The sequence below is a fragment of the Actinomadura litoris genome (assembly GCF_009733595.1).
Lineage (GTDB): Bacteria > Actinomycetota > Actinomycetes > Streptosporangiales > Streptosporangiaceae > Spirillospora > Spirillospora litoris.
This window is the reverse complement of sequence record NZ_WOFH01000003.1, coordinates 681243-787632: the sequence shown is the minus strand read 5'-3', so window position 1 is coordinate 787632 and position 106390 is coordinate 681243. Positions and strand designations below refer to the sequence as shown.

The following is a 106390-nucleotide window of genomic DNA, read 5'->3' as shown; positions in this document are numbered from 1 at the left end:
CGGTTGACCTCCTCCGGCATCGTCATGTCGAAGCTGCGCAGCCCGGCCTCCACATGGGCGACCGGGATGTGCAGCTTGGCCGCGACCAGCGCGGCGGCGATCGTCGAGTTCACGTCGCCGTACACGACGACGAGGTCCGGGGCGCGCCGGACGAACTCGCGCTCCAGACCCACCATGACCGCCGCCGTCTGCTCGGCGTGCCCGCCCGAGCCGACGCCGAGGTTCACGTCGGGTTCGGGCAGGCCCAGCTCGTCGAAGAACACCTTCGACAGGCGTTCGTCGTAGTGCTGGCCCGTATGCAGGACGCTCTGGTCCAGGTCGCCGAGCGCGGCGACCACCGGCGCGGCCTTGACCAGGTTCGGCCGGGTGCCGAGCACGTGCGCGATCGAGGTGATCATTTCTTCCCTTCGCCGCCCGCCGGGCCGCCGGTCGGGCGGCCCGGGGGGCCGCCCGTCAGTAGGCTCCCGAGCCGCGTGTCACGGCCGCGAGCGTCTTCCAGAGGATCTGCACGTCCAGGAACAGCGACCAGTTCTCGATGTACCGGACGTCGAGCCGCACCGACTCCTCCCACGACAGGTCGGACCGGCCGCTCACCTGCCACAGCCCGGTCATGCCCGGCTTGACCGCGAGGCGCCGGAACACGTCCTCGCCGTAGCGGTCGACCTCGTCGGGCAGCGGCGGGCGCGGCCCGACCAGCGACATCTCGCCGCGCACCACGTTGACGAGCTGCGGCAGCTCGTCGATGGACCAGCGCCGCAGCCGGGACCCGAGCCGGGTGACCCGCGGGTCGTCGCGGAGCTTGAACAGCACCCCGCGCGCGGGGTCGGGGTCGGTGAGCTCGCGGCGGCGGCGCTCGGCGTCCACGACCATCGTGCGGAACTTCAGCATCCGGAACGCCCGGCCGCCGAGGCCGACGCGTACCTGCGAGAAGAACGCGGGGCCCGGGTCGTCCAGCCGGATGAGCAGCGCCGTCAGCGCCCACAGCGGACTCAGCAGCACCAGCGCGACCGCCGCCGCCGTCCGGTCGAACAGCGCCTTCAGCACCCGCCGCGTCCCGGTCAGCTCCGGGTGCTCGACGTGCAGCAGCGGCAGCCCGGCGACGGGGCGGATCGACGTGCGCGGCCCCGCGATGTCCAGCAGCGCGGACGCGACGAGCAGCTCGGTGTCGGTCTTCTCCAGCCGCCAAGCGAGCCGCCGCAGCTCGACCCCGGCCAGCTCGGGGCAGGCGAGGACGGCGACCGTGTCGGCGTGGCAGCGCCGGACGACCTCGGCGACCTCGTCCATCCCTCCCTCGACCGGGACACCGCCGACCCGCGCGGGCCCGCCGTCCTCGGGCAGGCACACGGCGACGATCTGCATGCCGTGGTGGCGGGCGCGGCCGAACTCGCGGACGAGTTCGGCCACCGCCTGGCGGTGGCCGACGGCCACGGCCCGGCGCAGGCACTCGCCCTTGGCGCGGCGGCCGTGCAGGTGTTTGCGGAGCCGGTAGCGGCCGAGCAGGCTCAGTAACGTCACCACCGGCAGCGTGAACACCACGAACCCGCGTGCGACCTCGGCCTTCGTGGCGTAGGACAGGACCGCCACGGCGGCGGTCAGGCTGATCCCGGCGTCGAAGATGCGCCGGTACTCCTCGGTGCCGGCGCCGAAGAACCGGGCCTCGTAGGCGCGGGTCGCGGCGACCCAGCACACCCAGATGAACGGCAGCGTGGCGGCGAGCGCCGCGTCCGGACGCGGTGCGACGGCGTCGTCACCGAACCGGAACACGAACCCGCTGACGCCTGCCGCCAGCGCACAGCAGAAATCCAGAGTAATAGCGAGACGAACATGATCGGAAACCCAACCGCGAGCACCTCCCGATCGTCGTGCGGGCCGTAGTGTCACGGTCGTTTCAGGACGATCGACCAAACTCATGCGGGCATCCCCCGCTCCTCCCCGAGACCGCTTCCGTTCCCCCTCCAAGGAACGAATGCGGGTCTGACCCGACAGTTAAGCTGCCAGTTCTCGCGGTTAAAGGGAAGGTAATGCACGGCAGTGGCGTGTGGCCATAACAGGACGCGGTGAACCGCCCTTGTCAGGATGGCCGGATTCGGTCGGGTGAGCTAGGGGAGGGTGACCGGAACCTACCCTGACGCCGTGAGGACCCCCGGCAAGGCGATCTCCGGCACGGCGGTGGCGGCGGCGCTCGCCGCGCTCATGTCCGGCTGCGGCACCGACGAATCCGGGCATACCACCGCCCCCGCCCGCCCGGTCGGCGCGGTGGCGCCGGACCTCGGCAGGCCGGGCCAACTCGTGTTCCGGCAGGGCGGCACCGGGCCGACGGCGGGCCGGCTCGCGGTGGTGCGGCTGGCGGGGGCGCCCGGCGCGCCGGTCGTGACCAGCCCGAACAGCCGCACGATCACCGAGACGCCGTGCGTGCGCGTGCACACCGCCGGCGGCACCGGGGTGTGCCTGACGGTCGAGCGCAAGGCCGTCGCCCAGACGTACGCGATCGTCCTGGACGAGCGGGGACGGCGCTCCCACCTGTTCCCCGTCGAGGGCACGCCGAGCCGCGCGCAGGTGTCGGCGAGCGGGCGGATGATCTCCTGGACCACGTTCGTGGAGGGGCACAACTACCAGAGCAAGAACCTCTCGACGCGGACCGGGGTGTTCGACCGCAGGACCGGGCGGCTGTGGCTTGACCTGGAGAAGTTCCGGCTGCTCCAGGACGGGCGGCGGAACTGGTCGGCCGACCTGAACTACTGGGGCGTCACCTTCACCCGAGACGACGACCGCTTCTACGCGACCGCGCGGACCAAGGAGCGGACCTACCTGGTCGAGGGCCGGGTGAGCACTCGCACGATGCGGACCCTGCGGACGAACCTGGAGTGCCCCTCGCTGTCGCCGGACGGCACCCGGCTCGCGTTCAAGAAGGCGACCGGCGACCCGGCGCGGCCGTGGCGGCTGCACGTCCTGGACCTGCGCACGATGCGGGAGACGGCGCTGGCCGAGCGCGCCTCGGTGGACGACCAGGCCGTCTGGATCGACGACCGGACCGTCGGCTACGGGCTGCTGCGCGGCGGCGGCACCGACGTGTGGACGGTGCCGGCCGACGGGACCGGCGCGCCACGCCTGCTGCTCGCCGACGCCTTCTCCCCGGCCGCAACCCGCTGAATACCCGTCCGAATTTCGGGGGCGATGGCCCCGGCAGCACCCCGCCCCGCGTTCGCTGGACCGGACCAGCGCAGCGCGGGCACCGACCCACCGCGTTATCAAGACCCGCGTCTCCGTGACCCCCCGGGAAGTTTACCGGCCCCCCTTGTCCAAAGTCGGCCACCGTGAACCCTGGCTTTCCAAGCGCTACTCCGACCAATAATGAGCGCGACATTGGACGGGGTGAACTGTTGAGTCGGCTGCACGCTTTCCGCAACCAATTCGTGGACGCGCCCGGTTCTGTCGGCGCGCGGTTTCGGGCGCGCCGGTGGGACTGGCTGCGCGCGACTTTTCCCGGGCTAGAGGCGATGGCGGTCATCGACCTCGGCGGCACGGCGGAGGCGTGGCGACGCGCGCCCGTGCGGCCCGCGTCGGTGCACATCGTCAACCTGGAGAAGCCGCCGGAGGACCTGCCCTCCTGGCTGCGCTCCGACCACGCCGACGCCTGCGAGCTGCCCGCCGAGATCCTCGCGGGCGACTACGACCTGGTCATCTCGAACTCGGTGGTCGAGCACGTCGGCGGGCACGCCCGGCGCCGCATGTTCGCCGACGCGGTGCACCGGCTGGCCGACCGGCACTGGATCCAGACGCCCTACCGGTACTTCCCGGTCGAGCCGCACTGGGTGTGCCCGGGCATGCAGTTCCTGCCCGCCGCCGCGCGGGCGACCGTGGCCCGGCACTGGCCGCTGGTGCACACGCCGCCCGCCGACCGGGCGGCGGCGCTGCGCGCCGTGCTGGACGTGGAGCTGCTCAGCCGCACCGAGATGCGCGCCTACTTCCCGCACTCGGTGGTGCTGTCCGAGCGGGTCGCCGGGCTGACCAAGTCGCTCGTCGCGGTGAAGCGCTCGTGAGCGTGACCGGGGGCGGCTCCCTGGCCCGCACCGACGGGCCCCGGCTGCGGCGCCTCGCCGAGACCGATCCGGCCGCCCGCGACGTGGTCGCCGAGCTGCTGCGGCGCGCCCTCCGGGGCCTGCCGAGGATGCGCACCAGCGAGGACGGCGGGTTCGTCTTCACGATGCGCGGCGACCCGGCGCGCCCGGCGGGGACGAGCGTCCGGTACGCGGCCATCGTCGCGCTCGGCGCGGCGTTCCTGCCCGAGGACGACCAGCGCGCGGCGCTCGGCGGCGACTCGGTCGCCGAGGTGGTCGGCGCGCTCGTCGCCCGGCTGGGCGACACCGGGCCCGGGGAGATCACCTCGCTCGGCGACATCGCGCTGATCTGCTGGGCGGCGGCCGAGACCGGCCACGGCGCGCTGGAGCCCGCGCTCGCCCGGCTCGCCGCCGCCGACCCGCCGGGAGAGCGGCCGGGAGAGCGGCCGGTCTTCACCGTGGACGCGGCGTGGGTCGCCTCGGCGCTGGCGGCCGCGCGCGACGCGGGCGCCGCGTCCGGCACCGCGTCCGGTACCGAGGGCCACCTCGAACGCGCCCGCGACCGGCTGCTCGCCGGGCTGGACGGGCGCCCCCTGTTCGCGCACGAGGTGGGCGGCACGGGCCTCGTCCCGCGCTACCGCGCCCACGTCGGCTGCTTCGCCGACCAGGTCTACCCCGTCCAGGCGCTGGCCCGGATCGGCGACGACCGGTCGGTGGCCGCCGCCGACCGGGTGGCGGGCCGCATCTGCGCGGCGCAGGGCGCGGCGGGCCAGTGGTGGTGGCACTACGACGCCCGCACCGGCGGGGTCGTCGAGGGCTACCCCGTCTACAGCGTCCACCAGCACGCGATGGCGCCGATGGCGCTGCTCGACCTCGCCGACGCGGGCGGGGACGGGCGGCTCGCGGCGATCGCCAGGGGCGTGCGGTGGCTGACCGCGCCGGCCGAGACCGGCGCGTCGCTGCTGCCGGGCGGCGAGCCCGGCGAACCCGTCATGACCTGGCGCAAGGTCGCCAGGGACGACCCCCGCAAGGTCGTCCGGGGTGTGCGCGCGGCGTCCACGAGGCTGCGCCCCGGCCTGCGGTTCCGCTCCCTTGACCGAAGGTTCCCCCCGGTCGCGATCGACCGGGAGTGCCGTCCCTACGAGCTCGGGTGGCTTCTGCACACCTGGCTCTCCCCCACCGCACGGGAGTGACGATGAAGGCGCAGCGTTCCGAGCCGGACCGGCGGCGTTTCCTCGGCGTCCACCTGGACCCGCTGACCATCGACGAGACCGTCGCGCGCTGCGTCAAGGCGGTCGAGGAACGGTCGCCGATCACGATCGGCGTGCTGAACGCGGCGAAGATCGTACGGCTGCGCAAGGACCCCCGGCTGAGCCGCGCCGTGCTCGGCTGCGACCTCGTCCTCGCCGACGGGCAGTCGGTCGTGTGGGCCTCCGCGCTGCTGCGCAGGCCCCTGCCGGAGCGGGTCGCGGGCATCGACCTGATGCTGACGCTGCTGCCCGAGGCGGAGCGGCGCGGCCACCGCGTGTTCTTCCTCGGCGCCCGGCAGGAGGTCCTGGACCGGACGGTCGCCGAGGTCCGCCGCCGCTTCCCCGGCCTCGTCGTGGCCGGGACGCGGCACGGCTACTTCTCCACCGCCGAGGCCCCCGGCGTCGCCGACGAGATCCGCGCGGCGGAGGCCGACCTGCTGTTCATCGGCGTCTCCTCGCCGATGAAGGAGCTGTTCGTCCAGGACTGGTCGGCGCGGACCGGCGCGCAGGTCGTGCACGGCGTCGGCGGGACGTTCGACGTCCTCGCCGGGGAGGTGCGCCGCGCGCCGGAGTGGTGGCAGCGGCGCGGGCTGGAGTGGCTCTACCGCTGCATCCAGGAGCCGATGCGGCTCGGGCCCCGCTACTTCACCACGAACTTCGCGTTCGTCGTCCTGGTGGCGCGGGAGGTGGCCCTGGAGGTCACGCGGAAGCGGACGCCCGGGCGGGGCCGGTCGTCGCGCTCGGCGCGCTCGTCCTCCGCCTCCGGCGGCGGTCGGCCGTGACCGCGGCGCACGTCCCGCCGATCCCCCCGATCAGCGCGATCGCGAGGAACGCGCGGGAGGGCCGGCCGGTCGCCGGCACGGCCCGGTCGCTGCCCGCCGCGACCCGCCAGGTGATGAACGAGCCGGGCCGCGCGCCCTGGGACGCCTGCACCGAGCGGACCCGGTCGTTCAGCACGCCGAGCAGCTTCAGCAGCGTCCCCCGCGCGCCCTCCGCGCTGCCCGCGCTCACGGTCAGGACGAGGTAGGGCTGGTCGTGGATGGGCTGCTCCTGGTTGCCCCGGTTGGCGAGCGCGACCTCGAACCCGCCGCGGCCGCCCGCCGCGCGGACGGCGCGCCGCCCGTCCGCCGAGTCGAGCCAGCGGGACGAGACCTCCGCCATCGTGACGAGCGCGGGCGTGAAGCTCGCGTAGACGTTGCGGGGGAACGACGAGGGCGGCGTCAGGAACGTGACGACCGTGCGCGCCTCGTAGCGCGGCGCGGCCAGTTCCACGCGCACGACGGCCAGCGCCGTCAAGACCACGGCGAGGATCGTCACCAGCGGGTTGCGCCGCAGCGCGACCACGAAATCTCGTATCGCCACAAACCGCTCCAGTCCCACGATTGCGTGACATCGTGGCATGGGAGAGGCGCTGGACGGGCGTGCTCGCCGGGTGTGGCCACGAGGTACCGGCCGGATGACCATGACGGCGGCGGAGGGGCACGGCCGGGCACGGCCGTCACAGGGACGACGGGCGCGTGAGGGGAGACCGGTGGATCTGCTCGACTGGGTGGGGACCCTGCTGCGGAGATGGTGGCTGACGGTGCCGCTGCTCCTCGCGGCGCTGGCGGGCTCGGGCGCGATCGCCCTGGTCACGCCGTGGAAGTACGAGGCGAAGGCCACCGCGGTACTGCTCTCCTCGCCCGTCCAGGCCAAGCAGGCGGGCGGCAACCCGTGGCTGGTCTTCGACAGCTCGCTGACGGTCACCGCGGAGGTCGTCGGCCGGGAGATGATGGACCCGCGGACGGCCGCCGCGATCCGGGCGAAGGGCGGGACCGCCGGCTACGTGGTCGGGGTCGCGCCCGACTCGACCGGACCGGTTCTGGCCATCGAGGCGAGCGGCTCCGACGCCGCCGGCACCAAGGCGACGCTCGACGCGCTGCTCGCCGTCGTGCCCGAGCGGCTGGCCAGGCTCCAGGCGCAGGAGAGCGTGGCGCCGCACGCGCAGATCAGGATGAACGTCATCAGCGCGACCCCGCAGGCGACGCGGGTGTCCACCGACAAGATCCGCCTGGTCGTGATGACGCTGTTCCTCGGGCTGGCGGTCACCGTGGCGGTGCCGCTGTTCGCCGAGGTGCTGTCCGAGCGCCGCCGCCGGGGCCGCGAGGGCGGACGGGCCGGAGCGCCTCCCCCCGACCGCACCGAACCGCCGAACACGGCGGCCTCGGCCGGGCCGCACCGGCTGGAGACGCCCAAGCCCAGCACCCGCGAGGCCGCGCCGCCTCCGGCGCGGCGCGGCGCCCTGCCCCGGCGGATGGGGACGGTGAGCCGGGCGGACACGTCGGACGCCCCGGACACCTCGGACACGGCAGGCCCGGAGGAGCCCGCGCCGGACGCGCCGGGGGCCGCGGAGGCCAGGGGCAAGCCCAGGTCCAGGGCGTCCGACACGCCCGACACCTACGGCCTGCTCGACTCGCAGGCCCCGCGCACCAACGGGACCCGGCCGCAGTGGGGGTCCGAGCCCGCCGAGATGTCCGAGCCGGACGCCTAGCCCGCCGATGGCCCTGCTCACGGCACCCGACGACCGGCCGGTCGCGACACGTCCCCCGCTCGGCCGGGTGGACGTCGTCACCGTGCTCAGCGTGTTCGTGTTCGTGCTCACGGTCGTGCCCGCGCGGTTCGTCGTGGGGCCGCTCGGCGCGGCGGGCACCCCCGCCGGGATCATGGCCGTGCTGTGCCTGTTCTGGTACCTCAGCTCGATGATCGCCGGGCGGACGTCGCCGGTCCAGGGCCGCCAGCCCGTCCGCACGGTCATGGTCCTGTTCGTCTGCGCGATGCTCGGCTCGTACGCGGCGGCGATGCAGCGGACGCTGCCGGGCCTGGAGGGCAACGCCGCCGACCGGGGGCTGATCCTCACCGCCGGATGGGCGGGGATCGCGCTGCTGGCCGCCGACGGCGTCGAGCGCCTGGACCGGCTGGAGGCCGTGCGGCGGCGGCTCGTGGCGGGCGGCGGCGCCATCGCGGTCGTCGGCTGCCTCCAGTTCTTCACCGGCTTCGACCTCGCCGGGCACCTGGCGTTCCCGGGCCTGACGACGAGCACGAACTACACCTCGCTGCTGAGCCGCGACGAGTTCAACCGGCCGATGGCGACCGCGACCCACCCGATCGAGTTCGGCGTGGTGATGGCGATGCTGCTGCCGCTCGCGCTGCACGGCGCCGTCTACGCCGGGGAGGGGCGGCGCGGGCGGCGCTGGTTCCTGGTCGCGATCATCCTGCTGGTGCTGCCGATGACGGTGTCGCGGTCGGCCGTCCTCGGGTTGGCGGTGGTGTGCCTGGTCGTGCTGCCGATCTGGCCCGTGGTGTGGCGGGTCACGGCGGTGCTCGTGCTGGGCGTGTTCATGGTCGCGCTGCGCGCGCTGGTGCCGGGGCTGATCGGCACGCTGACCGGGCTGGTCTCCGACATCGGCTCCGACTCCAGCACGGTCACCCGCACCAACGACTACGTCGTGATCGGGGAGTCGGTCGCGCACCGGCCGTGGTTCGGGCAGGGCTTCGGCACCTACCTGCCGCAGACGTACCGGATCCTGGACAACCAGTACCTGCTGTCGCTGGTGGAGACCGGCCTGGTCGGGGTCCTGGTGCTGCTCACCGTCATCCTGTCGGGCTGGTTCCTCGCCCGGTCGGCGCGCCGCGCCCTCCTCGCGCGCGGGGACCGCGAGACCGCCCACCTGGCGCAGTGCTACGCCGCGTCGATGGCGGTGGCCCTGCTGTCGTTCGGGACGTTCGACGCGTTCAGCTTCCCGATGGTGGCGACGCTGATGTTCCTGACGCTCGGCTGCTGCGGCGCTCTGTGGCGCCTGTCCCGCGAGGACTGAACCTCACGGCGGGGGCTCACGGCAGGACGGCCTTGCCCGTCTCCGCCCACACGTTGCCCTTCCAGACGTTGCCGGGGCCGCGCGGCTCGAACGAGGTGACCGGGCCGAAGAAGCCGCCCTTGCGGAACATCTTCCGGCTGAACACGTTCCGGACGACCCTGATGTTGGACGTGCGGCCGAACCGCCCCTTCCCGCCGTAGAGCGCGTAGCCGCCGCCGGAGAGCAGGTTCCCGTCGATCGTGACGTCGTGCGCGCGGCCGAAGTCCTGGTAGATCGAGATCGCGGAGGTCTGCGAGACGGGGTTGAGCACCACGTTGTGCCGGACGACGAGCGACAGCCCGGGAGCCGGCCCGGAGTTGGACTGCACGCCGGTGACGTGGTCGCCGGGGAACTCCTTGAGCTTCTGGATCAGGCAGTCCTCGATGAGCCCGTGGTCGGTGTTGATGCCGTTGGCGACCGTGTGGACGTAGCTTCTGCGGACGGTCACCATCCCGCCCTGGTTGAGGATGCCGTACTGCACCTTCGTGCGGCCGTCGCCGTTGATCTCGGAGTTCTCCACCCGCAGCCCGCTCGCGCCCTTGCGCTGGATGATGCCCCACTGCCCGGCGCCGACCAGGTGGGTGTTGCGGATCGTGACGTCGCTGGCGGCGACGTTGATCTCCGTCCGGACGAGCAGCCCGTCGATGACCGCCCCGCGCTTGCGGATCGTGATGGGCCCGCTCGGTCTGAGCCGCCGCCCGCGCGGCACCCCGACCGTCTTCAGGTCGGGCCAGGTGATGCGGGAGCCCTCGCCCCCGGCGGGCGCGGGCGACTTCAACTCCAGCGGCGGCACCGACACGGTCGGGCCGGTGGGCGCGGCGGGCTGGGACACCGGCGGGGGGACGGGGGCGGTGGCGCTCGCCTTCGCGCCCTCCTCCCCGTCCGAGCAGCCGGCCAGGCACAGCGCCGCGACCGTGATCGCGGGCACGAGCTTGCGCATGCGGTTCCTCCCTAGCGAAGAACTATCCGAGGGCCTTTCGCAGGGCGTCGGCCACCCGCTGCTGCTGCTCCTCGGTGATCTGCGGGAACATCGGCAGCGACAGGATCCGCCCGGCGGCGGCCTCGGCGACCGGGAAGTCGCCGGGCCCATGGCCGAGGTAGGCGAACCCTGGCTGGAGATGGACGGGGACCGGGTAGTGGATCCCCACCCGGATCCCGAGGTCGCCCATCCGGGCGGCGACCTCGTCGCGCCGGGGGACGCGGACGACGTACAGGTGCCAGACGTGCTCCTCGCCCGCCGGGCGCGGCAGGACGACCCCGGGGATCCCGGCGAGCAGTTCGGCGTAGCGGGCGGCGGCGGCGCGGCGCTGCTCGTTCCAGCCCTCCAGGCGGCGGAGCTTGGCGCGCAGCACGACGGCCTGGAGGGTGTCCAGCCGCGAGTTGAACCCGACGATCTCGTGCTCGTACTTGCGTTCGCTGCCGTGGTCGCGCAGCAGCCGCACGGTCCGCGCCAGCTCCGCCGACCCGGTGACGACCGCGCCCGCGTCGCCGTAGGCGCCGAGGTTCTTGCCGGGGTAGAAGCTGGTCGCGGCGATCGCGCCGGTGAGGTGCCGCCCGTCCCTGGCCGCGCCCTGCGACTGCGCGGCGTCCTCCAGCACCGGCGGGCCGAGGTGCAGCAGCCGCTCCAGCGGGGCGAGCCGCCCGTACAGGTGGACGGGGACGATCGCGCCCGTCGCCGGGGTGACGGCGGCGGCTGCGAGGTCGGCGTCCATGAGCAGGTCGGCGGGCTCGGCGTCCACCAGGACGGGCCGGGCGCCCGCGCGCACGACGGCCTCGGCGGTCGCGACGAAGGTGTTGGCGGGCAGCACGACCTCCGCGCCGGGGCCGGTGCCGCGCAGGTGGAACAGCGCGCGCAGCGCCAGCTCCAGCGCGTCGGTGCCGTTGGCGAGGCCGACGGCATGCTGGGCGCCGTTGAAGTGGGCGTACTCGCGTTCGAACGCGGCCACGTCGGGGCCCTGGACGAACGCGCACTTGGCGAGGACGCGGTCGAACCCCGCGCGGACCTGCCGGTCGACCTCGGCGTGCGCGGCGGCGAGATCGACGAAGGGGACCTCGGTCATGGGGCTTCCTTCCGGTGCGGTGCGGGACGCAGGTAGCGCGCGGGCGAGCCGACCCAGACCTCGCCGGGGGGCACGTCGCGCAGCACGACCGCGCCCATGCCGACGAGGGCCCCGGGCCCGATCTCGACGCCCTGCCGGATCAGGGCCCCGGCGCCGAGGTAGGCGCCCGCGCCCACGCGCACGCCGCCGCCGAGCCGTACGCCCGAGGCGATCGTGGCGTAATCCTCCACGACGTCGTCGTGGGTGACCGTGACGTGCGGCATGATCGCGACGTGCGCCCCGACGCGGGCGGACGCGGTGAGGACGGTCTGGGCGAGCACGACCGACCCGGGCCCGATCCGCGAGGACGGCGACACCCACGCGGACGGGTGGAGCAGCGTGGCGTACCGGGCCGGGGGCAGGCCGAGCCGCTCGACGATGCGGCGGCGGCCGTCGTAGCCGGCGGGGCTGCCGACGCAGACGACGACCTGGGCGTCCGGCGCCGCCTCGACCGCCTTGGCGCCGCCGAGGATCGCGACGCCGTCCACGAGGACGCCGGCGCGGTCCGGGTCGTCGTCGACGAAGCCGAGCAGCCGCCGGCCGGGCAGCGCGGTGACGGCCTGCGCGGTCTCGCGTCCGAAGCCGCCCGCGCCGTAGATGAGGAGCCCGCGCGGTTCGGGCGGGGAGTCAGGCATCGGCGCCTTCCAGGGTCCGCAGGCCGCTGAGGGCGCCGCGCGTGCGGTGGAACAGCAGCCCCATCGCCGCGAGCGCGACGAGCCCGGCGACGGCCAGCGCGGCGATGTCGGGGGCGAGGGTGAGGTGCGCCGCCGCGGCGGCGAGCCCGACGGTCGCGGCGACGAGGGCGGGCGGCGCGACCCGCGCGAGGACGGCGCGCGCCCCGACCCCGGCCCGCCGCAGCTCCCACAGGTAGAACGGGAGCACGACGCCCGCCGCGACCGCGACGTGCGCCGCGCCGACACCCGGGATGCCGTACCAGTGCGCGCCCGCGACCAGCGCCGGGACCAGCACGACCAGCCACACGAGCTGGACGGTGAACACCGCGCGGGAGCGGGCGAGCACCACGAAGTAGTCGTACATCAGCTCGAACATGATCCGCAGGCCGCCGAGGATCGCGAGCCACAGCAGCGCGTCGGCCGCCGGGCCCCAGTCGGCCCCGTACACGAGCCGGATCAGCGGCTGGGCGGCGCCCGCGAGCAGCAGGCAGACGGGCAGCGTGAGCCCGGCGAGCAGCCCGGCGGTGGACAGGAACGCGCCGCGCAGCGCGGGCGGGTCGTGCTGGAGCCGCGCGAACGCGGCGGGCGCGACGCTGCGGACGGGCTGGGAGAACATCGTCACGGGCCAGTTGGACAGGTTGAAGGCGAGCACGTAGAAGCCGAGCGCGGTCGCGCCGAGCAGGTGCCCGACGACGACCTGGTCGACGGTGGCGACCGCGAACACGACGACGCTCGACCCCGCGAGCGGCAGCCCGAACCGCAGCAGCGCCCGCGCGCGGGCCCGGTCGAACCCGAACCGCAGCGGCTCGGGCGCCGCCCACACCAGCAGGACGGCGGACGCGGCGGACCCGGCGAGCCGCCCGACGGCGAGGCTCATCGCGCCGGTGCCGGTCGCGGCGAGCGCGATCGACACGATGGCGCCGCCCCAGTTGTTGGCCTGGTCGGCGAGCATCTTGCGGTCCTGCCGGAAGCCGCGTTGCAGCAGCGCGGCGGGCACCGCGACGACGCCGCTGACGACGACGCTGAGCGTGAGCAGCCGGATCACGCCGGACGCGGCGGGCGCGCCCATCGCGGTCGCGAACGCGGGCGCCCCGGCGAAGCACACCGCGTAGATCAGGGCGCTGGACGCGACGGAGATCGTCGCGACCGTCGGGGCGATCTCGCGCGGGTCGCCAGGCCAGCGGACGATCGCGAGGCTGACCCCCAGCTCGTGGAAGCTGAGCACGGCCAGCAGCGCGACCATCGCGACCGCGAACACGCCGAACTCCGACGGGCCGAGCAGCCGGGCGAGCGCGATGCCGATCGCGAGCGTGCCGAGCCGCCCGACGGCGGTGTTGACCAGGCTCCAGCCGAGCGCGCGGGACGCCTTGCCGAACAGGGAGTCCTCGTCGCCGACGGTCAGCCTGCTCACCGCGGCCCCTCCTTCGGGAGGGGCTTGCCGGCGACGGCGTTGAAGTCGTCGCGGGCGACCGGGCCGCGCAGCTTGCGGGCCTTGCGGGCGAGCTTGTAGCCGGCGACGCGGACTGCGGTGACCGCCGCGTCCCGGGCGGTGCCGGACGCGGCCGACAGCGCCTCCCGGTAGATCTCCTCCTGCACCTGCGCGGCGCGTTCGAGGCTGAACCGCTCGGTGACGAGGCTCCGGCCGTAGGCGCCGAGTTCCTCGCGGCGGGCCTCGTCGCGGGCGAGGTCGCGCAGGATCTCCTCCAGCCGCGCGGCGCCGCGTCCGCCGACGCCGTACCAGCCCTGCTCCAGGAAGGTGGGCTCGGTCTCGGGGGTGAGCGGCTCGAAGAACCCGCGCTCGCCCTGGACGACGAGGGGCCGCGCGAACGCCAGCGACCGCAGCGCCGACCCGCCCATCCCGAGCGCGATCGACGCGGCGGCGTAGGCGGGGCGCGGGTCGTCGAGCTGCCCGGTGAGCACGACCGCGCGGCGGCCGGCCCGCGCGTTGGCCTGCGCGGCGCGGGCCTCGACCTGGTCGCGGCACGCCCCGTCGCCGACCACGACGAGCCGCAGCGGCGGGTCGGTCGCGAGCCCGCCGACGACGTCGATCGCGGTGAGCAGCCCCTCCAGCTTCAGCTCGGCGGCCAGCCGGGAGACGACCACGATGTCCAGCGGCCCCTCGTGCAGGCCGAAGCGCGCGCGGAACGCGCGGGTCGGGTGGCCGGGCGAGTTGGCGCGGACGTCGACGGGCGGCTCGATCAGGTGCACGGCGCCCGGCCGTCGGCCCCGCCGCTCCAGCACGTCCCGCCGGATCTGGTGCGTCCCGACGACGAGCGGCAGCGAGGCGGGCAAGAACGGCGCGACCGCCATCGACATCACCGTGCACACCGCCGCGACGCCCGGGCGGCGGCGCGCGGTGTAGAACGCCTCCAGGCCCGGCGGCCACTCGTAGCCGTGCACGACGTCGATTCCGCGCTCCTCCACGAGCCGTCCGAGCATCCGGACGGTCGACGGCCACGGGCGGCGGCGCCCCGGGTCCAGCGGCACGTGCTCGATCCCGGCGGCCAGCACCCGCTCGACCAGCGGGCCGGGGTCGCTCACGACCATGACCCGGTGGCCGAGGTCGCGCACGGCCCCGGCCAGCTCGATCGCGTTGATCTGGCTGCCGCCGATCGCCATGTCGTGCGGGTAGACCAGGATCCTCATGCGCGCGCCGCCACCGCCTCGACCACCCGGTCCTGCTGGGCCTCGGTCATGTCGTGGAACAGCGGCAGGATCAGCGAGCGGGTCGTGAACCGGTCGGTGGCGGGCAGGTCCGCCGGGACGTCGGCGTAGGCGGGCTCGCGGTGCGCCGCCATGATCCCGCGCCGGGCGGAGATCCCCTCGTCCAGCAGGTGCTGGAGCAGCGCGTCGCGGCCGGTGCCGTAGCCGTCGGGCAGCAGGATCCAGAACGACTGGAAGTTGGTCGTGCCGTGCCCGGGGTCGCCCGCGCAGGCCAGGCCGGGGATCTCGGCGAGCAGCCGCCGGTACCGCGCGGCCAGCTCCCGGCGCCGCTCGATGATCGCGTCGAGCCGGCCGAGCTGGACCAGGCCCATCGCGGCCTGCATGTCGGTCATGCGGTAGTTGAAGCCGGTCTCGTCGTACTCCTCGACGACCGCCTTCGCGCTGCCGTGCCGGTCGGCGGCGCTGACGCTCATCCCGTGCTCGCGGAGCCGCCGCCCGCGCCGGGCGAGGCCCTCGGCGTCGGTGGTGGGGCCGGTGGTGGGACCGGTGGTGAGCATGCCGCCCTCGCCGGTCGTCATCAGCTTGCGCGGGTGGAACGACCAGGCCGCGAGGTCGGCGCCCGCCGCGACGGGGCGGTCCTTGTAGGTCGAGCCGACCGCGCACGCCGCGTCCTCGATGACGGCGATGCCGAGCGGGTCGCACAGCCCCCGCACCGCGTCGAGGTCGGCGGGGATCCCGGCCTGGTCGACCAGGATCACCGCGCGGGTCCGGGGCGTGCGGACGGCCTCGACGTGCTTGGCGTCCATGTTCCCGGTCGCGGGGTCGACGTCGGCGAACACGACGCGGGCGCCCGCGTGCCGGACGACGTTGGCGGTCGCGATGAACGACAGCGACGGGACCACGACGTCGTCCCCGGGGCCGACGCCCGCGAGCAGCAGCGCCAGGTGCAGCGCGGTCGTGCAGGAGGAGACGGCGACGCCGTGCGCGGCGCCGACCCGCCGCGCGAACGCGGTCTCGAACTCGGCGACGCGCGGCCCCTGGGCCACCCATCCGGAGCGGACGACCGCGGCGACGGCCGCGGCCTCCTCCTCGCCCAGCACGGGCCTGATGACGGGGATCACGGTGCGGGTTCCTCCAGTGCGGGTGAGACGGGATCACAGTGGACGAGCCGGGCGAGCTGCCGCGCGCGGCAGCCCCAGTCGTGCCCGGCGGCGTAGGCGCGGCGCCGCGCGACCAGCTCCGGCGTCGGCTCGGCGGCCAGCTCCTCCTCGACCGCGCGCAGGAACCCGCGCGGCGTCGACTCGGACCTGATCAGCTCGCGGCCGTCGGGGAAGTCGCGCAGCCAGCGCGTCGCGGGCAGGTCGGTGGACACGACCGCGCGGCCGGCGGCGAGGTAGTCCAGCGTCTTGATGGGGAAGCTCGCCCGGTTGAAGTCGTCCAGCAGGTAGGGCGTCAGCCCGACCCGGATCGTGCGCAGGTAGGCGGGCAGCTCGGCGAAGCTCCTGCGGCCCGCCCAGTACACGTTCGGGCGCCCGATGAGCGCCCGGAACCGGACCGGGTGGTGGCCGGGGTCGTGCGGCCCGATCAGGACCAGCGGGTGCCCGGCGTCGGCGATCGCCTCCAGCAGCCCGAGGTCGATGCGCGCGTTGATGTGCCCGGCGAACCCCACCGCCGGGCGGTCGAACCTCGGGACGTCGCGCGGCCACGGCTCGTCCTCGATCGCCGCGTACGCCTCGGGCGCGCAGCCGTTCGGGACGAGCGTCGTCGCGAACCCCCGCTCCCGGAACTGGTCGCGCAGCAGCGGCGAGCAGACGGCGATGGCGCCCGCGCGCGCGGCCATCGAGTCCCGCGCGGCGGCGACCCGCTGCCGGGGCAGCCCGATCAGCTCCGAGCCCGCGACCAGGTCGTCGGTGACGTACAGCACCGTGCGGGTGTCCTTCACCGCGTCCAGCAGGTCGCTGTGGGTCGCGACCACGACCCCCGCGACCCCGCCGCCGGCCGCGCCGCCGACCCGGCGCGCGAGGCGCCGCGCCGTCCTGCGGGCGGCGCGGCGCACGAGCATGGCCGTCACGTGGTGCATGCCCGGCCGGTACATCGCGGGGAGCACGCGCGGCCGGATCCGCCACACCCCGTCCGCCTCCCGGCGCAGCGACGACCCGCGGAACGCGCTCGCGAGGTGCGGGCGCAGCAGCGGCGTCAGCAGCGACACGGGCGGGTCGACGTACAGGACGGGGTGCATGTCGCCCAGCCGTTCCGCGAGCTGCCGGTCGGTCCCGGCCACGCCGTCGTACGGCGTCCCCGCGAAATAGATGATCACATGGGCTCCCGGCGGGCGTCCCGCCACCAGGCGACCAGCCGGCCGAGCCCCTCCTCCAGCCCGACCTGCGCCTTCCAGCCGAGGTCGCGCTGGGCGGCCGAGACGTCCGCGAGGCGGCGCGCCACCCCGTTGACGGCGCGGGCGGGCCCGAACTCCAGGCCGAGGTGCTCGGCGTCCATGATCCGCAGCAGCGCCTCGGCCAGCTCGCGCAGGCTCGTCTCGACACCGCAGCCGATGTTGTAGGCCGCGTCGCTCACCGGCGCCTCGGCGGCCAGCAGGTTCGCGCGGGCGATGTCCTCGGTGAACACGAAGTCCATCGTCTGCTCGCCGTCGCCGAGGATCAGCGGCGGCCGCCCGTCGGTGATCCGCTCCATCCACCGGATCAGCACCTCGGTGTACAGGCCGTGGACGTCCATCCTCGGCCCGTACACGTTGAAGTACCGCAGCGCGACGTAGTCGAGCCCGCGCATCGCGCGGAAGCTGCGCAGCATGCCCTCGTTGAACGTCTTCGCGGCGCCGTAGAAGGTGTCGTTGTCGTAGGGGTGGTGGTCCTCGGCGGTCGGGAAGACCTGCGCCATCCCGTACACCGACGCCGACGAGGACGCGACGACCTTGCGGACCCCCGCGTCGGCCGCCGCCTCGACCACCTCGTAGGTTCCGTCGACCAGCACCTCCAGCGCGAGCCTCGGCTCCTCGGCGCACTGGGTGATGCGGATGGCGGCGAGGTGGAACAGCAGGTCGGTGCCCTCCATCAGCGTCCGGACGAGGTCGCGGTCGCGGATGTCGCCGTCCACGACCTGGACCACGCCGCCGTCCAGGCACCCCGCGAGGTTGGCGCGGCGGCCCCGGACGAAGTTGTCCAGCACCACCACCTCGGCGGCGCCCGCCGCGACGAGCTGGTCGACGACGGTGGACCCGATCGTCCCCGCGCCGCCGGTGACCAGGCAGCGGGATCCTTCGATCATGCGTGCTCCTTCATGACGTCGCTCTCTGCCACGTGCCGGACGGGGACCAGCGCGCCGCCCTCGGCGACACTGCGGTCGGCGGCCTCCAGCAGCGCGACGACCCGCAGCCCCGCGTCCCCGCCGGTCAGCGGGGGCCGCTCCTGTGTGATCGCGTCCGCCAGCTCGGCCATGACCTCGCGCAGCGCCTCCCGCTCGGGCAGCGCCGGGACGAGGACGTCGCCGACCCGGTAGGAGACCAGCGCCTCGTGCCGCTCGTCCTGGCCGAGCGTGCCCGCCGGGGCGCGGTCCACGCCCCGGTCGTACACCGCGAGCCGCTGGACGGGGTTCAGGTCGTCCCACACGATCGTGCGCCGCGACCCGCCGATCACCGTCGTGCGGATCTTGGTGGGGCTGAGCCAGTTGACGTGGACGTGCGCCATGACCCCGGTGGACAGCAGCACCGACAGGTGCGCCACGCACAGCCGACCGGCGTTGATCGGGTCGCTGCCGCGCGCGGCGACGGCCTCGACGGTCACGTCGGCGGGCAGCACGTGGTCGAGGATCGACAGGTCGTGCGGGGCGAGGTCCCACAGCACGTCCACGTCGGGCTGGACGAGCCCCAGGTTGATGCGCACCGAGTCCACGAACTGGACGTCGCCGATCTCGCCGCCGTGGATCAGCTCCCGGATCTTCCGGACGGCCGGGGTGTAGCAGTAGGTGTGGTCGCACATCAGCACCAGCCCGTACCGGGCGGCGAGGTCGACCAGCTCGGCGCTCTGCGCGGCGCTCGGCGTCAGCGGCTTCTCGACGAGGACGTGCTTGCCCGCCTCCAGCGCCGCCCGGACGAGCTCGAAGTGCGTCGCGGCGGGCGTGGCGATCGCGACCGCCGCGACGTCGGGATCGTCCAGCACCTGCCGGTAGGACGGCGTCGCCCGGACGGTCGTGTACGGCCCGAGCACCGTCCGGGCGCGTTCCTCGTCCAGGTCGCACAGCCACCTGAGCCGCAGCGCCGGGGTCGCCTGCGCCGTCCGGACCAGGTTCGGGCCCCAGTATCCGGCGCCGACCACCGCGAGGCCGATGGGTTCCATCAGGGCGTACTCCTCAGGTCGTGGTTCCTCAGGGGTGGGTGCTTGTGAAGACGACGTCGACCCAGTAGTTCGAGCTGGACCCGCTGCCGGGGAACCCCCCGGGCCCGTAGGCGTACACGCCGTTGGGCCCGTCGTCGCCGTCGCGGAGCGCGTGCAGGGGCGGCGCGTCCACGCCCGCGTTCTCGAACCCGCCGACGTTCGCCGAGTAGTGGCCGTTCGGCGCGAGGTAGGACACGATGTAGGTCGTCCCGGCCGTGACCTGCACGGGGGTGGAGAACGCGACCTCCTGCCAGCCCGCCGCCGACTCGCCGCCGAACGTGGCGGTGGCCAGGCGCGTGCCGTCGGGCTTCCAGAGCGAGCCGGTGTGCGTCCCGGTGTTGTTCGCGCCCTTGTAGAACCGGACGCCGGTCACCCAGCCGTCGGAGTCGGCGCGGAACTTCATGCCGAGCTCCACCGACGCCGGGTCGTCGTCGTCGACGAGCTGCGGTGCCGCCTCGTCCGTCCAGACCGAGCAGGGGCAGGTGCCGGGCGTGGTCTGCTTCGCCGTCGTGAACGACCAGGTCTTCGCGGTGGTCTGCGTGTTGCCCGCGAGGTCCTTGGCGTCCTGCACCCGCGCGGTGTACCTGGTCCGCCAGTCCAGCGGCGCGGCGGGCGTGAAGACCGAGGTGCGGGTCGCCGGGTCGTAGCCCACCGAGCCGGGCACCGCGACGCCGCCGGGGCCGGTGAGCGTGAACCGCACCGTCGCGCCCTGCACCGCCTCGTCGAAGGTGGCCGAGGGGTGCGCCGCGCGCGGGACGCTGGTCGCGCCGTCCACCGGGTCGACCGCCTCGGCCGTCGGCGGCGCGGTGTCGCCGGGCGCGACCGTCGAGAACATCGGGTCGACCCAGTAGTTCGCGGCGCCGTAGGTCTGGTTCGGGAAGCGCGAGGTCGCGCTGTAGGCGTAGACGCCGTTCCCGCTCGCGGTGTCGTCGGACGGCGCGCGCAGCGGCACGTTCTCGTAGGCGGCCCCGAAGTAGCCGCCGTCCGCCGAGTAGTTGCCCTTGGGCGCGAAGTAGGACGCGATGTAGGTGACCCCGGCGGTGACCGGGACCGGCGCGGAGAACGTCATCGTCTGCCAGCCGGACGTGGTCTCGTTCGCGAACGTCCCGGTGGCGAGGCGCGTGCCGTCGGTCTTCCACAGGCTGCCGGTGTGCGTCCCGGTGTTCCCGGCGCCCTTGTAGAACCGGACGCCGGAGATCCAGCCGTTCTGGTCGGGCGCGAACTTCACGCCCGCCTCCAGCGCGTTCCCGTCGCCCGACGACGGCGTCGCCGGGGCCGCGTCGCTGGCGAACAGCGTGCACGGGCACGCGCCCGACGTGGTGAACGACCACTGCGTCGTGCCGGACATCGTGTTGCCCGCGATGTCCTTCGCGCCGCCGACGGTCGCGGTGTAGGTGGTGGCCGCCGCGAGCCCGGCGGACGGCGTGAACGTCAGCACCCGTCCCGAGGCGTCGAGCGCGGCGCCGCCCGCGACCGGCTGGCCGCCCGGACCCGCGACCGTGAACGTCGCCGTCCCGGGCCTGACCGCCTCGTTGAACGTCGCGCTGACCTTCGCGCTGGACGGGACGCTCGTCGCCCCGCCCCCCGGCGACCTGGACGCGACGGTCGGCGGCGTCGTGTCGGGCGGCGGCGAGAACACCACGTCCACCCAGTAGTTCGTGGAGCCCGACGACAGGTTCGGGAAGCCGCGCGCGCCGTACTTGTACACGCCGTCCCCGCCCCCGCCGCCGTCGGCGAGCGCCGTGAGCGGCGGGTTCGCGACCGCGCGGCTCAGCCCGCCGTAGTCGGCCGAGTACCAGCCCTTGGTCGTGTGGTAGGACGCGACGTAGGTGATCCCGGCGGTCACGCGCACGGGCGTGGAGAACGTCACCTCCTGCCAGCCCAGCGTGGACTCGCCGCTGAAGGTGGCGTTCGCGAGCTGCTGCCCGGTCCCCGTCCACAGCGTGCCGATGTGGGTGCCGTCGTTGTTGCGCCCCTTGTAGAACCGGACGCCCTTGACGAAGCCGTCGGTGTCGGCGGTGAAGCGCACGCCGACCTCCAGCTCGTTCGGGTCGTTGACGCCCTCGATCGCCGGGGCCGTCTCGTCGGCCCAGATGCTGCACGGGCACACGCCGGGCTGCGGCGTCGGTCTCGCCGTCGTGAACGAGTAGCCGTAGGTCTGCATCGCGTTGCCCGCGTCGTCCCTGCCGCCGCCGGCCGTCACGGTCAGCTTCGTGCCGGCGGGCAGCGCCGCGGACGGCGTGAACGTCAGCACCGTCCGGGACGCGTCCAGGCTCGTCGTGCCCGCGATCGACGCGGTGCCGTTCTTCACCGTGAGCGTCGGGCTGCCCGCCTGGATCGGCTCGCTGAACGTCACCGACGGCTTGACCGACGTCTTCACGCTGGACGAGCCCGCGTAGGGGGTGTTGTCCACGACGGTCGGCGGCATCGTGTCCGGCGGCTTGACCGTGACGAACACCGGGTCGACGTAGTAGTTGCCGCCCTTGTAGGTCGAGTTCGGGAAGCCGCTCGCGCCGGACCGGTAGACGCCGTTCCCGTCGTCCGGCTGGGCCTTCGGCGCGGTCAGCGGCGGGCGCACATACGGGTTGAGCGAGAAGAACTCGGGGTCGGCCGAGTAGTGGCCGTTGGGCGCGAAGTAGGACACCACGTACGTCGCGCCCGCGTCGACCTGCACCGGCGTCGGGAACTCGGCGGTCTGCCAGCCCGAGGCGGTCTCGTTGGTGAACGTCGTGGCCGCCAGCCGGGTGCCGTCGCTCTTCCACAGGCTGCCGGTGTGCGTCCCGGTGTTCCCGGTGCCTTTGTAGAAGCGGACGCCCGTCACCCAGCCCGACACCGCCGACTTGAACTTCACGCCCGCCTCCAGCGACGCCGTGTCGCTGTCGGACGGGACGGCGGGCACGGCCGAGTCGCCGAACAGGCGGCACGGGCACGCCACCGCCACCGACGTCCCCGCGCCCGGGACCTCCAGGTTGCCGCTGTCGTCCACCGCCCGCGTCCGGATCGCCACCGGCCCGTTGCCGGTCGCGTCCCACTTGTAGGTCCAGGTGCCGCGCCCGGTCGCCGGATGCCAGGTCGCGCCGCCGTCGGTGGACACCTCCACGCCGCCGACCTGGCCGCCGCCCGCGTCCGAGGCCGTGCCGGTCACGGTGACCGTCCGGCCGTTGACGATCTGCGTGCCCGGCGCCGGGGACGTCACGGTCGAGACGGGCGCGGAGTGGTCGGCCGACGCCGTCGCGCGGGTCAGCCCGGCCTGGAGCTGGTAGGGCTGCGCGCCCATGTCGGCGAACAGGTTGACGGTCGCCTGCCGCATGTTCGGGTCGGGCGAGGACGGCGCCTCCGACGGGCCGTCGTGGACGGCGTCCAGCCCCCACGACCACTGCACGGTCCCCGCGCCGAACACCAGCGCGCCGCTCGGCGCCCGGTACAGCGTCAGGCTGTGCGTCGCCCGGCCCGGCGCGACGTTCGTGCCGTAGTCGATGAGCTTCTCCGGCACGTCCGCCGTGGTCGTGGACATGCGGACCACCCCGGCCGGGCGGGCGCCGTTGTCGAGGTCCTCGTCCCACTCGTAGCCGACGGTCTGGTCGGCGAGCGTCATCGTCGCCCCGGCCGCCTGCCCCGCCACGGCCGTGCCGCGCCACAGCCGCATCTTCCCGTCGGCGGCGGGCACCTTCAGCGCGACGCCGCAGCAGTTCACCGTCCAGATCGTGCCGGTCAGCCCGTTCTCGGGGCGGCCGCCGTCGGCGGGCGGGCTGAACCGGGGATCGCGCCAGCTGCCCGTCCACGTCGGGGTCGGGTCGGTCTTGGCGTTCGCGCGGGTCTCCTTGTAGGTGACGAGCGTCCGGAACGCGGAGCCGGCCCTGTCGTTCTCCCAGCGCGTCTTCCAGAACACCTCGTTGCCGCTGAGGAACGCCAGGTGGACGCCCGCGTCCCGCGCGGCCTCCACGTTCGCCCGCTCGGCGCCCGACCAGTACTCGTCGTGCCCGACCGACATGAACGCCTTGTGGTTGCGCAGCAGCGACCCGCGCTGGTCGACGTCGGCGCCGGCCATGTAGCTGACGTCGTACCCGTTCGCCTCCAGGAAGCGGATCATCGGGTACTCGTTGGCGAACACGAAGTCGCGCCCCCACGGCGTGCTCTCGCGGGTGTCGAACGGGCGGTTGTAGCTGACCTTCACCGCGCGCCCCGGGGCGGCGGTGCTGTCGCCGAAGTACAGGCTGTTGCCGCCCCACCGGTTGTAGGCCTGCCAGGTGGTGTCGGACGTCTTGAACAGCAGCTCGGAGTGGCTCGCGTCGTCGCGGACGACGAACACGATGTGGTTGTCGTCGTCGGTGCCGTCGGTGCGGACGATGTGCGCGAAGTACACGCCCGACACCGCGTCCGCCGGGACCTGCCAGCTCGCCGACACGCCCCAGCCACCGCAGTCGATCAACCCGGTCGCGTCGTCGGTGAGGCAGCCGGGCTGGCGCTGCGGCAGCGCCGCCGACGGGTTCACGGTCGCGACCTTGCGGGCCCCCGCTCCGCCGTAATAGCCCATCCGATAAATGCCGATCGAGTACGACCGCGCGGGCGTGTTCACTTTGAACTGGACCTGCTGCCCGACATTGACGCTGAAGTTCGCCGAGAAACCCTCGATCGTCTGCCCGCCGCCGGAGATCTTCTCCCACTCCGAAGAGGGCGAGCCGGGCTTGCTATTCTCGCACGCGACCGGATTTCCGCCGGTCTCGCAGGGCCCCGCCGCGGCCTGCACCGGGGGCTGCGCCAGCGCGGCCAGACCCGTCGCGACCAGTGCCGCCACCAGCGCGAACAGGACCATCGACCTGCGCGTGCGCCGCTTGGCGCGTGGTTTGTCCGAGCGCCGTTTCCAAGACACCTTCGACCAGGCCATCAGTCCCCCTCGGGGCCAACCCCGCCAGCAGAACCGTGGACGTCTGAACGAGACCCCCGGCCCACCCCGATTAACGGGCACGAATTGGCCCGCGCTCGAAAGCACTCCGACTATAAGGTCGGAATGCGCGGCCGATGCCCGGATTGGCCGGTGGTGGCCTCGGCCGCCGGTGGCGTCACCTGTTCGGCAAGATCAGGCGTCGCTCGCCCTCGGCTCCGGCCTCCCGGTACTCCTCGCCCGTGCGCGGGCAGCGCCACCGGCCGCCGCCCGCCTCCTCCAGCGGCTCGCCCGCGCGCCCGACCCAGCCGATCCGCCGCGCGGGGCTGCCGACGACGAGCGCGAAGTCCGGCACGTCCCGGGTCACCACCGCGCCCGCGCCGACGAGCGCGTACCGGCCGACCGTCCGTCCGGCGACGACGACGGCGCGCGCGCCGATCGAGGCGCCCTCCCGCACCGTCACGCCGAGCGCGGCCCAGTCCCCCGGGCGCTTGAGGACGCCCGCGACGTCCGCCGAGCGCGGGTAGGGGTCGTTGGTGAGGACGGCGGCGGGGCCGACGAACACCCCGTCCTCCAGCACCGCGGGCTCGTAGACGAGCGCGTGGTTCTGGAGCTTGACGCGGTCGCCGATGCGGACGCCCGGCCCGACGTAGGCGCCGCGCCCGACGACGCAGTCCTCGCCGAGGATGGCGTCCTCGCGCACCTGCGCCAGGTGCCAGACCGTCGTCCCGGCGCCGATCTTCGCGCGCTCGTCGACGTCCGCGCTCGCGAGGATGCGCGCTTCGTCCATTGGGCTGCCTCCGGAGGATGTCTGGTTCATACTCTGCCGTTGTGGTGAGCATCGTGATCCCCGCGCACAACGAGGCCCGCGTCATCGGGCGCCTGCTGGACGGGCTGCTCGGCGCCGCCGAGCCGGGCGAGCTGGACATCGTGGTCGTGCCGAACGGCTGCACCGACGCGACCGCGCAGGTCGCGGCATCCTACGGGCCCTCCGTCCGGGTCGTTGAGTCCTCCGAGGCGTCCAAGGCGGCGGCGCTGCGGATCGGCGACGAGGCCGCGCGCGGCTTCCCCCGCCTCTACGTCGACGCCGACGTGGAACTCGGCACGGCGGACGTGCGGGCTCTCGCCGACGCGCTGGAGCGTCCGGAAGTGGCCGCGGCGGCGCCGTCCCGGCGGCTCGACATGACCGGCAGGCCCTGGCCCGTCCGGTCCTACTACCGGGTGTGGACGCGGCTCCCGGAGGTCCGGCGCGGCCTGTTCGGGCGCGGCGTCGTCGCCGTCACCGAACGCGGCCACGCGCGGCTCGCCGCGCTGCCCCGCGTGATCGCCGACGACCTCGCGTCCTCGCTGGCGTTCGGGCCCGCCGAGCGGACGGTGGTCGCCTCGGCGGCCGTCACCGTCCACCCCCCGCGCACGCTCGCCGACCTCCTCCGCCGCCGCGAACGCGCGGCCGCCGGGGTCGAGCAGTTGGAGCGCGCGGACCTCGACCAGGCGGGCGGCTCGGCCCGCACCACGCCGTCCGACCTGCTCGCCATGCTGCGCCGGGAGCCCTCGCTCGCCCCGCACCTGGCGGTCTTCCTGTCGATCACGGTGCTCGCCCGCGCCCGCCAGGCCCGCCGCCGCGGGAACTACACGGCCTGGCAACGGGACGAGAGCAGCCGCACCTAGGCCGTCTCCCCCGGCGGCCTCAGCGCCCAGGTCAGTGCGTGGGGCGACGCCGGGGGCGAGGCCCGCCAGGAAGATCGCGAAGCGGTGCCGGACTCGCCAGGGCACGGTCACGTGCCGAGCCGCCAGGTGAAGGGGATCGGCCGGAACTTCATCGACTCCGCCAGCCCGGGAGCCAGTCGCGGCGTGCGGCCCAGAGGCGGCGCCAGTCCTCGCCCCGGGCGGTCGGGCGGCCCTGCCGCTCCGGGCGGGCGGAGAGCAGGCGGCTCAGCGTCGCGCGGGCGAGCACGCCGAACGCCAGCAGGCCGACGGCCAGGTGCCGCGGGCCCGGCGGCAGGTGCCGGCGCAGCAGCGTGACCTTGCCGGTGAACAGCAGCACCAGCTTGCCCGCGCTGGTCGAGGAGCCCCCGGTCTCGTGCTGGTAGACGCCGCGTCCGGTGACGGTGGGCCGGTAGCCGAGGGACGCGGCGCGCAGGCACAGGTCGGCGTCCTCGCCGTACATGAAGAAGGCCCGGTCGAATCCGCCGGTCGCGTCCCAGGCGCGCCGCGAGACGAGCATGAACCCGCCCGTGACCACCGGGACGCGGCGGACCTGCGCCTCGTCCTCCCAGGGGCGCGGCGACTCCGGGTCGAACACGCGGCTGCCCGGGAACACCGAGGTCAGCAGGAACGCGAAGCAGAACGCGGGCCACAGGCCCGGCCGCCCCCACCAGGAGCGCGGGTCGACCGAGCCGTCGGGCGCGACGCAGCGCCCGCCCGCGATGCCGATGGACGGGTCGGCGCGCGCGCAGTCCACGAGGGCGTCGATGCTGCCGGGCGCGGGCAGGGTGTCGGGGTTGACGAACATCAGCCACGGGAAGCGGGCGTGGTCCGCGCCCACGTGGCAGCCGTAGGCGAAGCCGCCGTTGCGGCCGGTCTCGACGACCCGCGCGTCGGGCGCGACCGCCCGCGCGACCCGCGGCGTCTCATCGCCCGAGTCGTTGTCCACGATGATCAGCTCGGCCGGGCGGCGGCCGGTCGCGCGGCGCAGCGCGGCCACGCAGTCCTCGATGTACCGGGCGCTGCGGTAGGTGAGGACGATGATCGAGACGCCGTCCCCCTCGGGCACGGGGGCGTCCGCGCCGAGGAACCCGCCCTCGCTGGTTTCGGGCCGCACCGCGTCCTCCCGGGGACCGTGTCGCTGGGTCGCAGATCGTCCGAATCAGGGTGCCCCATCGCGCGCGTCATGACCGTGGGTCTGACCGGTCGTGGTCAGGGTGTCCCATGATGTCGATACATATGCCGTCATTTCTGGGCGGGAGGGCCGAGATTCTCGTCCGGGATCCACGGAGTGCCTGCTCAGCGGCCGCTTCTGTGTCCAGGATGGGCCCATGGCATTCCCCTTGATGCCCGGTTACGACCACATCAACGTGGTCGCCGACCTCGATCCCGGCACGGCGCTGCGGGACACCGAGCTCGGCGAGCGGATCCGGGACTATCCGAAGCTCCTCCCGGCGGGGTCCCCCGATTTCGGGCACGCGGTGCAGACCGGTCGGCAGTGGCGGATCGGGTCCACCGGGGCCATGGACCCCTCAAGCGCCCGGTACGGCCTCGCCTCGCACCTCCGCATGGACGCGCGCGACCAGGACGACGCGGAATTGGCACGCGCCATGCGCGCCGCCGCCGACCGGCTCGACCCCGAGGAGGGCGAGCAGCTCCCCAAGGACGAGTGGGAGGTCGGCGACCGCCGCTACCGGGTGATCCGGATGGAGCGGTTCGCGCTGATCGGGAACCGGACGATGGAGCCCCCGCGCGGCTGCGACGCGGCGCTGGACGGCACCGACGGCCTGCTGCGCGGGTACCTGATCGACCCGCGCGCGCCCGCCGGGCAGTGGGAGGCGCAGCTCAGGCTGAACCTGGTCGGGTTCGTCGCGCTGCCGGGCCCGGCGCCGGAGGCCGTCCGCACCGAGGCCCGGCACGCGATCCTCACCCACCCGGGCGTGGTGCTGCTCCCGCCCACGTTCACGGTGGTGGAGGTCAAGGGCGACACCTGGGAGCCGCTGACCGGCGGCCACCACCCCGAGGAGGCGCGGGAGCGGCTGGCGCGGCACTTCACCGACCTGCTGCCCCGGTTCCGCGAGTTCCAGGGCGACCCCGTGCCGCCGGGCGAGCTGGCCGAGTGGGCCGAGGCGTCCAAGCTGATCGAGGCCAGCACCGGCCACACGTTCACCGTGATGGGCCGCGAGTTCCGCATCCTGCGCATCTCCAGGATGCTGCGGCTCGGCCGGGACGGGCCCGAGGCGCCCCGCCCGTCCGACCAGGAGCGCTACGGCCTCCACGGCACGGCGGCCGGCGGGTAGCGGACGGGCGGGGCGCGGGGTCAGGGGGCGGAGGGCTCGCCGGCCGGCGCCGGATCGGCCGCCGGCGCCCCCTCCTCCTCGCGCGGGACGGGCCGCAGCACCACGAAGGCCAGCACCGCCGCCGCGATGCCGCCCGCGATCCCGGCGACGGCGGTGAGCGACATCGCGTCGACGAACGCGCTCCTGGCCGCGTCCGCCAGCGCGGTGTCGCCCTTGGCGCCCGCGATCGCCAGCGCGTTGCCGATGGAGTCGCGGGCCGGGCCCGCGGCGTCCTCCGGCATGGCGTCGGTGTAGGCGGCGGTCAGCACGCTGCCGAGGACGGCGATGCTCAGCGCCTGCCCCACCTGCTGGACGGTGTCGTTGACGGCCGAGCCGACCCCGGCCCGCTCCTTGGGGAGCGCGCCGAGCAGCGTCCCGTAGGCGGCGGGGCCCGCCAGGCCGCTGCCGACGCCCATCACGACGAGCGCGGTGACCAGCAGCGGGTAGCCGTCCTCGGCCGACATCGAGGCGAGCACGGCGAAGCCCCCGGCGAAGAACAGGAAGCCGACCGCCAGCGCGACCCGCGCGCCGAACCTCTTGTCGATCATCACGCCGACGCCGTTGAACGCCATCACCGTGACCAGCAGCGGGATGAACGCGACACCCGTCTTGATCGGGCTGTACCCGAGGACGAACTGCAGGTACTGCGTGAGCGCGAGCATCAGGCCGCCGGAGGAGAACGACAGCAGCACGATCGACAGGCTCGCGCCGCTGAAGTTGCGGTCCTTGAACAGCCCGATCGGCAGCATCGGCTCGGCGACGCGGCGCTCCCACAGCGCGAACCCGACCAGCGCGAGCACCGCCAGCACGAGCCCGACCTCCACCTTCGCCGACGACCAGCCGTCGCGCGGGATGAAGATGACGCTCCACACGAGCGCCGTCATGCCGACCGTCGACAGCAGCGCGCCGACGAGGTCGGGGCGCGCCGCCGGGCCGCGCGACTCCGGAATGATCAGGACGGTGGCGAGGACGGCGAGCGCCGCGATCGGGATGTTGATGAGGAACACCGACCCCCACCAGAAGTGCTCCAGCAGCAGGCCGCCGGCGACGGGGCCGCCGAGCGCGCCCAGCATGAGCACCGAGCTCCAGATCGCGATCGCCTTCTTGCGCTCCTTGTCGTCGAAGACGGTGGTGAGGATCGACAGCGTGCCCGGCATGAGGAAGGCGCCGCCCACCCCCATCAGCGCGCGGGCGGCGATGAGCTGGCCGGAGGTCTCGGCGAGCGTGGCGGGCACCGAGGCGCCGCCGAACATCACCAGCCCGATGATCAGGCCGCGGCGGCGGCCGAACCGGTCCGACAGCGCGCCCGCGGTCAGCAGCAGGCCCGCGAACACCACGATGTAGGCGTCCAGGATCCACTGGATGTCGGAGTTGCTCGCGTCGAGGTCTTCGATCAGCGAAGGGATCGCGACGTTGAGGACGGTGTTGTCGATGACGACGACGAGGAGGCTCAGGCAGAGGACGCCGAGAATCCACCACCGGCGGGGATGTGGGGCCGACATGGCTCTCCGTTAGAACGGTGAACGAACTTTCGCACACTGTACTAATCTTAGAACAGCGTTCGCAAGGCGGTACCCTGGAGGCGTCTCCGGCGGCGTCACCACGCGGCCCACGCCTGTAACCAAGGACCCGCATGTCCCGCGAAACCGACCCCATCGCCCACTCGGTCTGGATGCGTCCGCCCAGGTCGCGGCGGGGCAGGCCGCAGCTCAGCCGGGAGGAGATCGTGTCGGCGGCGGTCGGGCTGCTCGACGCCGAGGGCCTGGACGGGCTGAGCATGCGCCGGCTGGCCGCGACGATCGGCGCGGGCGCGACGTCCCTGTACTTCTACGTCGCGGGCAAGGACGAGCTGCTGGAGCTCGCCGTCGACCAGATCATGGGCGAGGTCGACATCCCCGACGCGGCGCGGGTCGGCTGGCGGGAGGCGGCGGCCGGATACGCCCGCGAGTTCCGGGCGCTGATGCTCCGCCACCCCTGGGCGGTCTCCATCCTCGGCGTCACGCCCGCCATCGGGCCCAACGCGATGCGGGTGAGCGACCGGGCCATCGCGGTGCTCGACACCGCCGGGCTCACCGGGCAGGAGATCGCCTGGACCAGCTCGCTGCTGATGGCGCACGCGATCGGCGCGGTCATGTCCGAGACCGCCATGCACACGATCACCGCGCGGGCGGGCAAGTCCGTGACGGAGATCGTCCAGCAGATGGACGACTACGTGGAGAGCTACCGCGAGGAGCTTCCCTCGTTCACGGGCTGGTGGCGCGACAACAACGCGATGAACATGGAGAAGAGCGTCGAGACCGGCTTCGAGTTCGGGCTCGCCCGCATCCTGGACGGCCTGGAGGCGTGGCTCGCCCGCGAGCGCGCCTGATCCGCACCCGCTCCGTGCCCGGACGCCCTGGCCAGGAGGGGAGGCACCGTCCGGTGGCCGTCGCGGCGCGGCGCGGGCAAGATGGGTCAGCCGACGACACTGGAGGGCCCATGGCCGACCACCCCGAGATCGACTCGACCGTCCCGCACTCCGCTAGGATCTGGAACTACTGGCTGGACGGCAAGGAGAACTACCCGATCGACCGGGAGGTGGGCGACGCCTTCGTCGAGATCTTCCCGGGCCAGGTCGACATCGCCCGGCACTCGCGCGCCTTCCTCGGCCGCGCCGTCCGGTACCTGGCGGGCGAGGCGGGGGTCCGCCAGTTCCTCGACATCGGCACCGGGCTGCCGACCGTCGACAACACCCACGAGGTGGCGCAGCGCGTCGCCCCGGAGTCCCGGATCGTGTACGTCGACAACGACCCGCTGGTGCTCGTGCACGCTCGCGCGCTGCTGACCTCCACCCCCGAGGGCGTCACCGCCTACGTCGACGCCGACATCCACGAGCCGGAGTCGATCATCGCCATGGCGGCCGAGACGCTCGACCTCTCGCGTCCGGTGGCGCTGCTGCTGCTCGGCATCCTCGGCCACCTGCCCGACGAGGACGACCCCGAGGGCGTCCTCGCACGCCTGGTGAAGGCGCTCCCGTCGGGCAGCTTCGTCGTGATCAACGACGGGAGCGACGTGTTCGGGACGCCGGTCGGCGACGTCGACGAGTCGGCCCGCGCCCGCGCGATCGCCCGCTACGTGGAGGCGGGCGGCACCGCCTACCACCTGCGTCCGCCGGAGCGGATCGCCGCCTACTTCGAGGGGCTGGAGCTGGTCGACCCGGGCGTCGTGCCGGTGTCGCGGTGGCGCTCGGAGCCCTCGCCGTTCGGCGAGCCGCCCGCCGTGGACGCGTTCTGCGGCGTGGCCCGCGTGCCGTGATCCGCTGACCCCGTTCTCCGACCCTCGGCGTGCCGGGCTCGATCCCGGCCGCACGACGTGCCTATTCTAAAGTTCTGTAGAACTAGGGAGGAGAGGGCATGTCGTATCCGGAACCGCGCTACCTCGGCGAGCACGGCGAGAGCAGCGGCGTACTGAGGCCCGCCGGCACCGCGCCCGACCTGTTCATCGGGGCGAGCGACGCCGACCGGGTGCACGGCGGCACCCGCGTCGGCTACCTGGCCACGGGCGGGTCGACGGACGGGGCGTTCGGGCTGTACCGCTGGGAGATGGGGCCGGACCCGTCCGGGCCGATGCCGCACTTCCACCGGACGATCACCGAGTCCTTCTACGTCCTGTCCGGGACGGTCCGGCTCCACGACGGGACCGGCTGGAGGGACGCCTCGGCCGGCGACTTCCTGTTCGTCCCGGAGGGCGGCGTGCACGGGTTCCGCAACGAGTCCGGCGCGCCCGCCTCGATGCTGCTGCTGTTCACGCCCGGCGCGCCGCGCGAGGGCTACTTCGAGGAGCTCGCCGGGATCGCCGCGTCGGGACGGCGGCCGAGCGAGGAGGAGTGGGCCGACATCTACGGGCGCCACGACCAGTACATGGTCTGATGGGCGGTTTCGCCGAGGAGCCGATCTACGAGCAGCTCGCCCGGATCGGCAAGGCGCTCGCGAGCCCCGTCAGGCTGCGCCTGCTCGACGTCCTGGACCAGGGGGAGCGCACCGTCGAGGAACTCGCCTCGGCGGCGGGCGTCCCGCTGAAGAACACCTCGGCGCAGTTGCAGCGGCTCCGCGCCGCCCACCTCGTGGCCGCCCGCAGGTCGGGGACGCGCGTCCACTACCGGGTCGCGGACCCGGCGGTCTCGCGGTTCCTGGAGGAGCTGCGGGGCCTCGCCCACGACCGGCTCGCCGACCTGCGCGCGTCGGTCGCCCTCCACCTCGGAGCCGGGGTGGAGGCGGTGGCGGCGGACGATCTCGCGGCGCGCCTGTCCGACCCCGCGACGCTGGTCGTCGACGTCCGGTCCGCCGAGGAGTACGCGCGCGGGCACGTGCCGGGCGCGGTGTCGATGCCGTTCGAGGGCCTCCGGGACCGGCTCGGCGGCCTTCCGCCGGACGGCGAGATCGTCGCCTACTGCGGCGGCCCGTACTGCGTGGTGTCCCCCGACGCGGTCCGCCTGCTCCGCGAGCACGGTTTCGAGGCCCGCACGCTGGACGGCGGGTTCGCGCGCTGGCACCGCTCCGGCCACCCGGTCGCCAGGTAGCACCGGGGAACGGCGGGCTGGGGAACGGCGGGCTGGGGAACAGCGGGCTGGGGAACAGCGGGCTGGGAACGGCGGAGGGCGGCCCGCCTGCTGGGAGAGCGTCTTCGACGGGCCGCCCGGTCCGCAGCCGGTTACTCGCGGCCGAAGGCCAGCAGCACCGAGCCCTTGTCGTTCGGGTAGGGCGTGAACATGTCACCGGTCAGGGCGTAGACCATGCCCTGGGAGACGACCGCGCCGCCCCCGCCGGCGAGGGAGCCGCCGCGCCCGACGCCGCCGTTGACGGTCGGGAAGTCGGCGATCGTGTCGAAGGCCCACAGGACCTTGCCGTCCTCGGCGGAGTAGGCGCGCAGCTTGCCGTCCATGCTGCCCTCCCACACCAGGCCGGGCGTGGTGGTCACCGCCGGCGGGTGGCCGAGGCGGCACACCTTCGGGTACTGCGCCGCGCCGCCGGTCGTGCAGCCGTCCGCCGGGTTCGGGGTGTTCCAGATGACGTGCCCGGTGGCCGGGTCCAGCGCGAACAGCGTGCCGGGGTTGCCCATGTAGGTCGCGACGTAGAGGCGCTGCCCGTCATAGCTGCTGCCCCACTGGATCCCGCTCAGCCCGCCGCCCGGCATCGGCTGGGACAGCTGCCGCTGCCAGACGATCTTGCCGGTGGTCGCGTCCAGCACGTGGTAGACGCCGAGCTTCTGGCCGATGCCGATCAGGCGCTTGCCGCCCGCGGTGAACAGGTTCGGCGCGGCGCCGAGGTCGAAGTCCAGCGCCGTGCCGTCGGGCAGGTTCGGGCAGTACTTCTGGTCCTCGGGCGACTGGCTGCTGCACTCGCGACGCCAGGTGTCGACGTCGGTCATCTTGCGCGTCCAGCGCTCCTTGCCGGTGTCGGTGTCGAGCGCCAGCACCGAGTCGAAGTGCCCGCCGCTGCCGCTGTAGTTCTGCCCGGTCCCGACGTACAGCGTCCGGGTCTCGGGGTCGATGGCCGGCGTGCTCCACACCCCGGCGCCGGACGGCCCGTAGCGCGGCACGCCGTTCGGCCACGTCCCGTCCTGCTTCGGCTCGGGGACGGTGTAGAACTTCCAGTCGATCTTGCCGGTGCGCGCGTTCAGCGCGTTGACCTGCCCGCGGAAGGTGCAGCAGGCGTGCTCCTTGCCCATGAGGTTCTCGCCGCTGGACACACCGACGTACACCCGGCCGCGGAAGACGATCGGGGAGCTGGTGACGGTGGCGCTGACGTGGTTCTCGACCCGTTGCGCCCAGTCGAGCTTGCCGGTCCGCTGGTCGAGCGAGTAGATGTAGCCGCGCGTGTCACCGAAGTAGACGTGGCCCTCCGCCACGGACGCGCCGTCCCGGACCTGGGTGAACCCGGTCCCGACGGTGGACAGGTCGAAGCTCCACTTCGGCGCGCCGGTCCTGGCGTTCAGCGCGCGGAACTGGCCGTCCGGGCCGCCGAAGTAGATCGTGTCGCCGACGACCGCGGGCTGGCTGTGCGGCGCCCCGGCCTGGCGGGGGAAGCCGAAGGCCCACTTCAGCTTCAGGCCGCCGACGTTCTTGGCGTTGATCTGGCGTTCCTGGGCGTTGAAGCGGGAGCCGTAGGTGTCCTTCTGCCAGGTGGGCCAGTCGCCCGACATCGGCCGGCCCGAGGCGCTCGTCACGCTGGACGCCACGGCCAGACAGCCCGCGGCGATTACGGCGGCCGCCTTCAGCAGGCGGCCGCGTCCGATCGGATGCATCGTCGTTCCCTTCACTTGGCGGGGTTCCGGCCGGACGCTCTGGGAAATCCGGCCGGACGGATCTGGGGAAAGCGGTCCCTCGAACGCGCTGGTCGGGGCGGGCCACCGGTGGGGTCGATCGGGAGGCTGGGGCTCGCCCGGGGCACGGGGCGTTCGGGGGGCCGGACGTCAGGGGGAGCCCGGACGGATGTCGCGGACCAGGCGGTCGCGGAGCGCGCCGGTGTTGCGGCGGCTGACGGTCAGCCGGGCGCCGCCGACCCGCAGCGTGCACCGGCCGCCGTCCAAGACCATCTCGTCCACGTGCGCGAGCGCGACCAGGTGCGACCGGTGGATGCGGACGAAGCCGGCATCGCCCCACGCCTCCTCCAGCGCCGCCAGCGACACCCGCACGAGATGGCTGCCCGCCTGCGTGTAGAGCCGCGCGTAGTCGCCGTGCGCCTCGGCATAGCGCACGTCCGCGCGGCGGACGAACCGGATCACGCTGCCCACCCCGGCGGGGATGACCTCCGCGACGGCGGGCCGCCGCTCGGAGGCACGTTCCGGCGAGAGCGCCGCGGCCGCCGTGCGGGTGGACGACCCCGCGCACCCGCCGGGACAGTCGAGTGCTTGGTGGGGGGACGACCCGGCACAACCGAGTGCCTTGTGGGGGGACGACCCCCCACACTCCCCGGCACAACCGGTGGGTTCGAGCAGGAGCGCGACATCGTCGAGCACGTCCCTGGTCACCGCCGTCCCGCGGTCCGGCCCGTAGGCGGCGAGCGTCCCGCCGTCGAACGGGACGGCCACGACGTGGCGGACCGGGCAGTGCGGGTCGGCGCACCGGACCTCGCCGGTGCGGGCGTGCTCGGGGGCGTCGGGAGCGTGCCGCGTGCCCGAGCCGTCCCAGGCGAGCAGGTGCTCGCCGTCGGTCACCGCGACGGCGGCGCAGCCGAGCGCCGCCCGCAGGTGCCGCGCGGCGGCCTGCGCCCCGCCGGCGGAAGGGCCGCCGTGGAGCGCCTGGGCCGCGCGCGCGACACCGCGGATCGCCCGCGCCGCACCCCCCGCCGGGCCCCTGCCGTGGCGGGAGCGGTCGGCGGGGATGCGGCCGCCCGCGGGCGGTCGGTGCCGGGCGACGGTGCGCATGCCGATGATCATCGCGGCGAGGCCGCAGGCGCCGGCGACCACAGTGGCGTGCATGCACTCATGCAATCCAGGTGCTCGCCGGCGTTCAATGGGCCGGTGCGGCTCTGGCACGTAGGGCAAAACATTGGACGTTCCCCGACAATTCAGCGGCGGTAGGGGGTGTAGCGGTCCCAGAAACCACAGTGGTGCTGCTCGCCGATCTCCCGGGTCAGCTCACTGTCACCCGCCGGAACGAGTGACATCACCGCGTTGTCGGAAGTGGTGAACGGGGACCAGAACGGTGTTCCATCGACGGTCGGATTCCCGGTGCGCGCGAAACCCGTCCATTGCGCGGTGAGCTGCGCGCCGAACGACTTCTGGTTCTGGGTCAGCTCGCCGCCGCCCGGGAACGGCGACAGGAACGGGCTCTCACTGATGTGGTAGGAACCGTTCGGCTTCGTCTTGTCCAGGAAGAACATGGGCGGAGCGTCGGCGTTGTCGGTCTGGTAGGCGAACACCTTGATATGGCGGGCCAGCCGCTTGTCGTTGAGCAGCGCGGGGCAGACCGAGTTGGAATCGGCGACGATCGTCCGGTAGGCGATGAACGCCGACGGCTCGGGGAAGCGGTTGATCGGGTACAGCTTCATGACCTCGTCGGCGATGTCGCCGTACTGCTCCTTGACCAGCGTCTGGTACTCCGCGGGCGTGGTGGCCGCCCTGAGCTGGGTCTCGTCGCGGTCGACGCCGTGCATGAGCGAGACGTCGTTGATGTTCCCCTTGGCGAACGCCTCGCCGGGCGACTGGAGCAGGGTCTTGCCGTCCACGACCGGACCCTGCGTCCCGCGGTCGGCGCCGATGCCGCCGCCGGCCTGGTCCAGCACTTTCTGCACGGGCAGTTTCCGCAGGCACGCCGCGTCCGCGCAGCCGAGCGCGGTGGCGAAACGCTTACCCGTCGCCTGCGCCTCCGCCTCGGTGGGCAGCTTGGTCTTGCAGTCCTGCGCCTGCCACTGGGTGTCGCCGCCACGCAGCGAGTTGTACTCGCCACTCTGGGAGATCCCCTTCTGGAAAAGCCCCTTGGCCGTCGGCGACACGCTGTTGGCGCACACACTCGATCCACCGGCGGACGCGCCGAAAATGGTCACGTTCTTCGGGTCGCCGCCGAACCTCGCGATGTTCTGCTGCACCCAGCGCAACGCGGCCTGCTGGTCCTGGAGCGCGTAGTTTCCCGCGTTCTTCCCGAAACCCTCGTGCGCGAGGAACCCGAAGATTCCGAGCCGGTACCCGACGCCCACATGAAGGACGTTCCCGTCCTTGGCCAGATGCGACCCGTCGGACGGCCCGCCCAGGCGGAACCCGCCGCCGTGCAACTCGACCATCACCGCGAGCGGCTTGTCGGCCTTCTGCGGGCGGACGATGTTCAGGCGCAGGCAGTCCTCGTTGGTCGAACCCGGCCCGAGGCCCTGGGGCTGCGGACAGGAACTGCCCCGTTCGGTCGCCTGGTAGGTGTCGGCCCACTTCGCGTGCGGCACGGGCGGAGCCCACCGCAGGTCGCCCACCGGCGGCGCCGCGTACGGCACCCCGAGCCACGACTGGAGGCCGTCGGCGCTCACCGTCCCGCACACGGGCCCCTGGTCGGTCTGCACCACGGTCCCGTCCGCGCACGCGGGCGCCTTGAGCACCGTCCCGCCCGCCGGACCCGACACCGTGAACGCCACCGACGCCGCGCCCAACGACGCGACAGCGGCCACCATCAGACGCCATCTCTTCGGCTTCATGCTGAACACGCCTTTCACACGCGGCAACAGAGGCCCGAAACGTAAACCGTCACCCCCGCGCCGCCCACCCGTCCCGCATCCCTTGCGGAGAGCGCCGCCAACCGCTCGCCAAGCGGTACCGCCCCATCGCTGAACGGCCCGCCCGCTCGGTCACACAATGTAATAATTTCACTCCATACCGCGACCGCAACGGCCCACGGCGAGCGCGCCCCTCCCCCGGCACAATCCGAACCACTCCGGCGCATGCCCGCGCGAGCGACAGTTCAGCCGTTCGTATAACTTTCCCGTAGGACGGTACTTCACGCTGTCATATTGTGCCTTCATAAGTATTGTCGTCGACGGTTAACCATTCCGCGGAACGCAGGTAGGTTTGGCGGTGGACCGGGCGGACCACCGACTTCCCGGCACCGCGCGGAGGGGGTGGTTGATCTTGAACTCGCCCGACGAAAGGGATGGTGAACGAGATCCGGACGGCCCCCCGAGCAATGCGCTGACCGGCCGAGTCGCGGGATCCAGCGTTCAGGCGGGGTCGATCTCGGGTGGCCTCCATATCAACGCGCCGCACCACGCGCCGCTTCCGGCACCGGCACAACTTCCGCCTACCGGAATCTTCGCCAATCGCGCCGAAGAACTGCGAGAACTGAGCCGAATAGCCGCCACCGTTGCTGGAGCGGGCCAACCGCGACTTCTGGTACTTACCGGGGTGGGAGGTGTCGGAAAGACCAGTCTGGCGTTGCACTGGCTGCACCAGGAAAAGGCGTCCTACGAGGGGCAGCTCTTCGTCGACCTGCGCGGCTTCTCGGGGACCGGGCCGCTGCCGCCCGGGGAGACGCTGGAGCGGTTCCTGCGGGCGCTCGGCACCGGCGCGGAGAGCATCCCCGCCGACCTGGACGAGCAGGCGGCGCTGTTCCGGTCGGCCACCACGGGACGGCGCCTGATCATCATGCTCGACAACGCGGTCTCCGCCGCGCAGGTGCGCCCGCTGCTGCCGAACGAGGGCGGCTCGCTGATCGTCGTGACCACGCGGCTGCGGCTGTCGGGGCTGGTGGTGAACGGCGCGCGGTTCCTGGACGTCGGCCCGCTCGGCCTCGACGGGGCACTCGACCTGCTGGAGAACGTCATCGGCGCCGACCGGATCGGCGCCGAGGACGAGTACGCGCGGGAGCTGGCCAGGCTGTGCGGCAGGCTGCCGCTCGCGCTCTGCGCGTCCGCCGCCCGGCTCGCCGCGCGCAGCCGGTGGACGATCGCCCGCGCGGTCGCCGAGCTGGGCGATGAGGCGCGCCGGCTCTCCGCGCTGCGCACCGGGGAAGGGGAAGGGGACATGTCGGTGAACGTGGTGTTCAACGCCTCCTACCAGGCGCTCGACCACGCCCACGCACGCGCCTACCGCCTGCTCGGGATCCATCCGGGGCCCGACTTCACCGTCCCGGCGGCGGCGGCGCTGCTCGACGTGCGGGAGGAGCGGGCGGTGCAGCTCCTGGACGGCCTGGCCGACGTGAGCCTCCTGCTGGAGGAGGCGCAGGGGCCGGACGAGAGGTACCGCTTCCACGACCTCGTCCGGCTGCACGCGCGCGACAAGGCCGTGGAGGCCGAACCGGAGGCCGAGTGGTCGCAGGCCCTGGAGCGGCTCGCGGACCGCTACCTGCGCACGGCGGTCGCGGCCGACCTCACGCTGCTGCCCGGCCGCTGGCACCTCGGCGACCACTACCGCGCCGAAGCGCGACCCGAGGTGTTCGCCGACCGCGCGGAGGCACTGGACTGGCTCGACCGCGAGCAGGACAACCTGGCCGCGATCGCCCAGGAGCGGCACACCGCCGGACACCACGCGGTCACCTGGCAGATCTGCGAGGCGATGTGGCCGCTGTTCCTCCAGCGCAAGCACTACCAGCGGTGGATCCGGCTGTACGGCCTCGGCGTCGAGGCCGCCCGGGCCTGCTCGGACGCGCGGGCGCACGCGCGGATGCTCGAAGGGCTCGGCATGGCCCACCTCAACACCCAGGACCTCGACGCGGCGCGCGGGCACTACCGCGCGGCGCTCGACCTCGAACGCCGGGCCGGCCACCCGCTCGGCGAGGCCGCCGCGCTGGAGGGGCTCGGGATCGCGGAGCTGGCCGCCGGCGCGGCCGCCGAGGCCATCGGGCTGTTCGGCCGCGCCCGGGACGTGCACACCGCGCTCGACCGGCCGCGCGGCATCGCGCTGATGACCCGGCATCTGGGCGAGGCGCTCAGCGCGGCGGGCCGGCACGCGGAGGCGGTCGCGCATCTGACCGAGGCGCTGGAGATCTTCACCGGGCTGGACGAGCCCTACCACCGCGCCCGGACGCTCACCTGCCTCGGGCAGGCCCATCTGCGGGCGGGGCGTCCGGCCGACGCCGAGGCGGCGCTGCGCGCCTCCCTCGGCGCCGCGCGCGAGGCGGGCGCCCGGCACGAGGAGGCGGGCGTCCTGCGCGAGCTGGCCCGGGTGGCGGCGGACCGGGGAGATCCCGAGGCCGAGCGCGACCACCTGGAGAAGGCCCTGGCCATCTACGCCGTCCTGAAGTCGCCCCAGGAGGAGGCGGTCAGGGAGCAGCTCGCGCGGTCGGACCCGCCGCCCTGATCCGTCCCGCCGCGTCCCCGGGCCAGGGTCAGCGTCGCCGTCCCGAGCGCGCCGACCGGACGGCCGGAGGCGACCCACGCGTGCACCGCCGAGGCGTAGGAGGCGACGTCGTCCGCCGCGGCCGCCGCGGCCGCCGCCCGCCCGAGCGGGACGAGCGCGAACCGCCACCCCGCCACGGCCAGCTCCCACCCTCCCGACCGCGACGCCACGGCGGCGACGAGGCAACCGGGGTAGTCCGACCGGAGCGCCGCGAGAGCGCGGGACGGCGCGTCCCGGACGATCACGTCCGCGCACGGCAGCCAGGCGGGCGGCGCCTCGCCGGGTCCGACCGCGACGTGCTCGTCCAGAGGCGGTGCGGGCGGTGCCGCCGCGTCGAGACCGGAACGGCGGAGGGTCAGCGAGGTGCGCGCCGTCCGTCCCGTCTCGATCCGTACGCGTTCCGTCCCCGGCCCGGAGAAGGCGAGCAGGTCGCCTCGTCCGTCCCAGACGCGTACCAGCGAAACGGCCATCACGCGGCCCGGAGACCGGTGTCGGGAATGGGTTGCGGCAGGGGGACGGGAGCCACCTCCGGTGGGGACGACCGGTCCGGCAGCCGCATGAGCCGGTACATCTCCCGGCGGATCAGGAGCGCGGCCTCCCCGGGACGGGAGGTCAGGTCGCGGTGGAACGCCTCGTGGACCGACGGCCCGAACGCGTGCGCGGCGTCGTCGAGCTGGGGTGCCAGGGGCGCGTCCCAGTCGAGGCGCGGGGCGACCGCGCCGAGGCGGGCGGCGTGGGAGCCGGGCGCCACGCTGTCCTCGGGGAACGCGCCGAGCAGCACCGGGACGCCGAGGGCGGCGGCGTAGCTGGTCACCGAGCCGTGGTCGCCGATGACCCGGTCGGCGGCGACGAGCGCGGCGCGCCAGCCGTCCTCGGGAGGGAGCAGCCGGACCCCGAGGCGCAGGCAGTCGGTGTGCCAGGCGGTCACCTGGCGCCTGCCGTACCACGACCAGATGTGGGGATGGAGGGCCGCGACGACCTGGTGGTCTTCGCGCGGGAGTTCGGCGGCGACCCGGTACAGCAGGTCGGGACGGGAGCCGAACAGGGAGTCGTCGTTCCAGGTGGAGCTGAGGAAGACCAGCCGGGTGTCCGGGCCCGCGCCGAGGGCGCGGCGGTAGAGGTCGCGGTGGGGCAGGCTCGCGAACAGGCGGTCCAGGCAGGGGTCGCCGCCGACGAAGGCGACCGACAGCGCCTCCGGGCAGTCGCGCCCCAGGACGGCGAGGTGCCGCTCGTGCGCGAGGACGAGCGAGGACGGCACCACCCGGCCGCCGACGACGAGCCGCTCCCTGGCGAGGCCCGCGACCGGGCGCGCGGCCGGAGGGCCGGAGCCGTGGAAGCGGCCGAGCAGCTTGCCCGGACCCGAGCCGTGCGGCAGCGTCATGACGGGGGCGTGTAAGCCGTCCAGCATGCCCTGGCTCGCGGCGATCGCGAGGTCGAAGCGGGACGCGGCGGCCTCCCGCCAGGGCAGCACCACGCCGCCGAGGCCGCGCAGGTAGTCCTCCAGCCCGCGGGTGAAGATCGAGGCGGGCGCGGCGGTGTAGGCGACCACGACCCTGCGGTCGCTCTCCAGCAGCGGCAGGACGTCGGCGAGCCGCGTCGCCGCCGTCACGTGGTGCGCCACCGCCAGAACCCTGCGGTGCGCGGACACGGTCGCTCCCTTGCGCGCGTCCGGGCCGAAGGGCCCGGGCGACCACGCGTCCCCGGAGCAGTGCATATCGTCATCCTCCTTGGCGGGCGTCTCTCAGGTCTTCGGCCGTGCACCCGACGTGGAAGGGCGGGGACACGGGGTCGGCGACCGGGATGGTCGCGGGCTGCGGCAGCCGCAGCAGCCCGTACATCAGGCGCCGGGTGTTGCGGTGGAACCGTCCGGGCTCGGAGGTGATCCGCTCGATCACCGGACGGGCGCGGTCGGGCCGCCAGTACGCGGCGGCGTCCCCCAACTGGTCCTCGATCCGGCCCCGCGCGTCGAGGCGCGGCGCCAGCCGGGCCAGCTCCGCCATGCCGGGCCCGCGGACGTCCCCGGACCCGACGAGGACCACCGGAGCCCCGGTCACCGCGCCGTAGCGGGTGAGGGGCCCGGCCTCGCCGACGATCCAGTCGGCGGCGGCGAGGGCCGCGCGCCAGTCGGCGCCGGGCGGCAGCAGCGCGAGGCCGTCCCGGAGCGGCCCGGCCAGGGCGCGCCCGCCCGGGCAGGGATCGCCTTCCCGTTCGGGGACGCCGAGGACGTGGTAGCGCTCGGACGGCAGTTCCGCGAGCAGCCGCCGCACCACGTCGAGCGGACGGCACGGGCCCGCCCGGCACGCGGCGTCCCCGGCCGGGATCGCGACCACGACGAGGCGGCGGTCCCCGCCGGCGCCGAGCACGCGGCGGTAGAAGTCGCGCAGCGGCAGGCTCGCGACCAGCCGGTCGTGGATCGGGTCGCCGACGACGACCTCCGCCGGTCCCTCCCGGGACGGCGGCGTGCGCTCGTCGCGGTGCGCGAGGGCGAGCACCGGTCTCCGGCGGCCGTCCGCGCGCAGGTCCCCCGGCGCGCATGCGCGCCTCGCGTCCGGCAGGACGACCAGGGGGACACGCGGGGCAAGGTCCGGGGCGGCTGTGGCCGCCACGGCCAGCCCGAACTCGCGGTCCCTCGCCTCCCGCCAAGGAAGGACCACGGCCCCCGCGTCCCTGAGCCGGCTCTCCGTCCCGGACCCGGCCGCCTCCGGGGCGGCGGTGAACACGACCCGCAGGCGCGGATCCGCGTCCGCGAGGCGCGCGACGTCGAGCAGGGGCCGCGCCGGAATGGGCGAGCCCGTGACGATCAGAACGGTGCGGCGTTCACCCGGCGTCCCCCACCAGCCCGGATCCGGCCCGATCAAGGTCCGACGCCATTCGAAGCCGGACATCCCCGTCAACACATCCCCCTTACCTCCGCGGACATGAGCATCCGCCCTCCGTAACAGATCAAAAGATCTGCCTCCAGAAACGAGGGTGTTCGGCACTCCTTGACGAAAACTTGCAGTTGGCCTGACTACATCAGTTGTGAGGTCCCAGGTCGGCCAAGTGAATCGCGGCCTGATTCTGGCCAAGCGGCGCCTCCGGTGCGAAAATCGACTCAGGAGCAGATTTCCACAAAGGGGCACTGGTGGAGTTCCGTGTCTTAGGCCCCGTTGAGCTGTGGGTCGACGGGCGGCGGCGCGATCTCGGAACGACAAAGGAACGGTGCGTCCTCGCGGCGCTGCTCCTGACCCCGCGGCGGCCGGTGCACGCCGCCGCGCTGATCGCCCGCGTGTGGGACCACCGCCCGCCCGCCAAGGCGCGGCAGAGCCTCTACAGCTACATCGCGCGGCTGCGCCAGCGGCTGGACGGCGTGGAGGGCGCCGCCCTCGCCTCCCGCCAGGGCAGCTACCTCATCGACGTCGCGGACGAGGCCGTCGACCTGTGGCGCTTCCGGCTGCTGCGCGACCAGGCCCGCGCCATCGCCGAGAGCGGCGACGACGAGTACGCGCTGGACCACTACCGCCGCGCCGCCGAGCTGTGCGCCGCGACCCCGCTCGCCGACCTGTCAGGCGACTGGGTCGACCGGACGCGGCGCGGCCTGGAGGAGGAGATCCTCGGGGCCGCCTTCGACCGCATCGACATCGAGCTGCACCGCGGCCACCACGCCGACATGGTGCGCGAGCTGGCCGCGCTCGCCGAGCGCGACCCCTTCGACGAGCGGCCGGTCGGCCGGCTGATGGTCGCGCTGTTCCGGTCCGGGCGGCAGGCCGAGGCGCTGGAGGCCTACCGGCGCACCCGGCGGGCGCTGCGCGAGGAGATGGGCACCGAACCGGGCCAGGGGCTGCGGGAGCTGCACCAGCGGATCCTGCGCGCCGACCCGGGGCTGCTGCGCGTCCCCGGCACGCAGCTGGCCGTCGACCGCCGCCCGCACAACCTGCCCTCGGACGTGGCCGCCTTCACCGGGCGCGACGAGCAACTCCAGGCGCTGCTGCGGATCGCCCGCGCGGCCCCGGCGACGGGGTCGGCGGCCACGGTCATCGCGGTGGACGGGATGCCCGGCGTCGGCAAGTCGGCGCTGGCGGTCCATGTCGCGCACCGGCTCGCCGAGCACTTCCCCGACGGGCACATCTTCCTGAAGCTGCACGCCCACGACCCGCGCCAGGAGCCGCTCGACCCGGCGGTCGCGCTCGACACGCTGCTGCGCGCGATCGGCGTCCCGACCACGCGGATCCCCCGGGCGCTGGAGGAGCGCGCCGCGCTGTGGCGGTCCCAGATGGCGGGCGGCCGCGCGATCATCGTGCTGGACGACGCCGCCGGGCACGACCAGGTCAGCCCGCTGCTCCCGGCCTCCCCCGGCTGCCTGGTCATCGTGACGAGCAGGCGCTGCCTCACCGGGCTGCACGACGCGCATCCGCTCTCGCTCGACGTCCTGCCCGTCGAGGACGCCGTCGCGCTGTTCAGGAGCGTCGCGGGCGGCGGCCGCGACCTCGACGACGCGACGGTCGCGGCGGTCGTCGAACGCTGCGGGTACCTGCCGCTCGCCGTCCGGATCGCGGCCAGCAGACTCCGGCACCGGCAGACCTGGGGCGCCGCCGACCTGCTCGAACGGCTGACGCCCGGCGGGCGGCTGGAGGAGCTGCGCGTCGAGGGCAGCGAGATCACGGTGGTGTTCGAGGTCTCCTACCGGGGGCTGCCGCCGCCGCTGCGGGCCGCGTTCCGGGCGTTCGGGCTCCACCCGGGGCCCGACCTGACCGCGCACGCCGCCGCCGCGATCCTCCGGCGGCCCGTCCACGAGGCCGAGCGCGTGCTGGAGGAGCTCCTCGACCGGCACCTGCTCGGCGAGCCGGCCCGGGGCCGCTACCGGTTCCACGACCTCGTCCACGAGTACGCGCGGCGGCTGGCCCGCGAGGAGGACCCGGGCCACGAGCGGCGCCGGACCGTCCACCGCGTCCTGGACTACTACCTGGCGGCGGCCGACCGCGCCGACCGGGCGCTGTCCCCCGGGCCGCGCCCGGTCGAGATCCGCTTCACCCACCCGCCCAGGCAGCTGCCGCCGCTGGACACCGACGCGCGCGCCCACGCCTGGTTCGCCGCCGAGCACGCCTGCCTGCTGCGCGCCGCGTCCCACGCCGCCGCGCGCGGCTGGCCCTACCACCTCGCGCGGTTCGCCCGCGTCCTCGCCAAGCACCTGGAGACCAGCGGGCACTGGGAGACGGCCGCGCGCCTGCACGAGAGCGCCGTCGCCGCGCTGCGCGACCTCGACGACCACCGCGGCACGGCCTACGCGCTGGCCGACCTCAGCCTCGTCCGGTTCCGCGCGGGCGACTACGACCTCGCGCTGGACGCGGCGGAGCAGGCGCTGGCGATCTACCGGTCCCTCTCCGAGCGCCGGGGAGAGGCCGACATCCTCTCGCACATGAGCCTCATCCACTGGCACCGCTCGCGGTTCGCCGACGCGCTCGCGCGGTGCCAGGAGGCCCTGGAGATCCGGCGGCTGCTGGGCGACCGGAGCGGCGAGGCCCGCAGCCTCGACCACACCGCGATCTTCCTCGAATACACCGGCGACTACCGCGAGGCGCTCCGCTCCCGCGAGCGCGCGCTCGCCATCTTCGCCGAGACCGGCGACCAGCTCGGCCGGACGATGGCCCTGAACAACATGGGCGACCTCGCCCTTCGCATCGGGGACGTGGACGCGGCCGTCCGGCACTACGGCGACACCGCCAAGGCCGTCGCGAGGCTCGGCCGCCAGCACCACGCGATCTGGCTCATCAACATGGCCAACGTCCACCGCTACACCGGCGACCAGGACACGGCGCTCAGCAATTACCGCCAGGCGCTCGCCACGGCGGCGGAGATAGGCGACCGGCGCAGCGAGATCGAGACGCTCATCGGCATCGGCGCGACATTCCAGAACGCCGGGCGATTCGCCGAGGCGCTCATTCACCACAAGAAGGCGCTCGTGCTCGCCCGCGCCATCAGCGAGCGCTACGAGGAGACGCTCGCCCTGCGGCACCTGGGCGAGGCGCTCGCCGGTGCCGGACGTCATTCGGACGCGCTCGACCATTTCCGGGAAGCGCACGATATCGCCGACCTCATCGGCGTCCCCTACGAGCGGGCCAAGGCGCTGGAGGGCATGGGCGGCGCGCTCCTGCACACGTCGGAGCCGGGCCCGGCCCGCGACTGCTGGCGCCGCGCCCTGACGATCTTCGACGCCATCGGCGCGTCCGAGAGCCGGACGATCCGCTCAAGGCTCAACGAGCAGGGCGATCCGTTCAATAGCTAGCACCACCGCCGAAAGATACCACGAACGCTCGTGAATGGGATTCTCACCTGAGATCAACTACTTTAAGGTTTAATCACTAAACCTGACATAACAAGATCCTCAGTCCATGTGCCCATCTCGACCGGCTTTCTAGTAAGCTTCCGGAGATGCCCGACTTAGGGGCATGCAATAGGAAGATGAGAGGGTAACTAGTGCTAAGGTCTATAGTCCCGCTCGCCCTCGCGACCGCCCTTACGCTGGGGTCGGCCGCCCTTGCGCTCGCCGTACTCTCGGCCGAGCCGAGCTCCCGAACCGCGGCGACGGGAACGGTGCACATGACAAGAGCGGTGCACATGACCTGAGAGGTCTCAGGCACGGACCGGGGCGCGACCCGACAGGGGTCGCGTCCCGGTTTCGGTTTCTCAGGTGTCGCAGAGGCCGGACTCGTAGGCCAGGAGGCCCGCCTGGGTGCGGTTCGCGCAGTCGAGCTTCATCAGCAGCCGGGAGACATAGCCCTTCACGGTGGCCTCGGTGAGGTGGAGGCGGCGCGCGATCTGGGCGTTGGACAGGCCCTCGCCCAGGCAGGTCAGCACCTGCGTCTCGCGCTCGGTCAGCGCGTCGACCAGCGACGCGCGGCGCCGGTCGGCCCGGCGGCGGTCGTCGGCGGAGGCCAGCAGGCGGCGGGTCGCGGCCGGCGACATCACGGTGTGGCCGTCGGCGGCGACCCGGACGAGCCCGACGAGGTCCTCGGGCGGCGTCGACTTCAGCAGGAAGCCCGCCGCGCCGGCCCGCATCGCGCGCAGCACGTAGGAGTCGGCGTCGAAGGTGGTGAGCGCCACGACCACCGGCGGGCGGCGCAGCGCCGCGATCCGCTCGATGGCGGTCAGGCCGTCCACGCCCGGCATGCGCAGGTCCATCAGCACGACGTCGGGCGCGAGCCGCAGCACGGACTCGACGGCCTCGGCTCCGTCGTGGGCCTCGCCGACGACGACCAGGCCGTCCTCGGCGGTGAGGATCGTCCGCAGGTGCGCGCACACCATCGGCTCGTCGTCGACGACCAGCAGCTTGACAGGTCTGTTCCGGGGGGCGTGGGGGGTCGTCCCCCCACAAGAATCAGGTCTGTTCCGGGGGGCGCGGGGGGTCGTCCCCCCACAAGAATCCGGCCCGGCGCCCATCGGATGCGATCCGTCCCCTTCGGCAGCGTTCGGGGCGAGACTACCCCGGCGGATCACCGGCGGTGATCGTCCCGGCCGCACGCCCTACGAAAGTCGGGCGCGCGGCCCCGCGCCACCGACGTAAGTCGCCCGCCCCCTCGACGTTGCGCGCTGACGCCCGTCCCGCGCCGTGGGCTGGACTGGTCCCAGCCTTCACACAGGGGAGATCGGTATGAGCATCACCGCGGACGTCACCACCGGCACGGCCGCCGCGCGGGCCGAGCGGGTCACCAGGGTCTACGGCACCGGCGCGACGGGGGTGACGGCGCTGGACGAGGTCACGATCGCGATGCCGCGCGGGCGGTTCACCGCCGTGATGGGCCCGTCGGGGTCGGGGAAGTCGACGCTCATGCACTGCATGGCGGGGCTCGACCGCGTGGACGGCGGTGAGGTCTACATCGGGGACACCGCGCTGTCGCCGCTGGGCGACCGGCGGCTGACGGCGCTGCGCCGCGACCGGATCGGGTTCGTGTTCCAGGCGTTCAACCTGGTGCCGACGCTGTCGGCGCTGGAGAACATCACGCTGCCGATGGACGTCGCCGGGCGCCGCCCCGACGCGGCCTGGGTCGACCGGATCATCGACACGGTGGGGCTGCGGCGCAGGCTCTCGCACCGTCCGAGCGAGCTGTCGGGAGGGCAGCAGCAGCGGGTGGCGTGCGCGCGGGCGCTGGCGTCCCGTCCGGAGATCGTGTTCGCCGACGAGCCGACCGGCAACCTCGACTCGCGCTCCAGCGGGGAGGTGCTGGCGTTCCTGCGCGGCTCCGTGCGCGAGTTCGGGCAGACGGTCGTCATGGTCACCCACGACCCCGCCGCCGCCGGTTACGCCGACCAGGTCGTGTTCCTCTCGGACGGCCGGATCGTGGACCGCATGGAAGCGCCGACCGCCGACCGCGTGCTCGAACGGATGAAAGGCTTCGACACGGCGCCGGAGCGGGGGCCCGGGGAGAATTCCTGACGCGGTGTTACCGATTCACTGCGCACAGCGTCCGTCCGTGGCGCACGATAGGGACATGCCGGTTGACTATCGCGCACCGAACATCAACGCCCGCAGGCTGGGTCTGCACTTCCGGCAGATCCGCGAGGCGCTGGAACTGTCCTACGACTCCGCGTCGGCGAGGCTCGGCCACGACGCGGACTGGCTCATCCGGTTGGAGACCGGATTCGAGCAGGTCACCCCCGAACAGGCCCGCGAGATCCTGGACGGCTACGGCGTCCCCCCGCACGACATGCGGACGGTGGTGATCGACCTCGCCTCCCGCCCGTCCGGCCCGCCCTGGCTCGCCCCGCACGCGGAACGGCTGAAGGCCCTCGTCCGCGACCTGTACACGCTGGAGTCGGAGGCGACGACCGTGCACACCTACGGCATCCCGGTGATACCGGAGCTGGTGCGCGCCGAGCCCTACGCCCGCCTCGGCTTCGAGTACCACATCCCCGAGGTGGACGTCGAGGAGGAGTGGGACCTGCTCCTCCAGCGGCAGCGGCACCGGCCGGGCGGCCTGCCCCGCACGCTCGACGTGATCTTCTGCGAGAGCGCGCTGCGCAACGGCCCGCCCGAGGTCATGCTCGCGCAGTGCGCCCACCTGCTGGAGCTGTCGGAGGACGAGCACACCAGCGTCCGCGTCATCCCGTTCAACGCGGGCGCGCACGCGGGACTGCACGGCTCGTTCGACGTGCTGGAGTTCCCCGTCATCAAGGACAGGATCTCGTTCGTGCACGGCGCGCTCGGCATCGACCTCGCGGGCAGCGACCTGTCCGACACCTGGAAGCTGATCGAGGACGTGGCGCTGCCGCCCGCGGGCAGCCGCGACATGATCAGCACGGTCATGCACGAGTACGGATGACCTCCGGGACCGGTGGCCCCGGGGGCCCGGCGACGGCCGGGCCCCCGGGGCGTGCGCTCACACCGCCTTGATGATCTCCTCGGCGCGGGCCCGGGGGACCTCCGCGTAGGAGTCGAACCGCATCGAGAACACGGCGCGTCCCGACGTCGCGCTCCGCAGGTCCCCGACGTAGCCGAACATCTCCGACAGCGGCACCCGCGCCCGGACGCCGTCGCCGCCGATCGACTCGACCCGGCCGCGCCGGGCGTTGAGGTCGCCGATCACCTCGCCCAGGTACTCCTCGGGCGTGCCGACCTCGACGGCCATCACCGGTTCGAGCAGCACGGGCGCGGCCCGCCGCACCGCGTCCTGGAAGACCAGCGAGCCCGCGATCCGGAACGCCGTCTCGGACGAGTCGACCGGGTGGAAGTCGCCGTCGAGCAGCGTGACGCGCACGCCGGTCATCTCGAACCCGGCGAGGACGCCGGAGCGCATCGCGTCCTGGCAGCCCGCGTCCACCGACGGGATGAACTCGCGCGGGATCCGCCCGCCGGTGACCCTGTTCACGAACTCGTAGGGGACGTCGCAGGGCTCGACCGAGACGATCACCTTCGCGTACTGCCCCCTTCCTCCCGACTGCTTGCGGTGCTTGTACCCGACCTTCTCGGCGCGGCCCCGGATCGTCTCGCGGTAGGCCACGCGGGGCCTGCCGACGTTCGCCTCGACGCCGAACTCCTCCTTCATCCGGTCGACGAGGACCTCCAGGTGCAGCTCGCCCATCCCGCCGAGGACGGTCTGGCCGGTCTGCGCGTCGCCGTGCACGCTGAAGGACGGGTCCTCCTCGGCGAGCCGCGCGATCGCGGCGGCCAGCCGCTCCTGGTCGCCCGTCGAGCGGGGCTCGACGGCGACCTCGATGACCGGGGCGGGGAAGTCCATCGACTCCAGGACCACCGGGTGCGACTCCTCGCACAGCGTCTCGCCGGTGGTGGTCCGCTTCAGGCCCATGACCGCGACGATGTCGCCCGCGCCCGCCGAGGCGATCTCCTCGCGCGCGTTCGCGTGCATTCGGTAGAGCTTGCCGATGCGTTCCCTCCGTCCCTTGACGCTGTTCAGCACGGTCGCGCCGGACTCCAGCCGGCCCGAGTAGATCCGGACGAACGTGAGCCGCCCGAGGTGCCGGTCGCTCATGATCTTGAACGCCAGCGCGGCCAGCGGCTCGTCCTCGGGTGGACGTTCCCGCTGACCCGCGCCCACGTCCAGGGGCGAGGGCAGGTACCGGACGACGCCGTCCAGCAGCGGCTGCACGCCCTTGTTCTTGAACGCGCTGCCGCAGAACACCGGGGTCGCCGCCGAGGCGAGCGTCACCCGCCGGATCGCGGCGTGCAGCTGCTCGGCGGACGGCTCGGCGCCCTCCAGGTACAGGGCCATCAGCGGCTCGTCGAGTTCCGCGACGGTCTCGACGAGCCGCCCGCGTCGTCGTCGCGCCTCCTCGACCAGCGCGGACGGGACGTCCCGTACCGAGAGCCCGTCCCCGGACCACACCCGCGCCCGCATCGCCACGAGGTCGACCACGCCGGTGAAGCCGCCCTCGGCGCCGATCGGCAGCTGCACGAGCAGCGGCACCGCACCGAGCCGGTCGGCGATCATCGCGACGCAGCGGTGCAGGTCGGCGCCCGCGCGGTCCATCTTGTTGACGAAGCAGACGCGCGGCACCCCGTACCGGTCGGCCTGCCGCCACACGGTCTCCGACTGCGGCTCGACCCCGGCGACGGCGTCGAACACCGCGACCGCGCCGTCGAGCACCCGCAGGCAGCGCTCGACCTCGACGGTGAAGTCGACGTGGCCGGGGGTGTCGATGAGGTTGAGCGTGTGCCCGTCCCAGTGGCAGGTCGTCGCGGCGGAGGTGATCGTGATGCCGCGGTCGCGCTCCTGTTTCATGAAGTCCAGCGCGGCGGTGCCGTCGTGCACCTCGCCGATCCGGTGCGAGACACCGGTGTAGAACAGGATGCGCTCGGCGGTCGTCGTCTTGCCGGCGTCGATGTGCGCCATGATTCCGATGTTGCGGACCTTGACGAGGTCAAGGAATGTGGCAGTCATCGGGAATCCTCCTTCACTCTCGGTTGAGGGGACGACCGCCGTGGGACGTGATCGTCCCCATACGGCACGCGCGACGCTATTGCATGCGTCCGAAAAGCACCAAAGGTTTTCCGTCCCCCGGGTCCGCCGGCGCCGGCAATTATTGAAAAACGAGTCTGTGGCATAAGCACTTGACGTATGCGGACGCGCTCAGTTACAAGCGGACTGGGGATCGCCGCGAACGGAGGTGGGAGTTTGACGTTCGTCGTGCCCGCAGCGGACGGGCGGGAGCTCGCGGTCGAGGAGTGGGGGGAACCGGCGGGGCATCCGGTCTTTCTGCTCCACGGCACCCCGGGCAGCAGGCTCGGGCCCATTCCGCGACCCATGGTCCTCTACCAGCTCGGCATCCGGCTGATCTCCTTCGATCGGCCGGGCTACGGGCGCTCGGACCGCCGGATCGGACGCGCCGTCGGCGACATCGCGGCGGACGTGCGGCGAATAGCCGACTTCCTGGAATTGCCGGAGTTCGGCGTCCTCGGCCGCTCGGGCGGCGGCCCGCACGCGCTGGCGTGCGCGGCGCTGCTGCCCGGCCGCGCCCGCCGCGTCGCCGCGCTGGTCGCGCTCGCCCCGGCGCAGGCGGAGGGGCTCGACTGGTTCGAGGGGATGGCGCCGTCCAACACCCGCGAGTACCTGGCGGTCCGGCGGCAGGGCGAGCTGGTGTCGGCGCGGCTGCGCTCGGTCGCCGACCGGATCCGCGCGAACCCGGCGCAGCACGTCGCCAACCTGTACGCGGAGCTGACCGGGTCGGACCGGCGGGTCGTCGGCGACGGGGGCATGCGCCGGATGCTGCTGGAGACCTTCCAGGAGGCGTTCCGCACGTCCGCCGACGGCTGGATCGACGACCTGCTCGCGTTCTGCGCGCCGTGGGGGTTCGACCTGGGCGACATCGTCGTCCCGACGATGCTGTGGCACGGCGCGAACGACACCTTCTCCCCCGCCGGGCACTCGCGGTGGCTCGCCGACCGGATCCCCAACTCCACGGTGGTGGTGCAGCCGGGGTCGGCGCACTTCGGGGCGTTCAACGTGCTCCCGGACATGCTGACCTGGCTGGCACACCCGGTCGAGGCGCCCTGGCCGTGACGGGCCCTGACGGGCCCTGAGGGGCCCGGCCGCTACACGGGCTGGAGTTCCAGGTCGCGGTTGATGCGGACCCCCGCGCGGGCGTCCGCGAGCGTGGGGTGCGGGCCGTGCTCGGCCAGGACGAGCAGCCCGCTGGCGGCGCGGCTGCGCAGCTCGCTCGCCTCCGACGTCCGTCCCATGCCCTCCAGCGTGACCGACAGGTTGGCGCGGCACACGTTTGTGTCGGGGTGGTCCTCGCCGAGGACCCCCACCAGCCTGGGCAGCGTGCCCCGCTCCAGCGCCTCGGCCTCGGCGAAGCGCCGCAGGTCGCCGAGGCAGTTCCCGAGGTTGACGGTGGCCGACAGCACGAACGGGTGCTCGGGGCCGAGCTGCGCCTCCAGCCCGGTGACCACCCGCGTCGCGCGCTCGCGCGCCTCGTCCAGGTCCCCGGCGCCGCGCAGGTAGCAGCCGAGGTTGTTCTCGATCATCAGCGTGTAGGGGTGGTCCTCGCCCATCTGGGCGATGTGCTTGGCGAGCGCGGCGCGGACCCGGTCGCGGGCGCCGACCTTGTCGCCGAGCGCCGACATGCCCGCCGCCACCTCCAGGTCGGCGGGCAGCGTGTCGGGCGACTCGGGGAAGTGCCGCTGGTAGCGGGCGTAGGTCTCCTCGGCCAGCGCGAGCGCCTCCTCGGCGCGCCCGGCCTTGCGCAGCGACACCGCGAGGCTCTTGCCGGTGCGCAGCGTGTCGAGGATCTGGTCGCCGAGGACGTCCAGGTACCGCTGGTAGACATCGCGCAGGATCGTGACCGACTCCTCGTAGCGGCCCGCCTCCCGCAGGTCGCGCGCGACGTTCGCCTCGGAGAACAGCGTGTAGGGGTGGTCGTCGCCGAGCACGGCCCGGCGCTGGTTCAGGTTGTCGGTGTCGAACCGGAACGCGCTGGCGGGGTCGCCGTTCAGCCGGTAGTCGATGGCGAGGTTGTGCGCGACCATCAGCGTGCGCGGATGCTCCTCCCCCCACGGCCCCGGCGCCTGCTCGTAGGTGCGGATGTCCAGGTCGAGCGCCTCCCGGAAGCGCCCCATCGCGCGCAGGTCGGCCGCGAGGTTCCCGGCGGTGATCAGCGTGTGCGGGTGCGCCGGGCCGAGCGTCGGCGAGCTGAGCTGCCGGTTCATCACGTCCTGGTCGAGCGCGTAGGCGCGGGCGTAGTCGCCCTGGGAGCGCAGCACGTTCGCGATCTGCGACTGGAGGAACAGCCACTGCCAGTGGTCCTTGCCGAGCTTGCCCTGCCAGGCGGCGGTCAGCTCCTCGCCCGCCTCCATCGCGCTCTCGAAGTTCCCGCGCTTCCACTGGTAGCGGATGAGGTCGGTCAGCATCTGCCGGACGTTCTCCTCGTCGCACTCGGCCGCCCGCGAGGTCTGGACGTGCGGGAGGATCTCGTCCAGCGCGGGCCAGTTGGCCGGGTCGTCGGTGTCGCCGTGCTTGGGCCGCGCGCCGAGCAGGATGCGGTGGACGTCGTGGCAGGTCTCCTCGGTCAGGTCCGGGTCGTCCTGCATGCCGTGCCGGATCACCGTCTGGACGAGCGGGTGCACCTGGATCGCGTTGTTGCCCTGGTCGACCCGCGCGAGCGCGAACCTGCTGATCTCCCGGACGTGCTTGCCGAGCACGAGCTTGTCGCGCAGCGTCTCGTCGTAGGGCGCCAGCACCTCGGCGGTCTCCTCGCTGTAGATCAGGTCGAGGGAGATCGGCACGGAGGAGAAGAAGGCCAGCAGCTCCAGCAGCCGCGCCGCCGCCGGGGACGCCTCCCGGAGCTGCCGGAACGTGACGTTCCACGTCATCGCGACCGGCTGGGAGAACGCCTCGGTGCTGAGCGCCAGCGTGGAGGCCGTCTCGTTCTCCAGCGCCTCCAGGTACTCGCCCGCGGGCATGAACGTGGAGGCGAGCCACGCCGCCGCCTGCTCGATCGCGAGCGGCAGGTAGCCGAGCGCCGTCCCGATCGCGCGGGCGTTGTCGTCGGAGATCTCCTGGACGCGGCGGAACAGGTGCGCGGCCGACTCCTCCTCGGTGAACACGTCCACGGCGAGCGGCTGCGCGAACTGCGTCCACGCCGGGTCCCGGGAGGTGATGATCACGTGCCCGTCGCCGCCGGGCAGGTGGTTCTTCAGCTCCTCGGGGTTGTCGGCGTTGTCGAAGACCAGCAGCCAGCGGGAGGTGGGCTCGCCGCGGCGCAGCGCCTCCAGCGCGGCGTTCGCGGCGTCGGCGATGCTGTCGCCGACGCGCAGCCCGATCTGCTCGGCCAGGCTCGCGAGCCCGCCGCGGATCGAGTCCGGCGACTGGGCGCTGACCCACCAGATCAGGTCGTAGTCGGCCTTGAACCGGTGCGCGTACTCCAGCGCGACCTGCGTCTTGCCGACGCCGCCGAGGCCGTGCAGCGCCTGCGGCAGGACGATCCGCTGGGTGGTGCCGAGCAGGTGGTCGCGCAGCTCCTCCAGCAGGCCGCCGCGTCCGGTGAACACCGCGTTGCGCCGGTTGACGTTCCAGATCGGCGGCGCGGTGCGGGCGGCGCCGGGGTAGCGGGGCCCGACCCGCGACTGCTCCGCCGGGTACTCGACGTTCTGCCCCGGCCGTCCGAGCGCGCGCACGAGCGCCTCGGCGCCCTCGCGTTCGCCGAGGCCGGTGAGGTCGAGCGGGACGGGACCGTTGAAGCCCAGGCTGAGCGGCGCGTCCAGCACCCGGACCGTCGTCAGCCGCCGGTAGGGCGCGCTGGCGCGGCCCGAGAGCGCGTCCCACGCCCGCTGCGCCCGCTGCGAGACGACGTAGGCGGGCGAGATCAGCACGATCGTGTGCCCGGCGGCGGTCCGGTCGTCGGGCGGCTCCTGCGGCCCGGTGTCGACGCTGCGGGTGACGACCCGGAACCCGGCGCGGCCGAGGACGAGCGCCATCCAGTCCACCCACGGGCGGTCCTCGGAGACGTAGCTGATGAGGACGTCCGAGACCTCCGACGGCCCGCGCCGGGTGAACCGTTCGAGCGTGCTGGTCCGCAGCTCCTCCGGGATCGGCGGGTAGCCCGCGACGCGGCCCTCGGTGATCTCGTTGGCGAGCCGCTCGAACGCCGCCAGCATCGAGTTCGGCGAGCCGGGCGCGTCGCCGAACGTCGCGAGCGTCTCCTCGAACGCGTAGTAGGGCCGGTAGGGGATCTCCACCGACAGCCAGTACCGGTTCGCCCGCTGCTGCGTCATCCCGCTCGGGAAGCGGTCGAAGCGCGCGCGGGCGTAGGCGCGTCCCGCCTCCACCTTCGCGTTCTCGCCGAACTCGATCCGCATCGGGACGGGCAGGATCCGGATGCCGCGCTCGCGGTAGCGCTCGTCGATGTGCGCGGCGATCGCGGCGGCGCCGTCGATGCTCTGGTCGCTGAGCGTGAAGCAGTCGACGAGGACGTCCGGGAAGTGGACGGTGCAGATGTCGGCGATGTCGCTCAGCCCGGTGCGGCTGTCGATCAGGGTGTAGTCGTAGTTGCGGCGCATGTCGGCGCGCAGCGCGTCGAAGAACTGCCCGCCGCCGAGCCGGTCGTAGAAGTTGTCCCAGTCCATGCTGGTGATGAGCGAGGAGTAGTCGCGGTTCTGGCGTCCGGCGGAGACGAAGTCGAGCGTCCCCTCCCCCGGGAAGTCCCATTCCAGCGTCACCGCGTGCCGCAGGATGCGCGCGTACTCCAGGTGCCAGTCCTGCTCGGCGGTCTCGTGCTTGGTCGTCGCCGCCCACGCGTAGTCGGTGAGCATCTCGATGACCCCGGGCGTCGCCGACACGAAGTTCTGGTCCAGGAAGGGGTGGAAGAACTTGTGCAGGCCGGGCGACTCCAGGTCCCAGTCGACCACGAGCACCTTGTGCCCCGCCGCCGCCATGATCCAGGCGACGTTGGCGAGCGCGGTGGTGCGGCCCGTCCCGCCCTTGTAGGAGTAGAAGGTGACGATCGTGCCATCGTTCGTCATGGTTCTCCTCGCCTCAGAACTCGGGCCCTTGCAGCGTCGGACGGCCCATGCTCGGCGGGGTCCGGGGCGGATGGACGTTGGTCGTCTTCAGGTAGCGGGTGATGGCCTCGTTGACGGCCTTCGGGAGCGCGCTGCGGAACGCGCCCGCGGACGAGACGTGCTTGGCCGAGCCCTGAAGCGCGCCGCTCCTCGGCAGCGCCTCGTCCAGCTCCTCGGTGAGCTCGGCCGACGCCGCCGCCGTCTCGGCGTCCCCGGAGTTGAACGGCGCGATCATGGTGACGGGGTCGCGGTCGATCTGCCGGAGCCGCTTGCCGATCCCCTCGTCCCGGGCCGCCCACGGGTCGACGAGCAGGACGTTCGGCGCCTCCCCCGGCTCGTGCGGCCCCTCGTCCACGCCCTTGACCTCGGCGCGGTGGCCGAGCTCACCGAGGATCTCCTCGGCGAACCTGCCGATCGGGGTGGTGTGGTCCGGGCCCCGGTAGGGCGTCCACTCGCGGGTCGTCTGGCCGTAGTAGTACGGGCCCCGGCCCTCGGGGAGCTGGCCGATCGTCTGCGCGGCGAGCGTGAGCCGCACCGCGGGGCGGCGGGCGTCCGGCGGGTCCCCGGCGAACGCGCTGCGCAGCGTCTCCAGCGTCGGGACCGGGCTGGAGGGCAGCGCGCACTCGGCCGCGCGCTCCTTGATCAGGTTCGCGAGCCGCAGCACGGTCTCCTTGTACTGCTCGCGGAACCGGCCCAGCTTCATGATCCCGTAGAGGCCCTCCGCCTCGTAGGCGGGCGGGAAGGCGGGCGGGACGTTCTGCATCGTCCGCACGCTGTCGGGCAGTTCCTTGAGGCCCATCGGCGTCCACATCGCGGGAATGATCGCCGACGGGCGGGCGAGGCCGGCGGACTGCCCCTGGTAGCGCTTCATGAAGGCGGCCCACTCCTTCCCGCAGTAATCGCTGACGAAGTAGGCGGGCGAGAACAGCGCGACGAAGATCCGGCAGTTCGCCAGCGCGTCCGCGAGAAGATCCGGCCACTCGCTGCCGGCCGGAATCTGCCTGTCCATAAATCCCGGATTCTGCGTGCCCGTGGCGTGCCCGAGATCGGTGCAGAGATCGTTGTAGAACTTCACGACCCAGCGGTCGGATTCCTCCGGCCGGTAGCGCGACCTGGCATAACTCAAGAAGAAGTGGGGCCGCCGTTCATCCGGCTGAATCCTGCCCGGCATGCCGCTCCCTTCCAGGTCACACCACTGTATAGCGGCATTCATCGACCCGAAACAACGTCACGGATGTGTACTTTTACCGGGAGCTCGGCGGGCGTCTCGGCGACGCCTCAGGTGCCGGTCGTGCGTACCGCCTGGTATTCCTCTGGTGCGGGCCATGATTCGAGGGTTCTGCGCATGCTCGCGACGAACTGCTCTCCGAGCCCCGTCAGCGCGCCGGAGGTCTGGAGGGTGCGGGTCGCCGCGAGCGTCTTCGGATACCAATCATGGAAATGGCGCAGCGCCTCGTCCGCCGGCTCCGGAGACCGCGTCCGCCTGAGCCAGAAGTCCGCGACGGCGATGTGCGCGTAGGTGCCCTGGAGGAGACCCTCCAGCGGACGCGGGTCGGCGCGCCAGGGCGCGTGGTAGGTGCGGTCGTCGTGGCGGTCGTACAGATCGGCGAAATCCAGCACCGCGCCCAGCTTGACGTGCTGGAACTCGTGCAGCAGCAGCAGGCAGAGCAGCGCGGGGCTCTCCGGCAGCGCGATGCCGACCGAGCCGAACGCGTCCCGCGCGGCCGAGCTGACGCTGCGCCCCCCGCCCGGCGCCTCCAGCGGGACGATCGTGGTCAGCGCCTGGGTGATCGAGGGCGCGTACTCGGCGTACTGCTTCTCCAGCAGCGCCCACGCGTCCTGGAACGCCGCCTGCCACTCCTCGAAGCGCCGCTGGTCGAGCCGTCCGGCGGCGGGCCAGTCGTGGCAGTCGCGGAACGGGTCGAGGTCGTCCAGCGCGACGCTGAACGTCCCGGCCGTCAGGTAGCGGACGTACTCCACCCGCTCGGCGTTCGCCACGTGCAGCTCGCCGTCACCGACCTCGACGGTCGTGCTCGTGCGGCCCGGCACCTCGTAGCGCCCGACGGCGGGGAAGTAGATCGCCCCCTCCTGCACGGGCACGGTCAGCGTGGCCGCGACCCCCGCTCGCGCGGCCGCGACGCACGCGACCGTGGCGAGCAGCCCGTCATCGGGCGGACCCGGCGGGAGGGCGTGCCCGCCCGGCCCGGACGCGAGGTCGCCGGACTTGCGGAGGCGGTGGACGGCCCAGGCGCGGATGTAGGGGTGCGCGAGGGCGGAGTCGAGCGCCTCCGGGTGGGCCGATCCGATGCGGTTGAGCAGCGTCCACGCCTCCGAGGGGGCGGTCCGGCCGCCGACGCGCGCGATGAGCGTCCGGTTTCCGGTCGTCTGGGCGGACTTGAGCTGCGCGATCGCGGGCGGGTCGCCGTAGCCGGTCGCCAGCGACATCAGCGTGTCCAGCGAGAGCTCCTGCGAGGCCCGGGTGGTCCGCCGCTGGACGTGCCGGATCACCGCGAGCAGGTCGTCGCAGTAGACGCTGGGGTTGGCGAAGCCGGTGGCCTCGCTGTGGCGGTGGGCGAACAGGCCGCCCCCGCAGGTGGAGACGACCGGGCATTCCCGGCACTTCTCGCACAGCGCGGCCGTGCCACCCTGCCGCGCGCGGATGCCCGGGTGGTCCGCGACGTCGTCGACCGCGTGGCCGAACACGTCCATCCCGGTGTCGGGGGCGCCCTGGTAGGCGGTCTTGAGCGAGTCGGCCAGCTCGTACTCGCCGTCGGTCTCCACCACGAGCAGGTCGGTGGCCTCCAGGCCGAGCGACTCGGTGAAGCTCGCGCCGCCGCGCCCGGTGCTGATGATCGAGTCGAACATCCGCACCGCCACCGGACGGCCGTCCGCGAGCCACCGGTCGGCGATCACGGCGAGCCAGTCGGCGTAGGCGGTGGCGGACGCCCGGGGCGGCGGGCGGTCCCACGTGTGGTGGGGCCACAGGAAGTCGATCGCCGGCGGCCCGTGGGAGACGAGCGCCTCGTAGACCGCCGTGGGGTCGTTGGCCACGTCGATGGTGCACAGGATGCCCGAGTACAGCTCCGGGTACTCGGCCCGGAGCAGCTCGATGGCCCGCACGGCCTTGTCGTAGCTGCTGCGCCCGTCGCGGTAGCGGCGGTGCCGGTCGTTGGCCTCCCGGTCGCCGTCCAGCGAGATCCCGACCCGGACGCCCTCCGCGCGCAGCAGGTCGCAGAACCGCCGGTCGAGCAGCACGCCGTTGGTGTGCAGGCGCAGGTCGACGCGGCAGACCCGCTCCAGCGGGACGCGAAGGGCGGCGATCAGGTCGGCGAGGTGCGCCGGCCCGGCGAGCAGCGGTTCGCCCCCGTGCAGGATGACGCCGACCTCGGCCAGGCCGTGCCGCTCCGCGTGGTCGGCGATCCGCCGGGCCGCCTGCGCCATGGTCGCGACGGCCATTTCGTTCGAACGGCCGCGCCAACTCTGGTCCGCGTGCTCGAACACATAACAGTGGTCACATGCCAGATCGCATCTGCTGTGCACCTTGAGCACGAATTGGCGGAACACGCTGCCTGTTGGCACGTTCGTTCTCTGTTAATCTAGATAAAGGAGTTGAAGGCCGCCACTCGGACCGGGTCCGATCCCTCGCGCTCCGGCCCGTCGGTGCGGGTCAGGCGGGCGACGATGCGGGCCGCCTCGCCGTCGGAGGCGAGTTCGTCCAGGGTGAGGTCGTGCAGATCTTTGAGCCCCGGCGCGTCAACTTCCAGGAGATTGTTCATGTTCGTCCATCCAGTCGTCTTTGACGGTATGCAACGACCGTACGCGACCTGCGTACGGGCAATCCAGGCCAGACTTGCGCAGTGCCAATAACTCAATGTGATCGAAATCCAGGCGCATGCGCTGCCACGCCGGGCGCCAGGAATTCTACCGGTGGAACGGCGAAAGTTACAGAGTACTCGACCATTCACTTCCCCCGATGGCGGTCGTGTGCGGTTTGACGGCGATTGTCGGACTCGGGTTGCCGAAGCCGCTGGCCACAGCCGGACACGGCTGAGAAGTGCGGATTTCTTCACACGGCCACCGGCTTTCCTGGGAATCTTGCATAATCCGACTATTCCCTACTTTTCGGGCATCGCCCGGGACTCGGCGGATCATGAACGCGCCCGCACGCTCTCCCTGACGGCCTCGCTCGGGGTGAACAGGCCGAGGCGGGCGCCGGTGGGGTCGGCCACGACGCTGAACCGCCCGTGCACGGCGTCGTTGGGCGGGATCTCGGTGACGGCGCCGAGGTCGACCGCCTCACCGGTGGCCGAGTCGCAGTCGGTGACCCAGAAATAGGGGATCCAGTGCGCCTGGGACGACCCGTCCATCGGCAGCATGCCCGCGAGCGGACGGTCGCCCAGCAGCCAGTCGGTGTAGACCGAGGGGCGGTAGACCCGGTCGGCGACGTTCCAGCGGTCGAAGCCGCGGTCGGCGCCCGTCCAGCCGAAGACCGCGCCGTAGAAGCGCTTGGCGGCCTCGGTGTCGCGGCACCACAGCTCGATCCAGCACAGCGCGTCGGTCTCGTCCATCACGTCCGCGCCCCGGTGGTCGTAGGACTGGTAGATGCCGAAGTCGGCGCCCTGCGAGTCGACGCACACGGCCATGCGTCCGAGGTTGGCGACGGTGGCGGGCTCGACCAGCGCCGTACCGCCCGCATCCAGCACCGCGCGGAACGTGCGGTCGAGGTCATCGGTGTGGACGTAGCACGTCCACGAGGGCGGCTCGGTGTCGTCGGCGAGCGGCTGCATCCCCGAGACCGTGGGCCCCTCCGGGCCGCCGTGGGTGAAGACCTCGTAATCGCCCGTCGCGGCGATGGTCAGCGTGTAGGAGCCCCAGCCGAACAGTGCGCGGTAGAAGCCCATGGACACGCCGAGGTCCGGCGTGGCCAGATCCGCCCAGCACGGAGCGCCGTGGGCGTACTCGGTCACCTCCGGCATCGGCGGCCCTTCCCAACGCACATGGGCACCACGCTATGAAGGCGGACGCAATACCAGCGGCGGTGCCCGTGTGGGAATTCGCCAAGATCACCAAAACGTTCGCCAAATCAGACGGCGACCACGCTCTGGAGGAGCCCCCACACGAAATGGGCGACATAAGTGGAACCGTCGGGCGTGGAGATCGTGGCCTGCCAGCGGCTGGGCGCGTCCCCGTCCCGGTGGACGACCGTGCCGAGCCGGTCGTCCAGGTCGCCGACGACGCACGACCAGGGCACCAGGTCCTCGACGGACTCCGGCGGCGCCCCCTCCGCGCGGACGAGCCACTCCTGCATGACCGAACCGTCCGGCGCCAGCACGACCTCGAAGCGCAGGCCCGGCCACAGCGGCAGCGGCGGCCACGAGGCGACCTCGCACGCCACGTCCCCGACCCGCCGCGTCCCGCTCTCCCCCGGGCCGAGGACGGCCTCGTACCCGCGCCGCCCGCGCGGGAACGTCCGCGACCGCACGATCCGCTGCCAGCGCGCGTTGACCTCCCGCATCTCCGTACGGGACGCGCCGAGCGCCCGCATCGCCTCCTCCACCATGCCGGGCTGGTAGTCGGCCATGCGCCGCAGCAGGACGAGCTGGAACTCCCGCCGCGCGAACCCCTTCACCGGGCGCCGACGGCGGCGGTGAGGGCGGGCCAGCTCAGGGCCAGCTCGCGCCTCCAGTACTTCCAGTTGTGCATGCCCGGACCGTACAGGTGCGCGGTGACGGGAACGCCCGCCTCCCCCGCCGCCCGGACGAAACCGCCGTTCATCCCCCCGGAGATCTGCTCACCGATACGGCCCCCGTCCCAGGGCGGGGTGTCGGGGGCGTCATAAGGCCCGGGACGCCCGTCCCCTGAGGAGACATAAACCCCCACGCCCCTCAACCGCGCTACCATGACGGCCGCGTCATGCGCCCGCCAGTTCTCACGATCGAGAAACGGATCGCCCCAGACATCGGTGCCGTTCACCAAGGTCAGAACAAGGGGCATTCCAGGCGCGGTGATGTTGAGCGCCCCGCTGTAGGACGCGACATACCTGAACACCCCCGGATGCCGCTCGGCATAGGTGACCGCGCCCAGCCCGCCGGAGGAGACCCCGATCGCGGCCCGGCTCGTCCCCGCCCGAAAATTCCGCTCCATCAACGGGATGACCTCCTTGATGTGGAAGTCCTCCCATTTCGGAACACCGCCCCGACCACCGTTCCACCAGTTGGCGTACAACCCGTTCCAACCGCCCTCGGGCATGACGACCATGGCCCCGGAGGATGCCGCGACCCGCGCGATGTCGGAGTCCTTGGTCCACGACGTGTAGTCGTTGTTGCCCCCGTGGTAGGCGTACACGACCGGCCACGCCCGCCGGGCCTCCCACCCCCGGGGCACGATCACCCGCGTCCACACGACCGCGCCCAAAGCCGGAGAAGCGACCGAGAAATCAAACTGAAACGCCCCCACCCGCACCACCCGGGTGATCACCGCACCGTCATCAGCCCCGACAAATCCCCCACCCGGCAAAGAAGGCTGCTTCCCCTGCTGCTTCACATCATGGCCGAGATCAGAAGGCCGGGGCACCCGCACCTGAAAGGGCTTGGACCCAAGCACCCGAGAAGGCCGCCCCGGCACCGGAGAGGGCCGAGGCGCACCCCCCGACGACCTGGGCCGAGGCGCGGCCCCCTTCGCCTCGACCAACGGCCCGAACGAAGGAACCGCCTCGTTCCGCGCCGCCCCCTCCGTCCCGGATGCGAACCCCACCCCGGCCAGGACGAGCGCCAGTATCACCGCCGGCAGCAACACGGCCAACGAGACAACACCGGCGACAACGACCAGGCGATCCGCGCGCGTCCTCATGGCCACCCGAAACTAGTGCCCCGGCCCTCCACGAGCGAGGACACCCAGAAACCAGGACAACCCACCAATCCCCCAAGCTCAACGCCCCCCACTCACCACCCAAAGCGCCCCCGATGGCCACCTACGGCCACCCTCCGCACCCGCCCCGTCACAATCCGACCCCGGGAGCGCCCCACCTCCATAACCGAACGGATCCGCCAGAGGGCCGAGAACCTGGACCAGGCGACCCAGTAGAAGGTCGTCTACCTGGCGGCGGGACCACCGCTTCCATGCCCGGACGTCGTTCCTGAGCCAGTGAAACCGGCCGGACGCGGGTCCGGCGCGCCCACGACAGACAACCGCATCAGCCGATCTCCGAAAACCTATGTTGATCGAGGTAGATTTTTGGGGCGGGGTGGGGTAGTGTTCCTGTCATCGAAGAGGAACAAGTCCATGAGACGCGGCAGAGGACGAACTGCCCGGAGAGATGGATGGCGCGCGCCCGGCGTGCCGGGGTCGACGCAGTGGAAGGGACTCCGACAGCGGGCCGCGCGCCCGGCGGCCAACGGGCCGCCGACAGCGTGAAGGCAAGTCGCAACATCGCAGGAAACACGGTTAGTGCAGGTAGGGAACATTCGAAGGGAGGGATTCGACGCCATCGGGATCGCCCGTCGCAGGCTCCAGTCACGCCGCGCGGGTACCGCAGCCCCACAGATTGGACGGTGGTCTACGGTCACGCATTCGCGATCCCCGCACCCCCGCCTCGGGCGGCTGGTGCGGATAGGAACCGGCCACAGGGCCGGGTAGATGGTGTTGTACCTCATGGCCCCGGTGCCGCCTCGCGGCGCCGGGGCCCGTCGGCGTTCCCCGGCGGATCCGGGCATGTCCGCCCGGCGACAGCACGGAAGGATCTATGAGACCACCTCAGCCGCTTCGATCCGGCTCCCACCCGGCCCCGGACACCGAGGCCGATCCGGCGCCGGACGGCGGCCTGGACGACAAGCTCGACGATGAGGACTACCCCGCCTACAGCATGGGCCGGGCCGCCGAGATCCTCGGTGTCACGCCGGGGTTCCTGCGCGGCCTGGACGCCGCCAAGCTGTTCGTCCCGCAGCGCTCGTCCGGCGGCCACCGCCGCTACTCCCGCTACCAACTGCGCCTGGCCCAACGCGCCCGCGACCTCGTCGACGAGGGCACCGCGCTGGACGCGGCCTGCCGCATCATCATCCTTCAGGACCAGCTCGCCGAGGCCCAGCGCATCAACGCGCGGCTCCAGGAGCGCCTCGACCGGCCCCCCGAGCGGGACTGAGCCGCCCCTGGCCGTTCCCGGTCGTCGGCCGGGCTCGCCGCGGGGTCACGGAGCGGAGAGGGAGTGCTCCATCCGGGTGCGCAGGGCCTGTGCCTTCGGGTCGGTGAAGGAGGCGAGGTGGCGGAGGGCTTCCGCCCAGGTGGCGTGGGCCTCGGGGGTGCGGCGCTGGGAGGTCAGGGTCGTCGCGAGGTTGTCCAGGGCCAGGGACAGGGGCCAGCGGCTGTCGGCGTACCTGCGCAGGGACGCGGCGGCCGCGCGGTGGTAGGTCTCGGAGGTCTCCAGGCGGGACAGGTCGCGGCACGCCTCGCCCGCGACGTCCCGGGCCAGGGCCTCGCGGACGCGGTCCCCCAGCCCGTGTTGCAGCTCCATCGCCCGCTCGCAGTTCGACAGCGAGCCCGGCGCGTCCCCGGCCAGGCGTTGCGCTCTGGCGAGTTCCAGCAGCCAGTAGCCCTCCCACGCGGGGTTGCGGGACGTCCGGGCGATCGCCACGGCGCGGTTCGCCGCGTCCAGTGCGCCCGGGGCGTCCGAGCGGGCTCGGCGGATCATGCTGAGCAGCCGGAGGGCGTTGCCCTCGCCGCCCTGTTCGGCGCGGTCGCGGAACAGGGCGAGGGCGTGCTCCACCATGGCCTCGGCCGCGTCCAGCTCGCCGAGTTCGGCGCGGGCCTCGCCGAGGTTGGCGGCCAGGACGGCCTCCCAGTGCGGGTCGTTCAGCTCCCGGCAGATCTCCGTCCCCCGCTCGAACAGGGCGCGCGCCTCGTCCAGGCGCCGGCTCCGCAGGTGGACGAGCCCCAGGTCGTTGAGTGAGAGCGCCTCGCCTTCGCTGTCGCCGGTCTCACGGCGGATCGAGAGCGCGGCGCCGTGCGACTCGGCGCCCTTCGCCAGCTCGTGGGACTGGGTGTAGGCCATGCCGAGGCTCTCCAGCAGGTCGGCCTCGCCCCGGCGGTCCCCCGCCGTGCGGGCCGCCTCCAGGCCGATCCGGCTGGTCGTCACCCAGTCCTCGAACGGGTTGAAGCGCATGTAGATGTTGCGCAGGACGACCGACAGCTTCCACGCGTGCTCGGGCAGGCCGCTGTCGGCGGCGGCGCGGGTGGCCGCGACCAGGTTGGCGCGTTCGCGCTCGTACCAGCGCACCGCGCTGTCGTAGGAGTCGAAGGCCAGCGGCTCGACCTCCCGTTCGGCCCGGGGCAGCGGGACGCTCCGCTCCTGCGGGTTGATCCATGTCTGTGCCGCGTCGGCCGTGTAGAGGTACCAGGTCAGCATCCGCCGTACCGCCCGGGTCCGCTCGCCCTGCTCGTCCTGCCGCCTGGATCTGTCCATGGCATAGCTCCGCAGTAACTCGTGGAAGTGGAAGCGGCCCGCCGGACCCGGTTCGAGCAGGTGGGCACCGGTGAGCACGTCGAGGGGGTCGCGCACGGCCCCGGGGCCGGCCCCGGCGAGGGCCGCCGCCGCGGGGAGGCCGAAGTCCGGGCCGGGGTGCAGCGACAGCGCCCTGAACAGGCGCGCCGCGTCCGGCGGCAGGCTCCGGTAGGACCAGGTGAACACCGCCTGGATGGCGTCGGTGTCGCCGTCGCTGAGGAGCCCCGAGGTGCCCCTGAGTTCGGCGATCATCTCGCGCAGCGGCGTCCAGGGACGGGCGATGGCGCGCTCGGCGGCGACGCGGAGGGCCAGCGGGAGGCAGGCGCACGACCTGGCGAGTTCGGCCAGGTTCTCCGGCGGGTCGTCGCGGGAGGCGAGCCCGGCCTCCCGCAGCAGCGTGACGGCGTCGGGCTCGGAGAGCAGCCGGAGCGTGATCCGGTCGGCGCCGTCCCTGGAGACGAGGCCCGCGAGCATGCCGCGTCCCGTCACGAGGACGGGGCAGCCCGCCGCGCCGGGGAGCAGCGGCCGCACCTGCGCCGCCGTGGCGGCGTTGTCGAGCACGACCAGCGTCCGCCGGTCGGCGAGGAGGGACCGGTAGAGCGCGGCGCATTCGTCCACGTCCCAGGGGATCGCCTCGCGGGGGACGCCGAGCGCCGAGACGAAGCCCTCCAGGACGCGCAGCGGCGTGACCGGGTCGGCCGCGTCGTGCCCGCGGAGGTTCGCGTAGAGCTGGCCGTCGGGGAAGTGCTCGCGCCTGGTGTGCCCCCAATGGACGATCAGGGACGTCTTGCCCACCCCGGCGGTGCCGACGACCAGGGTGACGGGGTTCCGGCGCCGCTCGGCGAGCGTCCGGTCGAGCTGGTCGAGGTAGGCGGACCGGTCGACGAAGCCGTTCACGTCGCCCGGTAGCTGGCGGGGCAGGGGCGCGCCGCTGTGCGGCCGGTGGAAGTGGACGCCTCCGCCGATGTCGCGCGCCTGCACGACACCGCCGACGTCACCGGCCGACAGCTCGGAGCGGGCGGACGGGTCGTCCACCGCTCACCCGGTGAGCGCGCCCCGGCGGGGCGGCGGCAGGTCGGCGACCCTTCTGCGGAAGAACGGTTCGAGGTCCTCGCCGCGGTCGAAGAGGTCGCGTGTCAGGCGCGTGGCGCTCTCGACGAGATGGGCGATGTGGAACCGGATCGCGCCGTCGAGCGCGCCCTCCTCGTCGTAGCGGATCCGGTAGAGGGTGGACGAGCCGAGCGTCAGGAGCTCCGGCAGGGGGCCGGTGCGTTCGAGCGCGGCGACCGAGCCCGCGTCCACGACCCGGATCCGCTCACCGCACCGCGCGCGCTCCCTGAGCAGGTGCAGCTCCCACTGGAGGTAGGGGGTGATCGGTTCCTCGACCACGCGGACCCGGTAGAGCCCGATGCCCATGCTCCCGGCCCGCGCGGAGAACTCGGCGAGCCATTCGCGCTCCTGCCTGATCAGCCGCAGCGCCGTGCCCCACCGGCCTTGGGCGAAGGCGTCCCAGCTGGGGAAACCGGGCTCGACGAAATGCTGGGCCCGTTCCAGTTTCCAGGAGTCCTCGCCGCCGATGGTCCATTGCCGGACACGGAAATCGGCGCGGTAGTCCTCAAGTGACAGCCGGGTGCCGAGCGAATCATCGAGGCTCGTGATCCTATTCATCGGGAATATCATGCTTCGCCGCGATCAGGGTGCCGCGCGGAAGGATCACGATCCGCTCGTCCGAGGCGACCGAGGCGTCGCCGGGCAGTCTGGAACGGTACGAATCGGTGAGGTCGCGGCCGATCACGGCCACGTCGCCGTTGTCGAGCTCCCAGATGTCGGGGCATCCGTCACGCCCGCCGGTGATGTCCAGTTCTTTCGCCGATTTCCCTAACCGCCGGACGAACGAGGCGGAAGGATCGGCCTCCCATGATCGGACCATCGGAGCCTCCCCGGAGAATAAGATCAACTGTAAAGTTACCTTACTGTTGAACCATTCGTCAACAGCCCAAATAGGGGACTCGGCGCTATAAATGCAATATACAGCGCAAGTCCGACCGAACTGCCGGGGAATATTGGATCTAGAAGTGATCCAATTCCCGTGGATCAGGGGAAGCGTTCGCGGAGGGCGGGGAGTAGATCGTATTCCGCCCAGGTTCGGAAGTCCTTTTGGTGGTCCGCGCCGGTCTGGCAGAACGAGACGTGGGTGAAACCCGCGTCCGACCACTGCTGGACGGCCTCGATGTAGTCCTCGACGTCGTTGCCGCACGGGACCGCCTTCAGGACGTCCTCCGGACGGACGGTCTCGGAGGCGGCCTCGAAGTTCACCGGCCCCGGGAGTTCGGCCATCACCTTCCAGCCCGGGACGGAGAAGCGCCACATGTGGGCGCGCCGCCTGGCCTCCTCGGGATCGTCGCCGAAGGCGATCGGGATCTGGCCGTAGACCGGCTTGCCCACGCCGGCCTCGTTGTTGAACAGGCGGACGACGTCGCCGAGCGGCTGGTCGGAGATCAGGGCGTCGGCGTGCCGGGCGGCGAGGTGGGCGGAGCGGTGGCCCGAGGCGGCCATGCCGATGCGGACCGGCTCGTCGGGCAGGTCGTAGAGCTTGGCGGAGTCGACGTCGAAGTGCCGGCCGCGGTAGTTGACGTAGTCGCCGCCGAACAGGGCCCGGATGATCTCGACGGCCTCGGCGAACATCTCGTGCCGGACGTCCGCCGAGGGCCAGCCCCGCCCGACGACGTGCTCGTTCAGGTTCTCGCCCGCGCCGAGGCCGAGCGTGAAGCGGCCGTCGGACAGGACGCCCACGGTCGCGGCCTTCTGCGCCACCACGGCCGGGTGGTAGCGCATGATCGGGCAGGTCACGAACGTCATCAGCGGGATGCGGTCGGTCGCCTGGGCCAGGGCGCCGAGCACCGACCAGGTGTAGGCGGAGTGGCCCATCTCCTCCAGCCACGGGAAGTAGTGGTCGGAGATCACCGAGTAGGAGAAGCCCGCGTCCTCGGCCTCGACGAGGTCGGTGACGAGCTGTTTCGGCGGGGTCTGTTCGCAGAGCAGCGTGTATCCGAATTCCATGCTGTCCGCGTACCCGCTGATACGAGGTGAATCGTCAAGACTCGCTCAACGTCACCTGCCGAGGAGGTCCATGATGTCGTCGGCGTGCTCCTCCTCCTCGGCGAGGATCTCCTCCATGATGCGGCGCGTGGTGACGTCGCCGGCGCCGAGCCAGCGGATGATCTCCTGGTAGGACTCGATGACGATGCGCTCGGCGACGAGGTTCTCCTCCAGCATCCCCTTCAGGTCGTCGTCGGAGAAGGTCTCGTAGGTCGTGTGGGAGCGTTCCGCGAGGGTCTTCGGGTCGAAGTCGGGGTCGCCGCCGAGCTGGCTGATGCGCTCGGCAGCGCGCATCGCGTGGCGGCGCTCCTCCTCCGCGTGCTCGTGGAACTCGGCGGCCACCTGCGCGCGGTCGATCCCGGTCGCGCTGATGGCGTGCCGCGAGTAGCGCATCCAGCAGACGATCTCGGTGGCGAGGACGTCGTTGAGGACGCCGACGACCTCGCTCGGGCTCCTGCGGTACCCCTCGGTCAGCGGCCCGTCGTCCATCTTCTGGCGGGCCCGCTGCCGGATCGCCGCCACGTCGATGCTGAAGCTGTCGTCTGCCATGCGCTCCTCCTGTGATCGGTGGCCCTGCGCATCGGTGCCTACCCAATCTGTGAGCGACATGCGTCCGCCGATGAAAACGCCGCAGGCCCCTGCACGCAAGGGATCGGCACGCGCAGGGCGGCCGACACGACCGGTCGGCGCCGCATTCCAAGCTTGGCCACCATCAGTGACATCTGCTATACGTAGAGCTACTTCGCCTCGACCCGTGGCGAGGTATGGGACATCCGGTATCCACCTTGAGATCCGGGCGTGACAAGGAAGAAAAGGAACCTCATGAAGTCCTTCAGCTACACCGAGCTGGACCTGCTGGCCGGCGAGGTCCTGCCCGAGCGCGCCGTGCTGTCGACCCTCATCGTCGGCGGCGGCAGCGACAACGACAACACCAACACCAACCTCAACGCCGGCGGCCACGGCCACGGCGGCGGCACGACCGCCGTCGTCCCGAACTGCCAGGGCAACATCACCCACTCGCAGGGCGGCCTCGTCGGGGCCCTGGGCCTCAGCTCGGAGAACCCCAACAGCTCGTTCACCTGCGCGGGCAGCTCGGTGGTCTCGGGTCACTGACCCGGCCAGGCATGATCGCGGGCTCGTGCCCGCTTGGGAAGGGCCGGCGTTCTCCCGCCGGCCCTTCCCCCTCTTTCCGGACGACCCGAAAGCGATCACGATGCGTTCCGCACACCCTCTCACCCTCAGTTACGACGACCTCGACCGGCTCGCCCCCGAGGTCCTGCCGGGACGGCTGGCGCTGTCCACCGGCGGGGTCCGCGGCGACGGCGGCTCCGGCGACACGACGGTCGTCTACGCCTGCCAGGCGACCTCCTCCCCGGGCACCAGCGGCCTGCTCGGGACGGGCCTGTTCGCGCAGGCGCCCTACTCCACCCTGACCTGCGTCCCGGCCACCGTCGTCGACCATCACAAATGAGCCGGCCCGCCGCACCGGACGTGGCGGGGGACGAGCCCCCGGCGGCCCTCACCCTGCCGACGCTCGCCGAGGGCACCGAACTCGTCGGCGAGTTCAAGAACTCGGGCTACCGGGAGCAGCCCCACCTGGTCAGCCTGCCCAACCGGCAGCTCGTGCGGCTGCCGCCGGTGCTGTTCCTGGTCGCCAAGGCCCTGCACGAGCACGAGCCCCGGGCGGGCGAGGACGTCCAGGCCGCGCTCGACCGGGTGGCGGTCGCCGTCAGCGCGGCGGCCGGGGCGCGGCTGACCGGCGAGCAGGTCGTCTACCTCGTCGACCGCAAGCTCGCCCCGCTCGGCGTCACCACCTACAGCGACGGCACGCCGCCGCCCGTGGTCAAGGCCGACCCGTTCCTGGCGCTGCGATTCAAGATCGCCGTGTTCCCCGAGTCGGTGACCTGGTTCGTCGGCGGCCTGTTCTGCTGGCTGTTCCGGCCGGTGGCACTGCTGCTCATGATCGCGGCCGTGGTGGCGGGCGAGGCATGGGTGCTGACGACCCGCTCGCTGGCGCTGGCGATGCAGCACACGATCATGAACCCGGTCAGCATTCTGCTGATCATGGGGCTGGGGATCGCGTCGGCGGCCTTCCACGAGATCGGGCACGCCACCGCCTGCCGCTACGGAGGCGTGCGGCCCGGCGTCATGGGCTGCGGCATCTACCTGGTCTGGCCCGCCTTCTACACCGACATCACCGAGTCCTACCGGCTCGGACGCGGCGGACGGCTGCGCGCCGACCTCGCGGGCGTCTACTTCAACGGCATCTTCATCGTCGGGCTGACGCTGCTCTACCTCCAGACGGGGTTCGAGCCGCTGCTGGTCGCCGTCCTGTACGTCAACCTGGAGATCTTCCAGCAGTTGCTGCCGACGCTCCGGTTCGACGGGTACTACATCATGTCGGACCTGATCGGCGTCCCCGACCTGTTCCGCTACATCGGGCCGATCCTGCGCCGCACGCTCCTGCGCCGCCCGGCCGACGCCCGGCTGGACGACCTCAAGCGCTGGCCGCAGTTCTTCGTCGCGCTCTGGGTGCTGACGATCGTGCCGCTGCTGGCGTTCCAGCTCGTGCTCATCGCGACGCAGGTCCCGAACCTGGTCGCCAAGGACTGGTGGATGATGCGGCGGCTCGCGGCCGAGGCGGCGGGGGGCGCCGGGCCGCTCCAGCTGATCACCTCCAGCCTGCAGATCGTGCTGCTCGTGCTGCCGCTGCTCGGCCTGGCGATGATCCTGTTCCAGCTCGCGCGGGGACTGGTGCGGCTCCTCATCCGCTACGTGAACGGGCCCGCGCCCGAACCCGTCCCCGACGCCTGACCTCCCGCCGGAACGCGCCGGGCACCCGCCGAGGTGGGACCCGGCGCGTTCGCGTCCCCCGGGCGGCGCGGGCTCCGGCGGCCCGCGCCTCAGGTCCGGGCCACCCCCTCGACGGCGCTCGCCGGGGGCGCGGGGCCGCGCCATTCCAGGACGAGGACGGTGGCGTCGTCGTCCAGCCGCCCGGCGTGGTGGTCGAGGATGCTGTTGATGAGGCGGCGCAGCGTCTCGGGGACGGGCAGCCCGTCGGCGTTGCGCCGGATGATGAAGTCAACGAAGCGGGCGAGGCCGAACTCGCGCTTGTCGGGGTCGCGGGCCTCGACGATGCCGTCGGTGTAGAGCAGCAGGCGGTCGCCGGGTTCGAGCTGTTCGCGGCACAGCTCCGGTTCCACGCCGAGGCCGGTGCCGAGCGGCGTGGCCGGCGAGCAGTCCAGCGTGGTCACCCAGCGCCCGCCGCGGATCACCACCGGCGGCGGATGCCCGTAGGACACCCAGGTCAGCGTGCCCGTGCCGAGGTCGAGGTCGGCCAGCACGGCGGTGACGAACCGGCCCGACCGGTCCTGTTCGAGCAGGACCTCCTCGATCGCCCGGCCGGCCGCCACGAGGTCGCCGCCCCCGACCCGGCTGTTGCGGCAGGCCGCGACGGCCAGGTTGGACGACAGGCCGGCGGCGGTGTCGTGGCCCATGGCGTCGAAGACGCCGAGGAAGACCCGGTCGCCGGCGAGCGCGTAGTCGAAGGTGTCGCCGCCGAGCCGGTAGGCGGGCTCCAGCGCCGCCCCGATCACGACCCGGTCGGTGGCGAAGGTCAGCGGCGGCATCAGCCGCCACTGCATCTCCGCCGACACCGTCATGTCCTGCCGGCGCACCAGGCGGGAGAGGGAGTCGCTGGCCGGCCCCTTGCTGACGACGATCAGAGCGATCAGCCCGGCCAGGTCCTCGGCGTCCCGCAGCACCGCCTCGTCGTCGCGGGCGGCGGTCACCCGCAGGACGCCGAGCCGCTCGGTGCCGTCGAGGATCGGCACCCAGTGGTGGCGGGCGCGGTCGTCGACGGGCTGCCCGGCCATCGTCTGGACGCTCTGGAACGCGCGCCCGGCGAGCGTCCCGTCGACGCGGATCTCGGCGTCCTCCCCGCCGCGCCCGCCCCCGAGCCCCGCACCGTCCTCGCCCGGCCCGGCCAGCAGCTTCAGGACGTTCTGCTGGAGATCGACCAGGTAGATCAGGACGTCGTCGAGCCCCGCGCGGGCCGCGTGCTCGGCGACCACGACCGGCAACTGCTCCAGAGCGATCAGGTGACTCGCCGCCACCAGCCTGCTCAGCATTCGCTCCCCGCGCCCCGTGTCCATCGCCGCTCCTCCGTCCCACCGCGCCCTTCCCGGCCTTCTACCCGTGGGGACGGAGGCGTTACCGGCGCTATTTCGGCAGGAGGGCCGCGAAGTCCGGCTTGAGCAGGGCGCGGACGCTCGCGTAGGACGCGCCGAAGTCCAGGTTGCCGCAGCCGTCGCTGCCCCCGTGCAGCCACGACAGCCGGAACTCGGCCGGGGTGAGGAACGCGCTCAGGCGGGGCGGGCCGGTCTCCATTCCCTTGATCGTCGTGCCCTCGGAACGTTCCGGGAAGAAGTCGGCCCGCTTGAACCCCCCGTCGGAGTTGCAGTCGGTCCACTTGCGGTCGTGGCCGTTGTCGCGCTGCGTGAAGATCGTCTGGAGCCGCGCGATGCCCGCCGCCGTCAGCGTCTCGGGACGGAAGACGTCGGTGGCGGTGAGCCGCTTGCCGGTGCGCAGGTCGACGGTGACGACCTCGCCGCCGACCGCGCCGTCCGCCTGCTTGCACCAGTCCGACTGCATGAAGTACCGGACGGACACGAACCGCGGCCCTTGCAGCCCCGCCCGCGCGCTCGTGAAGACCGTGACGGGTACGCCCCGGCATCTGCCCTGGTCGTAGTTGCCCCTGCCGATCGTGATGAGCCGGTCGAGGGGCGCGCGGAGCTCCTGGTTGACGCGCTTCTCCAGCGCGGGGTCGCCGAGCCCGGTGACCGTGGCGTACCGCGCGTCCCGGATCTGGAGCCCGCCGACCGTCTGGGTCTGGGACGCGAGCCGGACGGAGGCGAGGGGTTCGGGCTCCTGGTTGTCGGAGCCCTTCGTCGCGTAGACCGCGACGGTCGCGGACGTGGCGACGACGGCGACGCCCGCCACCGCGATCGCGCCCTTCCCGGCGGCGGTGGCGAGAAAGCCCTTGCTCACGCTCGCCCCGGCGGTCCCGGCCGAGCCGAGACCGCTGCCCCCCGCGGCCGACCCGGCGGCCGTTCCCGCGCCCGCGGTACCGGCGGCGGCGCCCGCCGCGCCCGGGGCGACGGCCAGCGCGCCGAGCGGGAACAGCGCGGCGAGGCCGACCGCCGCGGCGGCCAGGGCGCGGACGCCCCGCCGCTCCCAGTCCGGCCCGTACGCGGCGGCGGCCGCCGCCTCCAGCCGGGAGACGAACGCCGCCGCGCCGGGCGGGCGCTCCTGCGGGGCCTTCGCCATCCCCTCGGCGACGAGCGGGCGCAGCGCCTCGGGCAGGTCCTCGACATCGGGCGCGGCGGTCAGGTGCTGGTTCATCAGCGCGGCCCGCCCGTCCGCCCGGAACGGCCGCCGACCCGTCACGCACTCGACGAAAACGCAGGTCGCGGCGTAGACGTCGGTGGCCGGGGTGGCGGGCTCGCCGCGCCACTGCTCGGGCGACATGTAGGCGGGCGTCCCGGCGAACGAGCCCTGCCCGGACAGGACGGCGACGCCGAAGTCGACGAGCTTGCTCAGCCCGTCCGCCTGGACGACCACGTTCGCGGGCTTGTAGTCGCGATGGACGACGCCGACCGAGTGCGCCGCCGCGAGCCCGAGCAGCGAGCCCTTCAGCACCAGCAGCGCCGCCTCGGGCTCCAGCCTCCCGTTCTCGGCCAGCACGTCCTTCAGCGACGCGCCGTTGACGGCCTCCATCACGATGGCCGCGCCGTGCTCGCTCTCGGTGAAGCGGTACAGGCGCGCGACATAGGGGCTGGTCAGCCGACCGAGCATCTGGGCCTCGGCCCGCAGGCTCGTGAGCGCGGACTCGTCCCCGCGCGCCAGGTACTTGATCGCCACGGGGGTGCGGGACCCGGCGTGGTGGGCGAGGACGACCCGTCCCTGCGCACCACGCCCGAGTTCCCGCGCCTCGATGAACTCCGCCAGCCGCCAGTCCGCCACGCGTTCCCCTTGCTCGTCCCTGTGGTCAGGCATTCCACCAGAGGGTGACGCCGCCGCGTAAGGGAAGGTTCACGGTGAATCATCCGTGGTCACGCGGCGGGGTGGGGAGCCGGGCCGGCGGCGGGGGCCCGGCGGTGGCCGCCCGCGCGGCGCCCGGAAGGTGATGTGGGACACATAACGGGGCTCGGCGCGGCACACGGGAAGTCGGCCGGAACGTGCTAACTCACAGGTCACGGGCGCGGGTTATCGTTTTTCGCTGAGAGTAGCCCGAAACGCGGTCGTGAATTGCAGCGAGACCTGTGCTAAAACCCGAATGGGGTCGGCTCACTCGGAAGGAACCTCATGGCCGCGGCGGACACTCACACGGTCGATCAGGTGGTCAACACGGAGGGTTATCCACTGGAGGACCCGGGCGGCGAGGGATGGCGCGGCGTCGTTTCCCGCGTCCGGGACGACCTGGCGAAATCCGGATGCAGCGTGCTCACCGATTTCATCCACCCATCTTTGCGCGAGACGCTCCGGGAGGAGTGCGCGGCGATCGCGCCGCAATCCCATGACGGCGTCGAGACCGTCAACGCCTACAACATCGACACAAGCTCCCCGCTGCCGGATGACCATCCGGCGCGCATCACCGTCCAGCGCGGTAATTCATTTGTCGCGCGGGACCGGATTCCCACCGCCCACCTCATTCACCGGCTGTATTCGAACGGCCTGTTCCAGCATTTCGTCGCGAGCTGCTTCGGGCTGCCCCGGGTGCACGAACTCGGCGACCCGCTGTCGGGGCTGTGCCTCAACGTCGTCCGGCCCGGGATGGAGCACCCGTGGCATTTCGACACCAACGAGTTCACGGTGTCGCTGCTGACGCAGGAGCCGGAGGGCGGCGGCGTGTTCGAGTACTGCCCGAACATCAGGTCCGCGCGGGAGGAGAACTTCGACGCCGTCCGGAGCGTGCTGACCGGCGACGGCGCGGGTCTCGTCCGGCGGCTCACGCTGAACCCCGGGGACCTCCAGTTGTTCAAGGGCCGCTATTCGCTGCACCGCGTGACCCCGGTCCTCGGGGAGCGGGAGCGGCACACGGCGATCCTCGCCTACAGCGAGCGCCCGGGGGTCGTCGGCAGCGTGGCGCGGACGCGGCAACTCTTCGGGCGCGTGCTGCCCGAGCACCTGGCGGCGGAGGGACGCGCCGTACGGGTCGACCGGCTACTGGATTAGGAGGACCGCCATCGTGCGCGTCGACACGTCCGGGAAGATCTCGCTCGACCACATCTACACGCGGCCGGATCCGCGTGCCTTCTTCGGCACTCTCCGCGAACTCGACTATTACATACCGGAGTTGGCCAAACCACACTTCAAGGGACTTATCGCCGAATACCGCCGAACGCGGGGCATCGCGGCCCCGACCGTTCTCGACATCGGCTGCTCCTACGGAATCAATGCCGCACTGCTGAAGTATGGCGCCACGATGGGCGAGCTGTACGATCGGTATAGCGGCGGCGATGTCCACGGGCACTCGCGCGCCTCCCTGCTGGCCCGAGATCGGGAGTCGATCCGTTCCGGTGAACCCGCTGAACCCGTCCGCTTCCTCGGTCTGGACGCCTCCGACAACGCGCTTTCCTACGCGCTCGACGCCGGTTATCTCGACGGCGCCCTGCACGCCGACCTGGAGAACGCCGACCCCACCGAGGAGCAGCGCGAGCGGCTCGCCGAGACCGATATCGCCATCTCCACCGGCTGCCTCGGATATGTCACCGAGAAAACGATCATGCGGATCGTGGCGGCGGGCGGCGGACGGCCGCCGTGGATGGCGCATTTCGTTCTGCGGATGTTCCCGTTCGACACGGTCGCGGACCGGCTCGCCGAGGCCGGGTACCGCACCGTCCGGCACGCCGGGCTGTTCCGGCAGCGCCGGTTCGCGACCCCGCAGGAGCGCGACCTCATCCTGGACCGGCTGTCGGACGTCGGCGTCGACCCGACCGGACTGGAGACCTCGGGCTGGCTCTACGCCCAGCTCTACGTCTCCCGCCCCCTGTGAAGCGCCCCCGCGTGAAGAACCCCCGTGTGAAGAGCCCCCGCATCGAACGCCCCGCACGACACGCCCCCACTGATCTCAGATCGAGGACGGAACGTGAACGCGAGCCCATCTGGTACCGGTACCGACCCCTCCCCTCGCACGTTCGACTACGAGGACGACCTCCCCCGCGTGCCGCTGCCCACGCTGGAGGAGACCGGCGAGCGCTTCCTGGAGTGGTGCGCGCCGCTGCTGACCGAGGCGGAGCTGGCGCGCACGCGGGAGGCGCTGGAGGACTTCACCCGTCCCGGCGGCCCCGGCCGGGAACTGCACGCGGCGCTGGAACGCTACGACGCGACCGAGGGCGTGCACAGCTGGCTCGACACCTTCTGGCCCTACCGCTACCTCGGCCGCCGCGACCGGATCGCGCTCAACGCCAACTTCTTCTTCCTGTTCCACGACACCGGCGAGGGGCAGGCCGAGCGCGCCGCCGGGCTCATCGCGGGCGCGCTCCACCACAAACTGGCGCTGGACGCCGAGCGGCTCCCGCCCGTCCTCCAGCGCGGACAGCCGCAGACGATGGCGCAGAACCGGTTCCTGTACTCCGCGACCCGCATCCCCGGGGCCGTGCAGGACACGGTCCGCGCGCCGTACTCGGCGGAGCACCCCGGGCCGTCCGACGCCAAGCACATCCTGGTGTTCTTCCGCGAGAACATGGTGAGGATGGACGTGCTCGGGCCCGACGGGCACCCGCACACCCTCGGCGAGCTGACCGGCGCGCTCCAGCAGATCATGAAGGCGTCCCCGGCGCTGGAGCCCTCGCCCGGGTCGCTGACGACGAAGGCGCGGGCCGAGTGGGCGGCGAGCCGGGAGGCGCTGCTGGCCGTCCACCCCGGCAACAGGGACGCGCTCGACGCCGTGGAGACCGCGCTGTTCTGCGTCTGCCTGGAGGACTTCGCCCCGGCGGACGCGCAGGAGGCGTCCGACCACCTCCTGCACGGCGGCAGCGGCAACCGGTGGTTCGACAAGGCGGTGTCGCTGGTCGTGTTCGGCGACGGCCGCGCCGGGATCAACGTCGAGCACTGCGAGCTGGACGGCACGACGATCCTCGGCTTCGTCGACTCGGTGCTCGGCGCCCCGGCCAAGGAGCACTCGCGCGCGTCCGGCGCCCGGTCGCAGGGCGCGCCCCACCTGGAGCCGATCACGTTCGTGCTGGACGACGCGCTCCGCACCGACATCCGCGAGGCCGACGCGGCGTTCGCCGCCTACGCCGCCGCGACCGCGACGAGGCTCGTGACCTTCGACGACTTCGGCTCCACCGACGCCAAGGCGCTCGGCATGTCGCCGGACGCGTTCGTGCAGATGGCCTACCAGCTCGCGCACCGGCGGGCGAAGGGCCTGACCGGCGCGACCTACGAGTCGATCGCGACCCGGCAGTTCCGGGCCGGGCGCACCGAGGCGATGCGGGTCGTCACCCCGCAGGTGCTGCGGTTCGTGGCGGCCATGGACGACCCGGACGCACCCCCGGCGGCCCGCGCGGCGGCGTTCCGCGAGGCCGCCGAGGCGCACGTCCGGCGGGCCAAGGAGTGCCAGGCGGGCCGGGCGCCCGAGCAGCACCTCTGGGAGCTCCAGCTCATCCAGCGGCGGCGGGGCGCGGAGCTGGGCGTGACCGAGCACCTCGCGCTGTTCGACTCGCCGGGCTGGACGATCATGCGCGACGACTACCTGAGCACGAGCTCGGCGCCGTCCGCGCACATCCAGGCGTTCGGTTTCGGGTCGACCAGCGAGCAGTGCATCGGCGTCGCCTACGTGCTGCTGCCGGACCGGCTCGCCGTCTACCTGAGCACGCCCGAGCACGTCGCGGACGCGATGCGCGTGTTCGCGGACGAGCTGCGCCGCGCCGTCCAGGAGCTGCGGGAGCTCCTCGCCGCCGAGTCCTGACGGCACCGGAGTCCTGACGGCACCGCGGTCTTGACGGCACCGCGGTCTTGACGGCACCGGGCCGGGGCGTCGCCGCCCCGGCCCGGTGCCGGCCCCCGCGTCTCAGGCCGCCGACAGCGCCTCGGTCGGCGACAGCCGCGACGCGCGGACCGCCGGATACAGTCCCGCGACCGCGCCGATGACCAGCGTCGCGGCCATCCCGCCGGCGACCGCCCACGCCGGGATCACGACCGGCCAGCCCTGGTAGAGGGCGTAGACGGCGGTCACGAGCGTCCCGAGCAGGGCGCCGCCCGCGCCGCCGAGCAGCGACAGCAGCAGCGACTCGGCGAGGAACTGCGTGCGGATCTGGCTCCGGGTCGCGCCGAGCGAGCGGCGCAGCCCGATCTCCGCGCGGCGCTCCAGCACCGAGATGACCATGGTGTTGGCCACCCCGACGCCGCCGACCAGCAGCGCGACCGCGCCGAGGCCGAGCAGCAGCCCGGTGAAGGCCTCCCCCGCCGCCTTGCGCGCGGCGAGCGCGTCGGAGGGGCGCGACACCGCGACCTCGTTCGGCGCCTCGGGGTTCGCGGTGGCGCCGAGCACCTCGCGGACCTGCTCGACGCTCGCGTCCCGCGACCGGGTGTAGATCGTCGTCGGGTGCCCGTCGAAGCCGAGCCGCGCCTGCGCGACCGGCCAGCCGACGAGCGCGGCGCTGTCCAGCTCGGGGGCGAGCGGCGCCGGGTCCAGGACGCCGACGACGGTGAACAGCGTCCGACCGATGAGCACCTGGACGTCCGGGCCCGCGTGCCCGATCCCGAGCCGCCGCGCGGCGGTCGAGCCGAGCACGGTCGCCGGGAAGGACGCCGTCGCGCCGTTCAGCCACGTGCCGCTGCGCAGCGCGGCGCCGGTCGCGGCGCGCAGGTCGGTGCGGGTGGCGTAGGCGGCGATCCCGTTGGTGTCGGTCTCGGGGATCCGGCTCGTCCGGTAGACCTTCGCGTCCTCCAGCAGCCCGACCGCCGACACCTCGCGCACCGGCGCGATCCGCGCGACCATCGCCTCCGACTCGACGGGCAGCCGGGCCCTCTCGCCGGTCAGCGTGCTGCCGGGCGCGACCGTCAGCAGGTTGGTGCCGAGCGCGGCGAGCGCCCGGTCCAGGTCGGCGCGCGAGGACGCGGAGACGCCGACGACCGCGACCATCGCGGCGATCCCGATCGCGATGCCGAGCGCCGACAGGAACGCCCGCATCGGGCGGGTGCGCAGCCCGACCGCGCCGACCCGGACGACGTCGCGGGGCCCGAGCCGCGCCGGGCGCAGCGCCGCCGCCGTCATGACGGCACCGCCGCGGCGGAGTCGTCGGTGATCAGCCCGTCGCGCATCCGCACCTGGCGGGGCAGGCTCGCGGCGATCTCCCGGTCGTGCGTGATGATCACGACGGTCGTGCCGGCCTCGTGCAGCCCGCGCAGCAGCGCCATCACGCCGTCGCCGGACGCCGAGTCCAGCGCGCCGGTCGGCTCGTCGGCGAGCAGCAGCGCGGGGTCGCCCGCGACGGCGCGGGCGATCGCGACGCGCTGCCGCTCGCCGCCCGACAGCTCGTGCGCCTCGTGCCCCATCCGGTGCCCGAGCCCGACCCGCTCCAGCGCCTGCGCCGCGCGCCGCCGCCGCGCGCCGGGGCCGAGCCCGGTGTACAGGAGCCCGTCGGCGACGTTGTCGATCGCCTTCGTCCCCTGGGCGAGGTGGAACTGCTGGAACACGAAGCCGATCTGGTGCGCGCGCAGCGCCGACAGCTTGGCGTCGGGCAGCCGCCCGACGTCGTGCCCGGCGATGTGGACGGTGCCCGACGTCGGCCGGTCCAGCGTGCCGAGGACGTTCAGCATCGTCGACTTGCCCGACCCCGACGGGCCGACGATCGCGACCAGCTCGCCCGGCTCGACGTGCAGCGACACGCCGGCGAGCGCGCGGACGCCGCCGGCGTACTCCTTGGTCACGTCCCGCAGCGCGATCATGTGGGGGTCCCGACGACGGTGCCCTCGGCGATCCCCGCGCCGGAGACCTCGACCCGGCCGTCCGCGAACAGCCCGGTCTCGACCGGCGCGTAGGACGACGCGCCGCCCCGGACGACCTCGACCCCGAAGCCGCCCTCCTTCAGCGCGACCAGCGCCGACACCGGCACGGTCAGGACGTTGTCGCGCCGTCCCGCCGTGAACGTGACATCGACCGAGGCCAGCGCGTAGGGGGCGGCGGCCTTGCGTGCCTTGCCGGCCCGCAGCCACACCGTCACCTCGACCTTCGTCGTCGGATCCTCGCCCTGCCCCGACCCCGGTTCGATGACGGTGGAGACCTCGTCGATCCGGCCGGGGACGGTCTCGTCCTCGGGGAGCGTGACCTCGACCGCCGCGCCCTTCTTCGCCATCCGCTGGTCGGCGGTCTCCAGCTCCACGGTCACCGCCTTGTCGGTCCCGGTGTAGGTGAGGACCTTCTGGCCGGGGCCGGTCGGGTCGCCCGCGCCCGCCTGCACGCTGTCCACCCGGACGGCCCCGGGCGCGAACACCACCCGTCCGAGTTCGACCTCGCCGGTCTCGGGGAGGCCGAGGTCGTCCTGCCATTCGCGGACGGCGTCGGCGGTGTCGGCGGTGTACTCCTTGTCGACGGTGAACCCGTCGTAGCCGAGCTTGGCCAGGTTCTCCTCGAAGCGGCGGACGTCGGAGCCCTCCGTCCCGACCGTCAGCGGGCGGTAGGACGGCCGCGACCCGTACATCAGCGTGACCGGGTCGCCGTCCACCTCGTAGAGGGGCCTGCCCCGGGTGATCTCGTCGCCGCTCTTGGGGACCCGGGTGACCGTGCCCCGCAGGCGGCTCGTCGCGGTGGAGGTCGGGCCGTAGCCGAGCCGCCCGTCCTCGGTCCGGGTGTCGCGGAGCGACTGCCGCGTGACCTTGGCGGTGCCCGGCGGGAGCGCGGCGGCCCGGGCGCCGCCCGACCCGCCCGAACCGCCCTGGCCGAGCAGCGCGACGGTGGCGCCGCCGCCCGCCGTGGCGAGGACGGCGGCGGCGAGGACCGCCCGCGTGCGCCTCCTCACTTCCCGCCGCCCGCCATGATCTCCTGGCACTTCTCCTGGGCGGCGTTGAACTGGGGGTCGTCGGCCAGCTTCTTGTCGATCATGATGCCCTGCTGGCCGGGCTTCGGATCCGCGAAGGCCTCCACGCCGTTGCGGCGCATGCATTCGGCGAACTTCCGGAGCCGTTCCTGCTGCTTCGGGTCGGCCTTGCCCGTCCCGTCCCCCTGCGGGTTGAACTGGCGGCACGCCTCCATCGCCTTGTCGACGGTCTCCTTCTTCGTCCGGCCGTCGAGCTTGAGGCGGATGCCCTCGCCGGGCTTCGGGTCGTCCATCGGGACGCCGTTCCGGCGCATGCACTCGGCGTACTTCACGCCCTTCTCATCGGAGCTGAGGGTCTTTCCGGGCGCCGCCGCGCCGCTCTGGTTCGGCTTCGCGGCGCCCGCCGCGGAGGCGACTCCGCCCTCGTCGCCGTCGTCGGAACCGCAACCGGTGAGCGCCAGGGCCAGCACGAGCGGCAGGGCCGCCGTTCTCCACATTCGCATTCGTCTTCTCCTGTGTTCCGCGTCGCCGGGCCTGACCCGGCCGGTCGGAGAGCGATGCAACGCGACCGCGCGTTTCCCCCGCGTTTCCCGCTGGGGAGAAGGGAGTTCCTAACGCGGAGGAAACAGGGTGTGCGGCAGCATTCGGCCCGTGGGCACGGCGAAGGGAGCCGGAATGCGGGTACTGGTGGCCGAGGACGAGCGGCTCCTCGCCGGCGCGATAGCGGAGTGGCTGCGGGGCGACGCGCACGCCGTCGACCTCGCCTACGACGGGGCGTCCGCGCTGGAGCGCGCCGCCGTCAACGACTACGACGTCGTCGTCCTGGACCGGGACCTGCCGCTCGTGCACGGCGACGACGTCTGCCGCGAGCTGGTCGGGGCCGAGCCGGCCGGGGGCGGGGCGGCGGCGCGGGTGCTGATGCTGACCGCCGCCGCCGAGATCACCGACCGCGTCGAGGGGCTCGGGCTCGGCGCCGACGACTACCTCACCAAGCCGTTCGCGTTCCCCGAGCTGGCCGCCCGGGTGCACGCGCTCGGGCGGCGCTCGCGCCCGGCCGCGCCGCCGACGCTGCGCCGCGCGGGCATCACCCTCGACCCGGCGCGCCGCCAGGTGGTCCGGGACGGGCGCTACGTCCCGCTGGCGCGCAAGGAGTTCGCCGTGCTGGCCGAGCTGCTGCGCGCGGACGGCGCGGTCGTGTCGGCGGAGGTGCTGCTGGAGAAGGTGTGGGACGAGCACGCCGACCCGTTCACCGGCGCCGTCCGGCTGACGATCCTCAAGCTGCGGCGCAAGCTCGCCGATCCCCCCGTCGTCGAGACCGTCAAGGGAGCGGGGTACCGGATCCCGTGATGAGGCCCGGCATCGCGCTGATCAGGCCGCGCCACCTGTCGCTGCGGGCCCGGCTGACGCTGACCTACGGCGGGCTGTTCCTCGTCGCGGGCCTGGTGCTGCTCGGCGTCACCTACGCGCTGTTCGACCAGCAGCTCGCGCGCGGCGGCCCGCAGGTGCTCACCAAGACGGGCGTCATCCGCGACGGTTCGCCGGAGGAGGTCACCGAACAGTCCGCCCGCGAGCAGGCGAAGGCCATGGGCGACCTGGACGCGTGGGCGCGGCGCCAGCGCGCCGACATGCACGAGGCCGCGACGGCGTCGCTGGTCACGCAGGGCTCGATCGCGCTGCTGGTCGCCGGCGGGGTCGCGGCGGGCCTCGGCTGGCTGATCGGCGGGCGCGTGCTCGCGCCGCTGGACCGGGTCACCGAGACCGCGCGGCGGATCGCGGGCGCGCCCGCCGCCGACCGCGGCCTGCACGAGCGGATCGCGCTGCACGGCCCCGACGACGAGGTCAAACGGCTCGCCGACACCTTCGACACCATGCTGGAGCGGCTCGACCGGTCCTTCGACGGCCAGCGCCGCTTCGTCGCCAACGCCTCGCACGAGCTGCGGACCCCGCTCACGCTCGGCCGCGCGCTGGTCGAGGTCGCGATGCACCGCGCGGACGCCTCCCCGGACGTGCTGCGGCTCGGCGAGACGCTCCTGGAGATCAACCTGCGGCACGAGCGGCTGATCACCGGCCTGCTGCTGCTCGCCCGGTCGGAGAGCGAGATCACCGACCGGGCGCCGGTCGACCTCGCCGACGTCGTCGGGCACGTGGCGGCGCAGACCGTCGCGGAGGCGGACGCGGCGGGCGTGACCGTGCGGACCGAGGCCGCCGAGGCCGTGACGGCGGGCGACGCGCTGCTCCTCGAACGGGTCGTGCAGAACCTCGTGGAGAACGGGATCCGGCACAACTCCGGACCCGGCGGCTGGGTGCGGGTCGCCTGCCGCGCGGACGGCGCGAACGCCGTCCTGGAGGTGGGCAACTCCGGGCCCGCCGTCCCGCCGCACCAGGTGCCGGCGCTGTTCGAGCCGTTCCGCCGGCTCGGCTCCGACCGCGTGATCACCTCCGGCGGGGCGGGCCTCGGACTGTCGATCGTGCGGTCCATCGCCCGCGCCCACGGCGGGACCGTGACCGCCCTCCCGCGCACCGGCGGCGGCCTCCAGGTGACCGTCACGCTGCCGTCCTCGCAGGTCACGGCCCTGGTCTGACCGGCCAGGCCACTTAGCGTAACGGCGCGGAACAGCCCCATTCACCCCGGTTATGACCTGCTGGCATTACCTGGCTTTTGTCGCGAATGAGACTGTTATTGCGTTCCTTCGATCCCGCGTGCGGGCCTCCCCCGCTCGGAATTCCCCCGGCACCGGTGGGGAATTGCTCCTGACCCCGCGCGGGGTTCCACGCCGTAAGGCCGGGAGAAAAGGCGGAAGCGAATGGCAACGCGTACCCGACCCGCCCGGGGACGTTGGCGCATCGCGTGCGGAGTCGTCGGGGTGGCCGCGGCCACCGTCACGGCCTCGCCCTCGGTCGCCTCGGCCGGTGAACTACAGATCAGCCAGGAAGTGCAGCAGCAGAACCAGTGGTGCTGGGCCGCCAGCGGCCTCACGATCGCCAAGTTCCACGGCAAGGGCACCACCCAGAACGAATTCTGCAACATGGCGCGCAACCGCTCCGGCGGTCAGTGCCCGAACCAGGCCGGATACCTGGAATGGGCCCAGACGGCCTTCCAGAAGCTCGGCATCTCCCGCGGCACCGTCAGCGGCCCCCTCGGGTTCAGCGCCATCAAGACCGAGATCGACGGGCGCCGTCCGATCGAGACCGGCATCTACTGGACGGCCGGCGGCGGCCACGCCCAGGTCATCTACGGCTACACCGACGGCTCCCAGGTCATCGCCTACGGCGACCCGTGGCCCTCCAGCCCCCGCTACTCCGAGATGACGGTCGGCCAGTACACCAACAACGGCCAGTTCCGCTGGGGACAGGCCCTCTACCGGGTCGGAGCGTGATGATGCGAAGCACTGCGAAGCTCTCCGCAGCTGCCGTGTCCGCCGGACTCGGCGTCACGGTGTTCATGACGGGCGGCTCGGCCATGGCGGCGGGCCCCTCCGCCGACGCGGCGGCGGCCTCCGAGGCCGCGGCGCAGCCGGCGGCCCAGCAGCGGCTGGGGTCCTTCTTCGTCCACCTGGGCCAGCACAACCAGGGCCAGTTGACGAACCAGACCGTCACCAAGGCCCAGGCGGACGCCCAGGCCCCCCGGATCGAGGGCCCCGCCCAGACGATCTACTCCCTCAACCCCGCCTTCGTGAAGGGCGACGCGGGCGCGACCGTCGCGCGCTTCTCCCACATGGCCGTCAGCGCGCGGTCCGCGTCCGGCCAGCAGGCCACGATGTGGCTGAACAAGAACAACAAGAGCTGGCTGGTCTGGAACATCACCTCCGGCTCCGATGAGACCGCCTACGCGGCGAAGGCCGCGGGCGGCACGGTGTTCACCGAGCCGCAGATCAATGCCTGGTACCGCCTCGCCGACGGCAGGGTCACCGGGCTCAACGACACCGCCGTCGCGTCTGTCGGCAAGGCGGGCGTCACGGTGGCGGCGTACCAGCGGCTGGTCCACACGCGGTACGCCGACAAACTCCCGGGCTCGCAGTACGCGAGGTCCGGGCGGCTGGGCGGGTTCTCGCCCTCGACCGGCGTCAGCAAGCCGGCGCCGGATCGGGGCCCGGCACCGGCCCTGCTCGCTCTGGGCGCCGGCGGCGCCGTCGCGGCGGCGGCCGGCATCGCCGTCGCGCGGCGCCGCCGGGTGCAGGAGTAGGGGCGACCAGCCGATGAGCGTGCGGGTTCCGGGGACCGCTGCCCCGGGACCCGCCGACCCTCACGGGCCAGGCGGCCCGGGGTGGGGGCCTTGAGATGGATCCTTCAGGGCGTGACGACCGGCAACGCCGGATGTGCCTCGGGATGCTCGTCCCACCAATCGCCGTACACGCGTTGCGCGCGGACGAGTTGCATGTACACGTCGTTGAAGATCCCCCTCAGGCGCCCCGCGGCCTGCTCCACCTCGGGCCGCCATACCAGGACGACCCGTTGTCCCAGCGGGTCTCCGGTGATGCGGCGGAACGCCATCCCGTCGCGCGGGGCCGCGGTCGGCTGGTAGATGCCGATCGCGCGCCCCGACCGGATCAGCGAGGCCGCGATCTGCCAGTCGGTCGACCAGAACCGGACCCTCGGCTGGAACCCCGCGCTCGCGCACACCCCCCGGAAGTAGGCCGGGTAGGGGCCGTCGTCGAGCGGGTCGTCGAGCCAGTCCTGGTCGGCCAGGTCGGCGAGGTCGATGGTCTCGCGCGCGGCCAGCGGGCTGCTGGAGGACATCCCGACCAGCGCCGGTTCGCACTCCACCAGGACGAGCCGCTCCAGACCCTCCAGCGGGGGCGCGGTGTAGTCCACCGGCTCCTGGAACAGGCCGATGTCGAGCGCGCCGGAAGCCAGCAGTGCCGGGATCCGCCCGCCGCCCTGGTCGACGCGCAGTTGCAGCCGGGCTCCCGGGGACACCACGTCCAGATGCTCGCTGAGCCGGGTGAGCGGCGGGCACGCCTGCACCCCGATCCGCAGCATCGGCAGCGGCGAGGGATCGCTGCGGCGGTGCGCGAGGGCCGCGTTCAGGTCGTCGATACAGGCGAGCGCGGCTCGGGCCCGCGTCGCCACCTCCTCCCCCACCGGGGTCGGCACGACGCCCTCCGGTGAGCGCACGAACAACTGCACGCCGAGATGGCCCTCGACCCGGCGGAGCATCGTGCTCACGGCGGGCTGGGTGAGGTTGAGGCGGGCCGCGGCCTTGCTGATGCTGCCGGTCGCGGCGACGGCCTCGATCATCCTGAGGTGATGGGGACCGAGATCCACGCGCTGCTCCTGACCGTGACTCTGCCCCGTCGACTGGAATCAAGCGAATATTAACCCCGGACACGCCGCCACAGAATAGAAATGCGTGCCATTCCGGTTACATCGGGTGTGTCGGTGACGTGCTGTGGTTCTTCCGGCTGCCGCGACTACCAGCCGTGTGCGTGACACGGGACGGGCGGCGGTCAGCGGGTGGCGTCGCGCAGCGCGGTCAGGACGGCCGCGAGCTGGGTGATCAGCCCCGCGACGCTCGTCTGGTCGGCGCCGTTGACCTGCACGGTGCGCAGCTCGTTCGGCTTCGGGAGCTTCGCCAGGATCTCCGGGAGCGAGTGCACCAGCTCGGCCTGCACCGACGCCGGGGTGCGCTCGTTCTGCACCGCCGCGCGGGAACGTTCCCGCTCCAGCTCCAGCAGGTCGTGCTCGTGGCGCGCGCGGGCCCGGACGCCGGACCGCGCGATCTCGGCGTCCAGTTCCAGCCGCTTCAGCTCGGCCTCGCGCTCGGCGCGCAGCCGCCCGGTCTCGGCCTCCTCGGCGTGCCGCTCCCGCTCCATCCGCAGGGCGTGCCGGGTCGTCTCGGTGTGCAGCTCGGCGACCTCGCGGGCGTCGTCGTGCTCGCGCCGCGTCCGGCGGGCCTTCTCGGCGGCCTCGGTGTCGAACCGCTCGGCCTCGTTGCGGGCGCGCAGCTCGGCCAGCTCCCGCTCGTGCTCCAGCCGCTGCGTCTCCTTCAGCCGCGCCGCCGCCATCTCGCGCTGCGCCACGACCTCCTCCGCCTCCAGCTCGGCGAGCCGCGCGATCTGCCCCTGCTCGGCGCGGTAGGGCTTCTGGAGGTTCTCCCAGAGGCGGGACGAGCTGACCACCGCCTCCTTGATCTGCACGGTGACGATGCGCAGGCCGAGTCCCTGGTCGCCGCCGTCCTCGCCCTCGGCGACGCCGCGCAGCCGGGCCGTCAGCTCCTCGATGATGGGCTGCTTGTCGCTGAGGACGTCGCGCACCCCCATCATCGAGACCTTGTCCTTGATCGCCGCCTCCGCCTGCTCCCTGAGCTGGATGTTCACCAGCCGCATCGGGTCGTCCTCGGCGCCGAAGTCGAGCTTGCGATAGGCCGTCGCGAAGTCCTGGATGATCCACTGCACGTAGCCCTGGACGAGCACGCCCTGCAGCTCGCGGCAGATGCAGTACGCGTTGATCAGGATGGTCTGCGTCGCGCCCGGCACCACGAGGAACGAGTCGGTGGACGGGTTGAACCGGAACGACACGCCGAGCCCGATGTGCAGCGGCTCCTCCCGTCCGCGCCGGGTGTGCACGACGAACGCGTTCGGCGGGACCAGGACGTTCTTCCACCGCCAGAAGCCGCTGATCCGCACGTCCACCTGGCCGGAGGCGGCCGGTTCGGCGGGCGGCGCGCCGAGCGCGCGGTTCCGCTTGGCCACCGGCCCCGGCGGCGGGGGCGCGGCGCCGGGCGCGGCCGGGGACGGCACGCGCCGGGCGCGCAGGTCGTCCTCCAGAACCGCCTGCTGCGCGACGACCTTCTCCAGGTAGGTGTTGCCCTGGTCGGGGCTGCTCATGGGGACCTCACTGCGCGATGGGGTGGCCGCCCGGGTCGGCGGGCGGGTTCGGGCCGAACTCGGCGGAGCAGGCGGCGGCGAGCCGGGTGAGGGCGGAGCCGACCTCCAGGCCGTCGCGCCAGCGCCGGGGGAAGGCGTCCGCGCCGTAGCGGGCGCCGAGGAGGTTGCCGCAGATCGCGCCCGTGGAGTCGCTGTCGCCCGTGTGGGTGACGGCGAGCCTGAGGCGGCTCTCGACGTCCCCGGGAGCGAGCGCCGCGTACACGGCGATCGCGATGGCCTGGTCGCCCGTCCAGCCGCCGCCGAGGGTCTGGAGCCGCTCCGGCGTCGCGGGCCCCTCGTGCCGGAGGCTCGCGGCGTGCCCGAGCGCCTCCAGCGTCTCGCGGTTGCCCGGATGGCGTTTGAGCTGCTCGCGCGCGAGGTGCAGGGACTCCTCAAGCTCGGCGCCGCGCAGCAGGGCCGAGACCATGGCCGCGTGGACCCCGGCGGGCAGGTATCCGCTCGGGTGCCCGTGGGTGAGGGCGGCGGCGCGGCAGCCCAGCTCGAACGCGTCCGCCGGGTCGGCGTGCCCGAACCCGCAGGGCGCGGCGCGCATCGTCCCGCCGCAGCCCTTGGAGTCGCCGTTGGGCTCCCGCGGCGTCCCGAGCGGGACGGTCGGCCGGCGGCGCTCGGCCGCCCGGTGCAGCGCGGCGAGCGTGGAGCGGCCGGGGCCGCGCCGGGTCATCAGCGCCGGTTCGCCGGCGAGCCAGCCGCCGCCCTCGACGCCCTGGTCGGGGAACTCCTCGCCCTGCCCGCGGAACCAGGTGAGGTAGGCGGCCTGGAGCAGGCCGGGCGCGGCGGTGCCGACGCCCCGCGCGCCGCCCCCGGCCCGCTCCCGCGCGGACGCCTGGACGAGCGCGTACGCCGTGAACATCGTGAGCTGCGTGTCGTCGGTGATCGCGCCGCGCCCGAAGCGCTCGGCGACGAAGTCGTCCGGGCCGTCCGGGCCGTGCTTCTCGCGGATGACGTCGAGCGTGAAGCCTTCGAGCGGCGCGCCCAGTGCGTCCCCGATGCCCCCGCCGAGCAGGCAGCCGAGCACACGGTCGGGAGCGGGATACACGGAAAGATCCGGCATGCCCGACACCCTAGTGAACCAGCCCGGTCAGGTGACGGATTCCCACGCGGTCAGCGCTCCCTAGCGTGGACCGCAAGGAGGAGATCATGACTGAGATCGCGGAACTGGTGGACAAGCTGGAGATCGGGGAGCTGGTCGCGCGGTTCTTCGCGTCGCTGGACGAGCGGCAGGCCGACCCGCGGGCGCATCCGTTCGACGAGGCGTGGGCGCGGCGGTTCTTCACCGAGGACGTGCGGTTCCGCTTCCCCGTGGGCGCCTTCGCGGGACGCGACATCGCCCCGCGGATGCAGACCCTCGCCATGGACATGTGGGGCCGCACCCAGCACCTCGCCGGGATCCCCCTCGTCGAGCTGGACGGGGACCAGGCGAGCGTGCGGTGGGACGCCGTCCACACCCATGTGCAGCTGGAGTCGACGCAGGCGGCGCGGGCCGACCGTCCCGGCGAGCTGATGATGTCCGGCGGGCACTACGACGCCGAGGTCGCGCGGACCGGGGACGGGTGGCGGTTCCGGGTCGTCGTGCTCACGGTCGCGTGGACGACCGGAAAGCCGCCGGTCTTCAACGAGGAGCTGGCACGCCTCAGCGCCTCCTGATCCCCACCGGGCTAGGACGCCGGCCGGGACTTGCAGTGGACGTGGAGCCCCGGCGCCCGGTCCCAGCCGATGAGGCGGACGAGCTTGTCGATGTGCGGGGACACCCCGTGCAGCAGGAGCATGCGCCTGCCCTCGTCGAGGGCGTGGCCGGTCTTCGTGAAGACGCGAAGACCGGCCACGTCCACGAAGTCGACATGGCAGAGGTCCAGGTGCAGGTCGCCCGGCACCCGCGCCACGGCGGCGCGCAGCAGGGCGTCCAGGTCGGCGCAGTTGGAGACGTCGATGTCGCCGGTGAGGCGCAGCCACGGCGAGCCGGACGCCGAGACGACGCGCAGCAGCGCCGTGTCGTACTCGACGACGTCGTACCGGGGGGCGTCCTGGGTCGGCCCAGTGCCCTCCGGTGAGGCGAACCTGCGCACCGGGCCGTCCTCGCCGGTGATCCGCCAGACCGTCATCCCGCTTCCCGCCCTCCGGCCGGGGCGCCCTGCCGTGGGCGGCCCGCTCATGCCAGGCTCTCACCTGAACCCGTGTTCTGAACCGCCAGCGAACGGAAAATCAGAAACGTCACAGTCGCGGCAGCAGGCGGGGCGGCGTGATCGGCAGATCGCGGACGCGGACGCCCGTCGCGTGGTGGACGGCGTTGGCGATGGCCGCCGCCGCGCCGACGATGCCGATCTCCCCGATGCCCTTGGTGCCCATCGGGTTGAGGTGCGGGTCGGACTCCTCCACCCAGTCCGCCTCGATGTCGCGGACGTCGGCGCAGGCCGGGACGTGGTACTGCGCGAGGTCGCGGTTGAGGAAGTCGCCGAACTCGGCGTCCATCACGCTCTCCTCGTGCAGCGCCATGCCGATCCCCATCGTCATGCCGCCGATGAGCTGCGACCGCGCGGTCTTGGGGTTGACGATCCGCCCGGCCGCGAAGATCCCGAGCATCCGGCGGACGCGGACCTCGCCGGTGTCGGCGTCGACCTCCACGTCGGCGAACTGGGCGCCGAACGCGTGCCGCGCGTAGCGGTCGCGGCCCTTGAGCTCGTCGGTGGTGTCGGCGGACGCCTCCAGGCCCTCCGGCGGGACCGACCCGTTCAGCTTGCCGCGCAGGCCCTCGCAGGCGCGGACGACGGCTGCCCCCCAGCTGGAGGTCCCCATGGAGCCGCCCGCGACGGGCGCCTTCGGGAACCGGCTGTCGCCGACCTCGACGCGCACCCGGCCGAGCTCGACCTTCAGCGCCTCGGCGGCGATCAGCGTCAGCGCCGTGCGGGCGCCGGTGCCGATGTCGGCGGCGGCGACGCGGACCGTGAACGTCCCGTCGGGCTCGGCGCGGGCCGTCGCCTCGGAGGGCCGCATGTAGGCGGGGTAGGTGGAGGAGGCGACGCCCGTCCCGAGCAGCTTGCGGCCCATCCGCCGCACGCCCGGCCGGGGGTCGCGCGCCGCCCACCCGAAGCGGGCCGCGCCCTCGCGCAGGCACGCGACGAGGTTGCGGGAGCTGAACGGCAGGCCGCTCTCGGGCTCGTGGCCGGTGTCGTTGCGGACGCGCAGCTCGATCGGGTCGATCCCGGCGGCGACGGCCAGCTCGTCCATCGCCGATTCGAGCGCGAACATGCCGGGCGTCTCGCCGGGCGCACGCATCCACGACGGCGTGGGGACGTTCAGCCTGACCAGGCGGTGCGACGTCCGCCGGTGCGGCGCCTTGTACATCATCCGGGTCGGCACGGCGGTCTGCTCGCCGAACTCCTGGAGGACCGACGTCTGCTCGACCACCTCGTGGGTGATCGCGTCGAGGTGCCCGTCCTCGTCGGCGCCGAGCCTGATCCGCTGGATGGTCGGCGTCCGGTAGCCGGTGGTGGCGAACATCTGCTGCCGGGGCACGGCGAACTTGACCGGGCGCCCGGTCGCGCGCGCGCCGAGCGCCGCGACGAGCACGTTCGGCCGGGGCGCGCCCTTGGACCCGAACCCCCCGCCGACGTGCGGCGACACGACCCGCACCTGCGAGGGCTCCAGGCCGAGGACGCCCGCGATCGTCTTCTGGACGCCCGACGCGCCCTGGTTGGAGTCGTAGAGCGTCAGCGTCCCGTCGTCGTGCCACTGGGCGAGGGTGGCATGCGGCTCCATCGGGTTGTTGTGCTCCGCCGGGGTCGTGTACGTGGCCTCCACCCGGACGGCCGACTTCGCGAACGCCTCGTCCGCGTCGCCCTGGGCGGTGTCGCTGGGGAAGACCGGGTTGACCTTCTCGGGCTTGTAGAGGCCGGGGTGGTCGGCGCGCAGCTCCACGTCCGGGGGTTCGGAGGCGTACTCGACGCGGACGAGCCGCGCCGCCTCCCGCGCGGTGTCGAGCGTCTCGGCGACGACGGCGGCGACGAACTGGCCGCGGTAGGAGACCGTGCGGGACTGGAACAGCGCCAGCTCGGCGTCACCGCTCTCGCGGAGCTCCGGCGCGTTCTCGCACGACAGGACGGCCAGGACGCCGGGCAGCCGAAGCGCCTCCTCGGTGCCCACGGAGGTGATCTCGCCCCGGCCGACCGTCGCCTGCACGGCCGCCGCGTAGGCGACGCCCTCGACCGGGTACTCGACCGCGTAGCGCGCCTCCCCGGTGACCTTCTCGCGGCTCTCCAGCCGGTCGGTCATGTCCCCTCCCCCAGCTCGGCCAGCGTCCGGACGATCAGGTTCCGCGCCAGCGTCACCTTGTAGGCGTTGTCGCGCAGCGGCTCGGCCGCCTCCAGCTCCGCCTCCGCCGCGCGCAGGAAGAACTCCTCGGTGACCGGGTTCCCGCGCAGCGCCTCCTCGGCGCGCCTGGCCCGCCACGGCTTGTGCGCCACGCCGCCCAGGGCGAGCCGGACGTCGCGGACGACGCCGCCGTCGACGCGCAGGGCCACCGCGATCGACACGAGCGCGAACGCGAACGAGGCGCGTTCGCGGACCTTGCGGTAGCGGGACGGCATGCCGAGCGGGGGCACCTCCACCGCCGTCACCAGGTCGCCCGGCTCCAGGGTGGTGTCGCGCTCCGGCGCGTCACCGGGGAGCCGGTAGAAGTCCTCGATCGGGACGACCCTCTCGCCCGCGTGCCCCCGGACGTGGACCGACGCGTCCAGCGCCGCCAGGGCCACCGCCATGTCGGACGGGTGCGTCGCCACGCACGCCTCGGAGTGCCCGAGGATCGCGAGGTTGTGGTGTTCGCCCTCGATGGCGGGACATCCGCTGCCCGGGTTCCGCTTGTTGCAGGGCTTGGCGGCGTCCTGGAAGTAGGAGCAGCGCGTGCGCTGGAGGAGGTTGCCGCCCACCGTCGCGACGTTGCGGATCTGCCCCGACGCGCCCGCCAGGACGGCCTGCGCGAGAACGGGATGCCCCTCGCGGACCGTCCGGTCGGCGGCGAGGTCGCTGTTGCTCACGGCGGCGCCGATGAGGAGGCCGCCGTTCGGGTCGAGCTGGATCTGGTCGTAGGGGAGGTGGGTGACGTCCACCAGCCGGGAGGGCAGCTCGACCCCGAGCCGCATCAGGTCCACGAGGTTGGTTCCGCCGCCGAGGTAGGCGGCTCCTTCCGCGTGCCGCCGGAGGGCGTCTTCCGCGCTGGTGGCGCGCTCGTACGCGAACGGCCTCATGCCTCCGCCGCCTCCCTGCGCGCCGCCGCCTCCCGCACCGCCGCGACGATGCCCATGTAGGCGCCGCACCGGCACAGGTTGCCGCTCATCCGCTCGCGGATCTCGTCGTCGTCCAGGACGGGGTCGACGCGGAGGTCCTCGCTCGCCGCACTGGGCCAGCCGCGCTCCGCCTCGTCCAGCATGCCGGTCGCGGAACAGAGCTGGCCGGGCGTGCAGTAGCCGCACTGGAACCCGTCGTGCTCGATGAACGCCTCCTGGACGGGGCTGAGCCGCCCGTCCTCCGCGAGTCCCTCGACCGTGACGATCTCGGCGCCGTCGTGCGCGACCGCCAGCGCGAGGCAGGCGTTCACGCGCCGCCCGCCCACCAGGATCGTGCACGCGCCGCACTGGCCGTGGTCGCAGCCCTTCTTCGAGCCGGTCAGCCCGAGATCCTCGCGCAGCACGTCCAGCAGCGACGCGCGCGTATCCACGTCGAGGCGGTGCTCGGCGCCGTTCACACGGAGGGTGATCTCGGCTTTCACCGGGGTGGCTTCACTGTCCATGACGGGCCCCCTACCCCGGATCGCCAGGCTGAAGTCAGCGACGTCCAGGAAGGATCGGCTTTCTCCGAAGCGACCGCCGGATCAGTCCTCGTCGGTGGGGTCGTCCCTGTCGGTGAGGATCTCGGCGACCTGCCGCACCGTCTCCGACGGCAGCGGCGCCGGGAGCCCCCGCCACTTGCGGCCCGCCGCCACGGCCGCCGCGCCCGCCCCGCCGCCGTACGCCAGCGCCGTGACGAACGACGCCAGCTCCGGCGGCAGCTTCCGCTCCAGCAACTGCACGTTCATCCGGTACGTCGCGGCGGTGGCCATCATCCCGAGCGCTCCCGCGAGCGCGCCGAGACGCAGCGCCGGCAGCCGCTTGCGCGCCTTCTCCAGCATCTCCGCCTGCGCGGCCTCGACCACGCGCCCCACGAGCGCGAGGTTCTGCGCCACCGGATCGTCCTCGGCCCTCGCAACCTCGCCTGACTTCCCCATGACCGGGGCTTACCCGTCTAAAGGCGAAGGAATCAAGGCACAAAGCTGTCACCATCCGCAACCCCGCCGGTGCTGTAAGTTGCGGAACCGGGCTCCCGCGACGCGGAGCCGCCCTCCCCCGTGAGAGAGAGGCCGGCCGGTCCATGCAACCGTTCGAGCTGCCCGACTTCTACGTCCCCCACCCCGCGCGGCTGAACGCCCACCTGGAAGGCGCGCGGGCGCACACCCGGGCGTGGGCCCGCGACATGGGCATGCTGGACGAGACCCGCGACCCCGGCACCCCCGACATCTGGGACGAGGCCGCGCTCGACGCGATGGACTACGCGCTCCTGTGCGCCTACACCCACCCCGACTGCGACGCCCCGATGCTCGACCTCATCACCGACTGGTACGTGTGGGTCTTCTACTTCGACGACCACTTCCTTGAGGTGTTCAAGCGCCCGCGCGACCAGGCGGGCGCCCGGGAGTACCTCGACCGGCTGCCGCTCTTCATGGCGGACGCCCCGCCGCCCGAGCCGGTCAACGCCGTCGAGCGCGGGCTCACCGACCTGTGGGCGCGGACCGTCCCGTCGCGGTCGGACGCCTGGCGCCGCCGCTTCGCCGAGAGCACCGGCAACCTGCTCCGCGAGTCGCTGTGGGAACTGGCGAACATCAGCGGCGACCGCGTCCCGAACCCGGTCGAGTACGTGCAGATGCGCCGCAAGGTCGGCGGCGCGCCCTGGTCGGCCGACCTGGTGGAGGTGGCGATCGGCGCGGAGATCCCCGAGCGGCTGGTCGGCACCCGCGCGCTGCGCGTCCTGAAGGACACCTTCGCCGACGGCGTCCACCTGCGCAACGACATCTTCTCCTACCAGCGCGAGACCGAGACCGAGGGCGAGATCAACAACAGCGTCCTGGTCGTCGAGCACTTCCTGGACGTCGCGCCGCAGGCCGCCGCCGACACCGTCAACGACCTGCTGACCTCCCGCCTCCGCCAGTTCGAGAACACCGTGTTCACCGAACTGCCGCCGCTCCAGGAGGAGCACGGCCTGGACGCGGCCGAGCGCGCGGGCCTCGCCGCCTACGTCAAGGGCCTCCAGGACTGGCAGTCCGGCGGCCAGGAATGGCACATGCGCTCCAGCCGCTACATGAACAGGGCGGCGCCGATCGGCATGTCGGCGACGCGCCTGCCGGGGCTGCTGAAGTCGGCGCGGTTCAGCGTGCCGCACGTCCCCTACCAGAAGGTCGGCCCGACGCCGCTGCCCGCGTTCGACATGCCCTACGTCGCGCGCGTGAACCCGCACCGCGAACGCGCCCGCCGGAACGTCATCACCTGGTGCGGCGAGGTGGGCATGTACGACCCGCTGCCCCGCCACCCCGAGCCGCTGTGGACGGCCGAGTCCCTCTCCGGCTTCGAGTTCGCCATCTGCGCCGCGTCCCTGGACCCCGACGCCACCCCCGAGGCCCTCGACCTCGCCACCCAGTGGCTCGCCTGGGGCACCTGGGGCGACGACTACTTCCCCGCCGTGTTCAACCGCGACCGCGACATGGCCGGCGCGAAGCGCTTCAACGCCCGCATCCCGGCCTTCATGCCGCTGGACTGCGGGCCGACGCCCCTCCCGGAGAACCCCTTCGAGACCGGCCTCGCCGACCTGTGGCACCGCACCGCCGTCCCCATGAACGACCGCGGCCGCCGCGAGTTCCGCGCCACCGTCGAGCACATGGTGGAGAGCTGGCTCTGGGAGCTGAACAACCACCTCCAGTCCCGCGTCCCCGACCCGGTCGACTACCTGGAGATGCGCCGCCACACCTTCGGCTCCGAGCTGACCATGGCCCTCTCCCGCATCGAGCACGCGGGCGAGATCCCCGAGCACGTCTTCCGCACCCGCACGCTCAACGAGATCGACGCGGCCGCCATGGACTACGCCTGCCTGACCAACGACGTCTTCTCCTACCAGAAGGAGATGGAGTACGAGGGCGAGTTGAACAACGGCGTCCTCGCCGTCCAGCACTTCCTCGGCTGCGGCCGCGACGAGGCCCTCGGCGTCGTCAACGACCTGATGACCTCCCGCCGCCACCAGTTCGAGCACCTGGCGACCAACGAGCTGCCCGTCCTCGCCGACGAACTCGGCCTGGACGAGGTCGCCCGCACCGGCCTGGACGCCTACGTCGACGAACTCCGCGACTGGATGGCCGGCATCAACAAGTGGCACCACGAGACCCACCGCTACGACGAACGCCCGGCGCGCACCGCCCCGGCGCGGCCCCGCCTCCTCAAGCCCACGGGCCTCGGCACCTCGGCGTTCCGCCTGACCACCTAGGCCAGCGCATCACGCACGTTCATCAGCGCCTCCCCGAGCAGGTTCAGCCCCCGCCACTCCTCGACCCGCTCGGCGCGCTCGTCGTCGGCGGCCAGCCCGATCCCCCAGATCCGGTCGAGCGGGCTCGCCTCCACCAGCACGCGCTTCCCCGTCCCGACCAGGTACGCGCGGTGTTCGGCGTGCTGCGCGAACTTCGCCAGGTTCCCCTCGACGACGATCCCGAGGCGGCGCGCCACCCACGCCTCCTCGTCGAACCCCTGGACCCGCCGCCCGAGCTCCTTCGCCCGCGCCGGGTGCCCGACCTCCACGATGGCCGCGGCGGTCCGCTCGTCCCCGAACAGGCGCGCCTTCGCGGCCATCATGTAGTGCTCGGCGGTGGCGTAGGCCGTCCCGTCCACGGTGAAGGGGATCCGCGCCCACTGGCTGAGGCACCCGGCGGGCCCCGTCTCGCGCCAGAAGAACACGAACTTCAACCGCTCCTCCCGGACGCGCAACGCGTCCACCGACCACCGGCTCTCCACCGTGCCCCCCCTCCGGAACCCTGACCGCAGGACGATATGCCGCCCCCGCCCCGCGAGGCGATCGAATAAGCCCCGGTGTCATCTCCGTCACTCCCGACCCCTCAGGCGGTAGTAAGCGGAATGGCAGGGGAGAGTGGTGTTGTTACTGATGGCAGCGCCCAGGTCTAGACCATGTTGCTAAACCTGGTGGGTCATCGGGGAAGATTTCCTTTTCGGTCGGTCCGGATGCCTGGAGTCCGTGGCCGCCTGTAGTCATGGGAGGACAGCAGCAGCGATGGACAACCCTCTGGCGAACCCTCGTCGCACGAAGCTCGACGCCTGGCCGTCGCGGCGGCCGGTGGACACCGACGGCGAACAGGCGGCCCGCACCGCCGACGCCGAGTCCACGGTGTCCGAGGACGAACTCGCCGCGCGCTGATCAGTTCATTCCGGGGCCCGTCCGCACTCCCGCGGACGGGCCCTGTCGCGTTTTCAGCGGGGCCATCGGGTGGACCAGTGCCAGAGGTGGTCGACGTGGCGGCGGGTGAGGCCCTGGGCGGGGTTCACGGGGACGAGGCGGAGCGCGCGGCGGTGGGGCAGGGCCTGGCGTCTGATCGTCCAGGGGATGATGTCGTCCGCCCAGGCGAAGGGGCGTCCGTCCGCGTGGCGGAGGATCGGGGCCCACTTGCGCGCGTGCGGGAGTTGGAGCAGCGGGACGCGGGGGTCTCCCGGGCGCGCGGCGTAGGCCGAGAACGGGACGTGCGGCAGTTCGGGGAGGCCGAGCAGGGGGCCGATGTGCTCGTTGGCGTGCTCCTCCCAGGTCGTCGCCCAGACGAGGTCGAAGCGGGCCGCGAGCTCGCGGAGCCAGCCGCCGTGGGCCGGGACGATGCGCACGGTCAGGCGGCCCACCGTGTGCTCCTCGTGGTGGGCGCGGGGGGCGTCCGGGTTGAGGACTCCGTCGATGTCCAGGTAAAGGACGGGGCGGGTCCTGCGCGATCCCGGACGCGGGACGTCGCCTAGGGGCATAGGTGGATCGTGTAGAGGCCCGCGTCGGTGGCGGCGGCCAGGGTGCCGTCGGCGGCGAGGGCCAGGTCGTTGGCGGGGGCGGGCAGCGGGACGCGGCGGACGGCGCGCGCCGCGTCCCAGACCAGCAGGGTGCCGTCGGGGGTGTCGGCGACCGCAAGGAGTCGGCCGGAGACCGAGGCGGCGGCGAGCTGGTCGCACGGGTGCGGCGCGGGGAGCGTCGTGGCCGGGCCGCCGCCGACGGGGCGGACGACCAGGCCCGAGGCGGTCGGTTGGACGAGGACCGGGACGCCGCGGTCGAGGGTGAACACCGCGCGGGGGCCGAGGGAGGGCAGGGTCGCGACCTGTTCGCCGCGTTCCACGTCCAGCACCGTGACGCGGCAGGGGTCGTCGCAGGTCAGGCCGAGGAGCGGGCCCGTCGCGGGGAGCAGGCGGCGGTCCAGGGCCGAGCCGTGGCCGAGCCACAGGCCGAACTCGGCGAGGCGGTCGCCGGTGGCGGCGTCCCAGATGAGGACCTCCGCGTCGTGCGCGGGGCCGAAGACGGCGACGACGGCGCCGCGTCCCTGGTGGGTGGACAGGCCCACGAGTTCGGGCTGGGCGGCGCAGCCCGGTTCGAGGGTGAGGTAGGTGCCGGCGCGGACGTCGTGGACGTGGATCCGGTCGCGGCGCGTCCAGGCGACGAGGGGCGAGCCGTCCGGGAGGCCGAACGCCCATTCGGCGCGGTCGTCGGGGAAGTCGGGGACGGGCGGGCCGAGCGGTGAGCCGGACGTGAGGTCCCACGCCTGGCCGAGGTTCGCCCCCGTCCCGCTCTGGGAGGTGAAGGCGAGGGGGGCGCCGGCGGACGTCGCCGCGACACCGTCGAACATTCCGGGCGCCGGCGGGCCGGCCGGCACGCTTGCGGGCATGCGACGGAGATTAGGGCAACAAGTTCCGGCGTTCCACCGGCTGCGGGGGAAAAGCACTGGCGTGTCGAGGCGAGGCCACATCACCATGACCGGATGGACATCGCCGTACAGCGGATCCGCGTCGCCTGGACGAAGCGGTCCCGCGGCGGCCCCGCCGCCACCCGCCGCAACGCGGTGCCGGACGAGCGGCACCGCGTGCTCTAGCGCAGGCGGGCGGCGATGTCCTCCGGGGGGACGTCGTTGATCCAGGCGGCCATGCCCGACTCCGAGCCCGCGAGGTACTTGAGCTTGTCGGCGGCGCGGCGGACGGAGAACAGCTCCAGGTGGAGGCGGACGAGGTCGCGGCCCTCGCCGACCGGGGCCTGGTGCCAGCCCGCGACGTAGGGCAGCGGCGCGCCGTGGAGGGCGTCGCAGCGGCGCAGCAGGTCGCGGTAGAGGACGGCCAGCTCGTCGCGTTCGGGGGCGGTGAGGGCGACCAGGTCGGGGACGTGGCGGTGCGGCATCAGGTGCAGCTCGACGGGCCAGCGGGCGGCGGCGGGGACGAACGCCGTCCAGTGCTCGCCGGAGGTGACGACGCGGGCGCCCGCCCGTTCGGCCGCGAGCACGTCGGCGAACAGCTCGCCGCCGGACGCGCGGTGCCGCGCGGCCATGGCCAGCATGCGGCCGGTGCGGGGCGTGACGAACGGGTAGCCGTAGATCTGGCCGTGCGGGTGGTGCAGGGTGACGCCGATCTCGACGCCCCGGTTCTCGAAGACGTACACCTGCTCGACGCCGGGCAGCGCCGACAGCTCGGCGGTGCGGTCGGCCCAGGTCTCGATGACCGTCCGGACGCGGGAGACCGGCAGCAGCGCCATCGAGGCGGCGTGGTCGTCGGTGAAGGAGACGACCTCGCAGCGTCCCGCGCCTCTGGCGCGCCGGAGGACCGGCGCGCCGTCGACCACCGGCGGGACGCCCGGCGTGCGCGCGTCGAAGGACGGGAAGCGGTTCTCGAACACGGCGACGTCGTAGGCGGCGTCCGGGATCTCCGAGGCGGGGCCGCCGGGGCAGAGCGGGCACTGGTCGGAGGGCGGCAGGAACGTCCGGGCGTTGCGGTGCGCGGTGACCGTCACGGGGTCGCCGGTGAGGGGGTCGCGGCGGACCTCGCACAGCGGCTGGACGGGCGGCAGGCCGCGCGGGTCGGGCACCGGCGTCCGGCCCGGCGCCTCGTCGAAGTAGAGGATCTCGCGGCCGTCCGACAACCGCGCGCGCGTACGCGTGACCTTCACGTCACCTCATCCGTCGGGGAACCCGGCCCAGCCTAGAGGGCGGGAACGCCCTGGTCCTCCGTCCGGTGGACGGCGAGGACGTGCCGCACGAGCGTCGTCAGGACCTCCTTGCCGGACGTCCGCTCCCGCACGTCGCACAGCAGCACGGGGATGGCCTCGCCGAGGTCGAGCGCCTCGCGGATCTCCTCGGGCGTGTAGTCGTAGCCGTCGTCGAAGCGGTTCACGGCGACGACGAACGGCAGGCCGCGGCTCTCGAAGTAGTCGACGGCCGGGAAGCAGTCGGGGAGGCGGCGGGTGTCGGCGAGCACGACGGCGCCGAGCGCGCCGTAGGACAGCTCGTCCCACATGAACCAGAAGCGGTCCTGGCCGGGGGTGCCGAACAGGTAGAGGACGAGCCCGTCGCGGATCGTGATGCGGCCGAAGTCCATCGCGACCGTGGTGGTGGTCTTCTGCTCGACGCCCGCGGTGTCGTCGACGTCGACGCCCTGGTCGGTGAGCAGCTCCTCGGTCTGGAGCGGGCGGATCTCGCTGACGGCGCCGACGAGCGTCGTCTTGCCGACCCCGAACCCGCCGGCGATGAGGATCTTCACCGCGACCGGCGCGGCGGCCGGTGCGGGGGCGGCCGCGGGGTCAGAGGGCTTGGAGGCCATGGAGCACTTCCCTGAGCAGGCGTTCCTTGGAGAGCGTGCTCTCCGGCTGGGGACGGGTGACGGCGATGAGCCGGTGGTGCAGGAGGTCGCCCAGCAGGACGCGGACGACGACCAGGGGCAGCCGCATGCGGCCGGCGATCTCGGCGACCGGCTGCGGCTGGAGGCACATCTCCAGGATGTCCAGGTGCTCGGGGCCGAGGCCCGGCGAGCCCGACCGGGGTCTGGCCTCGGTCGACACGATCGTGATCATGTCGAACGTCTCGCCGGTGGCCGGCCGCGCGCGCCCGCGCGTGAGCGCGTACGACCGGACGATCGGCCCGGCCTCCTCATCGATCCACTCGCTGCCAGCACCGCTCATCGCCCGTCACGATTCCTCGTTGTCGAGGGTCTCGGCGCGGCCGCGCCGGGTGCCCTGCTGGATCGACGACATCATCGCCCGAAGCTGCTCGGGCGAGCGGCCGGGACGCGGCTCCGGGGCGGGCGGGGCCGCGGCGGCCTCCTCGCGCAGTTGTGAGGCGAGGTTCTCCTGCTTGACGCGCTTGGGCAGCGGCGGACGCTCCGCCGAGCCCGCACCGGGAGGGCGCCGCCGCACCTCGCGCGGCGAGCGCGGCAGCCGCTGCGGCGTGGACCGGGACCGCTCCAGCTCCGCCTCGTAGGACGGGTCGCGCCGCTCGCCCCACGCGGTGCCCGCCTGCCGCTGCTGCGGGAGCGGGCCCTGCGCGGGCTCCTCGAACACCGGGCGCGGGCCCGTCGCCTCGGACTCGGACGGCGGCTCCGGCACGGGCGCGGGCATGGGCGCGGGGGCCGGTGCCGGCGTCGGCGTCGGGGGCGGCGCGGCGGCGTGCCGTCCCGCCGGGAGTTGCAGCACCGACCCGCTCGGCGTCGGCGGCCGCGCGACGACGCCCGCCGGGACCAGCGCGTCCTGCGCACGGCGCGTGGTGAGGGCCGGAGCGTCGGTGTCCTCCAGGCCGTCGCCGTCGCCGCGCACGACGAGTTCCTCGGGCAGCAGGACGATCGCGGTCATCCCGCCGTAGGGGGACGTGCGCAGCGTGACCTTGATGCCGTGCCGGCGGGCGAGGCGCCCGACGACGAACAGGCCGAGCTGCGCGCTGTCGGACAGGTCGAACTCGGCGGCGGTCGCGAGCCGCTCGTTGGCGGCGGCGAGGCTCGGCTCGTCCATGCTGAGGCCGCGGTCCTCGACCTCCAGTGTGAAGCCGTGCGAGACGGCCTGCCCCTGCACCTGGACGGTGGTGTGCGGCGGCGAGAACGCGGTGGCGTTCTCGACCAGCTCGGCGAGCAGGTGGATGACGTCGGCGACGGCCGGTCCGACGATCGCGGCGCGGGTCATCGGCGCGACGTTGACGCGGGTGTAGTCCTCGACCTCGGACGCGGCGGCGCGCGCCACGTCCACGATCGCGACCGGGTTGCGCCAGCCGCGCCCCGGCGGCTGCCCGGACAGGATGATCAGGCCCTCGGCGTGCCGGCGCATGCGGGTGGCGAGGTGGTCGACGCGGAACAGGTCCTCCAGGTCGTCGGGCGCCTCCATCCGCCGCTCCATCGCGTCCAGCAGCTTGAGCTGGCGGTGCAGCAGCGTCTGGCTGCGCCGGGCGAGGTTGACGAACACCTCGCTGACGTTGCGGCGCAGCGCCGCCTCCTCGACCGCGCTCTGGATCGCGGTGCGGCGGGCGGCGTTGAACGCCTCGCCGACCTGGTGGATCTCGCGGGCGCCGAAGGCCAGCGGCGGCGCCTCGGCGGCGACGTCGACCTCCTCGCCGCGCCGCAGCCTGCGGATCACGCCGGGCAGCCGCGCGTCGGCGAGGTCGATCGCCTCGCGACGCAGCCGGGCCAGCTCGCGGACCACCGAGCGCGCCACCCACACGGCGATGACCAGGGACGCGACGACCGCGACGAGCCCGAGCGCGCCGGCCAGCACGACCCGCGTGATGATGCCGTCGGAGATCGGCTTGGCGCGCCGCTCCGCGCTCGCGGCGACCGACAGCTCCAGGCCGCGCAGCCGGGTCAGGTTGGAGTCGGCGGTGGTCTTCCACAGCACGCCGGGCGTGCCGTTGGGTCGGACGAGCCGCAGCGACCCGACGAACCGGTCCTCCAGCAGGCGGAGCCGCGTGTACTCGGGCATCCCGACGACGCGCTGGTAGTACGCCTGGTCGGCCGGGCGCAGCTCCGCCGCCGCGAACCCGTACAGGGCGCGCTGCGTCCCGACGAGCTTGACGAACTGGGCGTGCTCGGCGGGCGTCATGCGGCCCGCGGCGAGCGCGCCCGCGAGCAGCGCGTCCTCCTGCGCGAGCGTCTCGCGGGCCCGGGTCAGCGACGCCTGGTTGCGGGCGTCCTTGGCGACCTCGGAGTTGTCGAGGGTGGCGAGCGAGCCCTGGAGCGAGCCGACGTCGGCGAGCAGCGCGCTGTAGTCGGCGAACGCGCGGGCCCGGCCGGTGGCGCCGGAGTCGATCGAGCGGCGCCCGGCGGCCAGCGCGTCCAGCTCGCCGATGATCTTGTCGGCGAGCCGGCCGACCTGCGGCGGCGCGGCGCCCCGCGCGCCCTTGTCGGCGACCAGCGAGCGGAACAGCTCGGCCTGCCGGTCGGTGACGAGCCGCCCCGACTCCATCGCGGCGCGGTCGCCCTCGGCGCGGCCGCCGAGGTAGACCATCGACAGGCGGCGCTCGTTCTGGAGCGCGCTGCCGAGCGCGCCGGAGGGGTAGCCGTAGTGGTCCTGGACGGACTCGACGTGCCGGAGGTTGAGCCCCTCCCCCAGCGCGATGCTGGCGGCGAACGCCCACAGGACGCCCAGCGACACCACCGAGACGGTGACCATCAGGATGACCTTGAAGCGGATGGAGCGGAAACGCGCGGCCTTCGGACCGGCCCGCCGCTGCTCGGCGGAGGAGTCCACGGGGCGGCCTGGTTGTGGCACTTCGGCTGAACTTTCGGTCGGCGGCGGGGACGGTGCGGCGCGGAACGCGGCGGGCGGGTGCGCGGAACGCAGGAGAGCCTAGGACGGCACGCCGCCGTGTGTCGACAGTTTCCAGATCATCACATTATGTATGCGGGAATGCCCGAAATACCCCTACGATCCTTCGACGTGATGGGTCGAACACCGCGCCGCAGGACGCTCCAGCTCGCCGCCGTGCTGTCGGCCGCCGCCGCACTGGCCTCCGGATGCGGCGGCGGGGAGGGCAAGGTCGCCGCCGTCCCGGAGGTCCCGATGCAGCAGGACGTGGGCGCCGGGGAGGGCCGGCTCGACCTCGTCGTGTGGGCGGGCTACGCCGAGAACGGGTCGAACGACAGGAAGGTCAACTGGGTCGCGCCGTTCACCCGGGCCACCGGCTGCCACGTCGCGGCGAAGGTCGCCGACACCTCCGACTCGATGGTCGCGCTGATGCGGACGGGACGCTACGACGGCGTCTCGGCGTCCGGCGACGCGAGCCTGCGGCTGATCTACGGCGGCACCGTCGCGCCCGTCAACACGGGCCTGGTCAGCGGGTACGACGACATCGCGCCGTACCTGAAGCAGCAGCCGTACAACTCGGTGAAGGGGCGCATGTACGGCGTCCCGCACGGCTACGGCGCGAACATGCTGATGTACCGCACGGACAAGCTCCAGCAGCGTCCGACGTCGTGGGACGTGGTGTGGAAGCCCGACTCCCCCGCCGCCGGGCACGTCGTCGCCTACGACTCCCCGATCTACATCGCGGACGCGGCCCTCTACCTCAAGGCGCACCGTCCCGACCTGAAGATCCGCGACGTGTACGCCCTCGACGGCGAGCAGTTCGACGCGGCGGTCGAGCTGCTGCGGCGGCAGCGCCCCAACGTGAACCAGTACTGGGCGAACTACCTCGACGAACTCCAGTCGTTCAAGAGCGCCGACAACTACGCGGGGACGGCCTGGCAGGTCACCGCGAACCTCGCCGCGACCGAGAAGGCGCCGGTGGCGACCACGCTGCCGTCCGAGGGCGCGACGGGATGGTCCGACACGTGGATGATCTCGTCCAAGGCGCAGCACCCCAACTGCATGTACAAGTGGATGAGCTGGATGGCCACGCCGCGCGTCCAGGCGCAGGTCGCGCAGTGGTTCGGCGAGGCCCCCGCGAACCCGAAGGCGTGCGCGTACACCGCGCGCGGGTTCTGCGCGACCTACCACGTCGGCGACCCGGGCTTCTACCGGCGCCTCGCCTTCTGGCGGACGCCGACGAAGGACTGCGGCGACGACCGCGGGTCCAAGTGCGTGGAGTACTCCCGCTGGGCGGAGGCATGGACGCAGATCAAGGGCTGACCGCCCGGTTCGGTGAACGCGCGTTCACCTGATCTTGGCAGGTTTCTCCATTGCCTTCGAGAGGCGGATCGCCTGGTCTAGACCGGTAGGCAACCGAACTGGAGGCGGGATGACTATCGGACGGCGGGCCGCGGTGTCCACGATCACGACGGCGGCGCTCGGCATCGCGCTGGCGCCCACGGCTTTCACCCAGGCGGCCTTCGCGGAGGCGGCGCCGAAGCGGCGCCGCGACCCCGAGGCCATCCTGGCGCGGATGACCGACGAGGAGAAGATCGGTCAGATGGTCATGGCGGTCACCCATGACGGCCCTGACGGCCTGCCCAACGAGGAGACGCGCCGCTCCCTCCAGGACCTCAAGATCGGCTCTGTGATCACCTCGGAGCCGCGCACGCCGGGCCTCGCCGCCCGCTACTCCAACCGCGTGCAGCGGTGGGCGCAGGACACGCGGCTCGGC

90 protein-coding genes (1 of these 90 running past the window's edge) are annotated in these 106390 nt (G+C 73.1%); 33 read left to right on the top strand and 57 right to left on the bottom strand.

Translation table 11 applies throughout. The annotated features are described in order from the left end of the window. Together GNZ18_RS11285 and GNZ18_RS11280 are read right to left on the bottom strand one after the other, a co-directional pair. On the bottom strand, window positions 1-398 hold a 398-nt coding region (locus tag GNZ18_RS11285), incomplete at its 3' end, for a UDP-N-acetylglucosamine 2-epimerase (RefSeq protein ID WP_173390731.1). Window positions 399-453: 55 nt separating this feature from the next. Beyond that, entirely contained in the window at window positions 454-1911 is a 1458-nt protein-coding gene (locus GNZ18_RS11280) for a sugar transferase (RefSeq protein WP_156216170.1), read from the bottom strand. Between the two features lie 222 nt (window positions 1912-2133). Here GNZ18_RS11280 and GNZ18_RS11275 point away from each other — a divergent pair, with 222 nt between their 5' ends. The 4 genes from GNZ18_RS11275 (at window position 2134) to GNZ18_RS11260 (ending at window position 6090) form a co-directional block, all read left to right on the top strand. After that, the gene (locus GNZ18_RS11275) at window positions 2134-3150 is read left to right on the top strand and encodes a TolB family protein (protein WP_216651235.1); all 1017 of its coding nucleotides are present in this window, start codon (window positions 2134-2136) and stop codon (window positions 3148-3150) included. A gap of 347 nt (window positions 3151-3497) precedes the next feature. Beyond that, window positions 3498-4040: a class I SAM-dependent methyltransferase gene (locus GNZ18_RS11270; protein ID WP_214617110.1), complete on the top strand. Its 543-nt coding sequence runs from the start codon at window positions 3498-3500 to the stop codon at window positions 4038-4040. Next, entirely contained in the window at window positions 4037-5251 is a 1215-nt protein-coding gene (locus tag GNZ18_RS11265; RefSeq protein WP_156216168.1) for an amino acid adenylation domain-containing protein, read from the top strand. The genes GNZ18_RS11270 and GNZ18_RS11265 overlap by 4 nt, the downstream gene beginning before the upstream one ends. A gap of 2 nt (window positions 5252-5253) precedes the next feature. Continuing rightward, window positions 5254-6090 carry a WecB/TagA/CpsF family glycosyltransferase gene (locus GNZ18_RS11260; protein WP_156216167.1) on the top strand — a complete coding sequence of 279 codons (837 nt, stop codon included), beginning with the start codon at window positions 5254-5256 and terminating at the stop codon, window positions 6088-6090. Here GNZ18_RS11260 and GNZ18_RS11255 read toward each other — a convergent pair. Then, window positions 6008-6670: a hypothetical protein gene (locus GNZ18_RS11255; RefSeq protein ID WP_156216166.1), complete on the bottom strand. Its 663-nt coding sequence runs from the start codon at window positions 6668-6670 to the stop codon at window positions 6008-6010. The two genes, GNZ18_RS11260 and GNZ18_RS11255, sit on opposite strands and share 83 nt — an antisense overlap. A 169-nt stretch (window positions 6671-6839) precedes the next feature. On the opposite strand from GNZ18_RS11255, the gene GNZ18_RS11250 reads away from it, so the two are divergent. Together GNZ18_RS11250 and GNZ18_RS11245 are read left to right on the top strand one after the other, a co-directional pair. Beyond that, the gene (locus GNZ18_RS11250; RefSeq protein WP_156216165.1) at window positions 6840-7838 is read left to right on the top strand and encodes a YveK family protein; all 999 of its coding nucleotides are present in this window, start codon (window positions 6840-6842) and stop codon (window positions 7836-7838) included. A 7-nt stretch (window positions 7839-7845) separates the two neighbouring features. After that, window positions 7846-9162, top strand: a complete 1317-nt coding sequence (locus GNZ18_RS11245) for an O-antigen ligase family protein (RefSeq protein WP_156216164.1) — start codon at window positions 7846-7848, stop codon at window positions 9160-9162. Between the two features lie 16 nt (window positions 9163-9178). Here GNZ18_RS11245 and GNZ18_RS11240 read toward each other — a convergent pair whose 3' ends face one another. The 11 genes from GNZ18_RS11240 to GNZ18_RS11190 form a co-directional block, all read right to left on the bottom strand. Next, on the bottom strand, window positions 9179-10141 hold the full coding sequence (locus GNZ18_RS11240) for a right-handed parallel beta-helix repeat-containing protein (protein WP_156216163.1): 963 nt from the start codon (window positions 10139-10141) through the stop codon (window positions 9179-9181). A gap of 22 nt (window positions 10142-10163) precedes the next feature. Continuing rightward, window positions 10164-11261 carry a DegT/DnrJ/EryC1/StrS family aminotransferase gene (locus tag GNZ18_RS11235; RefSeq protein ID WP_156216162.1) on the bottom strand — a complete coding sequence of 366 codons (1098 nt, stop codon included), beginning with the start codon at window positions 11259-11261 and terminating at the stop codon, window positions 10164-10166. Continuing rightward, window positions 11258-11935, bottom strand: coding sequence for a NeuD/PglB/VioB family sugar acetyltransferase (locus GNZ18_RS11230; protein ID WP_156216161.1), 678 nt, complete (start codon window positions 11933-11935; stop codon window positions 11258-11260). The genes GNZ18_RS11235 and GNZ18_RS11230 overlap by 4 nt, the downstream gene beginning before the upstream one ends. Then, entirely contained in the window at window positions 11928-13385 is a 1458-nt protein-coding gene (locus GNZ18_RS11225; protein ID WP_156216160.1) for an oligosaccharide flippase family protein, read from the bottom strand. The genes GNZ18_RS11230 and GNZ18_RS11225 overlap by 8 nt, the downstream gene beginning before the upstream one ends. Continuing rightward, window positions 13382-14620, bottom strand: a complete 1239-nt coding sequence (locus tag GNZ18_RS11220; RefSeq protein WP_156216159.1) for a glycosyltransferase — start codon at window positions 14618-14620, stop codon at window positions 13382-13384. Before GNZ18_RS11220 ends, GNZ18_RS11225 begins: the two co-directional genes overlap by 4 nt. Then, complete coding sequence (locus tag GNZ18_RS11215; RefSeq protein ID WP_216651234.1) at window positions 14617-15759, bottom strand: DegT/DnrJ/EryC1/StrS family aminotransferase; 1143 nt, start codon at window positions 15757-15759, stop codon at window positions 14617-14619. The genes GNZ18_RS11220 and GNZ18_RS11215 overlap by 4 nt, the downstream gene beginning before the upstream one ends. After that, a complete protein-coding gene (locus GNZ18_RS43625) occupies window positions 15756-16955 on the bottom strand; it encodes a glycosyltransferase (RefSeq protein WP_156216158.1) in 1200 nt (399 codons plus the stop codon). Before GNZ18_RS43625 ends, GNZ18_RS11215 begins: the two co-directional genes overlap by 4 nt. Beyond that, window positions 16952-17920, bottom strand: a complete 969-nt coding sequence (locus GNZ18_RS11205; RefSeq protein ID WP_156216157.1) for an NAD-dependent epimerase/dehydratase family protein — start codon at window positions 17918-17920, stop codon at window positions 16952-16954. The genes GNZ18_RS43625 and GNZ18_RS11205 overlap by 4 nt, the downstream gene beginning before the upstream one ends. Then, complete coding sequence (locus GNZ18_RS11200; RefSeq protein WP_156216156.1) at window positions 17917-18987, bottom strand: Gfo/Idh/MocA family protein; 1071 nt, start codon at window positions 18985-18987, stop codon at window positions 17917-17919. Before GNZ18_RS11200 ends, GNZ18_RS11205 begins: the two co-directional genes overlap by 4 nt. Window positions 18988-19015: 28 nt before the next feature. Beyond that, window positions 19016-23911 carry a DUF4082 domain-containing protein gene (locus tag GNZ18_RS11195; RefSeq protein ID WP_156216155.1) on the bottom strand — a complete coding sequence of 1632 codons (4896 nt, stop codon included), beginning with the start codon at window positions 23909-23911 and terminating at the stop codon, window positions 19016-19018. Between the two features lie 175 nt (window positions 23912-24086). Then, complete coding sequence (locus GNZ18_RS11190; protein ID WP_156216154.1) at window positions 24087-24698, bottom strand: acyltransferase; 612 nt, start codon at window positions 24696-24698, stop codon at window positions 24087-24089. Between the two features lie 44 nt (window positions 24699-24742). Between GNZ18_RS11190 and GNZ18_RS11185 the strand changes: the two genes are divergently transcribed. Next, a complete protein-coding gene (locus tag GNZ18_RS11185) occupies window positions 24743-25576 on the top strand; it encodes a glycosyltransferase family 2 protein (protein ID WP_216651233.1) in 834 nt (277 codons plus the stop codon). A gap of 148 nt (window positions 25577-25724) precedes the next feature. Here GNZ18_RS11185 and GNZ18_RS11180 read toward each other — a convergent pair whose 3' ends face one another. Then, window positions 25725-26729 (bottom strand): glycosyltransferase family 2 protein, encoded by a 1005-nt coding sequence (locus GNZ18_RS11180; RefSeq protein ID WP_156216152.1) that lies wholly within the window; start codon window positions 26727-26729, stop codon window positions 25725-25727. A gap of 214 nt (window positions 26730-26943) precedes the next feature. Here GNZ18_RS11180 and GNZ18_RS11175 point away from each other — a divergent pair, with 214 nt between their 5' ends. Then, entirely contained in the window at window positions 26944-27912 is a 969-nt protein-coding gene (locus tag GNZ18_RS11175) for a DUF5954 family protein (protein ID WP_156216151.1), read from the top strand. A 20-nt stretch (window positions 27913-27932) separates the two neighbouring features. Here GNZ18_RS11175 and GNZ18_RS11170 read toward each other — a convergent pair whose 3' ends face one another. Then, on the bottom strand, window positions 27933-29453 hold the full coding sequence (locus GNZ18_RS11170) for an MFS transporter (protein WP_156216150.1): 1521 nt from the start codon (window positions 29451-29453) through the stop codon (window positions 27933-27935). A gap of 131 nt (window positions 29454-29584) precedes the next feature. Between GNZ18_RS11170 and GNZ18_RS11165 the strand changes: the two genes are divergently transcribed. The 4 genes from GNZ18_RS11165 to GNZ18_RS11150 all read left to right on the top strand — a co-directional run bounded on the left by GNZ18_RS11165 (window position 29585) and on the right by GNZ18_RS11150 (window position 32509). Continuing rightward, a complete protein-coding gene (locus tag GNZ18_RS11165) occupies window positions 29585-30319 on the top strand; it encodes a TetR/AcrR family transcriptional regulator (protein WP_156216149.1) in 735 nt (244 codons plus the stop codon). A gap of 110 nt (window positions 30320-30429) precedes the next feature. After that, window positions 30430-31245 carry an SAM-dependent methyltransferase gene (locus GNZ18_RS11160; protein WP_156216148.1) on the top strand — a complete coding sequence of 272 codons (816 nt, stop codon included), beginning with the start codon at window positions 30430-30432 and terminating at the stop codon, window positions 31243-31245. Between the two features lie 98 nt (window positions 31246-31343). Further along, window positions 31344-31859 (top strand): cupin domain-containing protein, encoded by a 516-nt coding sequence (locus GNZ18_RS11155; RefSeq protein WP_156216147.1) that lies wholly within the window; start codon window positions 31344-31346, stop codon window positions 31857-31859. Beyond that, window positions 31859-32509: an ArsR/SmtB family transcription factor gene (locus tag GNZ18_RS11150; RefSeq protein ID WP_156216146.1), complete on the top strand. Its 651-nt coding sequence runs from the start codon at window positions 31859-31861 to the stop codon at window positions 32507-32509. The genes GNZ18_RS11155 and GNZ18_RS11150 overlap by 1 nt, the downstream gene beginning before the upstream one ends. Window positions 32510-32640: 131 nt before the next feature. Here GNZ18_RS11150 and GNZ18_RS11145 read toward each other — a convergent pair whose 3' ends face one another. The 3 genes from GNZ18_RS11145 to GNZ18_RS11135 form a co-directional block, all read right to left on the bottom strand. Continuing rightward, window positions 32641-34233 carry an outer membrane protein assembly factor BamB family protein gene (locus GNZ18_RS11145; RefSeq protein WP_156216145.1) on the bottom strand — a complete coding sequence of 531 codons (1593 nt, stop codon included), beginning with the start codon at window positions 34231-34233 and terminating at the stop codon, window positions 32641-32643. A 168-nt stretch (window positions 34234-34401) separates the two neighbouring features. Then, window positions 34402-35409: a LytR/AlgR family response regulator transcription factor gene (locus GNZ18_RS11140; protein ID WP_246249568.1), complete on the bottom strand. Its 1008-nt coding sequence runs from the start codon at window positions 35407-35409 to the stop codon at window positions 34402-34404. A gap of 89 nt (window positions 35410-35498) precedes the next feature. After that, window positions 35499-37085, bottom strand: a complete 1587-nt coding sequence (locus tag GNZ18_RS11135) for a carboxylesterase/lipase family protein (protein ID WP_173390730.1) — start codon at window positions 37083-37085, stop codon at window positions 35499-35501. 727 nt (window positions 37086-37812) lie between these two features. On the opposite strand from GNZ18_RS11135, the gene GNZ18_RS11130 reads away from it, so the two are divergent. Next, on the top strand, window positions 37813-39705 hold the full coding sequence (locus GNZ18_RS11130; RefSeq protein WP_173390729.1) for a tetratricopeptide repeat protein: 1893 nt from the start codon (window positions 37813-37815) through the stop codon (window positions 39703-39705). On the opposite strand, the gene GNZ18_RS11125 is transcribed toward GNZ18_RS11130, so the two are convergent. The 3 genes from GNZ18_RS11125 to GNZ18_RS11115 are packed head-to-tail and all read right to left on the bottom strand — an operon-like array spanning window position 39633 to window position 42602. After that, the gene (locus tag GNZ18_RS11125; RefSeq protein WP_156216142.1) at window positions 39633-40214 is read right to left on the bottom strand and encodes a hypothetical protein; all 582 of its coding nucleotides are present in this window, start codon (window positions 40212-40214) and stop codon (window positions 39633-39635) included. The two genes, GNZ18_RS11130 and GNZ18_RS11125, sit on opposite strands and share 73 nt — an antisense overlap. After that, window positions 40214-41458, bottom strand: a complete 1245-nt coding sequence (locus tag GNZ18_RS11120; protein WP_156216141.1) for a hypothetical protein — start codon at window positions 41456-41458, stop codon at window positions 40214-40216. The genes GNZ18_RS11125 and GNZ18_RS11120 overlap by 1 nt, the downstream gene beginning before the upstream one ends. Before the next feature lie 4 nt (window positions 41459-41462). Beyond that, window positions 41463-42602, bottom strand: a complete 1140-nt coding sequence (locus tag GNZ18_RS11115; protein WP_156216140.1) for a hypothetical protein — start codon at window positions 42600-42602, stop codon at window positions 41463-41465. 266 nt (window positions 42603-42868) lie between these two features. On the opposite strand from GNZ18_RS11115, the gene GNZ18_RS11110 reads away from it, so the two are divergent. Further along, window positions 42869-46006, top strand: a complete 3138-nt coding sequence (locus tag GNZ18_RS11110) for an AfsR/SARP family transcriptional regulator (RefSeq protein WP_156216139.1) — start codon at window positions 42869-42871, stop codon at window positions 46004-46006. 401 nt (window positions 46007-46407) lie between these two features. Here GNZ18_RS11110 and GNZ18_RS11105 read toward each other — a convergent pair whose 3' ends face one another. Next, window positions 46408-47049: a response regulator gene (locus tag GNZ18_RS11105; protein WP_281377935.1), complete on the bottom strand. Its 642-nt coding sequence runs from the start codon at window positions 47047-47049 to the stop codon at window positions 46408-46410. 322 nt (window positions 47050-47371) lie between these two features. Between GNZ18_RS11105 and GNZ18_RS11100 the strand changes: the two genes are divergently transcribed. Both GNZ18_RS11100 and GNZ18_RS11095 read left to right on the top strand, forming a co-directional pair. After that, entirely contained in the window at window positions 47372-48154 is a 783-nt protein-coding gene (locus tag GNZ18_RS11100; RefSeq protein ID WP_156216137.1) for an ABC transporter ATP-binding protein, read from the top strand. A 55-nt stretch (window positions 48155-48209) separates the two neighbouring features. Beyond that, on the top strand, window positions 48210-49040 hold the full coding sequence (locus GNZ18_RS11095; RefSeq protein WP_156216136.1) for a helix-turn-helix domain-containing protein: 831 nt from the start codon (window positions 48210-48212) through the stop codon (window positions 49038-49040). Window positions 49041-49097: 57 nt separating this feature from the next. On the opposite strand, the gene fusA is transcribed toward GNZ18_RS11095, so the two are convergent. Next, entirely contained in the window at window positions 49098-51116 is a 2019-nt protein-coding gene (fusA, locus tag GNZ18_RS11090; protein ID WP_156216135.1) for an elongation factor G, read from the bottom strand. Window positions 51117-51350: 234 nt separating this feature from the next. Between fusA and GNZ18_RS11085 the strand changes: the two genes are divergently transcribed. After that, entirely contained in the window at window positions 51351-52235 is an 885-nt protein-coding gene (locus GNZ18_RS11085) for an alpha/beta fold hydrolase (protein ID WP_214617138.1), read from the top strand. A gap of 32 nt (window positions 52236-52267) precedes the next feature. On the opposite strand, the gene fxsT is transcribed toward GNZ18_RS11085, so the two are convergent. The 7 genes from fxsT to GNZ18_RS11050 form a co-directional block, all read right to left on the bottom strand. Beyond that, window positions 52268-56194 (bottom strand): FxSxx-COOH system tetratricopeptide repeat protein, encoded by a 3927-nt coding sequence (gene fxsT / locus GNZ18_RS11080; RefSeq protein WP_156216133.1) that lies wholly within the window; start codon window positions 56192-56194, stop codon window positions 52268-52270. Window positions 56195-56207: 13 nt separating this feature from the next. Continuing rightward, entirely contained in the window at window positions 56208-57404 is a 1197-nt protein-coding gene (locus tag GNZ18_RS11075; protein ID WP_173390728.1) for a TIR-like protein FxsC, read from the bottom strand. A gap of 107 nt (window positions 57405-57511) precedes the next feature. Then, complete coding sequence (locus GNZ18_RS43620) at window positions 57512-59782, bottom strand: FxsB family cyclophane-forming radical SAM/SPASM peptide maturase (protein ID WP_312874430.1); 2271 nt, start codon at window positions 59780-59782, stop codon at window positions 57512-57514. 47 nt (window positions 59783-59829) lie between these two features. Further along, window positions 59830-60009 carry a hypothetical protein gene (locus tag GNZ18_RS11065; protein ID WP_156216131.1) on the bottom strand — a complete coding sequence of 60 codons (180 nt, stop codon included), beginning with the start codon at window positions 60007-60009 and terminating at the stop codon, window positions 59830-59832. Between the two features lie 372 nt (window positions 60010-60381). Further along, window positions 60382-61209 carry a VOC family protein gene (locus GNZ18_RS11060; RefSeq protein ID WP_156216130.1) on the bottom strand — a complete coding sequence of 276 codons (828 nt, stop codon included), beginning with the start codon at window positions 61207-61209 and terminating at the stop codon, window positions 60382-60384. Window positions 61210-61316: 107 nt separating this feature from the next. After that, window positions 61317-61862 (bottom strand): hypothetical protein, encoded by a 546-nt coding sequence (locus GNZ18_RS11055; protein ID WP_312874428.1) that lies wholly within the window; start codon window positions 61860-61862, stop codon window positions 61317-61319. Beyond that, window positions 61859-62776 (bottom strand): alpha/beta hydrolase, encoded by a 918-nt coding sequence (locus GNZ18_RS11050; RefSeq protein ID WP_173390727.1) that lies wholly within the window; start codon window positions 62774-62776, stop codon window positions 61859-61861. Before GNZ18_RS11050 ends, GNZ18_RS11055 begins: the two co-directional genes overlap by 4 nt. Window positions 62777-64094: 1318 nt before the next feature. Between GNZ18_RS11050 and GNZ18_RS11045 the strand changes: the two genes are divergently transcribed. Beyond that, complete coding sequence (locus GNZ18_RS11045) at window positions 64095-64370, top strand: MerR family transcriptional regulator (protein WP_246249696.1); 276 nt, start codon at window positions 64095-64097, stop codon at window positions 64368-64370. 45 nt (window positions 64371-64415) lie between these two features. On the opposite strand, the gene GNZ18_RS11040 is transcribed toward GNZ18_RS11045, so the two are convergent. From GNZ18_RS11040 to GNZ18_RS11020, 5 genes are all read right to left on the bottom strand, one after another. After that, the gene (locus GNZ18_RS11040; protein WP_214617143.1) at window positions 64416-66761 is read right to left on the bottom strand and encodes an ATP-binding protein; all 2346 of its coding nucleotides are present in this window, start codon (window positions 66759-66761) and stop codon (window positions 64416-64418) included. A gap of 3 nt (window positions 66762-66764) precedes the next feature. Then, window positions 66765-67394 carry a DUF6879 family protein gene (locus tag GNZ18_RS11035; RefSeq protein WP_156216127.1) on the bottom strand — a complete coding sequence of 210 codons (630 nt, stop codon included), beginning with the start codon at window positions 67392-67394 and terminating at the stop codon, window positions 66765-66767. Next, a complete protein-coding gene (locus GNZ18_RS11030) occupies window positions 67387-67656 on the bottom strand; it encodes a hypothetical protein (RefSeq protein WP_156216126.1) in 270 nt (89 codons plus the stop codon). Before GNZ18_RS11030 ends, GNZ18_RS11035 begins: the two co-directional genes overlap by 8 nt. Window positions 67657-67820: 164 nt before the next feature. Then, window positions 67821-68786, bottom strand: a complete 966-nt coding sequence (locus tag GNZ18_RS11025) for a TIGR03557 family F420-dependent LLM class oxidoreductase (protein WP_156216125.1) — start codon at window positions 68784-68786, stop codon at window positions 67821-67823. Between the two features lie 51 nt (window positions 68787-68837). Continuing rightward, window positions 68838-69374, bottom strand: coding sequence for a ferritin-like domain-containing protein (locus tag GNZ18_RS11020; protein ID WP_156216124.1), 537 nt, complete (start codon window positions 69372-69374; stop codon window positions 68838-68840). A 273-nt stretch (window positions 69375-69647) separates the two neighbouring features. Here GNZ18_RS11020 and GNZ18_RS11015 point away from each other — a divergent pair, with 273 nt between their 5' ends. The 3 genes from GNZ18_RS11015 (at window position 69648) to GNZ18_RS11005 (ending at window position 71639) form a co-directional block, all read left to right on the top strand. Continuing rightward, window positions 69648-69938: a hypothetical protein gene (locus GNZ18_RS11015; protein ID WP_156216123.1), complete on the top strand. Its 291-nt coding sequence runs from the start codon at window positions 69648-69650 to the stop codon at window positions 69936-69938. 100 nt (window positions 69939-70038) lie between these two features. Beyond that, window positions 70039-70296: a hypothetical protein gene (locus tag GNZ18_RS11010; protein ID WP_156216122.1), complete on the top strand. Its 258-nt coding sequence runs from the start codon at window positions 70039-70041 to the stop codon at window positions 70294-70296. Then, window positions 70293-71639 carry a hypothetical protein gene (locus tag GNZ18_RS11005; protein ID WP_156216121.1) on the top strand — a complete coding sequence of 449 codons (1347 nt, stop codon included), beginning with the start codon at window positions 70293-70295 and terminating at the stop codon, window positions 71637-71639. Before GNZ18_RS11010 ends, GNZ18_RS11005 begins: the two co-directional genes overlap by 4 nt. 89 nt (window positions 71640-71728) lie before the next feature. Here the strand turns inward: GNZ18_RS11005 and GNZ18_RS11000 are convergent, their stop codons facing one another. Further along, window positions 71729-72979 carry a PP2C family protein-serine/threonine phosphatase gene (locus GNZ18_RS11000; protein WP_214617146.1) on the bottom strand — a complete coding sequence of 417 codons (1251 nt, stop codon included), beginning with the start codon at window positions 72977-72979 and terminating at the stop codon, window positions 71729-71731. Between the two features lie 67 nt (window positions 72980-73046). Beyond that, on the bottom strand, window positions 73047-74882 hold the full coding sequence (locus GNZ18_RS10995) for a serine/threonine-protein kinase (protein WP_156216120.1): 1836 nt from the start codon (window positions 74880-74882) through the stop codon (window positions 73047-73049). 342 nt (window positions 74883-75224) lie between these two features. Here GNZ18_RS10995 and GNZ18_RS10990 point away from each other — a divergent pair, with 342 nt between their 5' ends. The 3 genes from GNZ18_RS10990 (at window position 75225) to GNZ18_RS10980 (ending at window position 78798) form a co-directional block, all read left to right on the top strand. Then, window positions 75225-76061, top strand: a complete 837-nt coding sequence (locus GNZ18_RS10990) for a HalD/BesD family halogenase (RefSeq protein WP_312874427.1) — start codon at window positions 75225-75227, stop codon at window positions 76059-76061. Between the two features lie 13 nt (window positions 76062-76074). Beyond that, complete coding sequence (locus GNZ18_RS10985) at window positions 76075-76881, top strand: class I SAM-dependent methyltransferase (RefSeq protein ID WP_214617149.1); 807 nt, start codon at window positions 76075-76077, stop codon at window positions 76879-76881. Window positions 76882-76974: 93 nt separating this feature from the next. Beyond that, a complete protein-coding gene (locus tag GNZ18_RS10980) occupies window positions 76975-78798 on the top strand; it encodes a choline/carnitine O-acyltransferase (RefSeq protein ID WP_312874426.1) in 1824 nt (607 codons plus the stop codon). Between the two features lie 102 nt (window positions 78799-78900). On the opposite strand, the gene GNZ18_RS10975 is transcribed toward GNZ18_RS10980, so the two are convergent. The 4 genes from GNZ18_RS10975 to GNZ18_RS42030 are packed head-to-tail and all read right to left on the bottom strand — an operon-like array spanning window position 78901 to window position 82371. Beyond that, window positions 78901-80106, bottom strand: coding sequence for an ABC transporter permease (locus tag GNZ18_RS10975; RefSeq protein ID WP_156216117.1), 1206 nt, complete (start codon window positions 80104-80106; stop codon window positions 78901-78903). Beyond that, window positions 80103-80780, bottom strand: a complete 678-nt coding sequence (locus GNZ18_RS10970) for an ABC transporter ATP-binding protein (RefSeq protein WP_156216116.1) — start codon at window positions 80778-80780, stop codon at window positions 80103-80105. The genes GNZ18_RS10975 and GNZ18_RS10970 overlap by 4 nt, the downstream gene beginning before the upstream one ends. After that, window positions 80777-81850: an efflux RND transporter periplasmic adaptor subunit gene (locus tag GNZ18_RS42035; protein ID WP_312874425.1), complete on the bottom strand. Its 1074-nt coding sequence runs from the start codon at window positions 81848-81850 to the stop codon at window positions 80777-80779. Before GNZ18_RS42035 ends, GNZ18_RS10970 begins: the two co-directional genes overlap by 4 nt. Beyond that, window positions 81847-82371, bottom strand: coding sequence for a hypothetical protein (locus GNZ18_RS42030; protein ID WP_246249565.1), 525 nt, complete (start codon window positions 82369-82371; stop codon window positions 81847-81849). Before GNZ18_RS42030 ends, GNZ18_RS42035 begins: the two co-directional genes overlap by 4 nt. A 172-nt stretch (window positions 82372-82543) precedes the next feature. On the opposite strand from GNZ18_RS42030, the gene GNZ18_RS10960 reads away from it, so the two are divergent. From GNZ18_RS10960 to GNZ18_RS10945, 4 genes are all read left to right on the top strand, one after another. Then, complete coding sequence (locus GNZ18_RS10960) at window positions 82544-83215, top strand: response regulator transcription factor (protein ID WP_156216114.1); 672 nt, start codon at window positions 82544-82546, stop codon at window positions 83213-83215. Next, window positions 83215-84450 (top strand): sensor histidine kinase, encoded by a 1236-nt coding sequence (locus tag GNZ18_RS10955; RefSeq protein WP_156216113.1) that lies wholly within the window; start codon window positions 83215-83217, stop codon window positions 84448-84450. The genes GNZ18_RS10960 and GNZ18_RS10955 overlap by 1 nt, the downstream gene beginning before the upstream one ends. A 282-nt stretch (window positions 84451-84732) precedes the next feature. Beyond that, on the top strand, window positions 84733-85245 hold the full coding sequence (locus GNZ18_RS10950) for a papain-like cysteine protease family protein (RefSeq protein WP_214617152.1): 513 nt from the start codon (window positions 84733-84735) through the stop codon (window positions 85243-85245). A 2-nt stretch (window positions 85246-85247) separates the two neighbouring features. Then, window positions 85248-86051: a hypothetical protein gene (locus tag GNZ18_RS10945; RefSeq protein WP_173390726.1), complete on the top strand. Its 804-nt coding sequence runs from the start codon at window positions 85248-85250 to the stop codon at window positions 86049-86051. Window positions 86052-86155: 104 nt separating this feature from the next. Here GNZ18_RS10945 and GNZ18_RS10940 read toward each other — a convergent pair whose 3' ends face one another. From GNZ18_RS10940 to GNZ18_RS10930, 3 genes are all read right to left on the bottom strand, one after another. Beyond that, window positions 86156-87133: a LysR family transcriptional regulator gene (locus GNZ18_RS10940; RefSeq protein ID WP_156216110.1), complete on the bottom strand. Its 978-nt coding sequence runs from the start codon at window positions 87131-87133 to the stop codon at window positions 86156-86158. Window positions 87134-87315: 182 nt separating this feature from the next. Next, complete coding sequence (locus GNZ18_RS10935) at window positions 87316-88695, bottom strand: SPFH domain-containing protein (RefSeq protein ID WP_156216109.1); 1380 nt, start codon at window positions 88693-88695, stop codon at window positions 87316-87318. A gap of 7 nt (window positions 88696-88702) precedes the next feature. Beyond that, a complete protein-coding gene (locus GNZ18_RS10930) occupies window positions 88703-89806 on the bottom strand; it encodes an ADP-ribosylglycohydrolase family protein (protein WP_156216108.1) in 1104 nt (367 codons plus the stop codon). Window positions 89807-89892: 86 nt separating this feature from the next. On the opposite strand from GNZ18_RS10930, the gene GNZ18_RS10925 reads away from it, so the two are divergent. Then, window positions 89893-90399 carry a nuclear transport factor 2 family protein gene (locus tag GNZ18_RS10925; RefSeq protein ID WP_156216107.1) on the top strand — a complete coding sequence of 169 codons (507 nt, stop codon included), beginning with the start codon at window positions 89893-89895 and terminating at the stop codon, window positions 90397-90399. An 11-nt stretch (window positions 90400-90410) separates the two neighbouring features. Here GNZ18_RS10925 and GNZ18_RS10920 read toward each other — a convergent pair whose 3' ends face one another. The 5 genes from GNZ18_RS10920 to GNZ18_RS10900 all read right to left on the bottom strand — a co-directional run bounded on the left by GNZ18_RS10920 (window position 90411) and on the right by GNZ18_RS10900 (window position 94966). Then, window positions 90411-90854: an STAS domain-containing protein gene (locus tag GNZ18_RS10920; RefSeq protein WP_173390725.1), complete on the bottom strand. Its 444-nt coding sequence runs from the start codon at window positions 90852-90854 to the stop codon at window positions 90411-90413. A 109-nt stretch (window positions 90855-90963) separates the two neighbouring features. Continuing rightward, window positions 90964-93021 (bottom strand): xanthine dehydrogenase family protein molybdopterin-binding subunit, encoded by a 2058-nt coding sequence (locus tag GNZ18_RS10915; RefSeq protein ID WP_156216105.1) that lies wholly within the window; start codon window positions 93019-93021, stop codon window positions 90964-90966. Next, window positions 93018-93992 carry an FAD binding domain-containing protein gene (locus tag GNZ18_RS10910; protein WP_156216104.1) on the bottom strand — a complete coding sequence of 325 codons (975 nt, stop codon included), beginning with the start codon at window positions 93990-93992 and terminating at the stop codon, window positions 93018-93020. The genes GNZ18_RS10915 and GNZ18_RS10910 overlap by 4 nt, the downstream gene beginning before the upstream one ends. Next, complete coding sequence (locus GNZ18_RS10905; protein WP_156216103.1) at window positions 93989-94534, bottom strand: 2Fe-2S iron-sulfur cluster-binding protein; 546 nt, start codon at window positions 94532-94534, stop codon at window positions 93989-93991. Before GNZ18_RS10905 ends, GNZ18_RS10910 begins: the two co-directional genes overlap by 4 nt. Before the next feature lie 81 nt (window positions 94535-94615). Beyond that, the gene (locus GNZ18_RS10900) at window positions 94616-94966 is read right to left on the bottom strand and encodes a phage holin family protein (protein ID WP_173390724.1); all 351 of its coding nucleotides are present in this window, start codon (window positions 94964-94966) and stop codon (window positions 94616-94618) included. Window positions 94967-95151: 185 nt separating this feature from the next. On the opposite strand from GNZ18_RS10900, the gene GNZ18_RS10895 reads away from it, so the two are divergent. Further along, a complete protein-coding gene (locus tag GNZ18_RS10895; RefSeq protein WP_156216101.1) occupies window positions 95152-97308 on the top strand; it encodes a terpene synthase family protein in 2157 nt (718 codons plus the stop codon). Here the strand turns inward: GNZ18_RS10895 and ybiA are convergent. Next, window positions 97305-97829 carry a riboflavin biosynthesis intermediates N-glycosidase gene (gene ybiA / locus GNZ18_RS10890; protein WP_312874424.1) on the bottom strand — a complete coding sequence of 175 codons (525 nt, stop codon included), beginning with the start codon at window positions 97827-97829 and terminating at the stop codon, window positions 97305-97307. The two genes, GNZ18_RS10895 and ybiA, sit on opposite strands and share 4 nt — an antisense overlap. Before the next feature lie 274 nt (window positions 97830-98103). On the opposite strand from ybiA, the gene GNZ18_RS40805 reads away from it, so the two are divergent. Next, the gene (locus tag GNZ18_RS40805) at window positions 98104-98247 is read left to right on the top strand and encodes a hypothetical protein (RefSeq protein ID WP_173390723.1); all 144 of its coding nucleotides are present in this window, start codon (window positions 98104-98106) and stop codon (window positions 98245-98247) included. Window positions 98248-98300: 53 nt separating this feature from the next. Here GNZ18_RS40805 and GNZ18_RS10885 read toward each other — a convergent pair whose 3' ends face one another. The 6 genes from GNZ18_RS10885 to GNZ18_RS10860 all read right to left on the bottom strand — a co-directional run bounded on the left by GNZ18_RS10885 (window position 98301) and on the right by GNZ18_RS10860 (window position 104556). Then, window positions 98301-98834 (bottom strand): HAD domain-containing protein, encoded by a 534-nt coding sequence (locus tag GNZ18_RS10885; RefSeq protein ID WP_156216099.1) that lies wholly within the window; start codon window positions 98832-98834, stop codon window positions 98301-98303. After that, window positions 98825-99736, bottom strand: a complete 912-nt coding sequence (locus GNZ18_RS10880; protein WP_156216098.1) for a WD40 repeat domain-containing protein — start codon at window positions 99734-99736, stop codon at window positions 98825-98827. Before GNZ18_RS10880 ends, GNZ18_RS10885 begins: the two co-directional genes overlap by 10 nt. A gap of 200 nt (window positions 99737-99936) precedes the next feature. Beyond that, on the bottom strand, window positions 99937-101001 hold the full coding sequence (gene galT / locus GNZ18_RS10875) for a galactose-1-phosphate uridylyltransferase (protein ID WP_214617161.1): 1065 nt from the start codon (window positions 100999-101001) through the stop codon (window positions 99937-99939). A 32-nt stretch (window positions 101002-101033) separates the two neighbouring features. After that, window positions 101034-101651, bottom strand: a complete 618-nt coding sequence (locus GNZ18_RS10870) for a GTP-binding protein (protein WP_156216097.1) — start codon at window positions 101649-101651, stop codon at window positions 101034-101036. Further along, window positions 101632-102009, bottom strand: a complete 378-nt coding sequence (locus tag GNZ18_RS10865; RefSeq protein ID WP_156216096.1) for a DUF742 domain-containing protein — start codon at window positions 102007-102009, stop codon at window positions 101632-101634. The genes GNZ18_RS10870 and GNZ18_RS10865 overlap by 20 nt, the downstream gene beginning before the upstream one ends. 6 nt (window positions 102010-102015) lie before the next feature. Further along, window positions 102016-104556, bottom strand: coding sequence for a sensor histidine kinase (locus GNZ18_RS10860; protein WP_156216095.1), 2541 nt, complete (start codon window positions 104554-104556; stop codon window positions 102016-102018). Window positions 104557-104748: 192 nt separating this feature from the next. Between GNZ18_RS10860 and GNZ18_RS10855 the strand changes: the two genes are divergently transcribed. Together GNZ18_RS10855 and GNZ18_RS10850 are read left to right on the top strand one after the other, a co-directional pair. Continuing rightward, window positions 104749-105936: an extracellular solute-binding protein gene (locus GNZ18_RS10855; RefSeq protein WP_156216278.1), complete on the top strand. Its 1188-nt coding sequence runs from the start codon at window positions 104749-104751 to the stop codon at window positions 105934-105936. 109 nt (window positions 105937-106045) lie between these two features. Then, window positions 106046-106390, top strand: the 5' end (the start) of a protein-coding gene (locus GNZ18_RS10850; protein ID WP_156216094.1) for a glycoside hydrolase family 3 protein. It continues 1410 nt past the right edge of the window; only the first 345 of its 1755 coding nucleotides appear in the window; the start codon lies at window positions 106046-106048; its stop codon lies off the right edge, out of view.

Coding starts and splice junctions, on each gene's coding strand:
- GNZ18_RS10880 (WP_156216098.1), bottom strand. CDS start 99,736: ATGCCCGCAAGCGTGCCGGCCGGCCCGCCGGCGCCCGGAATGTTCGAC.
- GNZ18_RS40805 (WP_173390723.1), top strand. CDS start 98,104: ATGGACAACCCTCTGGCGAACCCTCGTCGCACGAAGCTCGACGCCTGG.
- GNZ18_RS11045 (WP_246249696.1), top strand. CDS start 64,095: ATGGGCCGGGCCGCCGAGATCCTCGGTGTCACGCCGGGGTTCCTGCGC.
- GNZ18_RS10955 (WP_156216113.1), top strand. CDS start 83,215: ATGAGGCCCGGCATCGCGCTGATCAGGCCGCGCCACCTGTCGCTGCGG.
- GNZ18_RS11075 (WP_173390728.1), bottom strand. CDS start 57,404: ATGCCGGGCAGGATTCAGCCGGATGAACGGCGGCCCCACTTCTTCTTG.
- GNZ18_RS11095 (WP_156216136.1), top strand. CDS start 48,210: ATGCCGGTTGACTATCGCGCACCGAACATCAACGCCCGCAGGCTGGGT.
- GNZ18_RS11025 (WP_156216125.1), bottom strand. CDS start 68,786: ATGGAATTCGGATACACGCTGCTCTGCGAACAGACCCCGCCGAAACAG.
- GNZ18_RS10895 (WP_156216101.1), top strand. CDS start 95,152: ATGCAACCGTTCGAGCTGCCCGACTTCTACGTCCCCCACCCCGCGCGG.
- GNZ18_RS11235 (WP_156216162.1), bottom strand. CDS start 11,261: ATGACCGAGGTCCCCTTCGTCGATCTCGCCGCCGCGCACGCCGAGGTC.
- GNZ18_RS11165 (WP_156216149.1), top strand. CDS start 29,585: ATGTCCCGCGAAACCGACCCCATCGCCCACTCGGTCTGGATGCGTCCG.
- GNZ18_RS10920 (WP_173390725.1), bottom strand. CDS start 90,854: ATGACGGTCTGGCGGATCACCGGCGAGGACGGCCCGGTGCGCAGGTTC.
- GNZ18_RS11230 (WP_156216161.1), bottom strand. CDS start 11,935: ATGCCTGACTCCCCGCCCGAACCGCGCGGGCTCCTCATCTACGGCGCG.
- fxsT (WP_156216133.1), bottom strand. CDS start 56,194: ATGACGAACGATGGCACGATCGTCACCTTCTACTCCTACAAGGGCGGG.
- GNZ18_RS10995 (WP_156216120.1), bottom strand. CDS start 74,882: ATGCCTGACCACAGGGACGAGCAAGGGGAACGCGTGGCGGACTGGCGG.
- GNZ18_RS10960 (WP_156216114.1), top strand. CDS start 82,544: ATGCGGGTACTGGTGGCCGAGGACGAGCGGCTCCTCGCCGGCGCGATA.
- GNZ18_RS11200 (WP_156216156.1), bottom strand. CDS start 18,987: ATGGAACCCATCGGCCTCGCGGTGGTCGGCGCCGGATACTGGGGCCCG.
- GNZ18_RS10870 (WP_156216097.1), bottom strand. CDS start 101,651: ATGGCCTCCAAGCCCTCTGACCCCGCGGCCGCCCCCGCACCGGCCGCC.
- GNZ18_RS11060 (WP_156216130.1), bottom strand. CDS start 61,209: ATGCCGGAGGTGACCGAGTACGCCCACGGCGCTCCGTGCTGGGCGGAT.
- GNZ18_RS11175 (WP_156216151.1), top strand. CDS start 26,944: ATGGCATTCCCCTTGATGCCCGGTTACGACCACATCAACGTGGTCGCC.
- GNZ18_RS11150 (WP_156216146.1), top strand. CDS start 31,859: ATGGGCGGTTTCGCCGAGGAGCCGATCTACGAGCAGCTCGCCCGGATC.
- GNZ18_RS10915 (WP_156216105.1), bottom strand. CDS start 93,021: ATGACCGACCGGCTGGAGAGCCGCGAGAAGGTCACCGGGGAGGCGCGC.
- GNZ18_RS11065 (WP_156216131.1), bottom strand. CDS start 60,009: ATGAACAATCTCCTGGAAGTTGACGCGCCGGGGCTCAAAGATCTGCAC.
- GNZ18_RS11140 (WP_246249568.1), bottom strand. CDS start 35,409: ATGCACGCCACTGTGGTCGCCGGCGCCTGCGGCCTCGCCGCGATGATC.
- GNZ18_RS10885 (WP_156216099.1), bottom strand. CDS start 98,834: ATGCCCCTAGGCGACGTCCCGCGTCCGGGATCGCGCAGGACCCGCCCC.
- GNZ18_RS11155 (WP_156216147.1), top strand. CDS start 31,344: ATGTCGTATCCGGAACCGCGCTACCTCGGCGAGCACGGCGAGAGCAGC.
- GNZ18_RS11100 (WP_156216137.1), top strand. CDS start 47,372: ATGAGCATCACCGCGGACGTCACCACCGGCACGGCCGCCGCGCGGGCC.
- GNZ18_RS10855 (WP_156216278.1), top strand. CDS start 104,749: ATGGGTCGAACACCGCGCCGCAGGACGCTCCAGCTCGCCGCCGTGCTG.
- GNZ18_RS10930 (WP_156216108.1), bottom strand. CDS start 89,806: ATGCCGGATCTTTCCGTGTATCCCGCTCCCGACCGTGTGCTCGGCTGC.
- GNZ18_RS10975 (WP_156216117.1), bottom strand. CDS start 80,106: ATGACGGCGGCGGCGCTGCGCCCGGCGCGGCTCGGGCCCCGCGACGTC.
- GNZ18_RS11220 (WP_156216159.1), bottom strand. CDS start 14,620: ATGAGGATCCTGGTCTACCCGCACGACATGGCGATCGGCGGCAGCCAG.
- GNZ18_RS11145 (WP_156216145.1), bottom strand. CDS start 34,233: ATGCATCCGATCGGACGCGGCCGCCTGCTGAAGGCGGCCGCCGTAATC.
- GNZ18_RS11245 (WP_156216164.1), top strand. CDS start 7,846: ATGGCCCTGCTCACGGCACCCGACGACCGGCCGGTCGCGACACGTCCC.
- GNZ18_RS11170 (WP_156216150.1), bottom strand. CDS start 29,453: ATGTCGGCCCCACATCCCCGCCGGTGGTGGATTCTCGGCGTCCTCTGC.
- GNZ18_RS10865 (WP_156216096.1), bottom strand. CDS start 102,009: ATGAGCGGTGCTGGCAGCGAGTGGATCGATGAGGAGGCCGGGCCGATC.
- GNZ18_RS11205 (WP_156216157.1), bottom strand. CDS start 17,920: ATGATCGAAGGATCCCGCTGCCTGGTCACCGGCGGCGCGGGGACGATC.
- GNZ18_RS11000 (WP_214617146.1), bottom strand. CDS start 72,979: ATGGACACGGGGCGCGGGGAGCGAATGCTGAGCAGGCTGGTGGCGGCG.
- GNZ18_RS11135 (WP_173390730.1), bottom strand. CDS start 37,085: ATGGTGGCCGCTGTCGCGTCGTTGGGCGCGGCGTCGGTGGCGTTCACG.
- GNZ18_RS42030 (WP_246249565.1), bottom strand. CDS start 82,371: ATGCGAATGTGGAGAACGGCGGCCCTGCCGCTCGTGCTGGCCCTGGCG.
- GNZ18_RS11125 (WP_156216142.1), bottom strand. CDS start 40,214: ATGGCCGTTTCGCTGGTACGCGTCTGGGACGGACGAGGCGACCTGCTC.
- GNZ18_RS11015 (WP_156216123.1), top strand. CDS start 69,648: ATGAAGTCCTTCAGCTACACCGAGCTGGACCTGCTGGCCGGCGAGGTC.
- fusA (WP_156216135.1), bottom strand. CDS start 51,116: ATGACTGCCACATTCCTTGACCTCGTCAAGGTCCGCAACATCGGAATC.
- GNZ18_RS10935 (WP_156216109.1), bottom strand. CDS start 88,695: ATGAGCAGCCCCGACCAGGGCAACACCTACCTGGAGAAGGTCGTCGCG.
- GNZ18_RS11160 (WP_156216148.1), top strand. CDS start 30,430: ATGGCCGACCACCCCGAGATCGACTCGACCGTCCCGCACTCCGCTAGG.
- GNZ18_RS11240 (WP_156216163.1), bottom strand. CDS start 10,141: ATGCGCAAGCTCGTGCCCGCGATCACGGTCGCGGCGCTGTGCCTGGCC.
- GNZ18_RS11005 (WP_156216121.1), top strand. CDS start 70,293: ATGAGCCGGCCCGCCGCACCGGACGTGGCGGGGGACGAGCCCCCGGCG.
- GNZ18_RS11280 (WP_156216170.1), bottom strand. CDS start 1,911: ATGAGTTTGGTCGATCGTCCTGAAACGACCGTGACACTACGGCCCGCA.
- GNZ18_RS11010 (WP_156216122.1), top strand. CDS start 70,039: ATGCGTTCCGCACACCCTCTCACCCTCAGTTACGACGACCTCGACCGG.
- GNZ18_RS11035 (WP_156216127.1), bottom strand. CDS start 67,394: ATGAATAGGATCACGAGCCTCGATGATTCGCTCGGCACCCGGCTGTCA.
- GNZ18_RS11120 (WP_156216141.1), bottom strand. CDS start 41,458: ATGCACTGCTCCGGGGACGCGTGGTCGCCCGGGCCCTTCGGCCCGGAC.
- GNZ18_RS11270 (WP_214617110.1), top strand. CDS start 3,498: ATGGCGGTCATCGACCTCGGCGGCACGGCGGAGGCGTGGCGACGCGCG.
- GNZ18_RS11020 (WP_156216124.1), bottom strand. CDS start 69,374: ATGGCAGACGACAGCTTCAGCATCGACGTGGCGGCGATCCGGCAGCGG.
- GNZ18_RS11195 (WP_156216155.1), bottom strand. CDS start 23,911: ATGGCCTGGTCGAAGGTGTCTTGGAAACGGCGCTCGGACAAACCACGC.
- GNZ18_RS10970 (WP_156216116.1), bottom strand. CDS start 80,780: ATGATCGCGCTGCGGGACGTGACCAAGGAGTACGCCGGCGGCGTCCGC.
- GNZ18_RS10945 (WP_173390726.1), top strand. CDS start 85,248: ATGCGAAGCACTGCGAAGCTCTCCGCAGCTGCCGTGTCCGCCGGACTC.
- GNZ18_RS10905 (WP_156216103.1), bottom strand. CDS start 94,534: ATGGACAGTGAAGCCACCCCGGTGAAAGCCGAGATCACCCTCCGTGTG.
- GNZ18_RS11260 (WP_156216167.1), top strand. CDS start 5,254: ATGAAGGCGCAGCGTTCCGAGCCGGACCGGCGGCGTTTCCTCGGCGTC.
- GNZ18_RS10925 (WP_156216107.1), top strand. CDS start 89,893: ATGACTGAGATCGCGGAACTGGTGGACAAGCTGGAGATCGGGGAGCTG.
- GNZ18_RS11030 (WP_156216126.1), bottom strand. CDS start 67,656: ATGGTCCGATCATGGGAGGCCGATCCTTCCGCCTCGTTCGTCCGGCGG.
- GNZ18_RS11190 (WP_156216154.1), bottom strand. CDS start 24,698: ATGGACGAAGCGCGCATCCTCGCGAGCGCGGACGTCGACGAGCGCGCG.
- GNZ18_RS10910 (WP_156216104.1), bottom strand. CDS start 93,992: ATGAGGCCGTTCGCGTACGAGCGCGCCACCAGCGCGGAAGACGCCCTC.